This is a genomic window from Pseudonocardia sp. ICBG601 (genome assembly GCF_020496245.1).
The window spans coordinates 1-88,782 of sequence record NZ_JAHLJA010000049.1 but is presented as its reverse complement, the minus strand read 5'-3'; the positions used below and the strand labels follow the sequence as shown (position 1 = coordinate 88,782).

The 88,782-nt window shown below is 74.2% G+C and carries 80 protein-coding genes and 11 pseudogenes; 51 read left to right on the top strand and 40 right to left on the bottom strand.

Annotated features, from left to right (window positions below):
* Positions 1 to 251 (top strand): hypothetical protein (locus KPL57_RS17355; protein WP_226352406.1); only part of this gene is annotated, 251 nt, incomplete at its 5' end.
* Between the two features lie 64 nt (positions 252 to 315).
* Positions 316 to 707: pseudogene (locus KPL57_RS69805) on the top strand (class I SAM-dependent methyltransferase); the annotation flags it as partial.
* 443 nt (positions 708 to 1,150) lie between these two features.
* Here the strand turns inward: KPL57_RS69805 and KPL57_RS17345 are convergent.
* Positions 1,151 to 2,485, bottom strand: a complete 1,335-nt coding sequence (locus KPL57_RS17345) for a PucR family transcriptional regulator ligand-binding domain-containing protein (RefSeq protein ID WP_308252908.1) — start codon at positions 2,483 to 2,485, stop codon at positions 1,151 to 1,153.
* Positions 2,486 to 2,747: 262 nt separating this feature from the next.
* Here KPL57_RS17345 and KPL57_RS17340 point away from each other — a divergent pair, with 262 nt between their 5' ends.
* The 6 genes and pseudogenes from KPL57_RS17340 (at position 2,748) to KPL57_RS17315 (ending at position 11,274) form a co-directional block, all read left to right on the top strand.
* Positions 2,748 to 4,169, top strand: a complete 1,422-nt coding sequence (locus KPL57_RS17340; protein WP_226352405.1) for an aspartate aminotransferase family protein — start codon at positions 2,748 to 2,750, stop codon at positions 4,167 to 4,169.
* Between the two features lie 100 nt (positions 4,170 to 4,269).
* A pseudogene (locus KPL57_RS72255) lies at positions 4,270 to 6,674 on the top strand (glycerol-3-phosphate 1-O-acyltransferase).
* Entirely contained in the window at positions 6,661 to 8,166 is a 1,506-nt protein-coding gene (locus KPL57_RS69795; protein ID WP_020628118.1) for an HAD-IB family hydrolase, read from the top strand. Before KPL57_RS72255 ends, KPL57_RS69795 begins: the two are co-directional and overlap by 14 nt.
* Positions 8,163 to 9,599: a wax ester/triacylglycerol synthase domain-containing protein gene (locus KPL57_RS17325; RefSeq protein WP_226352404.1), complete on the top strand. Its 1,437-nt coding sequence runs from the start codon at positions 8,163 to 8,165 to the stop codon at positions 9,597 to 9,599. The genes KPL57_RS69795 and KPL57_RS17325 overlap by 4 nt, the downstream gene beginning before the upstream one ends.
* Positions 9,596 to 10,390 carry an alpha/beta fold hydrolase gene (locus KPL57_RS17320; RefSeq protein WP_020621837.1) on the top strand — a complete coding sequence of 265 codons (795 nt, stop codon included), beginning with the start codon at positions 9,596 to 9,598 and terminating at the stop codon, positions 10,388 to 10,390. The genes KPL57_RS17325 and KPL57_RS17320 overlap by 4 nt, the downstream gene beginning before the upstream one ends.
* Positions 10,387 to 11,274, top strand: a complete 888-nt coding sequence (locus KPL57_RS17315) for a MaoC family dehydratase N-terminal domain-containing protein (RefSeq protein ID WP_226352403.1) — start codon at positions 10,387 to 10,389, stop codon at positions 11,272 to 11,274. Before KPL57_RS17320 ends, KPL57_RS17315 begins: the two co-directional genes overlap by 4 nt.
* A 227-nt stretch (positions 11,275 to 11,501) precedes the next feature.
* Here KPL57_RS17315 and KPL57_RS17310 read toward each other — a convergent pair whose 3' ends face one another.
* From KPL57_RS17310 to KPL57_RS17300, 3 genes are read right to left on the bottom strand one after another with little or no spacing between them, the layout of a single operon-like run.
* The gene (locus tag KPL57_RS17310; protein WP_226352402.1) at positions 11,502 to 12,230 is read right to left on the bottom strand and encodes a Clp protease N-terminal domain-containing protein; all 729 of its coding nucleotides are present in this window, start codon (positions 12,228 to 12,230) and stop codon (positions 11,502 to 11,504) included.
* Positions 12,231 to 12,279: 49 nt separating this feature from the next.
* Entirely contained in the window at positions 12,280 to 13,587 is a 1,308-nt protein-coding gene (dinB, locus tag KPL57_RS17305; protein ID WP_226352401.1) for a DNA polymerase IV, read from the bottom strand.
* Positions 13,588 to 13,633: 46 nt separating this feature from the next.
* Positions 13,634 to 15,529, bottom strand: coding sequence for a hypothetical protein (locus KPL57_RS17300; protein ID WP_226352400.1), 1,896 nt, complete (start codon positions 15,527 to 15,529; stop codon positions 13,634 to 13,636).
* Positions 15,530 to 15,627: 98 nt separating this feature from the next.
* Between KPL57_RS17300 and KPL57_RS17295 the strand changes: the two genes are divergently transcribed.
* The 8 genes and pseudogenes from KPL57_RS17295 to KPL57_RS17260 all read left to right on the top strand — a co-directional run bounded on the left by KPL57_RS17295 (position 15,628) and on the right by KPL57_RS17260 (position 22,937).
* The gene (locus KPL57_RS17295) at positions 15,628 to 16,455 is read left to right on the top strand and encodes a hypothetical protein (protein WP_020622541.1); all 828 of its coding nucleotides are present in this window, start codon (positions 15,628 to 15,630) and stop codon (positions 16,453 to 16,455) included.
* A 52-nt stretch (positions 16,456 to 16,507) separates the two neighbouring features.
* On the top strand, positions 16,508 to 17,341 hold the full coding sequence (locus KPL57_RS17290) for a DUF1684 domain-containing protein (protein WP_226352399.1): 834 nt from the start codon (positions 16,508 to 16,510) through the stop codon (positions 17,339 to 17,341).
* Positions 17,342 to 17,527: 186 nt separating this feature from the next.
* A pseudogene (locus KPL57_RS17285) lies at positions 17,528 to 19,333 on the top strand (NAD(P)/FAD-dependent oxidoreductase).
* A gap of 75 nt (positions 19,334 to 19,408) precedes the next feature.
* Positions 19,409 to 20,299, top strand: a complete 891-nt coding sequence (locus KPL57_RS17280) for a hypothetical protein (protein ID WP_226352398.1) — start codon at positions 19,409 to 19,411, stop codon at positions 20,297 to 20,299.
* Positions 20,296 to 20,880: pseudogene (locus KPL57_RS17275) on the top strand (LLM class flavin-dependent oxidoreductase); the annotation flags it as partial. The gene KPL57_RS17280 and the pseudogene KPL57_RS17275, both read left to right, overlap by 4 nt.
* Positions 20,881 to 20,898: 18 nt before the next feature.
* Positions 20,899 to 21,808, top strand: a pseudogene (locus KPL57_RS17270) (IS5 family transposase); the annotation flags it as partial.
* Positions 21,809 to 21,811: 3 nt separating this feature from the next.
* A pseudogene (locus tag KPL57_RS17265) lies at positions 21,812 to 22,267 on the top strand (LLM class flavin-dependent oxidoreductase); the annotation flags it as partial.
* Positions 22,268 to 22,445: 178 nt separating this feature from the next.
* Positions 22,446 to 22,937 carry a DNA starvation/stationary phase protection protein gene (locus KPL57_RS17260; RefSeq protein WP_060714524.1) on the top strand — a complete coding sequence of 164 codons (492 nt, stop codon included), beginning with the start codon at positions 22,446 to 22,448 and terminating at the stop codon, positions 22,935 to 22,937.
* 141 nt (positions 22,938 to 23,078) lie between these two features.
* Here KPL57_RS17260 and KPL57_RS17255 read toward each other — a convergent pair whose 3' ends face one another.
* Complete coding sequence (locus tag KPL57_RS17255; RefSeq protein WP_226352397.1) at positions 23,079 to 23,573, bottom strand: hypothetical protein; 495 nt, start codon at positions 23,571 to 23,573, stop codon at positions 23,079 to 23,081.
* 46 nt (positions 23,574 to 23,619) lie between these two features.
* On the opposite strand from KPL57_RS17255, the gene KPL57_RS17250 reads away from it, so the two are divergent.
* The 5 genes from KPL57_RS17250 (at position 23,620) to KPL57_RS17230 (ending at position 27,623) form a co-directional block, all read left to right on the top strand.
* Entirely contained in the window at positions 23,620 to 24,255 is a 636-nt protein-coding gene (locus tag KPL57_RS17250; protein ID WP_226352396.1) for a DUF1275 family protein, read from the top strand.
* A gap of 41 nt (positions 24,256 to 24,296) precedes the next feature.
* Positions 24,297 to 25,211 carry an alpha/beta hydrolase gene (locus KPL57_RS17245; protein WP_226352395.1) on the top strand — a complete coding sequence of 305 codons (915 nt, stop codon included), beginning with the start codon at positions 24,297 to 24,299 and terminating at the stop codon, positions 25,209 to 25,211.
* 150 nt (positions 25,212 to 25,361) lie between these two features.
* A complete protein-coding gene (locus KPL57_RS17240; protein WP_226352394.1) occupies positions 25,362 to 26,582 on the top strand; it encodes an MFS transporter in 1,221 nt (406 codons plus the stop codon).
* A gap of 106 nt (positions 26,583 to 26,688) precedes the next feature.
* Entirely contained in the window at positions 26,689 to 27,177 is a 489-nt protein-coding gene (locus tag KPL57_RS69790) for a transglycosylase family protein (protein ID WP_308252906.1), read from the top strand.
* A 17-nt stretch (positions 27,178 to 27,194) separates the two neighbouring features.
* Entirely contained in the window at positions 27,195 to 27,623 is a 429-nt protein-coding gene (locus tag KPL57_RS17230; RefSeq protein WP_226352393.1) for a pyridoxamine 5'-phosphate oxidase family protein, read from the top strand.
* 2 nt (positions 27,624 to 27,625) lie between these two features.
* Here KPL57_RS17230 and KPL57_RS17225 read toward each other — a convergent pair whose 3' ends face one another.
* Together KPL57_RS17225 and KPL57_RS17220 are read right to left on the bottom strand one after the other, a co-directional pair.
* A complete protein-coding gene (locus KPL57_RS17225) occupies positions 27,626 to 28,180 on the bottom strand; it encodes a DUF3558 family protein (protein WP_226352392.1) in 555 nt (184 codons plus the stop codon).
* Positions 28,180 to 28,521: a hypothetical protein gene (locus KPL57_RS17220; RefSeq protein ID WP_226352391.1), complete on the bottom strand. Its 342-nt coding sequence runs from the start codon at positions 28,519 to 28,521 to the stop codon at positions 28,180 to 28,182. Before KPL57_RS17220 ends, KPL57_RS17225 begins: the two co-directional genes overlap by 1 nt.
* A 170-nt stretch (positions 28,522 to 28,691) precedes the next feature.
* Here KPL57_RS17220 and KPL57_RS17215 point away from each other — a divergent pair, with 170 nt between their 5' ends.
* Positions 28,692 to 29,711, top strand: coding sequence for a hypothetical protein (locus KPL57_RS17215; protein ID WP_226352390.1), 1,020 nt, complete (start codon positions 28,692 to 28,694; stop codon positions 29,709 to 29,711).
* 50 nt (positions 29,712 to 29,761) lie between these two features.
* Here KPL57_RS17215 and KPL57_RS17210 read toward each other — a convergent pair whose 3' ends face one another.
* Positions 29,762 to 31,141, bottom strand: coding sequence for a ParB/Srx family N-terminal domain-containing protein (locus tag KPL57_RS17210; RefSeq protein WP_226352389.1), 1,380 nt, complete (start codon positions 31,139 to 31,141; stop codon positions 29,762 to 29,764).
* 238 nt (positions 31,142 to 31,379) lie between these two features.
* Complete coding sequence (locus KPL57_RS17205; RefSeq protein WP_226352388.1) at positions 31,380 to 32,561, bottom strand: MFS transporter; 1,182 nt, start codon at positions 32,559 to 32,561, stop codon at positions 31,380 to 31,382.
* A 53-nt stretch (positions 32,562 to 32,614) separates the two neighbouring features.
* Here KPL57_RS17205 and KPL57_RS17200 point away from each other — a divergent pair, with 53 nt between their 5' ends.
* The 4 genes from KPL57_RS17200 to KPL57_RS17185 all read left to right on the top strand — a co-directional run bounded on the left by KPL57_RS17200 (position 32,615) and on the right by KPL57_RS17185 (position 36,215).
* Positions 32,615 to 33,145, top strand: coding sequence for a GNAT family N-acetyltransferase (locus KPL57_RS17200; RefSeq protein WP_226352387.1), 531 nt, complete (start codon positions 32,615 to 32,617; stop codon positions 33,143 to 33,145).
* A 103-nt stretch (positions 33,146 to 33,248) separates the two neighbouring features.
* On the top strand, positions 33,249 to 33,698 hold the full coding sequence (locus KPL57_RS17195; protein ID WP_226352386.1) for a MarR family winged helix-turn-helix transcriptional regulator: 450 nt from the start codon (positions 33,249 to 33,251) through the stop codon (positions 33,696 to 33,698).
* Positions 33,695 to 34,678: an alpha/beta hydrolase gene (locus tag KPL57_RS17190; protein ID WP_226352385.1), complete on the top strand. Its 984-nt coding sequence runs from the start codon at positions 33,695 to 33,697 to the stop codon at positions 34,676 to 34,678. The genes KPL57_RS17195 and KPL57_RS17190 overlap by 4 nt, the downstream gene beginning before the upstream one ends.
* Positions 34,679 to 34,853: 175 nt before the next feature.
* The gene (locus tag KPL57_RS17185; protein WP_226352384.1) at positions 34,854 to 36,215 is read left to right on the top strand and encodes an amino acid permease; all 1,362 of its coding nucleotides are present in this window, start codon (positions 34,854 to 34,856) and stop codon (positions 36,213 to 36,215) included.
* Between the two features lie 51 nt (positions 36,216 to 36,266).
* On the opposite strand, the gene KPL57_RS17180 is transcribed toward KPL57_RS17185, so the two are convergent.
* Complete coding sequence (locus KPL57_RS17180; RefSeq protein WP_226352383.1) at positions 36,267 to 38,246, bottom strand: M13 family metallopeptidase; 1,980 nt, start codon at positions 38,244 to 38,246, stop codon at positions 36,267 to 36,269.
* A gap of 358 nt (positions 38,247 to 38,604) precedes the next feature.
* On the opposite strand from KPL57_RS17180, the gene KPL57_RS17175 reads away from it, so the two are divergent.
* The gene (locus KPL57_RS17175) at positions 38,605 to 39,537 is read left to right on the top strand and encodes a TauD/TfdA family dioxygenase (protein ID WP_226352382.1); all 933 of its coding nucleotides are present in this window, start codon (positions 38,605 to 38,607) and stop codon (positions 39,535 to 39,537) included.
* 3 nt (positions 39,538 to 39,540) lie between these two features.
* Here the strand turns inward: KPL57_RS17175 and KPL57_RS17170 are convergent, their stop codons facing one another.
* From KPL57_RS17170 to KPL57_RS17155, 4 genes are read right to left on the bottom strand one after another with little or no spacing between them, the layout of a single operon-like run.
* The gene (locus tag KPL57_RS17170) at positions 39,541 to 40,023 is read right to left on the bottom strand and encodes a hypothetical protein (RefSeq protein WP_020622394.1); all 483 of its coding nucleotides are present in this window, start codon (positions 40,021 to 40,023) and stop codon (positions 39,541 to 39,543) included.
* Positions 40,024 to 40,042: 19 nt separating this feature from the next.
* The gene (locus KPL57_RS17165) at positions 40,043 to 41,566 is read right to left on the bottom strand and encodes an AbgT family transporter (protein ID WP_226352381.1); all 1,524 of its coding nucleotides are present in this window, start codon (positions 41,564 to 41,566) and stop codon (positions 40,043 to 40,045) included.
* Positions 41,563 to 42,588, bottom strand: coding sequence for a threonine synthase (locus tag KPL57_RS17160; RefSeq protein WP_308252905.1), 1,026 nt, complete (start codon positions 42,586 to 42,588; stop codon positions 41,563 to 41,565). Before KPL57_RS17160 ends, KPL57_RS17165 begins: the two co-directional genes overlap by 4 nt.
* The gene (locus tag KPL57_RS17155; RefSeq protein WP_226352410.1) at positions 42,564 to 42,788 is read right to left on the bottom strand and encodes a hypothetical protein; all 225 of its coding nucleotides are present in this window, start codon (positions 42,786 to 42,788) and stop codon (positions 42,564 to 42,566) included. Before KPL57_RS17155 ends, KPL57_RS17160 begins: the two co-directional genes overlap by 25 nt.
* 150 nt (positions 42,789 to 42,938) lie before the next feature.
* On the opposite strand from KPL57_RS17155, the gene KPL57_RS17150 reads away from it, so the two are divergent.
* The 3 genes from KPL57_RS17150 to KPL57_RS17140 are packed head-to-tail and all read left to right on the top strand — an operon-like array spanning position 42,939 to position 44,680.
* Positions 42,939 to 43,394 carry a DoxX family protein gene (locus KPL57_RS17150; RefSeq protein ID WP_060711546.1) on the top strand — a complete coding sequence of 152 codons (456 nt, stop codon included), beginning with the start codon at positions 42,939 to 42,941 and terminating at the stop codon, positions 43,392 to 43,394.
* 28 nt (positions 43,395 to 43,422) lie between these two features.
* Positions 43,423 to 44,259, top strand: coding sequence for an Fpg/Nei family DNA glycosylase (locus tag KPL57_RS17145; RefSeq protein ID WP_226352380.1), 837 nt, complete (start codon positions 43,423 to 43,425; stop codon positions 44,257 to 44,259).
* 52 nt (positions 44,260 to 44,311) lie between these two features.
* Complete coding sequence (locus tag KPL57_RS17140; protein ID WP_020622389.1) at positions 44,312 to 44,680, top strand: hypothetical protein; 369 nt, start codon at positions 44,312 to 44,314, stop codon at positions 44,678 to 44,680.
* A 94-nt stretch (positions 44,681 to 44,774) separates the two neighbouring features.
* Here the strand turns inward: KPL57_RS17140 and KPL57_RS17135 are convergent, their stop codons facing one another.
* The 3 genes from KPL57_RS17135 to KPL57_RS17125 form a co-directional block, all read right to left on the bottom strand.
* On the bottom strand, positions 44,775 to 46,145 hold the full coding sequence (locus tag KPL57_RS17135; protein WP_226352379.1) for an MFS transporter: 1,371 nt from the start codon (positions 46,143 to 46,145) through the stop codon (positions 44,775 to 44,777).
* 25 nt (positions 46,146 to 46,170) lie between these two features.
* Positions 46,171 to 46,527 carry a hypothetical protein gene (locus tag KPL57_RS17130; protein WP_020622387.1) on the bottom strand — a complete coding sequence of 119 codons (357 nt, stop codon included), beginning with the start codon at positions 46,525 to 46,527 and terminating at the stop codon, positions 46,171 to 46,173.
* Between the two features lie 75 nt (positions 46,528 to 46,602).
* Positions 46,603 to 47,226, bottom strand: a complete 624-nt coding sequence (locus KPL57_RS17125) for a TetR/AcrR family transcriptional regulator (protein ID WP_226352378.1) — start codon at positions 47,224 to 47,226, stop codon at positions 46,603 to 46,605.
* A gap of 118 nt (positions 47,227 to 47,344) precedes the next feature.
* On the opposite strand from KPL57_RS17125, the gene KPL57_RS17120 reads away from it, so the two are divergent.
* Positions 47,345 to 47,842 carry an ester cyclase gene (locus tag KPL57_RS17120; protein ID WP_226352377.1) on the top strand — a complete coding sequence of 166 codons (498 nt, stop codon included), beginning with the start codon at positions 47,345 to 47,347 and terminating at the stop codon, positions 47,840 to 47,842.
* Positions 47,843 to 47,882: 40 nt separating this feature from the next.
* Here KPL57_RS17120 and KPL57_RS17115 read toward each other — a convergent pair whose 3' ends face one another.
* A complete protein-coding gene (locus tag KPL57_RS17115) occupies positions 47,883 to 48,449 on the bottom strand; it encodes a hypothetical protein (protein ID WP_226352376.1) in 567 nt (188 codons plus the stop codon).
* A 285-nt stretch (positions 48,450 to 48,734) separates the two neighbouring features.
* Here KPL57_RS17115 and KPL57_RS17110 point away from each other — a divergent pair, with 285 nt between their 5' ends.
* The 3 genes from KPL57_RS17110 to KPL57_RS17100 all read left to right on the top strand — a co-directional run bounded on the left by KPL57_RS17110 (position 48,735) and on the right by KPL57_RS17100 (position 50,717).
* Positions 48,735 to 49,160: a hypothetical protein gene (locus tag KPL57_RS17110; RefSeq protein ID WP_062396034.1), complete on the top strand. Its 426-nt coding sequence runs from the start codon at positions 48,735 to 48,737 to the stop codon at positions 49,158 to 49,160.
* Between the two features lie 196 nt (positions 49,161 to 49,356).
* Entirely contained in the window at positions 49,357 to 49,665 is a 309-nt protein-coding gene (locus tag KPL57_RS17105; protein WP_073574211.1) for a hypothetical protein, read from the top strand.
* A gap of 86 nt (positions 49,666 to 49,751) precedes the next feature.
* Complete coding sequence (locus tag KPL57_RS17100) at positions 49,752 to 50,717, top strand: NADPH:quinone oxidoreductase family protein (protein ID WP_226352375.1); 966 nt, start codon at positions 49,752 to 49,754, stop codon at positions 50,715 to 50,717.
* A gap of 6 nt (positions 50,718 to 50,723) precedes the next feature.
* On the opposite strand, the gene KPL57_RS17095 is transcribed toward KPL57_RS17100, so the two are convergent.
* The 5 genes from KPL57_RS17095 to KPL57_RS17075 form a co-directional block, all read right to left on the bottom strand.
* Positions 50,724 to 52,466, bottom strand: coding sequence for a hypothetical protein (locus KPL57_RS17095; RefSeq protein ID WP_226352374.1), 1,743 nt, complete (start codon positions 52,464 to 52,466; stop codon positions 50,724 to 50,726).
* Positions 52,467 to 52,751: 285 nt separating this feature from the next.
* The gene (locus tag KPL57_RS17090; RefSeq protein WP_226352373.1) at positions 52,752 to 54,560 is read right to left on the bottom strand and encodes a BCCT family transporter; all 1,809 of its coding nucleotides are present in this window, start codon (positions 54,558 to 54,560) and stop codon (positions 52,752 to 52,754) included.
* A 134-nt stretch (positions 54,561 to 54,694) separates the two neighbouring features.
* Complete coding sequence (locus tag KPL57_RS17085) at positions 54,695 to 56,044, bottom strand: serine hydrolase (protein ID WP_226352372.1); 1,350 nt, start codon at positions 56,042 to 56,044, stop codon at positions 54,695 to 54,697.
* A 10-nt stretch (positions 56,045 to 56,054) separates the two neighbouring features.
* Positions 56,055 to 56,876, bottom strand: coding sequence for a DNA/RNA non-specific endonuclease (locus tag KPL57_RS17080; protein ID WP_226352371.1), 822 nt, complete (start codon positions 56,874 to 56,876; stop codon positions 56,055 to 56,057).
* Positions 56,873 to 57,415: an Lrp/AsnC family transcriptional regulator gene (locus tag KPL57_RS17075; RefSeq protein ID WP_226352370.1), complete on the bottom strand. Its 543-nt coding sequence runs from the start codon at positions 57,413 to 57,415 to the stop codon at positions 56,873 to 56,875. The genes KPL57_RS17080 and KPL57_RS17075 overlap by 4 nt, the downstream gene beginning before the upstream one ends.
* A gap of 172 nt (positions 57,416 to 57,587) precedes the next feature.
* Between KPL57_RS17075 and KPL57_RS17070 the strand changes: the two genes are divergently transcribed.
* From KPL57_RS17070 to KPL57_RS17050, 5 genes are all read left to right on the top strand, one after another.
* Positions 57,588 to 59,888, top strand: coding sequence for a pyruvate dehydrogenase (locus KPL57_RS17070; RefSeq protein ID WP_226352369.1), 2,301 nt, complete (start codon positions 57,588 to 57,590; stop codon positions 59,886 to 59,888).
* Between the two features lie 68 nt (positions 59,889 to 59,956).
* Positions 59,957 to 60,745 (top strand): sugar phosphate isomerase/epimerase, encoded by a 789-nt coding sequence (locus tag KPL57_RS17065; protein WP_226352368.1) that lies wholly within the window; start codon positions 59,957 to 59,959, stop codon positions 60,743 to 60,745.
* Positions 60,742 to 61,836, top strand: a complete 1,095-nt coding sequence (locus KPL57_RS17060) for an ABC transporter substrate-binding protein (protein WP_226352367.1) — start codon at positions 60,742 to 60,744, stop codon at positions 61,834 to 61,836. The genes KPL57_RS17065 and KPL57_RS17060 overlap by 4 nt, the downstream gene beginning before the upstream one ends.
* On the top strand, positions 61,833 to 62,846 hold the full coding sequence (locus KPL57_RS17055) for an iron chelate uptake ABC transporter family permease subunit (protein ID WP_226352366.1): 1,014 nt from the start codon (positions 61,833 to 61,835) through the stop codon (positions 62,844 to 62,846). Before KPL57_RS17060 ends, KPL57_RS17055 begins: the two co-directional genes overlap by 4 nt.
* Positions 62,843 to 63,922 (top strand): iron ABC transporter permease, encoded by a 1,080-nt coding sequence (locus KPL57_RS17050; protein ID WP_226352365.1) that lies wholly within the window; start codon positions 62,843 to 62,845, stop codon positions 63,920 to 63,922. The genes KPL57_RS17055 and KPL57_RS17050 overlap by 4 nt, the downstream gene beginning before the upstream one ends.
* Here the strand turns inward: KPL57_RS17050 and KPL57_RS17045 are convergent.
* Positions 63,870 to 64,842 (bottom strand): annotated as a pseudogene (locus KPL57_RS17045) (IS5 family transposase). The gene KPL57_RS17050 and the pseudogene KPL57_RS17045 sit on opposite strands and share 53 nt — an antisense overlap.
* A gap of 28 nt (positions 64,843 to 64,870) precedes the next feature.
* On the opposite strand from KPL57_RS17045, the gene KPL57_RS17040 reads away from it, so the two are divergent.
* On the top strand, positions 64,871 to 65,644 hold the full coding sequence (locus tag KPL57_RS17040) for an ABC transporter ATP-binding protein (protein WP_226352364.1): 774 nt from the start codon (positions 64,871 to 64,873) through the stop codon (positions 65,642 to 65,644).
* A gap of 187 nt (positions 65,645 to 65,831) precedes the next feature.
* Here KPL57_RS17040 and KPL57_RS17035 read toward each other — a convergent pair whose 3' ends face one another.
* The 3 genes from KPL57_RS17035 to KPL57_RS17025 all read right to left on the bottom strand — a co-directional run bounded on the left by KPL57_RS17035 (position 65,832) and on the right by KPL57_RS17025 (position 68,202).
* Positions 65,832 to 66,848 (bottom strand): MFS transporter, encoded by a 1,017-nt coding sequence (locus KPL57_RS17035; RefSeq protein WP_226352363.1) that lies wholly within the window; start codon positions 66,846 to 66,848, stop codon positions 65,832 to 65,834.
* A gap of 183 nt (positions 66,849 to 67,031) precedes the next feature.
* A complete protein-coding gene (locus tag KPL57_RS17030) occupies positions 67,032 to 67,682 on the bottom strand; it encodes a transposase (RefSeq protein WP_226351147.1) in 651 nt (216 codons plus the stop codon).
* 100 nt (positions 67,683 to 67,782) lie between these two features.
* The gene (locus tag KPL57_RS17025; RefSeq protein WP_226352362.1) at positions 67,783 to 68,202 is read right to left on the bottom strand and encodes an MFS transporter; all 420 of its coding nucleotides are present in this window, start codon (positions 68,200 to 68,202) and stop codon (positions 67,783 to 67,785) included.
* Positions 68,203 to 68,360: 158 nt separating this feature from the next.
* Here KPL57_RS17025 and amiA point away from each other — a divergent pair, with 158 nt between their 5' ends.
* The 5 genes from amiA (at position 68,361) to KPL57_RS17005 (ending at position 73,105) form a co-directional block, all read left to right on the top strand.
* The gene (amiA, locus tag KPL57_RS66645) at positions 68,361 to 68,480 is read left to right on the top strand and encodes a streptamidine family RiPP (RefSeq protein ID WP_020625778.1); all 120 of its coding nucleotides are present in this window, start codon (positions 68,361 to 68,363) and stop codon (positions 68,478 to 68,480) included.
* 494 nt (positions 68,481 to 68,974) lie between these two features.
* Entirely contained in the window at positions 68,975 to 69,478 is a 504-nt protein-coding gene (locus tag KPL57_RS17020) for a hypothetical protein (protein WP_226352361.1), read from the top strand.
* 27 nt (positions 69,479 to 69,505) lie between these two features.
* A complete protein-coding gene (locus KPL57_RS17015) occupies positions 69,506 to 70,084 on the top strand; it encodes an IS5 family transposase (protein ID WP_374203737.1) in 579 nt (192 codons plus the stop codon).
* A gap of 275 nt (positions 70,085 to 70,359) precedes the next feature.
* A complete protein-coding gene (locus KPL57_RS17010) occupies positions 70,360 to 71,124 on the top strand; it encodes a transposase family protein (protein ID WP_226350834.1) in 765 nt (254 codons plus the stop codon).
* A 682-nt stretch (positions 71,125 to 71,806) separates the two neighbouring features.
* Entirely contained in the window at positions 71,807 to 73,105 is a 1,299-nt protein-coding gene (locus tag KPL57_RS17005; RefSeq protein ID WP_226352360.1) for a nitrate/nitrite transporter, read from the top strand.
* 90 nt (positions 73,106 to 73,195) lie between these two features.
* Here the strand turns inward: KPL57_RS17005 and KPL57_RS17000 are convergent, their stop codons facing one another.
* Positions 73,196 to 73,999 (bottom strand): PadR family transcriptional regulator, encoded by an 804-nt coding sequence (locus KPL57_RS17000; RefSeq protein ID WP_226352359.1) that lies wholly within the window; start codon positions 73,997 to 73,999, stop codon positions 73,196 to 73,198.
* A 186-nt stretch (positions 74,000 to 74,185) separates the two neighbouring features.
* Between KPL57_RS17000 and KPL57_RS16995 the strand changes: the two genes are divergently transcribed.
* Complete coding sequence (locus KPL57_RS16995) at positions 74,186 to 74,521, top strand: hypothetical protein (protein ID WP_226352358.1); 336 nt, start codon at positions 74,186 to 74,188, stop codon at positions 74,519 to 74,521.
* A 99-nt stretch (positions 74,522 to 74,620) separates the two neighbouring features.
* Here the strand turns inward: KPL57_RS16995 and KPL57_RS16990 are convergent, their stop codons facing one another.
* Positions 74,621 to 75,118, bottom strand: a complete 498-nt coding sequence (locus KPL57_RS16990; protein ID WP_226352357.1) for a MarR family winged helix-turn-helix transcriptional regulator — start codon at positions 75,116 to 75,118, stop codon at positions 74,621 to 74,623.
* Positions 75,119 to 75,238: 120 nt separating this feature from the next.
* Here KPL57_RS16990 and KPL57_RS16985 point away from each other — a divergent pair, with 120 nt between their 5' ends.
* Both KPL57_RS16985 and KPL57_RS16980 read left to right on the top strand, forming a co-directional pair.
* Positions 75,239 to 75,682 carry a CBS domain-containing protein gene (locus KPL57_RS16985; RefSeq protein ID WP_226352356.1) on the top strand — a complete coding sequence of 148 codons (444 nt, stop codon included), beginning with the start codon at positions 75,239 to 75,241 and terminating at the stop codon, positions 75,680 to 75,682.
* Positions 75,683 to 75,792: 110 nt separating this feature from the next.
* Positions 75,793 to 76,188 carry a YkvA family protein gene (locus KPL57_RS16980; protein WP_020624642.1) on the top strand — a complete coding sequence of 132 codons (396 nt, stop codon included), beginning with the start codon at positions 75,793 to 75,795 and terminating at the stop codon, positions 76,186 to 76,188.
* Here the strand turns inward: KPL57_RS16980 and KPL57_RS16975 are convergent.
* Positions 76,164 to 76,631 (bottom strand): hypothetical protein, encoded by a 468-nt coding sequence (locus tag KPL57_RS16975; RefSeq protein WP_043279148.1) that lies wholly within the window; start codon positions 76,629 to 76,631, stop codon positions 76,164 to 76,166. The genes KPL57_RS16980 and KPL57_RS16975 overlap by 25 nt on opposite strands.
* Before the next feature lie 177 nt (positions 76,632 to 76,808).
* Between KPL57_RS16975 and KPL57_RS16970 the strand changes: the two genes are divergently transcribed.
* The gene (locus KPL57_RS16970) at positions 76,809 to 78,014 is read left to right on the top strand and encodes an RtcB family protein (protein WP_226352355.1); all 1,206 of its coding nucleotides are present in this window, start codon (positions 76,809 to 76,811) and stop codon (positions 78,012 to 78,014) included.
* 100 nt (positions 78,015 to 78,114) lie between these two features.
* Here KPL57_RS16970 and KPL57_RS16965 read toward each other — a convergent pair whose 3' ends face one another.
* The 7 genes and pseudogenes from KPL57_RS16965 to KPL57_RS16935 all read right to left on the bottom strand — a co-directional run.
* Positions 78,115 to 78,912: a hypothetical protein gene (locus KPL57_RS16965; RefSeq protein ID WP_226352354.1), complete on the bottom strand. Its 798-nt coding sequence runs from the start codon at positions 78,910 to 78,912 to the stop codon at positions 78,115 to 78,117.
* On the bottom strand, positions 78,873 to 79,463 hold the full coding sequence (locus KPL57_RS16960; protein WP_226352353.1) for a hypothetical protein: 591 nt from the start codon (positions 79,461 to 79,463) through the stop codon (positions 78,873 to 78,875). The genes KPL57_RS16965 and KPL57_RS16960 overlap by 40 nt, the downstream gene beginning before the upstream one ends.
* Positions 79,460 to 80,188: an ATP-binding cassette domain-containing protein gene (locus KPL57_RS16955; protein ID WP_226352352.1), complete on the bottom strand. Its 729-nt coding sequence runs from the start codon at positions 80,186 to 80,188 to the stop codon at positions 79,460 to 79,462. The genes KPL57_RS16960 and KPL57_RS16955 overlap by 4 nt, the downstream gene beginning before the upstream one ends.
* Before the next feature lie 88 nt (positions 80,189 to 80,276).
* Positions 80,277 to 80,924 (bottom strand): response regulator transcription factor, encoded by a 648-nt coding sequence (locus KPL57_RS16950; RefSeq protein ID WP_226352351.1) that lies wholly within the window; start codon positions 80,922 to 80,924, stop codon positions 80,277 to 80,279.
* Positions 80,921 to 82,162 (bottom strand): histidine kinase, encoded by a 1,242-nt coding sequence (locus KPL57_RS16945; protein WP_226352350.1) that lies wholly within the window; start codon positions 82,160 to 82,162, stop codon positions 80,921 to 80,923. The genes KPL57_RS16950 and KPL57_RS16945 overlap by 4 nt, the downstream gene beginning before the upstream one ends.
* Positions 82,163 to 82,211: 49 nt before the next feature.
* Positions 82,212 to 83,045, bottom strand: coding sequence for a glycerophosphodiester phosphodiesterase family protein (locus tag KPL57_RS16940; protein ID WP_226352349.1), 834 nt, complete (start codon positions 83,043 to 83,045; stop codon positions 82,212 to 82,214).
* Between the two features lie 111 nt (positions 83,046 to 83,156).
* Positions 83,157 to 83,813 (bottom strand): annotated as a pseudogene (locus KPL57_RS16935) (GDSL-type esterase/lipase family protein); the annotation flags it as partial.
* A gap of 661 nt (positions 83,814 to 84,474) precedes the next feature.
* On the opposite strand from KPL57_RS16935, the gene KPL57_RS16930 reads away from it, so the two are divergent.
* Positions 84,475 to 85,458, top strand: coding sequence for a M23 family metallopeptidase (locus KPL57_RS16930; RefSeq protein WP_226352348.1), 984 nt, complete (start codon positions 84,475 to 84,477; stop codon positions 85,456 to 85,458).
* 1 nt (position 85,459) lies between these two features.
* Here KPL57_RS16930 and KPL57_RS16925 read toward each other — a convergent pair.
* Positions 85,460 to 85,978, bottom strand: a pseudogene (locus KPL57_RS16925) (Si-specific NAD(P)(+) transhydrogenase); the annotation flags it as partial.
* A gap of 111 nt (positions 85,979 to 86,089) precedes the next feature.
* Here KPL57_RS16925 and KPL57_RS16920 point away from each other — a divergent pair.
* A complete protein-coding gene (locus KPL57_RS16920; RefSeq protein ID WP_226350737.1) occupies positions 86,090 to 86,887 on the top strand; it encodes a transposase family protein in 798 nt (265 codons plus the stop codon).
* Positions 86,888 to 86,921: 34 nt separating this feature from the next.
* Here KPL57_RS16920 and KPL57_RS16915 read toward each other — a convergent pair.
* Positions 86,922 to 87,830, bottom strand: a pseudogene (locus KPL57_RS16915) (FAD-dependent oxidoreductase); the annotation flags it as partial.
* Positions 87,827 to 88,782, bottom strand: a pseudogene (locus KPL57_RS16910) (FGGY-family carbohydrate kinase); the annotation flags it as partial. The pseudogenes KPL57_RS16910 and KPL57_RS16915, both read right to left, overlap by 4 nt.

The following is an 88,782-nucleotide window of genomic DNA, read 5'->3' as shown; positions in this document are numbered from 1 at the left end:
GGGTGCGGATCGCCCAGGCCCTGACCGCCGTCTACGGCGAGCTGGTCGGCGAGCCGGTCGTCGAGCCTTCCGAGGACGACGACCCCGAGGCCCGCACGCCAGGTGGGCGCCCTGGGCTGACGGCGGCGGCCGTGCTCCCTGGCACCTACGCGGCGTCGCTGATCGCGCACGCACCGTCGGTATGGGGCTCGGTGTCCGGTACCGCCTGCGCCGTGCGAGTGGTCATCCGCGTGACTGGTGAGCGACGCTAAGCATCAGCTCCTACCGTGATCGGCATGCGCACAGCCGACGATCAGTGGGAACATCAGCAGCAGCGTGGGCGCCACCAGCCCTGGCCGTCGCCGCGGGGCGGGGCACTGGAGACCGCCGCCCCGACCGCCTGGTCGACGATCCGTACGCCCAGCGGTTCGTCGATGCGGCCGGGACGCTGTCGGCGTGCCGCAGGACCCGGACGACCCCGCCGACCCGTGGGTCGTGCAGGCCGGCTACCAGGGCGTGCGCTCCCGCTTCTTCGACGAGGCCCTCACCGGCGCCGGGACGACCCAGGTCGTGCTGCTCGCCGCGGGCCTCGACGCGCGGGCCCTGCGGCTGCCGTGGCCCGCCGGGACCACGGTGTTCGAGGTCGACCAGCCGAAGGTGCTGGACTCAAGGACGGGGTCGTCGCCGAGGCGGGGATCACGCCGACCGCGCGCCGGATCACCGTGCCGGTCGACCTGCGCCACGACTGGCCCGCCGCGCTCACCGCCGCCGGTTTCGACCCGGCCCGCGACCGCCTGGCTGGCCGAGGGGCTGCTGCCCTACCTGCCCGCCGACGCCGAGCAGCTCCTGTTCGAACGGGTGCACGCGCTGTCGCGCCGGGCAGCCGGATCGCCGTCGAGGCACTTCGGCGACCAGGTCGAGCGGATCGCGGACGACCCGTCGTTCCGGGTGGCCGCCCAGGAGATGCTGCCCGGCACCGACGTCCGCGAGCTGTTCTTCGCCGAGCCCGGACCGAGCCCTGCGACGCCTGGCTGCGCCGCCACGGCTGGACGGTCACGGCCCGTACGGCTCGCGACGTCGCCGCGGACTACGGGCGACCGCTGGGCGGCACGGTCGTCGACATCCTCGGCGCGACGACGCTGCTGTGGGCGACCGGCCCTGAGCGGCGGGCTCAGCGCGCGGCGCGGGCGTCGACGAGCAGGGCGAGGTGCAGCGTCGTCCGCACCTCGGGGTCGGTCGAGTCCAGGTCAGCAGGGCGGACAGGCGGCGCAGCCGGGCGTAGGCCGCCGGGCGGCCCACCCCCGAGCCGCGCTGGCGACGTCGGCGACGACCCCCCGCCGTCTGTCGACCAGGGCCCACAGGTGTCCCGGGCGTCGGTCCGCGCGGCCGCGGGCAGTGCGCCCACCGGGCCGAGGACGTCCGCGGCGAAGCCGAGCAGATGGGGGTCGTCGCCGAGGCGGTGCACCACCAGCCTGCGCAGCGCGGGCACCCGGACCGGGCCGCGGCCGCCGCGGTCGCGCGGGGGCGGCCGCGTCCTCGCGGGCCCGGCGCAGCAGGTCCGGCAGGTCGGCGACGGAGCCGGGCCCGGCCGTCGCCGCGGCCACCGTGGCGGGCAGCGCGGCGAGCAGCGGGCCGCCGTCGCCGGGGACGAGCGCGACGAGCTCGCCGGGTGCGGGGGAGGCCACCGTCGCCGCGGTGCGACGACGGCGAGTGCCGCGTCGAGGCCCTGCTCCGGGGAGTGATCGCCGGTCGCGCGCAGCGCCACCACCGACAATCCGACGGCGGTGTCCAGCCCGGCGGCGCGGGCGCGCACCGCCAGCCGTCCGGCGTCGGACGGGACCGCGACGGCCAGGTCGGCGACCAGCGCGTCGCGGGCGGCACGCAGCAGGGACGACCGGATCCGGGTCGAGCAGCGACACCGCGTCCGCGGCGGCGTCGAGCACCGTGCGGACCCGGTCGGCGGTGCCCGGCGTCGGCCGCGACGCACCGTCAGCCGCCCCACCCCGCGCGCCCGGCCGCCCGACCGGCGCGGTCCGCCCAGCCTCGGGCCCGGCGGGCCCGGCGAGGCGCGAGCGCGCCACCCAGTCCCGCAGGTCCGGGCCGCCCGCCGTGAGCAGGACCCGGTGCGCGAGGTCCTCGCACACCACGGGTGCGTCGATCCGGCGGGCCAGCTCGTCGAACCACGCGCTCGGGCCCCACCCGGTGCAGGGCGAGCGACCGGGAACGCGGCCTCGGCGCCCGGCGGCCCGGGGAGGTCGTCCGCCGCGGTCGACGATCTCCCCCAGCACGCCGCGACGATCTCGGCGAAGCGCACCGTGCGGCGCAGCTCCACCAGTGGGAACCCGGCCGCCGCGGGCGGCCTGCACCAGCCCGCGGGTAGCGACGGCAGCTGCTGCCCGATCTCGACGACCAGCCCGACCGCCCCGGCGGCCCGCAGCGCGTCGACGTAGCGGGCGGGGACGGTGGTGGGGTCGGCCACCGGCATCCCCACCGACAGCACCAGCACCCCGGGGGCAGCGTCCCCGCCGGGTCGGCGACCTCGCTGACGTGCACCCAGCGTACGGGGGTGCCCAGTGCCGCCCGCCCGGCCCGGACGGCCGGTGCCCCCGCCCGACCTCCGACGGGCCAGCACGTCGGCGATGGTCGGGTGCACCGGGGATCCACTCCGTTCGCCGGAAGGCTCGGGACGATACGGATCGTATCCCTGACCGGAGCCGTCGCGGCGCCGACGATCGGAGGTGTCCACGCCGCTACCGAGGGAGCCCCACGTGACCGCCGTCGAGAACCCGACCCGGACCGAGGCCGGTGCCACCCCGGACGCGCCCGCCCTCTCACCGCACGCCGACGCTGCGGGCCGGCACCTCTGGATGCACTTCGCCCGGATGCACGGCCGCGACGGCGCGAACCCGATCCCGGTCATCACCCGTGGCGAGGGCGTGCACCTGTGGGACGACCGCGGGCGCCGGATCCTCGACGGCCTCGCCGGCCTGTTCGTCGTCCAGGCCGGGCACGGGCGGCGCGAGCTGGCCGAGGTCGCCGCCCGGCAGGCGTCGGAGCTGGCGTTCTTCCCGGTCTGGGGCTACACGACCCCGCCAGCGGCCGAGCTCGCCGAGCGGCTGGCCCATCTCGCCCCCGGCGACCTGAACCGGGTCTTCTTCACCTCCGGCGGCGGCGAGGCCGTCGAGAGCGCCTGGAAGGTGGCCAAGCAGTACTTCAAGCTCCGCGGCCGCCCGCTCAAGCACAAGGTGATCTCCCGGGCGACGGCCTACCACGGCACCACGCACGGGGCGATGGCCGTGACCGGGCTGCCCGCGATGAAGAAGGACTTCGAGCCGCTGGCCCCCGGCGGGTTCCGCGTGCCCAACACCAACCTCTACCGCCACCCCGAGTTCGACGGCGACGCCGAGGCGCTGGGCCGCTGGGCCGCCGACCGGATCGAGGAGGCCATCGCGTTCGAGGGCGCCGACACCGTCGCCGCGGTCGTGCTGGAGCCGGTGCAGAACTCCGGGGGCTGCCTGACCGCGCCGCCGTCGTACTTCGCCCGGGTCCGCGAGATCTGCGACCGGCACGACGTGCTCCTCGTCGCCGACGAGGTGATCACCGGCTTCGGCCGCCAGGGCGTCCCGTTCGCCAGCGCGAAGTTCGGGTTCACCCCGGACATCATCACCTGCGCGAAGGGCATGACCTCGGGTTACGGGCCGCTGGGCGCGATGATCGCCTCGGAGAAGGTGATCGAGCCGTTCCTCGCCCCCGGCGTGACGTTCCCGCACGGCTACACCTGGGGCGGGCACCCGGTCTCCGCCGCCGTCGCGCTCGCGAACCTCGACCTCATGGAGCGCGAGGACCTCTACGGCAACGTCGCGTCCCACGCCGACGCGTTCGGCGCGACCCTCGGCCGGCTCCGCGACCTGCCGATCGTCGGTGACGTTCGCGGCGACGGCTACTTCTGGGCGATCGAGCTCGTGCGCGACCGGGAGACCCGGGAGACCTTCGGCCCGCAGGAGCGGGAGCGGCTGGTGCGCGGCTTCCTCCCCGGTGCGCTGTTCGAGGCGGGCCTGTACTGCCGGCCCGACGACCGCGGGGACGTCGTGATCCAGCTGGCACCGCCGCTGATCGCCGGACAGGCCGAGTTCGACGAGATGGAGCAGATCCTGCGGCACGTGCTCACCGAGGCGGCGGAGGTCGTATGAGTTCGTAGGGACCCGCCGCGTCGGTTGTTGACCAACCGGCGGGTAACTAGGTTGAACGCGCAGGCGCCGCACCGCGGCGGGGCATGCGACGGGGGGCTCCATGACGACCGACGACCTCACCGGCGGACGCGAGGTCGTCGTGACCCAGGCCCGGTCGCACACCGAGCGCGGCATCCTGCGGCGCTGGGCCGAGGAGCACCACCCGGGCGCGAGGGTCGTCGGGATCGGGCCGAACGGCGAGGTGCCCTCCGCCCTGGGGGAGGCCCTGCACGGCGACGACACCGTGATCGTCCCCGCCCGCGTGGCCTGGGTGACCCCCGAGCCGGAGGACAGCGGCGCGGTCGGCAAGCTCACCGGGCTCGCGACCTCGGCCGTCATGCGGATGGCCTGGTCGCCGCTGCACCCCTCGATGGCCCGGCACCGCCCGGACGCGGCGCGGGTCGTGGTGGGGGAGGCCGCGACCGTCGCCGACCTGGTGTCGCGGTTCGTCGCCCAGGAGAGCGGGCGGCCCGGCAGCAACGGCTTCACCCGCTTCGTCGCCCGCCAGGCCGTGCTGGCCTGCGACCGCGCGGAGCGGCGGATCCTCGGCGACCGCTACAAGGTGCCGCGCCGGATGGTCGAGCAGATCACCTCCTCGTCGCGGTTCGCGGCGCTGGTCGACCGGCTCGCCCGGCAGACGGGCACCCCGGCCGCCGAGGTCGAGCAGCGCCTGGAGTCCTGCCTGCACGAGATGGCCGCGGTGCAGAGCCCGCCGGCGATCGACGTGTTCCGGGCGATGATGGGCCCGATGCACTCCAAGGCCTGGGACGTGCAGGTCGACGAGTCCGGGCTGGAGCGGCTGCGGGAGCTCAACAAGGAGCACGCACTGGTCTTCCTGCCCAGCCACCGGTCCTACGCCGACCCGCTGCTGTTCGCCGAGGTGCTGCACGACCGCGACTTCCCGCGCAACCACGTGCTCGGCGGCAACAACCTGTCGTTCTGGCCGATGGGGGCGCTGGGCCGCCGGGCCGGGATCGTGTTCATCCGGCGCACCTTCGGCGGGGACACGATCTACAAGGCCGCGATCCAGGAGTACCTGGGGCATCTGCTCGCGAAGCGCTTCAACCTGGAGTGGTACATCGAGGGCGGCCGCAGCCGCACCGGCAAGCTGCGCAAGCCCCGCATCGGGCTGCTGCGGTACCTGGTGTCCGCGCTGGAGGAGCGCCCCGAGCTCGACGCGATCCTGGTGCCGGTGTCGATCGTCTACGACCAGCTGCACGAGGTCGGTGCGATGGCCGCCGAGCAGCGTGGGGCGGCGAAGAAGGCCGAGGGCCTGGGCTGGCTGCTCGGCTACTTCCGGGACCAGCGCCGCCACATCGGCACCGCCCGGGTGCGCTTCGCCGAGCCGTTCGCGCTGCGCCAGGCGCTGGCCGACGCCGGGCCGGGCCGGGCCGGGCCCAGCTGGAGAAGGTCGCGTTCCGGGTGTGCGCCGGCATCAACCGGGTCACCCCGGCCACCGCGACCTCGCTCGCGACCTTCGCGCTGCTCTGGGCGCAGGACCGGGCACTGACCCTGCAGCAGGTCCGGGAGGTCGTCGCGCCGTTGGCGGACTACCTGGAGGCCCGCGGCATCCCGGTGCCGATCGCCGAGCTGCGGACCCGGCACGGCCTGCGGATGACCCTCGACCGGATCGCCGAGGCCGGTGTCGTCACCATCTACGACGGCGGCACCGAGCCGGTCTTCGCCATCAGCACCGGCCGCCACCACGTGGCCGCGTTCTACCGCAACGGCGCGCTGCACCACCTGCTCAACCGGGCCATGCTGGAGATCGCGCTGCTGCGCGTGGGCGACGCCGACCCGGACGAGGACATCGTCGAGGTCGCATGGCGGGAGCTGGCCCGGCTCCGGGACCTGCTGAAGTTCGAGTTCTTCTTCTCCACCCGCCGCGAGTTCCGCGCCGAGATCATCGGCGAGCTCGACCTCGTCGACCCGCAGTGGCGGACCCGCGCGGCGGACCCGGCCGACGTCCGCGGCGCGCTGCGGCAGGCGCCGCTGCTGGTCGCGCCGGGTGTGCTGCGCTCGTTCTTCGACGCCCAGCTCGTCGTCGCGGACCGGCTCGTCGCGCTCGGCGAGGAGCCGATGACCGACGAGAAGGAGTTCCTGGAGGACTGCCTGGGCGTCGGCCGCCAGATGCTGCTCCAGCAGCGGGTCGACCGCGCCGACTCGGTGTCGCGTGAGCTGTACGCCACCGCCGTGCGCCAGGCCGACAACCGCGACCTTCTCCGCGAGCCGGAGTCCGGCGCGGCCGGTGCGCCGCTGGCCGACCGGCGCGCCGCCTGGCTGACGGAGGTCACCGCGGTGATCCACGATCTGGGACGGCTGGGCGAGCTGCAGCGCGCCCGCCTCGAGGTGGTCCTCGGTTCCGGCGAGACGACGACGGTCGCGGCCTCCGCCGCCGCGGGCGCCGTCGTCCCGCCGGCCGGGGCGCAACAGCGTGCGGAAGGGGACTCGGGTGTCGCCAGCTGACGGTGCGCGGGACGGGGACACCCGGGCCAGGATCCGGGCCATCCGGGAGGCCGAGCCCGGACCGGGCACGATCGCCTACTTCGACTACGACGGCACCGTCATCGACGGCTACTCGGCGGGCGCGTTCTACCGCCGACGGCTGCGTGAGTTCGACGTCGGCCCGGTCGAGATGGTGCGCACGGTGCTCTCGGGCATGCGCGGCATCCGCACCGACGACGACTTCAAGGAGTTCCTCGCGATCACCCTCGCGACCTGGAAGGGCCGCAGCGAGGACGAGCTGCTCGCGCTGGGCCGGACCCTGTTCCGCGACGAGATCGCGGCCGCGCTGCACCCGGAGGTGTGGGAGCTCGTCGCCGCGCACCGGGAGCAGGGCCACCAGGTCGTGATGGCGTCCTCGGCGACCCGGTTCCAGGTGCAGCCGATGGCCGAGGAGCTGGGCGCGGACCGCGCACTGTGCACCGAGCTGGAGGTGCGCGACGGCGTGCTGACCGGCCGCGTCGCCGGGACCTCGCTGTGGGGGACCGGCAAGGCCGACGCGGTGCGGGCCGACGCCGCGGCGCACGGCGTCGACCTCGCGGACTGCTTCGGCTACGCCAACGGCACCGAGGACGCGGAGTTCCTCTCCGCCGTCGGGCACGCGGTGGCCGTCTCGCCGACCGACTCGCTTCGCAGGCTCGCGGTGGAGCGGGGCTGGCCGGTGCTCGACTGCGCGCCGCGGGGCGGGCTGTTCCCGAGCGTCGCCGACCTCGCCCGGACCGCGGTGTTCTACGGCGGCCTGCTGGGTGGTCTCGCGACCGCGGCAGGGGCGGGTCTGCTGCACGGCTCGCGGCGGCGCTTCGTCGACATGGCCGCCGGGGTGGGGTCCGACGTCGCGTTCGGGCTGGCCGGGATCGACGTCGAGGTCAGCGGCGCGGAGCACCTGCACTCGGCGCGCCCGTGCGTGTTCGTGTTCAACCACCAGTCCAAGTTCGACGTGCCGCTGATGATGAAGCTCCTCCGCGAGAACTTCACCGGCGTCGCGAAGAAGGAGGCCGCACAGATCCCGGTGTGGGGCCAGCTGTTCTGGGCCGCCGACGTCGCGTTCGTCGACCGCGGCAACTCCACCGCCGCCCGGGAGGCGCTGCGCCCCGCCGTGGAGAAGCTCCGCGACGAAGGGGTCTCGCTGGCCATCGCGCCGGAGGGGACGCGCTCGGCGACGCCGCGGCTCGGCCCGTTCAAGAAAGGCGCGTTCCACATCGCGATCCAGGCCGGTGTCCCGATCGTCCCGGTGGTCATCCGCAACGCCGGCGAGATCATGTGGCGGGGTGCGCAGACGATGCGCGGTGGCACCGTGCAGGTCGCGGTGCTCCCGCCGGTGGACACGTCGTCGTGGGTGCCGGAGGACGTCGGGAAGTACGCCGACCAGGTCCGCGACCAGTTCCTCGACACGCTCGCGGCCTGGCCCGAGCGGCGGATCGCGCAGGACGGACGCAGCCAGGAGGACCCGGCATGAGTGACACTCCGCTGGCGTGGGGTTCGGTCCGCGAGATCTCGTCGTTCGAGACGATGATGTGGCGTGCGGAGGCCGACGACCCCCGGTTCCGCTCGCCGGTCCTCGCGGTCGAGCTGCTCGACGTCCGGCCGGACTGGGACCGGCTCGTGGCCGCCGTCGACTGGGCGACGCGGATGGTGCCGCGCTTCCGCGAGCGGATCCGCGAGCCGCTCGGCGGGCTGGGCACGCCCTACTGGATCCACGACGTCGAGTTCGACCTGCACTACCACCTGCGCCGGGTGCGCATCCCCGGCGCGGGACCCGACTTCTGGCCGGAGCTGTCCTCGATCGCCGAGCAGTTCATGATGACGCCGTTCGACCGGGAGCGGCCGCTGTGGGAAGCGACCCTCGTCGAAGGTCTCCCGGGCGGTCGCGCCGCGTTCCTGCTGAAGCTGCACCACGTGCTCACCGACGGGATGGGTGTGGTCCAGCTGCTGTCGCAGCTGCACAGCCGCAAGCGGGAGCACGACGAGGAGAAGCCGCAGCCCCCCGCACCCGCCACCGAGACGCCCGACCCGCTGGCCGAGGTCGACCGGCTGGTGCGCCGTGAGGCCGGCATCGTCCCGGCGACGGTGCGCGCGGCGCGCGACGTCGTCGGTGCGCTGACCCACCCGCTCTCCGCGGCGCGCGACAGCGCGCGCTACCTGGAGTCCGCGCTGCGGGTGCTGTCGCCGCCGCCGGGCACCGGGTCGGAGCTGCTGCGCCCGCGCGGGACGTCGTGGCGGTTCGTCGCGCTCGACGTCTCCTTCCCCGACCTGCGGGCGGCCGCGAAGACGGTCGGCGGCTCGTTCAACGACGCCTACGTGGCCTCGCTGCTCGGCGCCTTCCGCCGCTACCACGAGGAGATGGGCCACCCGGTCCCCGGCGACGCGGTCCTGCGCACCTCGGTTCCGGTGTCGGTGCGCCGACCCGGGGACGCCGACGGCGGCAACCGGTGGGCGCCGGCCCGGCTGCGCGGCCCGATGGGCATCGCCGATCCGGCCGCCCGGCTGCGGGCGGTCGGTGAGCAGATGCGTGCGGCCCGCGAGGAGCCCGCGCTGGAGAGCCCGGATGTCGTCGCCCCGCTGCTGGCCCGGCTGCCCGGACCGCTGCTGACGCTGGTGGCGGGCGGGTCGACCCAGGGCAACGACCTGCAGGCCTCGAACGTGCCGGGCCTGCGGGCGGAGGCGTTCCTGTGCGGGGCACGGATCGAGCGGGTCTACCCGTTCGCGCCACTGCCCGGCTGCGCGGCGATGATCACCGTCGTCACGCACGGCGAGCTCTGCTGCGTCGGCGCGAACATCGACGCCGCCGCCATCACCGACCGCGACACCTTCGCGCGCTGCCTGGCCGAGGGGTTCTCCGAGGTCCTCGCCCTGCACCCGGGATCGGCCGAGCCGGTGGTGGTGGCGTGAGCGCCGTCCACGTCGGCGGGTCCGGCGAGCCGTTGCTGCTGCTGCACGGGGTGACGTCGTCGTGGCGGGCCTGGAAGCCGGTGCTGGCGATGCTCGAGGAGCACCACGAGGTCTGGGCGGTCACCATGCCCGGCCATCTGGACGGCCCGCCGATGCCCGAGGGCGAGTTCAGCATCGACCTGCTGGTCGACGCGCTGCTCGACCAGCTCGACGGGCTCGGAGTGCCCGAGCGGCCGCACGTCGTCGGGAACTCCCTCGGCGGCTGGGTCGCGCTGGAGCTGGCCCGCCGCGGGCGAGCCCGGTCGGTGGTGGCGCTGTCCCCGGCCGGGACGTGGGAGATGCCCGCCGACCTGTACCGGCTGCTCGCGAGCTTCCGGATCGGCGCGATGCTCGCCGGGTGGGCGCCGGTCCGGGCGCTCGCCTCGTGCGGCCTGATCCGCCGGCTGATGCTGCGCGCGCTGTCCGAGCGCACCGACCGTTTCACCCCCGAGGAGGTCGCCGAGCTGTTCGCGGACTTCCTCGGCTGCACGGTGCTCGACCCGCTGCTGTCCGCCGCGCGGATGGACAACGCGATGGCGCCGTTCGAGGAGCTGCCCTGCCCGGTCCGGATCGCGTGGTCGGGCTCGGACCGCACGATCCCCTACAGCCGTTACGGGCGCCCCATGATGGACGCCGTGCCCGGCGCGGAGTTCGTCGTGTTGCCGGGGGTCGGGCACGTGCCGATGGTCGACAACCCGGCCCTGGTCGCGTGGACGATCCTGCAGCACACCCGCTACGAGGTGGCCTCGTGACCGGGCCGGCCGCCGGGGCGCCGGACGGGGCCGTGGACCTGGCCGCGGCCGTCGAGGGCTGGGCGCCGGAGCCGCTCGTCGGCACCGACGCGGTGTCCGCGTGGTCGGTCGCCGCGTTCTCCGGCTTGCTGGACCTCGACCCGGTCGCCGCCGAGGGCGACCCGCTCCCGCCGCTGTGGCACTGGTTCGCCTTCCTCGACACTCCGCCGACGTCCGCGCTCGGCGACGACGGGCACCCCGGCGAGGGTCGCTTCCTGCCGCCGATCCCGGACCGGCGACGCATGGTCGCGGGCGGCCGCCTGACGTGGCACGCCCCGTGGCGGGTCGGTGAACCGGTGACCCGCCGCCAGGAGCTCGGCCCGGTCCGCGTGAAGCAGGGCCGCAGCGGGCAGATGGCCTTCGTGACCACCCGCGCGGAGTTCCACCGCGGTGACACGCTCCTCTGCGTCGAGGAGCAGGACATCGTCTACCGCTCGCAGCCCGCGGGCACCGGGCGCGGGATCACCGCCCCGGACCCGGCGCCGCGTCCGGAACACGAGTGGGGATTCACCGTGCCGACCGGCCCGGAGCTCCTGTTCCGCATGTCGGCGCTGACCTACAACACCCACCGCATCCACTACGACCTGCCCTACGTCACCGAGGTGGAGGGCTATCCCGGGCTGGTCGTGCACGGCCCGCTGTTCGCGCTGCTCGGCCTGGAGATCGCGCGCCGCCACCGCCCGACGGCGTTCGTCCGCGGCTTCGAGTACCGCCTCACCGCACCGGCCTTCGCCGGCGCGGACGTCTGGGTCGGCGGGACCCCGGACGGGGACCGCATCGTCGTCGCCGCGGGATCGGACGGGGCGCCGGAGTCGGTGCGGGGGAGCATCGAGCTGGCGTCCTGACCGGTCAGGTCCGCGGGGCGTAGCGGCGGACGAACCGCCGCTGGCCCGGGGTCGCCGCGTCCCACGTCACCGCGCACCCCGCCGTCCGCCCTCGAAACACCGGGCGTCACGCACCGGTGGCCCCGACCACCGGTACCCGCCTCCCGCCGGGCCGCGACCGGCTCCCGCGGGATCGATCAGCACGATGCGGCCCTCCGCGGGGCGGAAACGTGCTGATCGCCGAGGAGTCACGATGTCTCGGGGTCCGCCATCGCGGCGAGTGCCTGGGCCAGCGCCTCCTCGACGCGGGCGGCCTCGACACCGGCCGCGGACAGGACGCCGTCGCCGTCCTCGGTCTCCAGCAGCGCGAGCAGGACGTGCTCGGTGCCGACGTAGTTGTGTCCCAGCCGCAGCGCGTGGCGGAACGTCAGCTCCAGGGTCTTCTTCGCGTCCGGGTCGAACGGGATGAGGGCGGGGAGGGTGTCCGCGGGGGCGGGCAGCGCGGCGGTGGCGGCCTCGCCCAGCGCCGCGGTGTCGGTGCCGAGCCCGGTCAGCAGCAGCACCGCGAGCCCACGGGTCTCGGAGAGCACGCCGAGGAGCAGGTGCTCCGGCGTGATCCGGTCGTTGCCGGCCGCACGGGCCGACTCCTGGGCGGCGACGACGACGGCCCGCGCCCGCGGGGTGAAGCGCTCGAAGCCGCCCGCCATGTCGGTCCCGGGGTCGGCGCGGGGCACGAACCGCTTCTGCGCGGCCTGCTTGGACACCCCCATGCTGCGGCCGATCTCGGTCCACGAGGCGCCGGATCGCCGCGCCTGGTCCACGAAGTGGCCGATCAGGTGGTCGGCCACCTCGCCGAGGTGGTCGCCGGCGAGCACTGCGTCGGACAGCTGCTCCAGGGGGTCCTGGTGGACGGCGGTGATGGCTCGGATGAGGTCGTCGAGACGGACGGTGGTGCCCGGAGGCGTCGGAGTTCCCATGCGTCAACCGTAAGTTGACGCAGGCGATCCGTCAACACTGGGTTGACGGTCATTCGTGCTCGGGCAGCAGCGGCACCTGCAGGCCCTCGTCGTGGCCGAGGCGGCTGGCGCGGCCGACCGAGGCCGATCCGAACCGGCTCCGGACGGCGTCGAGCGCGGTGTCCAGGGCGGGTCCGGCGTGCGCGTCGAGCGGCAGCTCCAGCTGCAGGGCGTCGTCGCGGTCGAGGTTGGTCAGCGACAGGCCGAGCAGGGTGATCCCGCGGCCGTGGATCTCGGGCAGCGCGTCGACGAGCAGTCGTCGTGCCGCGGACAGGATCGTCGGGGTGTGGGCGGTCGCGACCGGCAGGGTGTGCGAGCGCGTGATGCGGGCGTAGTCGCCGAACCGCACCCTCAGCACGACGGTGCGGCAGACCCGGCCGCCGGCGGGAGTGCCGATCGCGCCGGTGTCCGCCGGATCGCCGCCCGATTCGGCGGCGTCGAACGGGTCGGCGGTCCCGTCCGGCTCGTCGCGGTCGGACCCGCGAGGGGCGCGCAGTCGCCGGGCCAGCCGGTCGACGGTCGAGGCCAGGATGCCGTCCAGCTCGGCGTCCGTGCGCGGGCGCCGGCCCAGGGCCCGCTGCGACCCGATCGACCGGCGGGTCCGGTGGGTGTCCACCGGCCGGGGGTCCTGCAGGTGGGCCAGGGCGTGCAGGTGGCGGCCGGCGCCGGGTCCCAGGTAGGAGACCAGCGCCGCCTCGCCCAGCGCCGCGACGTCGGCGACGGTCCGCACTCCGACCTCGTGCAGCCGGGCCGCGGTCACCGCGCCGACGCCCCACAGGCTGCGCACCGGCAGCGGGTGCAGGAACTCCCGTTCCCGGTCGGGGTGGACGACCAGCAACCCGTCGGGCTTCGACGCCCCGCTGGCCACCTTCGCGAGGAACTTCGTGCGGGCCACGCCGACGCTGATCGGCAGACCCGCCTCCCCGGCCACCCGCTCGCGCAGCCGCGTCGCGATCTCCCGGGGGGTCCCCACGATCCTCTCCAGACCGCCGACCTCCAGGAACGCCTCGTCGATGGACAGCCCCTCGACCTCCGGGGTCGTGTCGCGGAACAGCGCGAACACCGCGCGGCTCGCCTCGGAGTAGGCCGCCATCCGCGGCGGCACGACGATCGCCTGCGGGCACAGCGCCCGCGCCTGGCGCCCGTTCATCGCGGTCCGCACGCCGTAGGCCTTCGCCTGGTAGCTGGCCGCCAGCACGACACCGCCGCCCACGATCACCGGCCGCCCGCGCAGCCGCGGGTCGTCGCGCTGCTCGACCGACGCGTAGAACGAGTCCAGGTCGGCATGCAGGATGGTGGCCAGGCCGCGCACGAACACATGTTCGCATGCGGCCGGGGCGACGGCGAGGGCTCGGTGTGGTGGCTCAGGAGCCCCCGGTCCGGCTGCGCCAGCGCTCGCGGGCCCGCCGGGCGGCCTTCGCCACCGCGGCGTCGGGGTGGTGCTCGCCCAGCGCGGCGAGCACGTCGCCGACCCGGGGATGGTCGAGCTGCCACAGCATGTCGAACACGTCGAGGGACTCGGGCGGGAACTCGTCGGCGAACGCGTCCGGCCAGTCCTCGGCGTCGACGGTGTCCAGCGCGACGGCCAGCACGTCGACCGAGGCGACCAGCAGGAGCTCCGGCTCGACGGCGTCGGGGTCCAGCTCCCCGCGCGCGACGAGCCGGCGGGCCACCATCCCGCGGTGCGGGCCGTCGAGGTGCTCGCGCAGCAGGGTGTCGACGGTGTCGGCGCCGAACCGGTCCGCGGCCACCCCGGTCGCGGTGAGCGCGACCAGCAGCGACTGTCCCGGCGCGAGCGCGGCGGCCACGAAGTCCGCGACCGCGCGGGCCGGGTCGGGCTGCGCGGCGTGCCAGGCGTCGATGTCGCGGCGCCACTCGTCCGGCGCGACCTCTCCGGCCAGCTCGACGATCTCCGCGGCCGAGGCGACCGCCGGGTCCGGGCGGGTCGGGTAGTGCAGGTCCTCGGCGGCGAGCAGCAGCAGCGCGCAGGCGACCCCACCGGGGGTCAGCTGCACGATCCCGCCGACCCGCACCTGGCCGACCAGGTCGTCGGGCTCGGTCCGCGAGCCGGTCCAGGCGACGACGCCGAGCCGCTCCAGCTGCTCCAGCAGCAGCTGCGCCCGGCCCTCGGCGACGCCGGTGTCGCCGGGCTGCTCCTCGGTCCAGTCGAGCAGCACGTCCAGGGCGTGGCACAGGTCGTCGTGGTCGACGCCGTCCTCGACGTGGCGCAGCAGGAACAGCAGGGCCGGGGTCGCGTCCTCCGATGGCGGGCCGTCCCCGGCGCCGAGCAGCGCCTCGATCGTCTCGTCGTCGATCCCGGCCCCCGGCACCGGGGCCTCGTCGTCGAACCCGAGGACCACGTCCTCGAGCGGTGCGGGCAGCGACGGGTGGGCCGACGAGCCGGCCGGGCGGTCGGGGTCGGTCCCGTCGTCGACGACGGCACGCGGCCAGCCGGTCGAGAGCGCGCCCACGTCGCGGGCGGCCAGCACGAGGTCCTCGTGGGCGGTGGTGTCGTCGAGCCCGGCGAACCGTGGCACGGCCACCAGCCTGCCCTTCTCCCGGCGCACCGCGCCCGCGCGCACGCTGGTCTCCAGCACCCAGGTGAGCGTCCGCAGCCGGGTGGAGCGGTCGAGGCGGCCGTAGCGGTCCGGCTCGTCGCCGGTGCCGAGCAGGTCCACCAGCTCCCGCGCGTCGGCCAGCCGCAGGTTGCCGGTCGCGGTCAGCGGCCTGCCGCGGTCGCCGCACCAGGCGGCCAGCGCGCGGGCGTCGTGCAGGATCCGGGCCTGCGCCGCGGACGCCGCCCGGTCGGCGGGCGAGGGGATCCGCACCGGGTCCGGGTCGTCGCCCAGCTCGGTCAGCAGCGGGGACCCGGCTCCGGCCTCCAGCTCCTCGTACTCCTGCACGTACTCCCCGCACAGCCGCCGCACCTGCGACGGCCGCGGCCCGCCCGGGGCGAGCAGCCCCCGTTCGTCGAGGTACTCGATGAACGCCGCGACGCTCGCGGGCACCAGACGCACCGGCAGCCGGTGCTCCAGCACGACGTGCGGGCACCAGCCGTCGAGGAAGGTCTCGACGTGCTCCAGGGGCCAGTCCGCGAGGTCACCGTCCGCCGCCAGCCACTTGTACTGCAGCAACAGCTCCGCCGACATCGGCTCGGCGTCCACCTCGTTCTCGGTGAGCCACGCCGCGAACCCGTCGAGCAGTTCCTGGGCGGCCGCGTGGAACTCGTCGTCGGAGTCCGGGCCGAACCGCATGCGCATGGCCCGAGTGTGCACGCCCGGCGGGCCGGCCACACCCACGGCCACGGATCGGCGTGTCCGGAGCGGGCCACCGGCTCGGCAGGCAGGATGGCCGGGACATGACCACACTCCTCGCCCTGCTCGCGGCCGCGGCCGCCATGGCCGGCAACACCGTCGCCGCCCTCTGGGAGGCCCGCGGGAGCCGGCTGGCGAAGTACGGGCGGCCGGTGTGGCTGCAGCCGTGGTTCCTCGCCGGGCTGTTCGCCGACATCCTGGCGTGGGTGCTCACCGTGGTCGCGCTGCGCTACCTGCCGGTCTTCGCGGTCCAGTCGATCCTCGCCGGCGCGATCGCGCTGACCACGCTGGCCGACCACGGCTGGAACCCGTGGAACCTGATCCGGCGCGACCGGTGGGCCGTCCTGGCGGTGCTCGCAGGCCTGGTCGTGGTGGCCGCGAGCGCCGAGCCGGACCGTCCGGACGCGCTGCCCCCCGTAGCCACCCCGGTCCTGCTGGTGTCGTTCGTGCTGATCCTCGCCGCCGCACCGTTCGTGTGGCGGGCCGGGCGGCCGATGCTGCTGGCGCTGCTGGCCGGGCTCGGGTTCGGCGGTACCGCGCTGGCCGTGCGGGCCATTCACCCCGGGCCGCTGCGCTGGGAGACCGCGGGCAGCCTGCTGCTCGACCCGCTGGTGTACGGCGTCGTCGCGATGGGCGTGCTCGGGGTGCTGGCCTTCGCCCGCGCCCTGCAGGACGGCGCCGTCGGTCCGGCGACGGCGGTGCTGTCGGTGACCGAGGTCGTGGTGCCGGGTGTCGTCGGGCTCGCGCTGCTCGGCGACCGGATCCGGCCGGGCTGGGAGGGCGCCGCGCTCGCCGGGGTGCTGGTCGCGCTGGCCGGGGTGGTCGTGCTGACCCGTCCCGACCCGGAGTCGGTGCGCCGCCGGGTGCACTGAGCCGGGCCCCCGAGCGGGGAACAGCCACGGCCGGAATCGGTGTTGCCCCCACATGACGAGCACCTGGACCTCCGCGACGACCGAGAGCACCGAGCGCGCCGCGCACGACACCTGGCGCGCCGACCGCGAGCGGACCCTGGCCGAGCCGCACGGCTGGCTGTCGCTGACCGCCCTGCACTGGCTCGACGACGGCGAGGGCGGGCTGCCGGGGCTGCCCGGCACCTGGCGGGTCGCGGGCCCGGACGCGGTCGCGGTCACCGCCGAGGCGGCCGACGGCGTCGTCCTGCCCGGCACCGACGCGCCGCTCGACGGCACGGCGCACCTGCACCCGGTGGACGGCGCACCCGGGGTGATGGTCACCGTGGGGGAGCGGGTCGTCGAGATCGCGCGGCGCACCGACTCCTATGCGCTGCGCGTGCGCGACCCGAGGGCGGTCACCCGGACCGCCTTCACCGGTGTCCCGGCCTGGGGTTACGACCCGGCCGCGGTCGTCGACGCGGTGTTTACCCCCTACGACGCACCGCGCACCGTCACCGTGGACGCCGTCGTCGCCGGCCTGCAGCACTTCCCGACCGCCGTCGGCGAGGTCGCCTTCACCTGGGCGGGCCGCCCGCAGCGACTGGTGGCGCTGGCGGGCAAGGACGGGGGCCTGTCCCTGCACTTCCGCGACGCCACCTCCGGGGACACCACCTACGGCGGCGGGCGCATCCTGCGCACCGACGACCCCGCCCCGGACGGGACCCTGCGCCTCGACCTGAACCGGGTGGTGAACCTGCCCTGCGCGTTCACCGCGTACGCCACCTGCCCGCTGCCGCCGGCCGGGAACACCCTGGACGTGCCGGTGGAGGCGGGTGAGCGGACCCCGTCGCGGCCCGACCAGGTCTGAGGCGAGGGGCGGCCCGGCACACGGGGAGCGTGTGCCGGGCCGACGGCACGCCGCGGCGGTTGCAACCTCCCCGCAACCGGTGTCGTGGGTCACGCGGGTGGTGTTCACTCCGGTCGTTGCCCCGACGACCGCGGCAGGACGGCGAGCGCCGCCACGGTCGTGGCGAACCGCTCGCTGGAGGTGCCCGTGACGACCACGCAGGAGAAGACGGCGGCACGCACGACCGCGGAGGGCTGGCTCACCGCCTTCGCCGACGCCCTGTCCGCCCGCGACATCGACCGCGCCGTCGGGCTGTTCGCCGACGAGAGCTACTGGCGCGACCTGGTCGCGTTCACCTGGAACCTGAAGACCGTCGAGCACCACGACGGCATCCGGGACCTGCTGACCCACACCCTGGACCCGACCGACCCGTCGCACTGGGCGCTCTCCGCCGAGCCGACCGAGGCCGGCGGTGTCACCGAGGGGTGGTTCACGTTCGAGACCGCCGTCGGGCGCGGCTCCGGGCACGTCCGCATCGTCGACGGGAAGGCGTGGACCCTGCTCACCACCCTCGACGAGCTGAAAGGCCACGAGGAGCCCCGCGGGGAGAACCGGCCGCTCGGCACCGAACACGGCGCCAACCCCGCCCGGGTCACCTGGAAGGAACGCCGCGACGCCGAGCTGGCCGAGCTGGGCCACACCCGCGACCCCGAGGTCGTGATCATCGGCGGCGGGCAGGGCGGCATCGCGCTGGGCGCCCGGCTGCGCCAGCTCGGTGTCGACACGATCATCGTCGAGCGCAACGAGCGGCCCGGCGACTCCTGGCGCAAGCGCTACAAGAGCCTCGCCCTGCACGACCCGGTCTGGTACGACCACCTGCCGTACCTGAAGTTCCCGGACAACTGGCCGGTGTTCGCGCCGAAGGACAAGATCGGCGACTGGCTGGAGTTCTACACGCGGATCATGGAGCTGAACTACTGGGGCTCCACCACCGCGAACAGCGCGGAGTTCGACGAGGCGTCCGGTCGCTGGCGCGTCGTCGTCGACAGGGCGGGCGAGCGGATCACCCTGCGCCCGCGCCAGCTCGTGATCGCGCTCGGCGTCTCCGGCAAGCCGAACATCCCCGACTTCCCCGGGCAGGAGCAGTTCCGCGGCGAGGTGCAGCACTCGTCGCAGCACCCCGGCCCGGACGCCTACCGGGGCAAGAAGGTCGTGGTCATCGGCTCGAACAACTCCGCCTTCGACATCTGCGGGTCGCTGTGGGAGGTCGGCGCCGACGTCACCATGGTGCAGCGCTCGTCGACCCACATCATCAAGTCCGACACGCTGATGGAGTACGGGCTGGGCGACCTCTACTCCGAGCGCGCGGTCAAGGCGGGCGTCGACACCCACACCGCGGACATGATCTTCGCGTCGATCCCCTACCGGATCATGCACACCTTCCAGAAGCCCGCCTACGACAAGGCCCGCGAGGTCGACGCGGACTACTACCGGCGGCTGGCCGACGCGGGTTCGAGCTGGACTTCGGCGACGACGACTCCGGCCTGTTCATGAAGTACCTGCGCCGCGCGCTCGGGCTACTACATCGACGTCGGCGCCGCCGAGCTCGTCGCCGACGGCGAGGTGAAGCTGGTCCGCGGCCAGATGCAGGAGTTCACCGAGAAGGGCGTGAAGCTCGCCGACGGCACCGAGCTCGACGCCGACCTCGTCGTCTTCGCGACCGGCTACCGGTCGATGAACGGCCTGGCCGCCGACATCGTCGGCCAGGACGTCGCGGACACGGTCGGCAAGGTGTGGGGCCTGGGCTCGGACACGACCAAGGACCCGGGTCCCTGGGAGGGCGAGCAGCGCAACATGTGGAAGCCCACCCAGCAGCAGAACCTGTGGTTCCACGGCGGGAACCTGCACCAGAGCCGGTTCTACTCGCTGTACCTGGCGCTGCAGCTCAAGGCGCGGGAGGCGGGCATCGACACCCCCGTCTACGGGCTGCAGGAGCGGCACCACCTCTCCTGACCGCCGAGCAGGAGAGCCACCGGGGTGGCCGCGCGCCGGGATCGCGCGCGGCCACCCCGTACTAGCGTTGCGCGGGTGACCACCTCCGACGGCGCGGTGCCGTCCACCCGGGCGCTCTGGGCCGAGCTCGAGCCGGTCCACGACGTCGTCTACTTCGCCCCCGAGGCGCAGGCCGCCGCCGGGGCCGCCGGGTTCCGCGGGTTCTGGCGGGGCTACTTCGCGATGCGTGCCGCGCCACTGGGGCCGGTCGGCGCGGCACCCGTGACGGCCGCGTTCCACGGCTTCCACCCGTCGATGGTCGCCCGCGCACTGCCCGCGGTCTGGTCGCTCGGCACCTCCGCTGCGGCGCTCGCGGCCCGCCTCGCCGGTGCCACCGCCGCACTGCGCCGGTCCGGTCTCGACGGTGCCGGCCCGGCCGCCGACCCGGCCGCGCTGCGCCGGGCCGCGGAGCTGGCCTGGGCGGCCGCCGGGGAGGTCGACGTCGACGGCCGCGTCCTCGCCGCCGCGAACGCCGCACTGCCCCGCCCCGACGGCGACCTCGAGACCCTCTGGCAGGCGACGACGACGCTGCGAGAGCACCGCGGGGACGGCCACGTCGCCGTCCTGGTCGCGCGGGGCGTCGGCCCGGTCGCCGCGCACCACCTCAAGATCGCCGCCGGGGAGACCGACGGCGAGTGGCTGCGCACCGCCCGCGGGTTCGACCCCGAGACCTGGGCGGCCGGTGCGCAGGACCTGCGTGCCCGCGGCTGGGTCGCCACCACCGGTGCGCTCACCGCCGCGGGCGCGCAGGAGCACGACGAGATCGAACGGCTCACCGACCGGGCCGCCGCCCGCCCGTGGGCCGCCCTCGGCGCGGACCGGACCGCCGAGCTCGCCGCGCTGCTGGCGCCGATGGCGTCGGCGGTGCTCGCGGCCGGGGACGTGCCCGCGCACGGCCCGGTCGGGCTCGTCCGGGACGCCCGATGAGGACCGCCACGACGGTGGAGGCCTCCGGCGGCGACTGGCGCGAGACCGTCGAGTTCGTCGTCGAGGCCGAACGGCTCGGTCTCGACGACTGCTGGGTCGCCGAGGCGTGGGGGTCGGACGCGCCGTCGGCGCTGGGCTACCTCGCCGCCCGCACCGAGCGGATCCGGCTCGGCTCCGGGGTGATCCAGGTCGGCACCCGATCGCCGGTCGCGGTCGCCCAGGCGGCGCTGACCCTGCACGACATGTCACAGGGCCGGTTCCTGCTCGGCCTCGGCGCGTCCGGCCCGCAGGTGATCGAGGGCCTGCACGGGGTGCCGTTCGCGCGCCCGCTCACCCGGCTGCGTGAGACGATCGAGGTGGTCCGGGCCGCCTGCGCGGGGGAGCGCATCGACTACGACGGCGAGACCGTCGCGATCCCGCTGCCCGGCGGCGAGGGCCGCCCGATGCGGCTGTCGACGACGCCCGTGCCGGACCTGCCGGTGTTCGTCGCGGCGCTGTCCCCGCGGATGCTGGAGCTCACCGGGCGGGTCGCCGACGGCTGGCTGGGCACGAGCTTCGTCCCGGAGGGCGCCGAGGCCTACCTCAGAGCGTGTTTGGAAATGGTGGGTGTGTCGGGATGGTCGACACGGCTGGGGTGCTCCATCGTGGTCGGCATGCAGGAACGACCGCGCCGGTACCCCTCGGACACCAGTGATGCCCAGTGGGTGGTGATCGAGCCGTTGTTACCGCCGCTCGCGCGGCGGGGGCGGCCTGTTGCTCATGCTCGTCGGGACGTGCTGGACGCGATCTTGTATGTCGTGCGGACCGGGTGTGCCTGGCGGGCGTTGCCGGTGGACTTCCCGCCCTGGCAGACCGTCTACTGGTACTTCAACCAGTGGGAACAGCAGAAGGTCACCGAGAAGATCCTCCCGGTCGTGCGGGGGCAGTTACGTATCGCCGAGGGCCGTGATCCGGAGCCGAGTGCGGGGATCATCGATTCCCAGTCGGTCAAGGGCGCCGACACCGTCGGCCAGGACTCCCGCGGCTACGACGCCGGGAAGAAGACAGGCGGACGGAAACGGTTCATCGTGACCGACACCCTCGGTCTGCTGCTGACCACGATGGTGTGCTCGGCCTCGGTACAGGACCGCGACGGCGCCAAGCCGATCCTGCTCAACCTCTACCTGCGCACCAGGGTGCGGTTCGTCTACGCCGACGCCGGCTCCGCCGGGCGACTGCTCGACTGGGCCGCCACGATCCTGCAGACAACGATCGAGATCATCCGCAAGCCACCCGAGCAGCGCGGATTCACCGTCCTCCCACGAAGGTGGGTGGTCGAACGGACCCTGGCCTGGCTCACCGCACACCGACGCCTGGCCCGAGACTACGAACGCCACCCCACCACATCCGAAGCCATGATCCGCTGGGCCGCGATCAACACCATCACCCGCCGCATCGCCCGTGGATACCCCGCCACCCGCCAGCAGAAACACACGACACCCTCAACCCACTAGAATTTCCAAACACGCTCTCACCCACCTCGACACCGGTCTGCGCGCGGCCGGGCGGGCCCGGTCCGCGATCGAGGTCTGCCAGGGCGCCGAGGTCGCCTTCGCCGCCGACGAGGCCGAGCAGGCGGCGATGGCCGACGCCCGCCGCCCCGGCATCGCGTTCAGCCTCGGCGGGATGGGCACCGCCGAGCGGAACTTCTACTACGACGCCTACCGGCGCCAGGGCTGGGGCGAGCGCGCCGACGCCGTCCGCGCCGCCTGGCAGCGCGGGGACCGGGCCGGCGCCGCGGCCCTGGTCACCGACGAGATGGTGCTGGGGACGACGCTGATCGGCACCCACGAGCGGGTCGGCGCGCGGCTGCGGGACTGGGCCGCCGCAGGCGTCGACACCGTCCGGCTCTACCCCGCGGGCGAGACGCTCGACGAACGACTCGGCACCCTGGCGCGGGCCGTCGAGCTGGCCCGGGCCGCGGGGTGAGCACACGGCGGCGGCGCGCCGCTGCTCGGACTACCCACGCGGCGCTCGTAGGCTCGACTCTCCCCAGGTCAGGCACGCCTCACCGGTTGTCGGACGGATCACGAACGGGTGTGGGCGCCCCACGGTCGGGGCACTCCCGGTACGTCCCGAACCGACATCGGAAGGAGCGGTGAGCACCATGGCCACCCCGATCACCAGCCCGCTCGACGGCGGCGCCACCGACATCACCGGCCGCGTGCTGCAGGAGACCCTGGTCGACCTCGTCGACCTGTCCCTGGTCGCCAAGCAGGCGCACTGGAACCTCGTCGGCAAGCAGTTCCGTGACATCCACCTGCACCTCGACGAGCTCGTCGACCTGGCGCGCGAGCACGGCGACTCGGTCGCCGAGCGTGCCGCCGCCATCGGCGTCGCCCCCGACGGTCGCGCGAGGACGGTCGGCCGCGACACCGGGCTGCCGGAGTACCCGGCGGGCTACGTGTCCGACCAGGACACGGTGCTGACCATCTCGGCGACCGTCGACGCCGTCGTCGACCGGCTGCGTCCGCGGATCGAGCAGGCCGGCAAGGCCGACCCGCTCACGGAGGACCTGCTCATCGAGCTGGGCCGCGCGCTGGAGGAGGCCCGCTGGATGTGGCAGGCCCAGGCCGCCGGCTACCGCGGCGAGGTCTGAGCAGCACCCACCACACCGGCCCCGGACGTCCCCACCACGGCGTCCGGGGCCGTCGTGCGTCCGCAGGCGTGAGGCCCGGAGCGTGAGGCCTGCGGTGTGAGATCCGCAGCGTGAGATCTGCGGCGTGAGATCCGCGGTGGGTCACTGCACCGCCGTCGCGGCCGCGGTGACCGTCGCCCGCCAGATCGCCATCGCCGCCCACAGCACGAACACCCCGACCGGCAGTGGCAGCGCATCGGGCAGGTCCGCGCCGTAACGCGGCCGCAGCGCGCCGGCCCGCCACACCCGGCCCGCCTCGTTGACCGCGTCGGCCGTGGTGAGCAGCGCGAACCGGTGCCCGACCCCCGAGCCGCTGAGCCGGTAGGCCAGGTCGCCGACCTCGACCGTCCACCGAGGGCGCGACAGCGGCCCGTCCGGATGGTCGACCGAGCGCTGGATGCGGGCGCGGACGTCGCCCTCCAGCGCGAACCGGGCGATCCCCTCCGAGCGCAGCGCGTAGGGATGCCCGTCGATGACGAGGTCCCGGTGGGCCTGCCAGGCCCGTGCGCTCCACCCGGTCACGGCTCTGCCGTCGGCGGTGACCTCGTAGCGCACGCGGAGCAGCCCGGCCGGAACGGAGGTGGCACGCAGCTGCACCCGCCCAGCGTGCCACCTCCGGTGGCCGCCGCGGGAGGATCATCCGGTGAACCGTGCGATCGTCCTCGCGTTGCTGGCCGCCTGCGCCGGGGTGGTGGACGTCTGGGCGGTGGTCGCCCTGGGTGGCGCCTTCGCCGGCGTCGTCACCGGCAACCTCGTGACGGCGGGGCATGCCGTCGCCGTCGCCGACCCGGTCGAGCTGCTCCCACCGGCGGTCGCGGTGGCGGGCTTCGTCGCCGGGGTCGGTCTGTGGTCGCTGCACCGGCGGTGGCGGCGGGACGCGGTGTCCGCGCCGCTGCTGGCCGAGCTGGTCGTGCTGGTCGCACTCGCCGTCGCGTGGCTGCTCGCGTCCGCCGCGACGCTGCCGCTGCTGGCCGGGGCCGCGGTCGCGATGGGTGGACAGAGCAGCGTCGCCCGGCTGCTCGGGGAGTCCACGACCTACATGACCGGCACCCTGACCGGTGCGGTCGCCGACCTGGTCACCGGCGACGGGCGGCGATGGTCGGCGCTGCGCCAGCTCGGCGCGCTGGTGCTCGGGGCCGTCGCGGGCGGGCTCCTGCTGGAGCACCTGCGGCCCGCCGTGCCCGCGGTGGCGGCGCTGCTCGCCGGGGCGGCCGTCGTCGTCCACGCCGTCGGCGCCCGGCGGGTGCAGGATGGTCGGGTGGGGCCCGCCGCCCCGTAGGACCCCGCCACTCGTGGGACGACGTAGAAGGAGTACCGACCGTGCCGCTGCACCCGCAGGTGGAAGCCCTCCTGACGCTCTTGGCCGAGCAGGGCGGTGACCCGCCGGAGACCATGACCGTCGAGCAGAACCGGGCCATGCTCCGGGGGATGGCCGCGGTGTCCGGCCCGCCCGAGCCGGTCGCGGCGGTCCGCGACGACCGCGCCGGTGACGTACCGGTCCGCATCTACACGCCCGAGGGCACCGGCCCGTTCCCGATCCTGGTCTTCTACCACGGTGGGGGCTGGGTGATCGGCGACCTCGACAGCCACGACCCGGTGTGCCGGTCGCTGGCCAACCGGTCCGGCGCGGTCGTCGTCTCGGTCGACTACCGGCTCGCGCCCGAGCACCGGTTCCCCGCGGCCGTCGACGACGCCGTCACCGCCCTGGACTGGGTGCACGCCCACGCCGCGGAGTTCGACGGCGACCCGGCCCGCATCGCCGTCGGCGGCGACTCCGCGGGCGGGAACCTGTCGGCGGTCGTCGCCCAGCACGCTCGCGACCACGGTCCCGACCTGCGGTTCCAGCTGCTGGTCTACCCGGCCGTCGACGGTGCCGACGAGAGCCCGTCGATGACCGAGAACGCACAGGGTCCGCTGCTGACCCGGGCCATGATGGAGTGGTTCATGGGCCACTACCTCACCGACGAGAAGGACCTGCGCGACCCGCGGATGTCTCCGGCCCGTGCCACCGACCTGTCCGGGCTGCCGCCCGCGCTGGTCGTCACCGCGGAATTCGACCCGCTCCGCGACCAGGGCGCTGCCTACGCCGCGGCGCTGAACGCCGCGGGGGTGAAGGCGGAGCTGCGCGAGTCGCCGGGCATGATCCACGGGTTCCTGCAGTTCGGCGCCGCGGTCGACGACAGCCGTGCCCTGCTCGACGAGGCGGGCGCCGCCCTGCGCACCGCTCTGGCCTGACCCACCCCCGCACCCGCTCCTCCCCGTGCGCCGAGCCCGCGGCGTCGTCGTGCGGGGCGGGGTGGGCGGGGGCGCCGGGGAGGTCGGGGAATGCCGGTCCCGGGCCGGTCGTTGCGGATGCTCAGAAGGCCGTCCGACCCGAGGAGCACCGTGCCCCGCCTGTCCCCGCCGGTGGCGTTCGCCGTCGTCGCCGCGACGTTCGTCTGGGTCCTCGCCGCGTCGTCCGCGCCGTCCCCGCTCTACGTCGTGTACCAGGAGAGCTTCGCCTTCAGCGAGTTCACGCTCACCACGGTGTTCGCGGTCTACGTCCTCGCGCTGATCGCCGCCCTGCTCGTCGCCGGGTCGCTGTCGGACCACATCGGGCGCAAGCCGGTGCTGCTCGGTGCGATCGCGCTGGAGGCCGTGTCCCTGGTGCTGTTCCTGCTGGCCGACGGCGTCGGCTGGCTCCTGGTCGCGCGCGTCGTCCAGGGCGTCGCGACCGGCGCGGCGACGGCGACGCTGCCCGCGACGCTGGTCGATCTCGCCGCCCGCGGTGACCGGCCCGAGCGCGCCGGCGTGGTCAACGGCACGGCGCCGCTGTCCGGTCTCGCCGTCGGGGCGCTGGGCTGCGGCCTGCTCGTCGAGTACGCGCCCGCGCGCGACCCGCCTGGTCTGGGCGCTGCTGCTCGCCGGCCTGGTCCTGGCCGCCGTGCTGGTCGCCCTGATCCCGGAGACCATCGACCGTCGGCCGGGGGCGCTCGCGTCGCTGCGCCCGCGGGTCGGGGTGCCGCCGCGGGTGCGGTCCGGGTTCGCCGTGATCGTGCCGATCCTGCTGGCGAGCTGGGCGCTCGCCGGGCTCTACCTCTCGCTCGGGGGCTCGGTGGTCGCGCAGGTGTTCGGTGTGCGCGACCACCTGGTCGGCGGGCTCACCGTCGTCGCGCTCGTCGGGACCGGCGCGGTGACGGCCTTCGCGCTGCGCGGGCGCGTCCCGGTGACGCTGCTCGTCCCGGCGGCCTGGCTGCTCGCCGCGGCACCGTCGTCACGCTGGCCGGGGTGCTCACCGGAGTGCTCGCGCTCGCCGCCGTCGGCGCGGTCGTCGCCGGGCTGGGTTTCGGCTCGGCCGCCTACGCCACGTTCGGGACGATGTCCACGCTCGCCGCCCCGCACGAGCGCGGCGAGCTCTTCGCGGCCCTCTACACGCTCGCCTACCTGGCGTTCTCGGTGCCGGCGATGGTCGCGGGCGTCGCCGCGACGCTGGGGGAGCTGCGGCCCACGGCGCTGGTGTACGGCGGCGTCGTCGCGGTGCTCGCCGTCGTCGCGGCGGTGCTGGGCCGTCGCGTCCCCGTCCCCGCGACGGGCGAACCGGTCCCCGCGCCGACCCGCGGCAGCTGATCGGCGGACGGCCCGACGGGTATGCGTTACCCCGTCCGTCGGTGAACGCGGCCAGGCGACCACCCGTCGCCTACTCCGCGTCGGCGGGTGTCACGGGTTGTGACGAGTGGTCTCGGCGTGGTTACGGTGTCGGCCGCTCCGGGCCCTCCCCGTACTCCGGCCCGGGCGGCACCTGCTCCCCGAGGTAGAGGAACGACGATGGCTGGACGACACCGCAAGCCCACCGAGACCGGCCGTAAGGTCGCCCGGATCAGCGCGTTCGCCGCGGTGGCGGCGGCTCCGCTGGGCGTCGTGGGGACCGCGGCGGCGGCCGAGTCGACGTCGTCGGCCGCGCCGTCGGTCGAGCGGACCGCCACCTGGGGACAAGCTCGCGCACTGCGAGAGCACCGGGAACTGGGACGCCGACACCGGCAACGGGTTCAAGGGCGGACTGCAGTTCACGCCGTCGACCTGGAAGGAGTTCGGCGGCCGGAAGTACGCCCCGAGCGCCGAGCAGGCGACCAAGGCCCAGCAGATCGAGATCGCGAAGAAGGTGCAGGACGAGCAGGGCTGGAAGGCCTGGCCCGCGTGCACCGAGAAGCTCGGCTGGCGCTGAGCGGCCACACTGGTCGCATGGATCTGGACGCGGTACGGCGGATCGTCGCCGAGGACTCCGGGCTGTGCACCGTCGCGGTCGTCCGCGCCGACGGACGCCCGCACACCTCGCTGGTCAACGCGGGCGTGCTCGACCACCCCGTGACCGGCGCCCCGGTGGCCGCCTACGTCACCTACGGCCTCGTCAAGCTGACGGCGTTGCGCGCGCGACCCGCGACGTCGCTGCACTGGCGGGCCGGGTGGCGCTGGGTGGCCGTCGAGGGCAACTCGGAGATCATTGGGCCGGACGACCCGCGCGACGGCGTCGACGTCCCGCAGCTTCTCCGGGACGTGTTCGTCGCCTGCGGCGGCACCCACGACGACTGGGGCGAGTACGACCGGGTGATGGCCGAGCAGCGGCGGGCCGCGGTGCTCGTGGCGCCGGAACGGGTGGTCGGGAACCGCTGAGGTCAGCCGGCGTGGGCCGCGCGCAGGTTCGCCATCATCCGCGAGGCCTCGCCACGGAGACGGTCACAGATCGACCTGCCGGTGTACGCCCCGCCCGTCTCGGCCAGCGGTGTGACCTGGACCTGAGCACGGAGCGACGCGGTGTCGGCGACGTCGAGCACGAGCTGACAGAGCGGTAGACCCGTCCCCGGGGCAGCCAGCGATCGCTGGACGGCGCCGAACCCCGCGACCTCGACGATCTCGGAGCTGCCGGGCTCGAAAGCCTGAGCTGCATCGACGTGGAAGGTCTGGAGTGTGTAGCCCAGACCGTCGCGGGTGCTCCATGTGCAGTCGTTCGACGTGCCGTCCTGGCTCGTGCCGGGTTTCGTCGTCCGGACGCCGAGGCGATCGCGATCCGATGGAGCGAGGCCGTCGCACGGGTCCACCGTCGTGACGTCCAGTTCGAACGGCCGAGACGGGAACGACACCGGCCGGTCCTGCTCGTCGTGGCGGGCAGCGCCTCCGCAGCCGGTGAGGAGCACGGTGACGGCCAGCCCGATGACCAGCCGGGTGCGCATCACGAGTCGTCCCCGAACTCACGTGCAAGATCGGTGTCGGTGACGCCGTACTCCAGCGCCGTCGCGCGCAGGGCCGTGTGGGCTGCGCGGAGCTCGGCACAGTGGGCCCAGTGCCCGGCCAGGATGTGGTCGATCTTCCGCTGGAAGAGGTCGCGGGCGTCGAGGGACACAGGATCCTCGGCGCAAGGTCTGAGGTCGAGGCCGTTGAGACTGGCGTTGAGCATCGACTCCATGTCGTCGGCCCGGGTACGGAGCACGCGTGCCACCGCGAGGACGTTGTCCGCGCTGACCTGGGAGATGAGGCCTTCGAACGACCGCTGCTGCTCCGGGCTGAGCGTCACCGGGCGAGCATAGTCGGTGTTCGTGTTCGCCCGGGGCGGATCAGCCGATTCCCGGCGAGAGTGATGGTGCCGCTCCTGATCCACGGATACCCACCCACCACGGGCGCGGCCACCGGTGCCCGATCGCGGACCCGGCGGAACCGAGTCGCACCCGGCGTCGTCCAAGCCGCATGACCACCTACGCCCACGACCCGGTCGCCTCGACGATCGTCGCCTGCTGGCCCACCGGCGACGGCGCTGTCGCCCACCGGGCCGCCCGCGTCCCGCGGACCCTCGACCACTCCCTGGCCCGCCGCACCGCGACCGCGCTGAGCGCCCTGTCGAGGCACCTGTGGGCCGCCTACGCCGACCAGGCCGCGCACGAGATCGACCCGGCGGAGCTGGCCGCGGCGGTCCGCCACCCGAACCAGCCGGTCGGGGACCTGCTGCGCGTCATGGAGGACGGCTGTGTCGAGACCGCGCACCTGCTCGGCCGGATCGTGGCGCGGGCACCGGGGCGGGCGTTCCGCGACGCCGTCGTCGCCGACGTCCGCGCCGAGACCGACGCCGTCCTCGACGCCGACGACGGCGTCCTCACCGGCCGCTCCGCCCAGGCCGTCGCCCACCCGCGGTGCGACGCCCCGGCCGAGCAGCTCCTCGTCGCCCACTCGCTGCTGCACGACGACCCGCTCGGGCCGCCCGCGATCGTGACGTCGGTCGAGCCGAACGCGGCCGCCGTCGCGACCCTGCGCTGGCTGCGGGCCTCCGCCGCGGTCGTCGCGGAGCGGGTCGGGCATGCGGTGCCCGACGTCGTCGCGCTCGCCGAGGCCATCGGACACGAGGACCTCGCGGTGGCCCGGCACGTGCTGTGCACCCTCGCCGGGGCCGCCGAGGAGGAGGTGGTCCTCGACCTGTTCCAGGAGGCCGTCCTGGCCCGGCAGGGCTGGTTCGTCGTGTGCCCGGAGCAGGCCCCGCACCCCGAGCACGGCCACCGGGCGGTCTCGACCGTGCTGGACCCGCTCGAGCCGGCGTCGTGCCTGCTCGACGGGCTGGTCCGCGGGCTGCACGGCTGCTTCCGGGTGTGGCTCGACGACGTCGTCACCCGGGAGAACCCCGGCACCGACCCGCGGCTGGTCGGGGCCACCCGGATCGCGGAGCTGCGCCGGCTCTACACCGAGGAGGTCCGGCGCTCGATCGGGGCGGGGCGCTGAGCGCGCTGGTGGGTCGGGCCGCTGATCGCCGAGCCGGGCGTCGGTGACGCTCAGCCGACGACGACCGGGCCGCGCACCTCGTTCGGGGTGCAGGCCCAGCCGCCGACCCGCGTCCGCTCGGTGCTGCCCCGCACGACGACCGGCCCGGTCACCCGGGCCCCGCACACCTCGACGACACGGGCCCGGCTGGCGGTCACCGGGCCGGTCACGTCGGACCCGCGCAGCACCAGGCTCGCGCCGCCGGTCACCGTGACCGGCCCGCGGACCCGCGCCCGATCCAGGCAGAGCGCCCCCGAGCCGACGGTCAGCGGACCGGTGTACGCCCCGGTCACGGTGCGGGTGCACGCCGGCGTGGCCGGGACCCGGTTGCGGGAGTCGACGGCGTAGGCGACCTTGCCGGGCTTCGGGGCGGTGATCGGGCGGGACAGGTCGCCGAACTCGCCCTTGTCGGCGGCCTTGCCGTCGTTCCAGCGGGCCATCCGGCCGAGCTGGTCCGCGGTCCGGCCGGGCGCGATCTCGGTGTCGCCCGGCGTCGAGGACATCAGCTGCGAGGCGTCCTTCACCGCGCGCAGGTACGAGGCCGGGTCGTGCAGGTCGTAGCGGCCCAGGTCGATCCGGGTGCGCAGCCAGGAGGCCCAGAAGAACTCCAGGTACTCCGGGGCATCGGCGGGCGGGGCGTAGCCGATGTCGCGGGTGAAGTAGACGAGCCCGCGGTAGGGGTCGTCGGGCAGCAGCGCCAGCCCGATCCGGTCGGGGAGCTGCTGCGGGGTGATGGTGGTGCCGTCGGCGGTGCGCAGCCACACCCAGGAGCGGGCCTGCATCTGCGCCCAGAACGCGGCCGGCGTCAGCCGGGACAGGTTCGCCTGCACCCGCATCCGGACCCGCACGTCGGGTCCGCCGTCGGCGGTCTCCAGCAGTGACGTCGTCGTGTGGTGGCCGTCGGTCAGGTACAGCGCGTTCCCGGGCCCGACGACGACGGTCTTCATCGCCGCGAGCGACGCCGGAGTCTCCGCACCGGTCGCGATCGTGCACCGGAACGACGACGGGTCGCGCAGCGTGGCGCCCGGTCCGTCCTCGGCGGCCTCGCCCCGCCCGTCGGCCTCGCACCAGTCGTCGAACCGCTTGTTCGGCGTGCCGCGGTCGGTGTCCTTCGTACCCGCGTAGCGGCCCAGCTTGTAGTGGATCTGGTCGTGGCCGATGTTCGGCTGGGTGGGCCGCAGGTCGCGCAGCCGCACCTCCAGCAGGTCGCCCTCGCGGGCCTGCGCGGCAGACGGGGCGATCGGTGGCACTGCGGACGGCACTGCTGTCTGTGCTGCGGACGGCACTGCTGCCGGCGCGGCGAGCGGCGCTGCGGCGGCGCCGGTCGTCGCACCCACGACGAGCGCCGCGACGGTCGCGACGAGGACGGTGCGGACGGCGGTTCGGGACACGGGCACTCCTCGTTCGGGCCCGGCCGGTCCGGCACGGTGATCACCCGAACGGGGACGATCGCGGCCGGAGCGGACGCCCCGGCGACCACCCGGCGTCGTCGGGGTGGCGCGCGGGTGAACGATCACGCCGTCCCGGGCCGGCGCCCCGCGACCAGCTGCACCGCGGTCCCGGCGACGGGCAGCACCAGCAGAAGCGCCAGCGCCGCGCTCAGCCCGAGGACGGCGGCGAACCCGCCGATCACCGCCGCCCCGATCCCGGCGCCGGTGAGGAAGCACAGCGTCGCGACCCCGATCGCGCCGCTGCGCGGTCCTGCGACACCGCGGCACCGACCGAGGCGATCATCGCGGGCTGGCCGGTGCCGAACGCCAGCGTCACCAGCATCGGGGCGAGCGCCAGCACCCACGGCAGGTGGGTCGCCACCCCGGCCACGCCGAGCACCAGCCCGACGACGGTCGTCGCGCAGGCCAGGGTGAGTGTCCGGTGTGCTCCGATCCGGGTCTGCAGGAACGCCGACGCCGCCGGGCACGCCAGCGCCACCACCGCCGAGGGCACCAGCACCAGCCCGGTGGACAGCGGGCTCCAGCCGCGCTCGGCGAGCTCCAGCGGGATGCCCAGCAGCAGCGCGAACCAGCTGGCCGGCACCACCGACGCGCACAGCGAGCTGCGCACCACCGTCGCGTTCCCGACCACCCCGCGTGGCAGGAACCCGTCGGGACGGGCCCGCACCCACAGCGCCGTCATGGGCACGCCGACGGCGAGCAGCACCCCACCGGCGACGGCCGCGACCGCACCGGCGCCGGGCGACTGCACCAGCAGCACCAGGCCGGTCACCGCGGTCGCGACGATCACCGCGCCCGCCAGGTCCACCCGGGCGCCGTCGCCACGGACCACCGAGTGCCGCCACAGGTAGGGGAGGGCGAGCAGCGCCAGCGCGGGCAGTGCGACCGCGGCCCGCCACCCGCCCACCGTCGTCAGCGCCCCGCCGATCAGTGGCCCGAGCGCGGACAACGCGGCGGAGGTCCCGGCCAGCCGTCCCAGCGCGCCGCCGCGTCGCTCCGGCGGGATCCGGGCCGAGAGCAGCGCCGAGGCCAGCACCGGGATCGCCGCGGCTCCGATCCCCTGCACGATCCGGGCGGTCATCAGCAGCCCGAAGTTCGGCGCCGCCGCGGCGGCGAGTGCCCCCAGCCCGAGCAGGCCCGCTCCGATGCACAGCGGGGCCCGGATCCCGACGGCGTCGGCGAGCCGTCCGTGCACCGGCGTCGCCACGGCCAGCGCGACGGCGTACCCGCTGACCATCCAGGTCGCGGTCGCGGTCCCGACCCCGAGGTCGGCGGCCAGGTGCGGGAGCGCGACCGTCACCCCCGACGTCGACGTGCCGGCGAGGCCGAAGAGGAGTCCGAGCACGATCGACAGGAGCACACCGGCGATCCTCACCCGCGACGGCCACCGATGCACCGTGATTCCCTGTGTCCGTGCCGACCCCACCCCTCGTCCGCGCGGCGACCGCCGAGGACGCCGACGCCTGCGCCGCCGTCTACGCCCCCTACGTCCGCGACACCGCGATCAGCTTCGAGATCGAGCCGCCCGGTCCGGTCGAGATGGCCGAGCGGATCGCGGCCGCCCAGGAGCGTCACGCCTGGCTCGTCGCGGTCGGTCCCGGCGGCGCGGTGCTCGGCTACGCCTACGGCGGGCCTTGGAAGTCCCGCGCAGCCTACGGGCGGACCTGCGAGGTCTCGGTCTACCTGGCCCCCGAGGCCCGCGGCCGGGGTGTGGGCCGAGCGCTGTACGAGGCGCTGTTCACCGAGCTCGTCGCGCGCGGCATGGTCGTCGCCGTCGCCGGGATGACCGAGCCGAACCAGGCGAGCGCCGCCCTGCACCGCGCGCTGGGCTTCACCGAGGTCGGCACGTTCCGCGGGGTCGGCTGGAAGCTCGGTGCGTGGCGCGACGTGACCTGGTTCCGGCGGGCGCTGGTCGAGGCCCCGCCGGACGGCCCCCGGGACTGAGCCCGTCGGGGGAGTGTGCGGGCCCTCGCCGCTCGTCGTCCGATGCGGGAGCTCGCCCACGTCATATCTTGACGTATCAATATTGATGCAGCAACATTAAGGTGTGTCCGACGATCCCGCCGTCACGATCCATGAACTGGCCGCCGAGCTGAGCCGGTCCGCCGAGGCCCTGCTCGGCTCCCGCACGGCGATGTCGTTCGCCCGATACCGCGTCCTGCGCGCGTTGCGCCAGGAGGGCACCTCCACCCAGCACGCCCTCGCCGTGCGGCTCGGGATCGGCGACGCCGCGGTCAGCCGGATGCTGCCCGGTCTGATCGAGCAGGGCTGGTGCGCGGTCACCGACGACCCGGGGCACGGCCGTCGACGACGGGTGGAGCTCACCGCCGCCGGGCGCACGGTCGAAGCCGACGGAGCAGCCCTGCTCACCGAGGCCTTCCACGGTGCGGCCGCCGACGCGGGCATCGACGTCGGCCCCTTCCTCGCGGCTGCGGCCGCCCTCACCGAGCGGATCCGGATCTCGCTACCCGCCTCCGCGGACAGGAGCACGTCATGAGCATCACCGCCCCACCCATCGACCCCGAGCTGAGCGCAGCGCTGGCGCGGGCCGGACGCCCGGCCGTCGCCGTCGGGATGACCGCGGCGACGCTGCACGACCAGCGTGCCGTGCTCGAGGCCATGACCCCCTCCTTCGACGACGTTGCCGCCGACACCCGGTTCCGCCTCACCCGCCGGACCGTCCCGGGACCGCAGGGGGCTGCGGGGGTCGACGTGCTGGTCGCCACCCCGGCCGGTGCCACCGGAGGGTGTCCGGTGCTGGTCACCACGCACGGCGGCGGTCTGGTGGCGGGCAGCGGCCTGCTCGGGCTGCCCGGTGTGCTCGACCTCGCCGCCTCGATCGGCGCGGCCGGGGCCGTCGTCGTCTCGGTGGACTACCGGCTCGCGCCCGAGCATCCCTTCCCTGCGGCCCACGACGACACCTGGACCGCACTGACCTGGGTCGCCGGGCACGCCGAGGAGATCGGCGGCGACCCACGGAGCCTGGTCCTGTACGGAGGCAGCGCCGGTGCGAACCTCGCCGCCGGGGTGGCCCTGCGGGCCCGGGACACGGGGGAGGTCGCCGTCCGCGGGCAGCTGTTGCTCTACCCGATGCTCGACGACCGCGCCGCCGGCGTCTCGGCGGCACAGATGCACGGGCACGGGGTGTGGGACGACGTCACCAACCGCACCGCATGGGACGCCGTTCTCGCCGGACGGCCGGCGACGCCGTACGCGGCCCTCGCCCGGTCGGTGGACCTCGCCGGACTGCCCCCGACCTACCTGGAGGTGGGCTCGGCAGAGACGTTCCGCGACGAGACCGTCGACTGGGCGTGCCGGATCTGGGCGGCGGGCGGCGACGCCGAGCTGCACGTGTGGCCCGGCGCGGTCCACGGGTTCGACCTGTTCGTACCGGGGTCGACCGTGGCCGGGCGTGCCCGGGCCGCCCGCCGCGACTGGCTGCGGCGGCTCGTCGACGGTGCGGGCGAGCGGGACTAGACCGCGACCGCCCCGGCGCGAGCCGGGCGCCGGGGCCTGAGGTCGTCGGCCTCGGACCGCGTGCGAGCATCGGTGCCCGTTGCGCCCCGCACCGCCCGGCCCGTCGGCCGGCGGCGCGAGGGCGCGCCCCGCCCGCCATCCCGGGCCGGGGGAGCGGTACCGCACGGGGAGCACCATGGACGGCCTGCGCCGCGAACTCGACGGGCGCCAGATCGGCATGATCGCCGTGGGCGGCGCGATCGGCACCGGGCTGTTCCTCGGCTCCGGGCTCGCGATCTCCCTCGCCGGTCCCGCGGTGATCGTCGCCTACGTCGTCGCCGCGGTCGTCGCGCTGGTCCTGGCCTACGCGCTGGCCGAGATGGTGGTGCGCCACCCCGAGGCCGGCGGGTTCGGGCCCATCACCCAGCGCTACCTCGGGCCCGGCGCCGGGTTCGTGCAGCGCTGGATGTACTGGGCCGCGCAGGTCGTGAACATCGGCAGCGAGGTCGTCGCCGCCGGGCTCTACCTGACGTTCTGGTACCCCGACCTGCCGCTGTGGATCCCGGTCGTCGGGTTCTCCGTGGCGATGCTGGCGGTCAACGCGGGCGCGGTGCGCTTCTTCGGCGAGACCGAGTACTGGTTCGCGATGATCAAGGTCGTGACGATCGTGGCGTTCATCGCCGTCGGGCTCGTCGCGATCGTGTTCGGGCTGCCCGGGCAGGAACCGGTCGGACTCGGGGCGCTCACCGCGCACGGCGGGTTCGCCCCGAACGGGATCGGCGCGATCTGGCTCGCGCTGACCGTGGTGACCTTCTCGTTCCTCGGCACCGAGGCCGTCGCCGTCACCGCGGCCGAGTCGTCGGACCCGGTGCGCGACATCCCACGGGCCGCCCGGCGCACCGTCCTGCGGCTCGCGATCTTCTACGTCGGTGCCATGCTGGTGGTGGTGACCCTGGTGCCCTGGAACACCGTGACCACCGGCGACGACGTCGCCGAGTCGCCGTTCGTGCGGCTCTTCGCCCAGGCCGGGGTGCCCGCGGCGGCCACGGTGATGAACCTCGTCGTGCTGACCGCGGCGCTGTCGGCGATGAACACCAACCTCTACGTGACCGCGCGGATGACCTACTCGCTGGCCCGCGACGGCTACGCGCCCCGCTCGCTGGCCCGGGTCAACCGGCACGGCGCCCCGCAGCGAGCACTCGCGCTGTCCGCGGTCGGGCTGGCCCTCGCGTCCCTGGTCTCGGTATTCGCCGAGGCCACCGCGTTCCCGCTGCTCGTCGGGCTGGCCCTGTTCGGGGCGCTGGTGACCTGGCTGCTGATCTTCGCCGCGCACCTCGCGTTCCGCCGGTCGGGAGCCGGCGAGGCATCCCCGGTCCGCCTCTGGGGCGCGCCGTACACGACGGTCGCGGCGATGCTGTTCGTCGCCGCGGTGCTGGCGACGACGCCGTTCACCACCCAGTTCGCGACGGCGGCGCAGGCGGGTGTGCCCTTCCTGGTCCTGCTCGTCGTGGTCTACCTGGTGGTGCGGCGCCGTCGCCGGCGGGTCACGCTGTCGTGAAGGGGACCGATACCCCCGCGCCTGCAGGTCATGCCGGCGCGGGGGACCGTGTCACCAGATCCGGACGCGCCGGTCCGGGTCGGTGTAGAGCCCGTCGGACTCGGTCACCCCGAACGCCTCGTGGAAGGTGTCGAGGTTCGTGACGACCGCGTTGCACCGCAGGTCCGGCGGCGAGTGCGGGTCGGTGGTGAGCCGCCGGATCGCCTCCGCGTCGCGGGTCACCGCCCGCCACACCTGCGCCCACCCGAACAGCACCCGCTGCTCACCCGTCAGACCGTCGATCACCGGCGGCTCGAAGCCCTCGTGCGCGATCGCGTACGCCTTCAGCGCGATCGTCAGCCCGCCCAGGTCGCCGATGTTCTCGCCGACCGTCAGCGAGCCGTTGACCTTGTGGTCGGGCAGCCCGGCGGGGGACAGGCCGTCGTACTGGTCGATCAGCATCTGTGCGCGGGACTCGAACTCGGTCTGGTCGGCGGACTCCCACCAGTCGGTGAGGTTGCCGTCGCCGTCGTAGCGGGAGCCCTGGTCGTCGAAGCCGTGCCCGATCTCGTGGCCGATGACCGCGCCGATGCCGCCGTAGTTCGCGGCGTCGTCGGCGTCGGCGTCGAAGAACGGCGGCTGCAGGATCGCTGCCGGGAACACGATCTCGTTGAGCCGCGGGTGGTAGTAGGCGTTGACCGTCTGCGGGGTCATCAGCCACTCGCCGTGGTCGACCGGGCCGCCGAGCTTGGCGTACTCGAAGTCGTGGCGCCACTGGGCCGCGCGACCCGCGTTGCCGAGCAGGTCGGCCGGGTCGATCTGCAGGTCGGAGTAGTCCTTCCAGGAGTCCGGGTAGCCGACCTTCGGTGTGAACTTGCCGAGCTTGTCCAGCGCCCGCTCCCGGGTGGCCGGGCTCATCCAGTCCAGGGTGGAGATCGACCGGCGGTAGGCCTCGACGATGTTGTCGACCAGCTCGGTGATGCGCTCCTTGGCCCGGGGCGGGAAGTGCCGCTCGACGTAGATCTTCGCGACGGCCTCGCCCAGCGCGCCCTCCACCAGCGACACCCCGCGCTTCCAGCGCTCGCGCAGCTCCGGGGTGCCGGACAGGGTGCGGCCGAAGAAGTCGAAGTCGGCCTCGACCAGGTCCGCGGAGAGGAACTCCGCGCACGACCCGGCGACGGTCAGCGCGAGCCACGCCTGCCACTGCTCCAGCGGGCGCCCGGCCCACAGCTCACCGGCGGCGGTGACGAAGCTCGGCTGGCGGACGATCACCTCGTCGTAGGCGTGCGCGGGCACCCCCAGCGCGGACTCCCACTCGGCCCAGTCGAAGCCAGGGGCCGCGGCGCGCAGCTCCTCGCGGGTCATCAGGGTGTAGGTCTTCTCGGCGTCGCGGTTGAGGACCCGGTCCCAGGACGCGTCGGCCAGCGCGGTCTCCAGGTCCATGACCTGCTCGGCGACGCGCTCCGGCTCGGCCAGCCCGACCAGCTCGGCGAGGCGCCGCAGGTGCTCGACGTACTTGGCCCGGATCTCGGGGTCGCCCTCGTCGCCGTAGTACGACTCGTCGGGCAGGCCCAGCCCGGCCTGGTTGAGGTTCACCAGGTATCGGGAGGAGTCCTTGAGGTCGGTCGCGATGAACTCGCCGAACAGCGCGGCCCGGCCCTCGCGCTGACGCCGGCCGAGCACGGTCGCGAGCGCGGCCCGGTCGGTGGCGGCGTAGATCTCGTCGAGCAGCGGGCGCAGCGGCGCGGTGCCGAGCTCCTCGACCCGCTCGACGTCCATGAACGAGCGGTACAGGTCGCCGATCTTGCGGGCCTCGGTGCCGGGCTCCGACGACGCCGCGCACTCCTCCACGATCTCGTGGACCTGGTCCTCGGCCCGGTCGCGCAGGACGCGGAACGCACCGTCCTGCGAACGGTCGTCGGGGATCTCGTGGGTCGCCAGCCACCGGCCGTTCACGTGGGCGAACAGGTCGTCCTGGGGACGGACGTCCGGGTCGACCCAGCTGAGGTCGAGACCGGAGCGCTTCTCGGTCGGGGACTCGGTGGTCGTCATGGGTCCATCCTGCCTGCCGGGTGCGACGGTTTCGAGCAACCGACGCCGGCACGCCCGCGCGGCCCGGTCCGTCGCGGACGTGGGAGTGCTGCGAATCCGCTTACCCGGTAAGCGAGTTCACAACCGTCACATCCTTGGGACGGACGGGACGGACGGGGCGGATCGGCGGCACCGAGTGGCGGCGGCACCGAGCGGCGGCACCGAGCGGCGGCGGCACCGGGTACGAGCGCGACGGGCCGGTGCCGGCTGGTCGACTCCACCGGGTCCGGGGCGGTGCGCGCCGAAGGTGTCCGGACAGGTCACCGCGCAGTGGACGCCTGGTTGTCCACCACCGGACGGCGGACGCACCATCGCGGACGTGACGATCCACCTCGATGCGCCGGTCACCCGGCCCCGTTCCACACCCGCCGTCGATCTCCTGGAGGGTGAGCGCCTGCTGGCCCGCCTCCCGGGCGACGGGGCGGACCGATGTGGCGCGGACTTCGAGGCCTTCACCCTCACCCCGCTCGGGCGCACCCTGGGCGCCGAGATCACCGGCATCGACCTGCGTGACCGCGTCGACGAGGACCTGCGGGCCGAGCTGCACCGGGCCCTGCTGGAGTGGAAGGTCCTGTTCTTCCCCGGCCAGCACCTCACCAGCGACCGGCAGCGCGAGCTCGCGCTGCTCTGGGGCGACCTGGAGACCAACCCGATGCTCGACACCGGCGCCGCCGCCGACGTCGTCCGCTTCGGCACCGGCAGGCGCACCTACGAGAACATCTGGCACGCCGACACCACGTTCCGTCCCGCACCCGCCATGGGCGCCATGCTGCGGATGGTGCAGACGCCACCGTTCGGCGGGGACACGATGTGGGCCGACATGGCCGTCGCCTACGACAACCTCACCGACGAGGTGCGGACGCGCATCGACGACGCCGTCGCGGTGCACGACATGGTGCCCGGCTTCGCCCGGTTCCTGGACCCGGAGCGGCTGGCCCGTGGCCGCGACCTGTTCCCGCCGGTGACCCACCCCGTCGTCCGGACCCATCCGGAGACCGGGCGCCGCACGCTGTTCGTGAACGCCTCGTTCACGACGGAGATCGTCGGGCTCCCGCGCGAGGAGTCCGACGCGCTGCTGCGGCACCTGTTCGCCCAGGCCCACGTGCCCGAGTTCCAGGTCCGCTACCGCTGGTCCGAGGGGACGCTCGCGTTCTGGGACAACCGGGCGACCCAGCACTACGCGGTCGGCGACTACCACCCGCACACCCGGGTCGCCGAGCGTGTCGCGATCGCGGGCGACCGACCCTTCTGACGGTCAGGAGGCCGCGCCGCCCCACCGGCGGCGGCGCGGCCGGTCGGCGGGCTCGTCCTCCATCGGGGCGGCGATCGCCAGCCGCCCGACCTGCTCGTTGAGGACCTTCAGGTGCACCCGGACGTCGTCGTGGGTCGGGTCCAGCACCGCCTGCTCGGCGATCTCCGCGGCCTGGTCGACCGACTGCTTCAGCGACGCCTTGGCCTTGTTCAGCCGGGCGGCGATCCGCTTGGCGGGCGGTTCGGTGAGCCGGAACCGGGCGGGCTCGATCGAGTCGCCGACGGCGGCCAGGCGCTGCACCGCCTCCAGCTCCGAGTCCAGCCGCTTGCCGATCTCGGTGAGCCACGTCCGCACCTGCATCGCCGAGATCACCGTGGTGATCCGGTGGAAGCGCTGCACCTGCTCGGTGCACTCGGCCACGTAGGTCCGCCAGTACCGCGACAGCGGTGCGGGGGAGGGCTCGGATCCGGGGCGCAGGAGTGACACGCCCGCAGGCTACCGGTGCTCACCCGGCCAGCCGGATCGTCGTCCCCGGGCCGAGCGGCAGCCCCAGCAGGACGAACACGCAGAGGATGACCACCCACACCACGAACACCGGCACGACGAACATCGCCATCCGCGAGAACACCGCGCCCAGGGTGAACGAGCGGTCGTAGCGACGGCAGGTCAGCTGCAGCACGTACAGGTAGGGGTTCAGCGGCGAGATCGGGTTGGTGATCGCGTCACCGATCCGGTAGGTCGCCTGGATGACCGCCGGGTGCAGGCCCAGCCCGACGAACACCGGCACCAGTACCGGCGCCAGCACCGTCCACAGCGACGCCCCGGAGAACACCACCATCGCCAGCACCGAGCACAGCACCAGCGCGAGCAGCAATGCGCCGAGCCCGGTCAGGCCGATCGTGCGCAGCCCGGCCGACCCCTCCACCGCCAGCCACGTCCCGACCCCGCTCCAGGTGAACATCGCGATGAACTGGCCCGCGGAGAAGGCGATGACGACGAACCCGAGCATCCCCTTCAGCGACTCGGCCATCATCTCCGGCACGTCCGACGGGCGGGTCACCACGCCCGCGGCGATGCCGTAGGCCAGGCCGGTGACGAGGAAGGTCAGGAACAGCAGCGGGACGATCCCGTCGAGGAACGGGGAGTCGATCAGGGACCCGTCGGCGCCCTGCAGCGGGCCGCCGGGCACGAGCCAGGCCGCCAGCGCGCAGGCCAGCCACACCGCGAGGGCGACGCCCGCCACCCGCAGCGCGCGCCGCTCCCGCGCAGTGACCGTCGTGTCCGGCTCACCCGCCGCGTCCGGCTCCGGGTCGACCGGGGGCAGCCCCGGCTCGACGCGGTGCACCAGGATCCAGCCGAGTACCGCGGGCAGCACGAGCGCCGACACCGCCTGGAACCAGTAGTTCATGAGCACCCCGACGCCGATGTCCGGCGGTGTCCCCGGCGGCAGCACCGACTCGGTCAGCGCGGCCAGGTTCGCGTCCAGCGCACCGACGATCAGCCCGGAGCCGTAGCCGACGGCCGTCGCCGCGAACGCGCCGAGCGCCCCGGCGACCGGATGCCGCCCCACCGAGGCGAACGCGAGCGCCGCCAGCGGGGGGAGGATCACCATCGCCGCGTCGCCCATGAAGTGGCCCTGAACGCACAGGTACGCCACCGCGTAGGGTATGAAGCGCCGCGGCACCCGGGTCAGCGCGATGTTCACCAGCGACCGCAGCAGCCCGGTGCGCTCGCAGATCCCGACGCCCAGCAGCATCGTGAGCACCACGCCCAGCGGCGGGAAGCCGATGAAGTTGTCCACCATGGTGGTGAGCAGCTGCTGCAGGCCCGCCACGGACAGGATGTCGCGGACCGGTTGTGCCTGCGGGGCGCCCGGCAGCTGCGCGGTCGCCCCGTTCGCGGCCAGCACCGCCGAGCCGACCCCGAGTAGCAGCAGGAGGATCCAGAACAGGAAGAACGGGTGCGGCACCCGGTTCCCGACCCGCTCGATGCCCCGGATCACCGGTCCGGGCCGGTACGCCGCGGTCACGGGATGCGCCCGTCGGTCGCCAGCACCGGCGCGTCGGCGGGCACGGTGTCGGGGTAGATCAGCCCGCTGCCGGTGTTCAGCACGACGACCGTCTCCGACCCGTCGAGCCAGCCCGACTCCCGCAGCCGGCCCGCCGCGGCGACGCAGGCCGCGCCCTCCGGGCAGATCCAGGTGCCCTCGTCGCGGGCGAGGGCGTGCTCGGCGGCGAGCAGCTCGTCGTCGGAGACGGCGACGGCGGTCCCGCCGGTGTCGTACACGGCGTCGAGGACGAGGAAGTCGCCCAGCGCCTTGGGCACGGTGATCCCGAACGCGACCGTGTGCGGGTCGGCCGGGGCGGTCGACTCGCGCAGCCCGGCCTCGAACGCGTCGACGATCGGGGCGCACCCGGTGGCCTGCACCGCGACCAGCCGCGGCAGCGGACCGGAGATCCAGCCCAGCTCCCGCATCTCCGCCAGGGCCTTGTGGATCGCGATGATCCCGACGCCGCCGCCGGTCGGGTAGAGGATCACGTCCGGGCAGCGCCAGCCGAGCTGCTCGACGATCTCGTAGCCCATCGTCTTCTTGCCCTCGATGCGGTACGGCTCGCGCAGCGTCGAGGTGTCCTGGTACCCGGCCCCGTCGGAGTTGCGGCGGGCGACGGCGTCGGCGACGAGCCTGCCTGCGTCGCCGATCAGGCCGTCGACCAGGTACAGCTCCCCGCCGGAGACGACGACCTCGCGCCGGGTGATCTCCGGGGCGTCGACCGGCATCGCGATCAGCGCGCCGAGCCCGGCCCGCGCGGCGTAGCACGCCCAGGCGGCACCGGCGTTGCCGTTGGTGGGCATCGCGACCGCGCGGACGCCGAGTTCGGCGGCACGGGAGACGCCGACGGCGGCACCGCGGGCCTTGAACGCCCCGGTCGGGACCAGGCCCTCGTCCTTCATCCGCAGGCCCGGCAGCCCGAGACGGGCACCGGCCCGGGGGAGCGGCAGCAGCGGGGTCATGCCCTCGCCCATCGTCACCACGTGCGCGGGGTCCCGCACGGGCAGCACCTCGTGGTAGCGCCACAGGTCCGGCGGGCGGGCGGCGATGTCGGCCGGGTCACCAGGGTGCGGGCGCGGTCCAGGTCGTAGCGGGCGAGCAGCGGGGCGCCGGAGCCCGAGGTGCCCTGCACGGTGTCGGCGTCGAGGATCTCGCCGGTGCGGGAGCACTCCAGGTGGGACAGCGTCGAGAAGTCGGGCACGGGTCCACCTGATCGCCCGTCGTGCCGCGGCGCAACCCGGAGGGCGACAGCGCCCCCGCGGGAAGTGACCGCGGACACGACTACGCCTTTCGGACGATCCGGTAGCCTCGGACAGCGAAAGCGTGAACGTTCAACGATCGAGAGGGATCCATGCGCCCGCTTCCCACGCCGTTCTCCGACATCGCACTCCTGCTGGTCCGGCTGCTCGTCGGCGTCGTCCTCGTCGCCCACGGTCTGCAGAAGCTCTCGAACGGAGTCGGCGGTGTCGCGTCGGGCTTCGCCGGCATGGGCATCCCGCTGCCGACCGTGTCCGCGCTGTTCGTGATCGCGGTCGAGCTCGGTGGTGGCCTTCTGCTGCTTGCCGGTGCCGCGACGACCGTCGCCGGGCTCGCCGTCGTCGTCGCGATGGCGGGGGCCTACCTGTTCGCGCACGTCGGTCTGAACCCGTTCGTCGACTCGGGCGGCTGGGAGCTGGTCGGCGTGATCGCCGCGGGCGGGCTCGCGCTGGCCGCGGCCGGACCGGGGCGGTTCTCGGTCGATGCGCTCGTCGCCGGACGCGGCCGCACCCCGGCCCGGCACGCGGTGGGTGTCTCCTCGGGGGAGTAGGACCCGCCCCCGCGGGGGATCCCGCCGCATGCCCGAGGGACACACCGTGCACCGGCTCGCGCGGCTCCAGCGCCGCCGCTACGCGGGCCGGCCGGTGGCGGTGTCCAGTCCGCAGCGCCGGTTCAGCACCGGAGCCGAGATCGTCGACGGGCGGGTGCTGGTCGACGTGCAGGCCCACGGCAAGCATCTGTTCCAGCACTACGGTCCGGACACCACCGTGCACGTCCACCTCGGGCTGTGGGGCCGGTTCCCGAACCGGGAGCTGCCCCGGGAGCCGCCGCGCGGCCAGGTCCGGATGCGGATCGTCGGCGAGACCCACTACGCCGACCTGCGCGGTCCGGCCGCCTGCGAGCTGCTCGACGACGCCGGGGTGGCGCAGCTGCGGGCCCGGCTCGGCGAGGACCCGCTGCGCGACGACGCGGACCCGGCCCGTGTCCGGGAGCGGTTCGCCCGCTCCAGGGCCCCGCTGGCAGCGGTGCTCATGGACCAGTCGGTGATCGCGGGCATCGGCAACGTCTTCCGTGCCGAGACGCTGTTCCGTACCGGTCTGGACCCGATGACCCCGGCCCGTGACCTCGACGACCGGTCCTTCGCGCTGCTCTGGGACGACCTGACCGCGATGCTCCACGACGGCGAGCGGCGCGGCCGGATCGAGACGCTGCGTCCCGAGCACGACCCGGCCCTGCTAGGGCCGCCCGACCGCGGCGCGGTGTGCGCCAGCGTCGTCTACGCCTACCGCCGCACCGGGCAGCCCTGCCTGGTCTGCGGCGCCCCGATCGCGCACGCCGAGGTCCGCACGCGGAACCTCTTCTGGTGCCCCGGTTGCCAGTCGGGATCCTCCGCGCGGCCGCTCACCGAACGGTGACGACCGATGTCCGATCTGTCCTGTACCGGCCGGTAGCGGTACCGTTGGCGCCATGCTGTCGACCGGTCCCGTGCGTCCGGAGACGCGGCGCCGGCCAATCGTCCGGTGGGACGCGGCGCTGTCCGGGGCCGCGCTCGTCGTGACCGGGATGCTGGTCGCGCTCGGGATCTTCGGCGCCGTCTTCCTGGTCGCCTTCTTCGAGTACTGCCCGCCGCGCACGTGCAGCTCGTCGGCCGTGCTCGTGTCGGTCGGCGGCTCGCTGGTGGTCGCCGCGGCCGCCGGCGTGGCCGGTCTCGCCATGACCGTGCTGCGGGTCGTCGAACGTCGTCCGGCCTGGCCGTTCGCGCTGGCCACCCTCGCCGTGGCCGCGTCCGCCGTCGCCTTCGGCGCGGTCCACTACGCGAGCGCGATCGGGTACTGACCTGCTCGGGGGCCGATCCCCCGAGCGCGTGCGCCGGGCCGGGTCCCACGGCCCGTACCGGTGCGCGCTCCGCGGTGCCGCCGCGACCGGTCGGTCACCGTCGAGGGTCGACCGCCCGGTCGGTCGCCTCCGCCGCCGCTGCCTCCGCCGCCGCAGCGCGCTGCGCGGTCCGGCGGAAGCCGATCGCGATCGCCGCCGACATCAGCATCATCACCGCGACCACCCACATCCCGGCCCGCGAGTCACCGGTCAGGTCCTTGAGCCATCCCGCGACGAACGGACCGACGAACCCGGACAGGTTGCCGAAGGAGTTGATCAACCCGATCCCGGCTGCGGCGCCGGCGCCGGTGAGGAAGGCGTTCGGCAGCGACCAGAACGGCGGGATCGCGGCGAAGACCCCGATCGCGCAGACGGTCACGCAGGCCATGACCAGCAACGGCGAGTCCATGTACAGGGCGCCCGCGATCGCCACCGCCCCCACGACGGCGGGGACGGCCACGTGCAGCGGCCGCTCCCCGCTGCGGTCGGAGCGCCGGGCCCACAGCAGCATCGTCACCGACGCGATCGCGTACGGCACCGCGGTGATCAGGCCGACCTCGACCAGCGAGTAGTCGGCGCCGAACTGCTGCTCGAACCCGGCGACGATCTGGGGGAGGAAGAACGCCAGGACGTAGAGCCCGAACACGATCCCGAAGTAGACGACCGACAGGGCCACCACCCGGCCGTCCCGCAGGGCGGCGGCGACCCCGCGGTCCTGCCCGGCCGCCGCCGCGTCCTCGGCGGCGATCCGCTCCTCCAGCGCGACCGCCTGGTCGGTGGGCAGCCACCGGGCCCGGGTCGGACGGTCCGGCAGCAGCCACAGCACCGCGATGCCCAGCAGCACCGCCGGGATGCCCTCGACGAAGAACATGAAACGCCAGCCGGCGTCGAAGCCCAGGGCGCCGTCGCCGATCGAGATCAGCCACGTCGACAGCGGCCCACCGACGACCGAGGACAGCGGCACGGCCAGGAAGAACAGGGCGACGATCCGCGCCCGCTCGACCCTCGGGAACCAGTAGGTCAGGTACAGGATGATGCCCGGGAAGAAGCCGGCCTCGGCGATGCCGAGCAGCACCCGCACGACGTAGAAGCCGATCTCGCCCTGGACGAACGCCGTCGACGACGCGACGACGCCCCAGGTCACCATGATCCGGGCGATCCAGATCCGCGCCCCGACCCGGTGCAGGATCACGTTGGACGGGACCTCGAAGAAGAAGTACCCGACGAAGAACAGGCCGGCGCCCAGACCGTAGGCGGCCGCGGACAGGCCCAGGTCGGCGTTCATCGTCAGCGACGCGAACCCGACGTTGACCCGGTCGATGTAGTTCAGCAGATAGGCCAGGGCGAGCAGCGGGATGAGCCGCTTCGTCGCCGTCCGTACGGCCGTCGAGACCAGCACGCCGTCCCCCTCCGTTGCGGTGCGCACGCCAGCGCAGTCTCGCCGCCGGAGGTCAGTCCTTCAACCAGGCGTAGGCGGTGTGCCGGGACACACCGAGCGCCGCCGCCATCGCGCTGACCTCGCAGCCGGCCTCGCGCCCGGCCCGCAGCAGCTCACGGCGACGCTCGCGCGGGGCGTCCGCGGCGGCCCGCAGCTGTTCGAGCACGGCCGCGGACTCGGCGGACTCCCGGCGTCGGCCCACCCCGGGCCGGGAGAACGCGCGCACGGCGTCGGCGTCCCAGACCTTCCGGCCGTCCGGGCCGGGGTCGGGCAGCGGGGGCGGTGCCTGGCCGCGGGAGACGTAGGAGTTCCAGGTGCCCACCTGCACGCCCCAGTGGGCGGCGCACTCGTCGCTGGTCCAGGTCGTCACGACAGGAGGGTGCCACGGCCCGCCCGGCCGGCGGTGTCGGTCCGTGGCGGGGTCGGGAACGGTCCGACGGCGCGGTCATCCTCCCGGCGGTGCACCGAGAGGGCCTGCCAGCAGGTCCCGCACGGCGGCGGCGCAGTCGGCCGGGGTCCGGCCGGGCCGCCCGTGGGGGTCGGCGACCGCGTTCATCGCCCCGAACAGCAGATCGCGGACGAGTTGGGGAGCGGGCCCGGCGGCAATCGCCCCCGCGCGTTGCGCGTCGTCGACCAGCTCGGTCCACCGGCTCCGGTAGCGCTGCAGGAGCACGCGGTAGGTCGCGAGCGACGCGTCCCGGCCCGGCTCGGGCATGGTGAGCACGACCGCGGCGTAGTCGCTCAGCTCCACCAGGGCGTCGAGGTGCGCACGGACGGCGGCCCACAGGCGGGCCCCGGCATCGGCGGCCACGAGCGGGGCCAGGGCGTCGTCGAGGTGGCGCAGCGACTCGCGCAGGCCCTCCTCGAGCACCGTCGCGATCAGCTCGTCCTTCGAGCCGAAGTGGAAGTAGACGCTCCCTGTCCGCAGTCCCGCGGCCTCGGCGATCCCGCTGAGGCTGACCCCGACCCGCCCGTCGCGGGCCAGCAGGGAGGCGGCCGCGTCGAGCAACCGGCGTCGGGTCCGGTCCCCCTTGGACGGACGGTCGGGCGCGGCGGGCACGGTCGCCATTCTCATCTCCCACCGCCACGACGACGTCGGAGCGCCCCGGAACGCGGCGCTGCCGGAGTGCTGCCCCAGTATTCTATGCTAGCTTAAAAACTAACGACCATTAGTTTCTGGAGGAGCCATGACGATCCCCTCGCCCCCGGCCGCCCGGGACGCCGCACCGCTGGACCCGACCGAGGCGTTGGGCTGGTACGGGAGCTGGATCGACGCGTGGAACAGCCACGATCCGGAGCGGGTCCGCCCGCTGGTGACCGACGACTTCCGGCTCGAGACGCCGACGACGCGCAACTCCGGCTGGGACGTACGGGGACCTGACGCCGCCGCCGACTACATGCGTTACGTGCTCACCGCCTACCCGGACCTGACCTGGGAACGCACCGGGCCGCCGCTGCTCGCGCCCGACGTCCCGCGCGCCGCCTTCACCTGGCGCGGGACCGGGCACTTCACCGGCACACTCACACCGCCCGGGATCCCCGGGACCGGCCTCCCGTTCGACTTCGTGGGCCTGGAGGTCTTCGACTTCCGGGACGGCCGCGCCGACCGACTGCACGCCAGCTACGACCTGATGGGGCTGCTGCGCCAGACCGGGGTCCTGCGCAGTGGCTCGGGGCGCCGCTGACCCGCCCGTCCGACGGCGGGGCGGCCGACGGCCGGTGGTCTCACGGCCGCAGTGCGGTGACCACCCAGCGCAGCGACGTCCGGTCGGTGCAGGTGGCGAGCAGCTCGGCCTGCTCGGCGCTCTCGGCGTCGCGGCGCCGGGCGTCGAACAGGTCCTCGACCAGGCCGGGCACGTCGCGGTGCTCCCCGGGCAGCGGCTCGTCGCCACCGGGCAGCCCGAGGCGGGCGACGACCAAGCGCAGCGTGCGGTGCCCGATCAGCCGCATGCCCGGGGGCAGCAGCGCGGAGTTCCGTGGGGGAGTGGTGCCGGCGGCGGGCTCCTGTCCGGGCAGCGGCACCGCGCCGGGCGGGATGCCGGGCAGGCTCACCGCGGACACGGCGATCACGCCGCCGTCGAGCAGGGCCCAGGCGTCGATCGCGGGACGGTGCGTCTCGCGCCCCGACGCGGTGGCCAGCCCCTGGTCGGCCAGCCAGCGGCGCAGCCGCGGACGCAGGTCCCAGCGCACGTCGAACACGCCCTCGGCCAGGTCGGACGGGGTGAACACCTCGTCCCACCGCGGGCCGCCGGACGCCCCGTTCCCGACACCCGTCTCGGGCTGGATCGCCATCTTCGTCCCCCGACCCGGGGCACGCGCGTTCCCGGGGAACCAGGATAGGACGGTCCGGACGGGCGCACAGGCTGGTGCACACGGCCGTACCCACAGGTGTGATGACACGACCGACGCGGCGGTGAACGGCGTCGCCGGCACGCCGATCAGCAGGCGATGTCACACTGAGTGAGCGGATGTGCCGGTGTCTGCGTGACAGATGACACGATCGAGCGAGTCCGCCGCAGGCGGTAACGAGGCAGGATGAGTCGAGCGATCCACAAGTGACGGCGACGTGGAGGCGACATGGACGGGCAGTTCGACAGGGTTCCGGCGGTGCACCCGGGGATGATCCCCGCGGCACGGCGGTCGGTGGAGAACCTGCCGTCCGGACGAGGTGTGGTCGACGGCGAGCGGGGCCGCGTGCTGGCCCGCTACGCGCGGCTGATGCGGTCCGGCCGGCCGGAGGTCTGCCTCCCCGGGCGGCGCGAGATCGAGGACCGCGAGCGGTTCGGCGCCTCCGCGACCGGCAGCGACGGCAAGGTCATCTACCCGGACCGGGACGCGGCCGAGTGCGCCGCCCGTGAGCTGGAGGCCCTCGGCGGACGCCCGCAGCGGGCCTACCTGTGCCGGCGGTCGCGCCGCGGGCACTACCACCTGACCACCGACGCCGTCGCCCAGCGCCGTCGCGGCCCGGCGGAGCTCATCCCGCAGCCGCGCCGCGGCGACTGACCCGACCCGACCCGACCCGACACCCGACGACCCCCGGTGCCCGCGGCACCGGGGGTCGTCGCGCGTCCGGGGCCGGTTCCCCACGGATGTCACACCGATGTGATGCGCGGCACACGCTGATCGTCTAGCGTGGGATGTGGCGGCGGTCACGCCACCGCCGAGCCGACGTTCCCACCACCACGCATCGGAGGGCCCCGTGAACCCGCACCTGCTGGAGGAGCGCGTCGCCACCGTCAACGGCGGCCGCGATCTCGCCGACCCCGCCCGTGCCCGGCTGCGCGCCCACAAGGCCACCGCCGACGCCTGCCGTCGTCGCGCCGCCGAGCGCCGCGCCGAGCTGGAGCGCGTCCTCTCCGGGGGCACCACCGGCGACGCCCTGGACCTCATGCTGGAGCTCGACGCGCTCGAGCGGGTGCAGGACCGCATCGACAACCGGCTCTCCGAGCTGTGCGACGCACTCACCGAGCCGCGCACCCCGCGCTACGGCGACGCCCAGCCCGTGTAGCCGCGCCCCGCGGCCCGTGTGGACCATCCGCGCCCGTGGTTCGATGACCGGCGGACACCGCCGTCGGACCACGAGGGAGAGCACACGTGCGTGCAGTGCAGGTCAGCGAGCTGGACGGGCCGTCCGCGGTCCGCGTCGCGGAGGTCGAGCCACCGGTCCGCGGTGACGGCGAGGTCCTGATCGACGTCGCCGCGGCCGGGGTGAACTTCCCGGACGTCCTGCTGACCAAGGGGATGTACCAGTACAAGCCGGACCCGCCGTTCACCCTGGGCTCCGAGTGCGCCGGCACGGTGCGCGAGGCGGGCCCGGACAGCCGGTTCGCCGCCGGTGACCGGGTCGTCGCGTTCACCATGTCCGGGGTGTTCGCCGAGACCGTCTCCGCACCCGAGCAGCACGTCTTCCCGCTGCCCGACGAGGTGGAGTTCGCCGCGGGCGCCTGCCTGCCGATGAACTACCTGACCGCGCACTTCACCCTCGACACCCGTGGTGGCCTGCGGGCGGGGGAGACGGTGCTCGTCCAGGGCGCGGCCGGGGGCGTCGGGACCGCGGTGATCCAGCTGGCCGCCGCGATGGGGGCCACCGTCATCGGCGTCACCTCCACCGAGGCCAAGGCCGAGGTCGCGCGGCGCGCGGGCGCGACGCACACCGTCGGCGTCGACGGGTTCAAGGACGCGGTCAAGGAGCTCACCGGCGGTGCGGGCGTCGACATGGTCGTCGACCCGGTCGGCGGTGACCGCTTCACCGACTCGGTGCGCTGCCTCGGCCCGCTCGGCCGGCTCATGGTCGTCGGGTTCACCGCGGGTGACATCCCGACGGTGAAGGTGAACCGGCTGCTGCTGAACAACGTCGACGTCCGCGGGGTCGGCTGGGGTGCCTACGCGCTGGGCCGCCCGGACTTCATCCGCTCCGAGTGGGACGCGCTGCTCCCGCACCTGCGCTCGGGCGCGCTCGACCCGCTGATCAGCGAGAGCTTCGGCCTCGACGACGCCGCGACCGCCCTGTCCCGCATCGACGACCGCACCGTCACCGGCAAGGTCGTGCTGCTGACCTGAGCCGGGTCAGCCGGCCGGCTCGAGGTTGTGCCGGACCGCGGTGCGCGGCAGTGGCGCCGTGGTCTCGGCGGCCGCCGCCGCGGCGCGCGGCGCCGGGGTGGGGCCGACGTGGCGGTGCGGCGCCGGCACCACCACGGGCTCGGCGACGTGCAACCGGTGGCGGGCGGCCACCGCCCGCCCGGCCGGGCCGGTCGCGGTCAGCGCGTGCAGCGCCAGGGCCCGGTGCACCGGGACCTCGCAGCGGCGCAGGAAGCGGTCCAGCTCGCGCACGGCGTCGCCGGGGTGGCGGGCCAGCGCCCACGCGGCGAGCTCGGCCTCGGCGACGTCGGCCCGCACCCCGCTCATCCGCACGCACACGTACTCGACGTCCTCGTCGGCCAGCTCGCCCGGCGCGGGCAGGTGCATGCCCTGCTCGGTCAGGTACTCGTGCACCGCCCACAGCCCCATCGGGGTCAGCGCGACGACCGTGGGGTCCGGGTCGTCGCGGTGCGCGACCCGGGACAGCTCGTCGAGCTCGTCGGCGTCGAGGGTCTCGGTCAGCTCGATCGCGCCGAGCAGCTCGCAGGCGTCCAGCAGGGCGGTGACGTCGCGGCGCCACAGCCGCTGCTCGACGTCGCCGGCGAGGTCGTCGACCACGCAGCCGGCCTCGTCGTTGACGGCGTCGCGGACCTGGCGGTGGAAGTGCTCGAGCGGGACCTGCCCGCCGCCGGTGGCGTAGAGCCCGACCCACAGCATCGGGAACGCCTGTGACATCGACATCCCGAACAGCGACGGCGCCCCGAACACGTCGGTCCCACCCAGGCTGTCGCCGAGGCGCCCGACCGACTCGAACACGCGGCGCCACAGCTCGATCGGCCGGTTCAGCAGCGGTCCCGCGCTCTTGACCGGCAGCAGCCGCCCGCGCACCACACGGACCAGGCGCGCCGAGCGGGCCCAGCGCAGCAGCAGCGACACCTCGGGCAGGTCGTCGCTGGTGCGGGCGGTCTCGCGGTAGATGTGGTCGAGCTGCAGGTGCGCGGCGAGGTCGAGCGCGTCGGTGCGGTCGAGGCGGCCGTCGGAGGTGAGCCGGCGCCCGGCCCGCACCCACAGGGTCAGCTTGCGGAGCAGCTCGAGGGCCTCGGAGCGCTCCGCGGCGTCGACGAGCGCCGCGGCGCCGGGCATCGGCACCGGCGGCAGCTCCGGGTTCCACTCGGTGCGGGTGGGCCGCTGCGCCTCGCGCCGCATGATCTCGGCGAGCGCGTGCCGGTCGACGTCGGTCTGCCCGGCACCGGCGCGGTCGAGGAACCGCTGCACGGCGGCCGGGTCGGCCGGGTCGACGCCGTGGCGGTGCAGCTGCACGCCCCAGAACTTGCCGAGGTCGTAGTTGCGCTCGTCGGCGAGGCCGTCGTGCAGGGCGGGGGTGGAGTCGAGGACCTGACGGTGCAGCGCGTCCGCCGGGTGCGACTGCGGGTCGAACCAGTCGTGCTCGTCGACGAAGTCGACGAGTGCGTGGAAGGCGGGGGCGACGTCGTCGGGCTCGAGCACGGTCACCTTGCGCGGGAACCACATGCCCAGCGCGTCGGCGATGTGCGAGCGCGTCCAGCGGCCCAGCCTGCGGTCGCGCGCGTACTTGTAGTCCAGCACGGCGGCGACGAGCGCGGTGTCGACCTCGACGCGACGGCGGCGGGCCCAGAGGGAGAACTGCTCCAGCAGGCGGCTGCGGGCCTCGGCGTACCCCTGGTCGTCCCCCGGGGTGAAGACGAGACGCATCCGGCCCACTGTGTCAGGTCCCTCCCATCCGCTCCGGCTGCGGCGCAGCACTTTCCGATGATCGTCGGTGCGCGCGGGGGACGTGCACCGGGTGGTCGCAGGAGGTCCAACGAGCGCGGGCGGCCCGGGTCACTCCCGACCGCTCACCGTCGGTGGGCGGTCGGTCACGGGCCGTCCGATCGTCCGGCCGTCCCCGCGACCGTGAGCCCTCGACCCTGCCACGGACGACGACGGCCGGACACCCCGGGAGGGTGTCCGGCCGCCGTCGTGTGCGACGAGAGGTGGTCAGTCGCCGCCGACCGGGCTGTCGCGCCGTTCGGCGGTCGCCCGCGTCGACTCGTCGCCGGTCCGCCCGTCCGGTCCGTCGGCCCCGCCGGCCGCGACGGAACCGTGGCCGTTGCCGGAGCTGCCGTTGCCGTCGGCGGGCGCGTTCTCGTCGTCCGGGTCGAACGCGCCGACCTTGACGTAGAAGTTCTCGCCGTGGTTGTCGGTGGCCCAGTCGACCGCCTGCTCCAGCACCTGCGCGCCCTTCTCGTCCCGCAGCACGACCTTGTCGCGACGCAGGTCCTTGAACAGCGCGAAGCACAGCAGCACCATGATCACGACGAACGGCGCCGCGACCAGGATGGTCAGGTTCTGGATGCCGTCCAGGGCGTTCTCCCCGCCGGTGACGAGCATCAGCACGGCGACCGCACCCATGACCGAGCCCCAGAAGACCACGACCCACTTGCTGGGCTCGATGGTGCCGCGCTGGGACAGCGTGCCCATGACGATCGACGCGGCGTCCGCGCCGGACACGAAGAAGATCGCGACCAGGAGCATGACCAGCAGGCCGGTGAAGGTCGCCCACGGGTAGGCGGCCAGCATCTGGAACAGCTGGACGTTGGAGTCGTCGGAGAACTGCGTGCCCTGCTGGGCCTGGGTGATGGCGGTGCCGCCGAAGATGCAGAACCAGACCAGCGAGACCAGGCTCGGCGCGAGGATGACGCCGCCGACGAACTCACGGATGGTGCGCCCGCGCGAGATCCGCGCCAGGAACATGCCGACGAACGGCGTCCAGGAGATCCACCACGCCCAGTAGAAGATCGTCCAGCCGGAGAGCCACTCGAGCATCGGCTCGCCGCCGACGGCCTCGGTGCGCCCGACCATCTCGAAGAACTGGGAGAAGTACGCGCCGATCGACGTCGGGATCAGGTCGAGGATGATCACCGTCGGGCCGACGACGAACACGAAGAACGCCAGCACCGCCGCCAGCACCATGTTGGTGTTGGACAGCCACTGGATGCCCTTCTCGACACCGGAGACGGCGGAGAGGATGAACGCGGCGGTCAGCACGATGATGATCGCGGCGAGCACCCAGGGGCTCACCTGGCCGTCGACCCAGCCGACGGTCTGCATGCCGCCGCCGATCTGGAACGCGCCCAGCCCCAGCGAGGCCGCGGAGCCGAACAGCGTCGCGAAGATCGCGAGGATGTCGATGCCCCGGCCGATGGAGCCCTCGGCGGCCTTGCGCCCGATCAGCGGGATGAAGGCCTGGCTGATGAGCTGGCGGCGGCCCTTGCGGAACGTGGAGTAGGCGATGGCGAGGCCGACGACGGCGTAGATCGCCCACGGGTGCAGCGTCCAGTGGAACAGCGAGGTCGCCATCGAGGTCTGCAGCGCGTCGATGGTGCCGGGCTCGGCCGCGCCGGGCGGCGGCGACTGGAAGAAGGTCAGCGGCTCGTTCACGCCGAAGAACATCAGCCCGATGCCCATACCGGCGGAGAACATCATCGCGATCCAGGAGACCGTGCGGAACTCGGGCTCCTCGTCGTCGGCACCGAGCTTGATGCGCCCGAACCGGCTGAAGGCCAGGAACAGCGCGAAGGCGACGAAGGCGGTCGCGGCGAGGATGAAGCCCCAGCCGCCGCCGCGCATCAGCCCGCCGAGCATCGCCTCGGCGGTGGCGCCGAGGGTGTCGGCGCTGAGCAGCCCCCACAGCACGAACAGCAGCGCGAGCGCGGCGCCGACGCCGAACACGATCCAGTCGGTGCGGGGCCGGTCGTCCCCGGTCGTGTCCGGACGGCCGTCCGGTGGTGATTGGGCCTGTGTCATACGTGGTCACGCCCGCATGCCGGGCGTATCCCCCCTCCGCTCTCGTTCGTGCAGAAATGGTGCACAAGTCGTTTGTGTGCCGAAAGTGTAGGTACTGGACCGTCCCGTGTCGCTGTGCAAGCCGAACCGTGATGTCAGGCGGTGGTCCAGCCCTCGTCGGAGACGCCGCCGGGGACCGGTGCGGCCGGGTCGTAGGGGGTGCGGGTGAAGACGAACGTGGCCAGCCACAGGTGGTCGCGGGCGATCCGCAGGGTCTCCCCGGCGAAGTAGCCGTCCAGGCCGACCCAGGTGCTGTCCGGGCCGGGCCGGAACCGCGACGCGCGTCCGGGGCGCCCGAGACCGCCGAGATGCAGCAGCCCGCCGCCGACCGAGCGCAGCGCGTAGGGGGAGGGGCCCCAGAACCACGGTCCGAGCAGCTCGGGGTCGACCGGGCAGGGCTGCGGGGTCCACGGCGCGACGATGCGGGGCTCGGCGACGCGCAGGTCGTTCAGCAGCCCGGCGGCCAGCCCGCTGTCCATCCCGGAGGTGGTGTTGCCCATCGCCAGCGCGCCGGCGCCCTCCTCGCGGTCCACCCAGAGCCCGGCGAGGAAGCCGGGCATGGAGCCGCCGTGCCCGACCAGCGTCGTGGTGCCGCCGCCCTCGGGCCGCTCGAACCGCAGGACCTGCACGCCCAGGCCGTAGCCGGCCCAGACCGGCGAGGTCGGGTCGACGCCCGCGGGCAGGGTCATCTCCTCGACCGTGGCCGGGGAGAGCACCCCGCCGGTGTCGCCGAGCAGCAGCGCGCCGAGCCGGGCCAGGTCCGCCGCGGTGCACCACAGCTGCCCGGCGGCGGCCATCACCCCGGCGTCGTGCTCGGGCTCGGCCAGCACGAGGTCGGCCCACGGGTGCACCGCCCGTCCCGCCGCGGCGGGCTGCTGCGGACGGGTGGAGGTGCGGGTCATGCCCAGCGGGAGCAGCACCTCGTCGCGGGCGACGTCGGTCCAGGCGCGGCCGCGGAGGCGGGCGACGACCTCGCCGAGCAGCCCGAACCCGAGGTTGGAGTAGTGGAAGCGGCGCGCGGCGGGCAGCACCCGGTCGGCGTCGCCGAGGCCCAGCTCCTCCAGCGTGCCGCCGGGGGTGCGCTCCCACCACTGGCCGGGGCTCTCGGAGCCGGCCCCCGCGAGGTGGGACAGCAGCTGGCCCAGGGTGCGGTCGCCGAGCGGGGTGCCGGGGAGGTGCCGGTCCAGCGGGTCGTCGAGGTCGAGCAGTCCCTCGTCGCGCAGCCGCAGGACGGTGACCGCGCAGACGGTCTTGGAGATGGAGCCGATCCGGTACTGGACGTCGTCCGGGCCGGCGCCGTCGGGCAGGTCCCCGCGGCCGGCGTGCCAGGCCAGGGCGCCGTCGCGGACCACGCCGGCGACGAGCGAGGGGACGCGGCCGTCGCGCTGGGCGCGGGCGACGCGGGCGAGCAGGGTGCGCTGGGTGCTGGGGAGCAGCTCGGTCACGGGGGCGAGACTAGATCCCCCGGATGTCGGCGAACGACCGCAGCCGGACCGCCCGCTCGGACAGCGCGGCGGGCACCGGCTCGGGTACCGGCATCCGGTCCGCGGCGGTCAGCGGGCCCAGGTCGAGCCCGGTCAGCTCGCCGATCCGGGCCACCGGCACCTGGAAGGTGCGGTACGGGCCCAGCGGTGGCGGGTCCCCGGCCGGCGGCTCGGCGAGGTCGCCGAGCTGGGGGGTCTGGTCCAGCAGGTAGGCGGTGGTGCCGAGCGCGCCGCCGGTGACGAAGGCGCCGATCTTCCAGAACAGCCGCGGGATGCGTACGCCGCGGTACTCCGGGTCGTCGTCGGCCAGCACCGGGCCGGTGAACACCACGAGCCGCCGGTCGTTGTCGCCCGCGTTGTCGAGCAGGTAGTCCTCCAGCCCGCCCCAGGTCTCCTTGTCCTGGTTGAACGCGGCGGCCTGCGGGGCGGCGTTGGTGTAGTGGAACGTGTCGGACTCCGCCGTCGCAGCCTCGGCGGCCCCGCCCCACACCGGGTCCTGGCGGCGGACCAGGTGGCCGCGGTCGAGGTCGTTGTCGGCGTAGAGCTCGGCGCCGGCCTGCTGCCCGGCGGGCAGCCGGTCGTCGAGGCGCCAGTCGTCGGAACGTTCGAGCTGCCGCAGGGTCGCCCCGTCGATCGCGACGGCGGTGGCCGCGGCCAGGCGCCGGTCGGGCCGGTGCAGCGTCGTGAAGTGGGTGTAGGGGAGCAGCACGGTGTCGGTCCCGGGCAGCGTCGGCATCGGCGTCGCGACGCCGAGGAAGTCCGGGTCGAAGCCGGGGGCGGCGGGGGCGCTCATCGGCGTGACGCTAGCGGTGCCGGGTGAACGACGGGTGCGCCTGCGCCGCCGTCGGTCAGGCGGCGCAGCAGCGGGGCGGTGCGGAACCCGACCAGCGAGCGCATGACCAGCGATGTGGACGTGCGCTCCACCCCGTCGATCGCGAGCAGGTGCCCGGCGATCCGGTAGAGGTCGTCGGCGTCGCGGGCGACCAGGTGCACCAGCAGGTCCTCGGGGCCGGAGACGCCGTGCACCTCCAGCACCTCCGGTACCCGGTCCAGTGCGTCGGCGACGGCGGCGAGCTCGCGCTGCACCACCCGCACCCTCACGAACGCGGTCAGCGGGTAGCCGAGCGCCGCCGGGTCGACCCGGCGCTCGAAGGTGTCCAGCGCGCCGAGCCGGTCCAGCTTGGCCAGCCGGGCCTGCACGGTGTTGCGGGACAGGCCGACCCGTTCGGCGAGGGCGAGCACCGTCGCGCGCGGGTCCTGCGCCAGGGCCAGCAGCAGCCGGGCGTCGTGGCCGTCGAGCGCGGCCCGCCCATCGCCGGTCGTTCCCGTCACGTGGTGCCCCTCCTCGTGTCCGCGGGTGCGCATTATGCCGCCCCGGCGCGCGTCCCGCCCGGCCCGTCGCGTGCACTCTGCTCAGTCGTGTGGGCTGTGGTTGTGCACTCGTCGGTGTGGTGGTGGGCTGGCTGGGCAGGCTGCATGAGCGACGAGGCTGGAGTGGTGGGCGATGGGCACGCAGACGGTGACGACGGACACGCTCGTCGAGATCGAGAAGCGGGTGCTGTGGCTGTCCACCGCGATCGTCGACGCGGCCAACCGGCGCGGTGACCCCAGCGGGCTGAAGGTGGGTGGGCACCAGGCGTCGTCGGCGTCGATGACCACGATCATGACCTCGCTGTGGTTCGAGCACCTGCGGGCCGGGGACCGGGTCTCGGTCAAGCCGCACGCCTCGCCGGTGCTGCACGCGATCAACTACCTGCTCGGCGAGCTCGACGAGCGCTACCTGGGCACGTTGCGCGCCTTCGGCGGGCTGCAGTCCTACCCGTCGCGGTCCAAGGACCCCGACCCGGTCGACTACTCGACCGGCTCGGTGGGGATCGGCGCGACCGCCCCGATCTGGGGTGCGCTGGCCCGCCGCTACGTCGACACCCACTTCGGGGGCGCCGGACAGGGCAGGCAGTACTCCCTGGTCGGCGACGCCGAGCTCGACGAGGGCGCCGTCTGGGAGGCCATCCTCGACCCGATGGTCGGTGAGCTGGGCGAGGTCGTGTGGATCGTCGACCTGAACCGGCAGTCCCTGGACCGGGTCGTCCCCGCGATCGGCGCGCCGCGGATCGAGGGCATGTTCTCCGCGGCCGGCTGGCAGGTCCTCACCGTCAAGTACGGCAGGCTGCTGCACGAGCTGTTCGACCGCCCCGGCGGCGACGCGCTGCGCGCCCGGATCGACACCATGCAGAACGCGGAGTACCAGCGGCTGCTGCGCTGCGACGCCGACGAGGTCCGCACCCGGCTCCCCGACGGGCACGCCGACCTGGAGGAGCTCGTCGCCGGCCTCGACGACGACACCCTGCTCGCCGCGGTGCGCAACCTCGGCGGGCACGACACCGCCGCGCTGCGCGACGCGTTCTCCGCGATCGACGACACCCGGCCCACGGTGATCCTCGCCTACACCGTCAAGGGCCACGGCCTCGCGACCGCGGGCCACCCGCAGAACCACGGCTCGATCCTGAGCGCCGACCAGGTCCGCGAGCTGGCCGACGCCGTCGGCGCCGACCCCGACGACCCCTGGCGGCGCTTCGACCCGGAGTCCCCGGCGGGCGAGGTGGTGGCCGGCGCGGCGCAGCGGCTGCACCGCGACCCGGTCGACGACCAGCCGGTCCCGCCGCTGCCGACCGACATCGGGCGCACCCCGACCGGGCGCGCCACCACCCAGGCCGCGCTCGGCCGGGCCCTGCTCGACCTCACCCGCGAGGCCCCCGAGGCGGCCGGCCGGGTGGTCACGCTCTGCCCGGACGTGTCGTCGTCGACGAACCTGGGCGGCTGGGTGAACAAGGTCGGCGTCTGGTCCACCGCGGAGCGCAAGGACTGGTTCGACGACGACCCCGAGACGATCCTGCACTGGCGCGAGCGGCCCACCGGCCAGCACCTGGAGCTGGGCATCGCCGAGGGGAACCTGGTCGGGGCGCTGGGGGAGCTGGGGGCGACCTGGTCGCGCTGGGGCCGTCCGGTGCTGCCGATCGGGGTGCTCTACGACCCGTTCGTCGAGCGCGCGCTGGAGCCGTGGTCGTTCGGCATCTACGCGGGCGGCCAGTCGATCCTCGTCGGCACGCCCTCCGGGGTGTCGCTGGCCCCCGAGGGCGGTGCCCACCAGTCGGTGACGACGCCGTCGGTCGGGCTGGAGCAGCCCGGCTGCGTCACCTACGAGCCGGCGTTCGCCATCGACACCGAGTGGACGCTGCTCGCCTCGCTCGCCCGGCTCGGCCGCCCGGACGGCACCAGCGCCTACCTGCGCCTGTCGACGAGGCCGGTGGACCAGACCCTCGCGGCGGTCCCGGCCGATCCGGCCGCGCGCGAGCGGCGCCGGCGCCAGGTGGTCGCCGGGGCCTACCCGCTGCGTCGCGCCGCGGGCACGCCCGCGCTGACCATCGCGGTCGCCGGGGCGCCGACGACCGAGGCACTCGCCGCGGCGGACCGGCTCGCCGAGCTCGGCCACGATGTCGACGTCGTCGTGGTGACCAGCCCGGGGCTGCTGTTCGACGCCCTGCAGGCCCGCGCCGGACGCCCCGCCCGTCCGCAGGCCGAGCCGTGGATCCTGGAGTCGGCGTTCCCCGCGCGCCGGGCCGCGCCGCTGGTCACCCTGCTCGACGGGCACCCGCACACCCTCGCGTTCCTCGCCGGGGTCAACCGGGTCCCGGCGACGCACCTGGGCGTGCACCGCTTCGGGCAGTCCGGCGACCTCGCCTCGGTCTACGCCCACCACGGGCTCGACGCGGACACGGTGGTGGCGGCCGGGCTGGACCTGCTCTAGGAGGAATCGGACACCGGGTGACGTACGTCGCTGGATCGCGCAAACGACAATGACTACGGTTACCGACCATGCTGCTTCTGGGGTTGGCGTCGGTCACCTTCCGTGAGAGATCCGTACCGGACGTCGTGCGCCTGGCGGTCGACGCCGGGTCCGAGGTCGTGGAGTGGGCCGGGGACCGGCACGTCCGTCCCGGTGACCGGGCCGCGGCGTCGGCGGCCCGCGGTGCGTGCGCGGGCGCCGGGCTGCGGATCGGGACCTACGGCAGCTACCACAAGGCCGGGGCGTCGGATCCCGACGCGTTCGCCGACGTCGTCGCGACGGCGGCCGAGCTCGGCGCCCCGCGGGTACGGGTCTGGGCCGGGACCGCGGCCTCGGCCGACGTGTCGCCCGCCGAGCGCGCCGCCACGGTGGACGCGCTGCGGCGCTGCGCCGACGCCGTCGCCGAGCAGGGGATGGGGCTGCTGGTGGAGCACCACGTCGAGTCCCTCACCGACGGGCTCGACACCGCGCTGGCGCTGCGTGCCGAGGTCGACCACCCCGCCCTGGTGACCCACTGGCAGCCGCGCGAGCTGCCCGACACCGACACCTGCCTGGCCGAGGTCCGCGCGCTGCGCCCGCGGACCGTGCACGCGTTCTCCTGGGGGGCCGACGGCTACACCGAGCGGCTGCCGCTCGCCGACCGCGCCGACCTGTGGGCCCCGGTGCTCGCCGAGCTCTCCGCGCAGTCCCGCGAGGACTGCACCGACACCGAGGTGCTGCTGGAGTTCGTCCCCGGCGACACCGCCGCCTCCCTGCTCCGCGACGCCGCCGCGCTGCGCGACCTGCGGGCCGGACGCGACCTGGCCGGTGCGCGATGAGCCGCCGCCCGGACCCCCGTCCCGTGCCCGCCGGTGCGGGCGACCGGCCCGCCGCGGCCCGAGCCGCCGCCTCGCGCCGATCCGCCCGGTCCACCGCGGCCCGGGTCTCCCGCGTCGCCGCGGTGCTGCCGGTCGCGGTGGTCGCGCTGCTGCTCGCCGGCTGCGGTGGGGCCGCACCCGCCCCGCAGGCTCCCGCCGACCGGCCCGCCGTCAGCCGCGACGTCGCTCCGCTGGAGCCCGCGCTGTCGGTGACCGACCCGCGTGGCACCACCGTCACGGTGCCGGCCCCGCCGAAGCGCATCGTCTGCCTGACCGGCCTGTGCGACGACATGGTCGTCGAGCTGGGCCTCACCCCGGCCGGCACCTCCACCCCGGCCCTTCTGAAGAACCCCGTGCTGCTCGGTGACCGCGCCGCGCAGGTCCCGACGGTGAAGGGTAGCTTCGGCAGCGAGGACGTCGAGTCCATCGCCGCGCTGCGTCCCGACCTCGTGATCGGGCTCGGCGGTGTGCACGAGCCGCTGCGCGCGGCGATCGAGCGGTTCGCCCCGCTCTGGCTGGTGCAGCCCACCACCTGGGAGGAGTCGGTCGGCTACCTGCGGAACCTGGGGTCGCTGACCGGCCGCACCGCCGAGGCCACCGCCGGGGAGCAGCGCTTCCGCACCACCCTGGCCGACGGCGTCGAGCAGGCCCGCGCCACCGGCAAGGCCGACCGGAAGGTGCTGCTGATGTATGGCAGCGCCGACACGATCGGCGTCGACACCACCGACACCGTCAACGGGAACCTGCTCGCGACGCTCTACGACTACCCGTTCGTCCCGCGTGGCGCCGACGTCGAGACCGCCAGCACCTACAGCGTCGAGGAGATCCTCGCCCAGGCCCCGGACGTCGTGTTCGCCTTCTCGCTGCTGTTCTCCTCCGAAGACCGCACCCTCACCGACCAGCTCGCCGACAACCCGGTCTGGCAGCAGGTCCCGGCCGTGCAGGCGGGCCAGGTGCACGAGATGGACCCGCGGCTGTGGGGCAGCGGGCGCGGCACCCGCAGCCTCGGTGCGATGGTCGAACAGTCGCTGGCCGTGGTCCCCGGGCGGTGAGACGGCTACTGGTCCTGCTCGCCGCCGCGCTCGGGGCGGTGCTGCTCGCCGCGCTGGTCCTCGGGACCGGCACCCCGGCCGTCGCACCGCACCGGCTTCCGGCCGTGCTGGGGGCGGCGAGCGGGGGCGAGCACGTCGTGGTGACCGAGCTGCGGGTGCCGCGGCTCGTGCTCGGCGTGCTCACCGGCGCGGCGCTCGGGCTGGCCGGGCTGCTCCTGCAGGACGGCCTGCGCAACCCGCTCGCCGTCCCCGAGCTGCTCGGGGTCTCCTCCGGGGCGGCCGCGGCGGTGGCGATCACGCTCGTCACCGGGGTCGCGGTGCCCTTCGCGCCGCTGCTGCCCGCGGTCGTCGGGGCCGTCGTCGGGGGCGGGCTCACCCTGCTCGCGATCCGCGGCGCCGTCGGCCCGGCCGCGGTGCTGCTCATCGGCGCCGGGGTGGGCGCGGCGCTGCAGGCGCTGCTGCTCGCCGCGGTCGCGATGACCGGGTCCACCGAGCAGGGCGTGCTCGTGCGCTACCTGCTCGGCTCGCTCACCGGCACCACCTGGGCCACCGTGACCCCGGTGCTGCCCGCGCTGGCGGTCGCGTTCGTCGCGGCCGTCGCGGTGCTGCCGCTGCTGGGGCCGCTGCGGCTCGGCGACGACGCCGCCGCGGCACTCGGACTGCGCACCGGTGCGGCCCGGGCCGCGGTGCTGGGGGTGGCCTGCCTGCTCGTCGCCGCCGTCGTCGGCCCGGCCGGGCCGGTCGCCTGGGTCGGCTTCCTCGCCCCGCAGCTGGTGCGGGCACTGCACCCGGCGGCCCGACCGCTGCCGCGGGCGGTGGGCTGCGCCGGGGCGGGCGCGGCGGTGGTCGTCGTCGCGGACCTGCTGGCCCGCACCGTGCTGTACCCGGTCGAGCTGCCGGTGGGCGGGTTCACCGCCGGGGTCGCGGTCGTCGCGGGCGGGCTGCTGCTGGCGTGGCGACGTCCGCGCGCCGTCCGCACGGCCCGTCCCGGCGCGGTGGTGGCCCGGTGAACCGGCCGGCCGGGCGGGGGACGGTCGGCCGGGTCGCGACGGTCGCGTCCCGGTTCGCACTCCTCGGGACGGCCGCCGCGGCCGCGGCCCTGGCGGGGCTGCTGGTCGGCACCGCGGTCGGTCCCGGCACCGCACTAGCGGCGCTCGCCGGGACCGCGGACCCGCTGGCCACCGACCTCGTCGTGGGCCTGCGGATGCCGCGGGTGCTGGTCGGGCTCGCGGCCGGTGCCTGCCTCGGCGTCGCCGGGACGGTCCTGCAGGCGGTGCTGCGCAACCCGCTCGCCTCGCCGGAGGTGACCGGGGTGGGGTCCGGCGCGGTGCTCGGTGCGGTGCTGGGGACGGTGCTCGGCGGCCCGGTCGGCACTCCGCTGGGTGTGCTCGTCGTGGCGCTGCTCGGCGGGACCCTCGGCGGCGGTGTGCTGTGGCTGCTCGCCGGCCGGGCGGCCGGGCCGGGCACCGCGGACCCGCTGCGGCTCGCCGTCGTCGGGGTACTGGTGTCGGCGGTGCTCGGCGGGACGACGTTGCTGCTGCTCACCGCCCGCCCGCAGCTGGCCGGGTCGATGGTGCGGTGGCTGGTCGGCTCGCTCAACGGCCGCGGCTGGGAGCACTGGGACGCGCTGTGGCCGGTGGCGCTCACCGCGGTGGTCCTCGCGGTGCTGCTCGGCCCGGTGCTCGCCGTGCTCGGCGTCGCCGACGACCACGCCCGCGGCGTCGGCCTCGCGGTGTCCGGGTGGCGCTCGGCCGCGGTGCTGCTGGCCGTGCTCGCCACCGGCGGGGCGGTCGCGGCGGTCGGGGCGCTCGCGTTCGTGGGACTGCTCGCCCCGCACCTGGCCCGCGCGGTGCTCGGGTCGCGGGGCGCGGCCGATCCGCGGCTGCTGGTGCCCGCGGCGGCGCTGGCCGGGGCCGGGCCGGTCGCCGCGGCCGACGTCGTCGCCCAGCTGCTGACCGCGCTCGCCCCGGTCGGTGACCGGCCGATCGGGGTCCCCGCGGGAGCGGTGACGGCGGTCGCCGGCGCGGTGGTGCTCATCGGGATCGTCCGCCGACGGTCCCGCACGACGGTGGGAGGTGCGCTGTGACGGTGCTCAGAGCGTGTTTGGAAATTCTAGTGGGTTGAGGGTGTCGTGTGTTTCTGCTGGCGGGTGGCGGGGTATCCACGGGCGATGCGGCGGGTGATGGTGTTGATCGCGGCCCAGCGGATCATGGCTTCGGATGTGGTGGGGTGGCGTTCGTAGTCTCGGGCCAGGCGTCGGTGTGCGGTGAGCCAGGCCAGGGTCCGTTCGACCACCCACCTTCGTGGGAGGACGGTGAATCCGCGCTGCTCGGGTGGCTTGCGGATGATCTCGATCGTTGTCTGCAGGATCGTGGCGGCCCAGTCGAGCAGTCGCCCGGCGAAGCCGGCGTCGGCGTAGACGAACCGCACCCTGGTGCGCAGGTAGAGGTTGAGCAGGATCGGCTTGGCGCCGTCGCGGTCCTGTACCGAGGCCGAGCACACCATCGTGGTCAGCAGCAGACCGAGGGTGTCGGTCACGATGAACCGTTTCCGTCCGCCTGTCTTCTTCCCGGCGTCGTAGCCGCGGGAGTCCTGGCCGACGGTGTCGGCGCCCTTGACCGACTGGGAATCGATGATCCCCGCACTCGGCTCCGGATCACGGCCCTCGGCGATACGTAACTGCCCCCGCACGACCGGGAGGATCTTCTCGGTGACCTTCTGCTGTTCCCACTGGTTGAAGTACCAGTAGACGGTCTGCCAGGGCGGGAAGTCCACCGGCAACGCCCGCCAGGCACACCCGGTCCGCACGACATACAAGATCGCGTCCAGCACGTCCCGACGAGCATGAGCAACAGGCCGCCCCCGCCGCGCGAGCGGCGGTAACAACGGCTCGATCACCACCCACTGGGCATCACTGGTGTCCGAGGGGTACCGGCGCGGTCGTTCCTGCATGCCGACCACGATGGAGCACCCCAGCCGTGTCGACCATCCCGACACACCCACCATTTCCAAACACGCTCTCAGGGCCGAGGGGGTGACGGTGCGCTTCGACGGGCGCACCGTGCTCGACGTCGTCGACCTGGCGGTGGACCGCGGACAGTGGCTGTCGCTGGTGGGACGCAACGGCTGCGGCAAGACGACGCTGCTGCGGGTGCTCGCCGGGCTGCACCGGCCCGATGCGGGCTCCGTGCACCTGGTCGACCGGCCGCTGGCCGGGACCCCGCGCCGTGAGGTTGCGAAGCGGGTCGCGGTGCTCCCGCAGGCACTGCCGCCGCTGGGCGGGGTCACGGTGCGGGCACTCGTCGCCCAGGGCCGCTACGCGGTCCGCGGGCCGCTGGGCATGCTCGGCGGCGGCGCCGACGCCGCGGTCTCCGACGCGCTGGCGGCCACCGGCACCCGGGCGTGGGCCGACACCCCGGTCGAGCTGCTGTCGGGCGGGGAGCGCCAACGGGTGCGGATCGCGCTCGCCCTGGCCCAGGACGCCCCGGTGCTGCTGCTCGACGAGCCCACCACCTACCTCGACGTGCGTCACCAGCTGGAGGTGCTCGACCTCGTCCGGGAGCTGCAGGTGCAGCGCGGGCTGACCGTCGTCGCGGTGCTGCACGACCTGGCCCAGGCCGCGCGGTGCGCGGACCGGATCGTCGCGCTGCGCGACGGGCGGGTGCACGCCGACGGGCCGCCCGGCGACGTCGTCGACGAGCCGCTGCTGGCCGAGGTGTTCGGGGTGCGCGGGGTCGTCTCGACCCACGAGGGGCGGCTGACCTGCAGCTACCTGGACTCCACCCCGGCCCGGCCCGTCAGCGCCTGACGGCCCACCCACCCCGCCGGGCGCGGCGCGCCGACGACCGGGTCGCCGCTCCCGGGCGGATCGCCGGTGCAGCGACGTGCACGTTTCCGCCCCTGCGAGGGCGGAAACGTGCATCTCGACGGTCGGGCGCGCGTCGGGATCGGTGCTGCCGGCACCGGGGCGGGGTGTCCCGGACGGGGTCGTCCGGTCAGCCGCGGGCGGCCCGGCGCAGCGGCGGCGTGAGCCAGGCCAGCGCGACCCCGGCGGCCAGCACCGCGGCCCCGGCCGCCAGCCCACCGCGCGGGCCGGCCGGCGTCGTCGCCACCACACCGGCCAGCGCCGCGCCGGCGGGGGTGCCGAGGCCCCAGGACAGCATCCGCGCCGTCGTCGAGACCCGGGCGCGGGCGTGCTCGGGGGTGACCTGCAGCCGGTAGGTGACGGCGTTGAGCACGACCGTCGAGTAGGCCGCCCCGAACGCGGTGGCGGCGAGCAGCGCGGGGACCCAGTGCGTCGCCGAGACCACGGCGACCGCGCAGGCCAGCGACACCGGCAGCCCGGCCAGCGCCAGCCGGGCCCCGCCCCAGCGCTCCGACAGCCGTGGGACCAGCCGGGCAGCGGCCAGCCCGCCGACGCCCCAGCAGGCGAACAGCAGGCCGAGCCGGGCGTCGCCGTCGGCGCGGATGCCGAGCACCCGGTCCGCCCACGGGACGGTCATCGCGAGCCAGGCGCCGCCCGCGACGGCCTGGGTGGTGCCGACGAGGGTCAGCGTGCGCACGACCGGGTTGCCCCACAACAGGCCCAGGCCCTCGCGGACGTCGGCGAGGATCCGGGTCGGTGCGCGGGTGCCGGGCCCGGGGGACAGGCTCCCGGCGATCGAGCGGATCAGCAGCGCGGAGGCGACCGCGGTGAGCGCGGTGACCGACAGCAGCCCGGCCGGGGCCAGTGTCGCGACGGCGAGCCCGGCCAGCGGCGGCACGAGCAGCTCGACGACGGTCGTCGCGCCGTAGAGCGTGGAGAACGCCGCGGTGATCCGGTCCGGGCCGACCAGCGTGGGCAGGGCGCCGAAGTTCGCGGCGTCGAAGAAGACGAAGCCGGTCTGCACCGCGACCGCCGTGCCGAGCACCTGCCACGGGGTGAGCACCCCCGCCCACCACGCGAGCGGGATCCCCGCCAGCACCAGCCCGCACGCCAGGTCGACGCCGACCATCAGCCAGGGCCCCGGCAAAGTCGTTAGATGATCTTGTGGCGAGCCGTGACAAGCGGCGCAGCTGCGCCGCCGCTCGGCGCTATAGCTGGTCCCGGGCAGGTGCAGCGCGGCAATCAGAAGGCCGCGTGGGGCGACTACCGCCGCCTATCGCGACTTTGCCGGGGCCCTGGACCATCAGCCGCCTGCGGTCGACCCGGAGGCTTATTCATAAGCCGCAAAGAAGTAGAGGCCTACGATTGCCGCAACTGTGCTTTCGTATTTGCTGATGGGGTAGCGGTATCGGCCACCTTCTTCGCTGAGCATGCGCCATGTTTTGAGGTGCGCGATGGCGTGTTCGACGGCTGCGCGGATTCTGCCGAGGGCGGTGTTGAACTCGACTTGGCTGGGGTCGAGGTCGATACCGGGGGATCGCTTGTGCGGGACCGTGTTGATGCCCTCGACGCCGATGTAGCCGAGGTCGGCGACGGACGGGAGATCGCGCAGACGCTCCGCCAGCCCGGATGCGGCGTAGGCATGTGCGTCGTGGCGGGCGCCGTGAATCGGGACTTCGCCGACCGCGACGAGGACTCCGTCGAGGGTGGCGGCGATCTGCAGGTTCATGCCCGAGTAGCCGGCCTTGACCGAGAACAGGTCGGACACTGCGTTCCAGTCCCACGTCGGGCACACGGTGCCATCGACCAGCACTGTTCCGCCTCCGAGGACCTCCCGCGGGTCGGGCACGACGTCGGCGAGGACCTCGCCGATCACCGGGCGCAGCAGGTCCCAGCGGCGACTGACCGTGGACTGGCTGACCCCGAAGATCGCGCCCGCGAAGTCCTGGGTCACGTTCTTGCGCATCAGCGTCACCACCATGGCCACTGACCGGAACAAGCCCAACGCAACAGGCCTACCTGCAGAAACGAACTTGCCGCCGCATCGGGCGTGTACTCTCACCACCAGATCGGTGAGTTGTCTATCGTCCAACCCTGTCATAGCTTTGAATCGCAACAGCTCTTCGCCGATCCTCGTTCGATGCCTGGGAACACCGAACAAACCGGCAAGGGCTGTTGCACTTCAAGCGCGACACACCGCCGTGCCGGTATCGAGACAAAATCGCCGGTGACGGCTTCCGCAGATCAACAGAATTACTCCCTTGTGAATAAGCCCCCCGGTCGGCCAGTGCACCCGCGAACAGCCCGAACAGCAGGTACGGCAGCGCCTCCGCGGTCGCGATCGCCGCGGTCCACGCGGGTGAGCCGGTCAGCCGGTAGACGAGCACGGGCAGCGCGACCGCCGCGACCAGCGACCCGGCGACCGCGACGACGCGGGCGGTGAGGTAGCGGCGGAGATCGGTGCTTTCCTGCGCGGGGGCGGTCGGGGCCGTCTCGCTCACGAGGTCCTTCCGTCGGGATTGCGCGAACCATAGTGTGAAACGAGAGTCATCTCCAATAGTAGCGACGAGAGATGTGCCACTGTTGAAAATCGATGTCGATTGTGACCAGGATGTGACGGTCCGGAACCGGACGATGTCACCCACTGGAGGAGAAAACGATGAAGGACATCTTCACCGAGCTCGAGGCCGAGCGCGCCCTGCCGCACAACTCCGCGAGCCACTCCAACGCCCTCGTCGAGAACCCGTTCGCGACCGAGCAGGCTGCCGAGCAGGAGTGACACCCGCCGCGGGCCCGGCACCGGTGACGGTGCCGGGCCCGCGGTCTGTCGTGACCGACCGACGGACCAGGGAGTGCCAGTGGAACGACTGCGACCGGGCGTGAGCGTCTTCGAGGTCCCCGGACGGGGCTCGGCGCTGCGGGAGGCGTCCGGCCGGCTGCGCGGGGTCGACCTGCCGCGCGACACGGTCGAGGCACTGACCCGCTGGTTCGACGGCGTCGACCCGGTGCCGCCGCCGGGGCTCGACCCCGAGCGGGGCGCGTTCGCCGCGGCCGGCTACCTGGACGAGACCCCGCCGCCGCGGACCGCCACCGTGACCGTCGCCGGGCGGGGGGCGCTGGCCGACGCGGTCGCCGCCGCGCTCGCCGGGCCGGGGATGCAGGTCCGGCGCCGGGACCTGGACTCCCTCGCCGCCGCGCTCGCCGGCGAGGCCGGGACCGGCGCCGCCACCGGCACGGGCACCGGCACCGACACCCCGACCGACACCCCGGGCCTTGACCGACACCGCGACCGGGACCGGGACCGACACTGCGACGGGGACCGGGACCGGCACCGATGCGGTGTGCGCCGTCGCGGACGGACCCGCACCGGCCGCCTGGACCGCGCTGGACACCCTGCCCGCGCGCGGGACCGCCTGGTTCCGGCTCGCCGTCGAAGGACGGCACGGCATCCTCGAACCCCCCGCCGTGCACCCCGGCGACGCCGGGCACGCCGACGTCCGCGCCCGCCGCCTCGCCGCGGCCGGATCCGGGCACCCACACCTGCTCGCCTACTGGGACGCCGCCCCCGCCGCTCCGACCGGCCCCGGTGACCACGCCCTGCTGGCCGCGCTGCTCGCCGCCGACGTCCGCGCGTGGATCGCGGGCCACGACACCCCCGCGACCGGCGACCTCGTGCCGGCGGCCCTGCCGGCACGACGCCGTCTGCGGGTGGTCGACCTCGACACCGCCGCGATCGCCGACCACGCACTGCTGCCGGTGCCCGACAGCGCGCCGTGACCGAGCCCGGCCTGACCCAGCCCGGTCGTGCGGGGGCAGTTACGTATCGCCGAGGGCCGTGATCCGGAGCCGAGTGCGGGGATCATCGATTCCCAGTCGGTCAAGGGCGCCGACACCGTCGGCCAGGACTCCCGCGGCTACGACGCCGGGAAGAAGACAGGCGGACGGAAACGGTTCATCGTGACCGACACCCTCGGTCTGCTGCTGACCACGATGGTGTGCTCGGCCTCGGTACAGGACCGCGACGGCGCCAAGCCGATCCTGCTCAACCTCTACCTGCGCACCAGGGTGCGGTTCGTCTACGCCGACGCCGGCTTCGCCGGGCGACTGCTCGACTGGGCCGCCACGATCCTGCAGACAACGATCGAGATCATCCGCAAGCCACCCGAGCAGCGCGGATTCACCGTCCTCCCACGAAGGTGGGTGGTCGAACGGACCCTGGCCTGGCTCACCGCACACCGACGCCTGGCCCGAGACTACGAACGCCACCCCACCACATCCGAAGCCATGATCCGCTGGGCCGCGATCAACACCATCACCCGCCGCATCGCCCGTGGATACCCCGCCACCCGCCAGCAGAAACACACGACACCCTCAACCCACTAGAATTTCCAAACACGCTCTGAGGCGTCGAGACTTGGCCGCGCGGTCGGCGGCGGGGGTGTCGCCGGAGAAAAGTGTCCTCGCCCGGCGTAAACGAGATATCACCAGTCAGTCATCGTCGCGGTGGGCTGGTTCAATTGTGCGGCACAATGATGCCGGGAGGCTTATTCAGGGCCCGTGAAATAACGATCTAGCCCGGCGTGTCGGGTTGGGCGACAGCCCGTCCATCGCGAAGATTGGTTTGTCGAATCAATCCGAGATGAATGGGCTGTCGCAGTATGTACTATACCACTGGCTTTCGGCGTGATGAGATTCAGGATCTTGCCGCTCTGGTGCATGAGCAGGATCAGCGGAACGCGACTGGCCTGCGACGGCCTTGGCCGCCGATTCTGGGATTGTTCTGGTCGGTGGTGATCACGTTGGCGTATCTGCGCGGGAATCGTGTGCAGTGGGAGTTGGCGGAAACCTACGGGGTGTCGCAGTCGACGGTCAGTCGAGCGATCGCGGGGGTGACACCGTTGCTGGCGCAGGCGCTGCGGAGTGTAGTTCCGACTGCGGAGGAGCTTCGTGCCGATCGGCAGTACATCATCGACGGAACCCTGCTGCCCTGCTGGTCATGGACCGCCGTACCAGGTCTGTGGTCGGGCAAGCATCGCACCACCGGCGTCGTCGTCCAGGTCGCAGCCACCCTGGAAGGGCAGCTGTCGTGGATCTCCGACCCGACCCCAGGCTCCCGACACGACCTACATTGCCTCGACCAATCCGGCGCCCTCGACCACCTCGCCACATACCCACCGATCGGCGATAAAGGCTACATCGGGCGCGGCATGCTCACCCCGTTCAAAAAACAACCCGGCCGGGAACTTCTCGACTGGCAGAAAACATTCAACAAGAGCCTCAACCGCACACGCGCCACCATCGAGCGAGTCATCGCCCATATCAAGTCGTGGAAAGTTCTCCACACAGACTACCGCCGACCCTACGCCACATTTAAAACGACGATCTCGGCAGTCATCGGACTCATCTTCTACGCACTTACCTGACGGAGCCTGAATAAGCCTCTATGGGCCGAGGGAAGAAGGGCAGAACATTCCGGCGGACCGTTGCAGGGATACCTACTGCTCGGCTGCGGGACCGACTCGCTGCGATGGTCCCCTCCGCAGGGTTGACGCTCTTGGGTGTCGACCCTGCTTACACCTCCATCTGGGGCGCACAACACTGGCGAAAGCCGCTGTCCACCCCTCAACACGAGGCCACCCGACACGAGGCCGCGGCCGTCGTGATCGGGCGCCGCGGTCAGGGTTACCGCGCACGGCGACGGGTAGGGAAGCCCGCGAGCGACCAGAGGATCGCTCAGCGGAGAACCACCACCCAGGCCGTGCACCACCCCGATCGTGGCGGCGGACGCACCCCCCGACCGGCCCGGTCACACGATGACCGCAGGCCCACGGGCAGGGAACGGCGATCCGTCAGCCGGGCAACCGTTACCCCGGCATCTCCACGTCAACGACGAGGAGCGGACACTGTCCAACAAAATCAGTAACGGTCGACCTGGTACAGCTGAGCGGGATCGAGCACCGGCGTCCTCCGAGTCGTGGCGTGCACCGCGACCCTATCCGGAGCCCCCCACCGGCTGCCCGGTCACCATGTGACCACCGACCCCGTGTGACGCGACCCCGCGAGGACACCCCGGACAGCCGGGATGGACCAGAATGGCCGTCCGTCATGCACTCGTCACGTCGCGCTTACCTCGTCTGGTCCGTCGGTCTGTTCGCCTACGTCGTGGCGGTGCTGCAACGCAGCTCCTTCGGCGTCTCCGGGCTGGAGGCGGCCGACCGGTTCGACGCGTCCCCGACCGTGCTCGCCGGCTTCCTCGTCCTGCAGCTGCTCGTCTACGCCGCCCTCCAGGTGCCGGTCGGGCTGCTCCTCGACCGCTTCGGCGCCCGCGCCATGGTGCTCGCCGGCGCCGTCACCATGACCGCGGCGCAGGTGCTCGTCGCCGTCGCCACCTCGCTGCCGCTGGCCGTCGCCGCCCGGGTGCTCGTCGGCATCGGCGACGCCCTGACCTTCATCTCGGTGCTGTCGGTGCTGTCCACCTGGTTCCCGCCCCGCCGGGTACCGCTGATGACACAGGTCACCGCCCTGCTCGGCCAGTTCGGCCAGGTGCTCTCCGCGATCCCGCTCGCCACCGTCCTGCACGCCTACGGCTGGACGACGGCGTTCCTGTCCGCCGCCGGGATCGGTGTCGTCGCCGCGGTCGCGGTGCTCGCCGTGTTCCGCGACCGCCCGCCCGGCAGCCCCGCCCCGGCGCCCGCGAGCAGCCCCCGCGAGGTCCTCGACGGCCTCACGGGCGCCTGGGCACACCCGGGCACCCGGCTCGGGCTCTGGTCGCACGCCGGCACCCAGTTCTCCGGCCTGGTGTTCGCGCTGCTCTGGGGCGTGCCCTACCTCGTCGCCGGGCAGGGGATGAGCCCCGCCGGTGCGTCGGTGATGCTGACCCTGCTCGTCCTCGTCGGTGCCGTCGTCGGGCCGGTGTTCGGCGAGTTCACCGCCCGCCACCCGCTCCGCCGGTCCTGGCTCGTGCTGTCGGTCATCGGCGCGACCGCGCTGGTGTGGACGGTCGTGCTGCTCGTTCCGCCGCCCGCGCCGCTGTGGCTGCTCGTCCTGCTCGTGGTGGTGCTCGCCGCGAACGGCCCCTGCTCCGCGGTCGGCTTCGACTACGCCCGGACGTCCAACCCCGCGCACCGGCGCGGTACCGCCGTCGGGATCGTCAACGTCGGCGGGTTCACCGCCTCGCTCACCACCACGCTGCTGGTCGGGCTCGTGCTCAGCATGTCCGGCGGCTACACCCCCGAGGCGTTCCGGCTGGCCTGGCTCGTGCAGTTCCCGATCTGGGCACTGACCGCCGTCGCGGTCGTCCTCGCGCGACGCAAGGCCCGCCGGGTCATGGCCGCCGAGGGCACCGTCGTCCCGCCGCTCCGGGAGGCGCTGCGCCGCAACCGGCGCCGGAGACGGGTCCGGTAGACGACGACGGGGGGCGGGACCCGATCGGTCCCGCCCCCGTCCCCGCCGGGCGGTCTGGTCACCCGGTGCGACCTGCTCGTTCGGCGAGCCTCACTCGGCGAGCAGCCGGTACAGCGCCTTGCGCGCCTCGGTCAGTGCCTCGGTCGCGGACGCGACCTGCGCCTCGGAGCCGGCCTCGGCGACCTGCCGCGCGGCGGCGGCGAGCCGGCCGAGCTCGGTGACCAGACCGCTCGCCGGGTCGGACTCGGCCTCCTCGGCGTCCTCGGCGAACGGCGCCCACACCGCGTCGAGCTCGGCGCGGTGCTCCTCGACGTGCCGGGTGCCCTCCTCGGTCAGGTGCACGACCCTGCGGCCCTCGGTCTGCTCGGAACGCACCAGACCCTCGTCCTCCAGCTGGGACAGCATCGGGTAGACCGAGCCGGGGCTCGGCTTCCACTGCCCGCCGGAGCGACCGGTGATCTCCTGGATGATCTCGTAACCGTGCCGCGGGCCGTCGGCGACGACCGCGAGCACCGCGGTGCGCACGTCGCCGCGGGCACGCTTGCCGCGGCGGCCGCGATGCCCACCCGGGCCGAACCCGGGGCCGAAGGCGCCGGGCCCGAACCCGCCCGGGCCGAAGGGGCCGCCGGGGCCGAACGGCCCACCGGGGCCGAACCCGCGGCCGGGGCCGAAGCCCCGCCCGTCAGGGCCACGTCCTCGGCCGCGGGTGCGGCCCCGGCGGTGGCCGGGTCCGCCCTCGTGGCGGGTGTCGTCACGGTCGTCGCCGTGAAAGTCGGGGGTGTCGTGCATGGCTGCCTCCTCCGGGCCGCAGGGGAACCCGGCGCCGCGGTGGCCCCGGGGGTGTCGGCGGGTGCGGGGCCCGAACGGGCTCCGGAACATGTCGCGCGTGGTCATGACGCGTCGTCCTCTCGTCGCGAGCCTCCCTCTTCGATCGGCTCGTGTGCCATCACGATATATCGCGACTGCTCGCCGATGCAACATGGATTGCCCACGAATCTCCTGAGGGTGCGCGCGGCGGCCCGTGGCGGGTTCACTGTCCCGGCGGGCCGGCGGGCGGCCCGCCGGACGTGAGGGGGAGTCGTGGGCCGTCACGACGCAGGGGCCGGGCCGGCCGGCGAGGCACCGGAGGACACGGCCGAGGAGATCGACCTCAGCGAGGTCTCCGCCGAGCAGCTGCGGGACCGGCTCTCCGCGCGGTCCGACGGCCGCGACGACCAGGTCGTCGCGGCCGCGCGCGAGCTGCGGGCCAGCCTGGACCGACTCGGCGAGGGGCTGGCGGCACGGCGCGCGGCGCTCGTCGGACGGGCGGGGGAGATCGCCAGGGCTGCCGTCCCCTATGTCGGCGGCGCCGTCGCGACCGGGGTGGGTGCGGTGCTGGTGGTGCGCCGGGTCCGCCGTCCGCGCCGCAGTCGGTAGGTCGCAGTCGGGTAGTGCGGCGCGGTCCGACCCGGGCCGCTGCGGGGCGGCGGCGGCCGAGCTCGGCGCACACCCGCAACGGGGCGAAGTCCGGCAGGTTCAGCCCTGGCCGGCGGTCCGGTGCGCCGAGGTCGGGGGCGTCGTCGGGCCCGCCGCGTCGGCCAGCGCGTTCAGCAGCTCCGCCGCACCCGCCCGTCGCTCGGGCGGCACCCGGTCCAGCAGGTCGGCGACCGCGGCGCGACGGTGGGCGTCGATCTCGCCGATCAGCTCCCGTCCGGCCGGGGTGAGCTCGACGAGCAGGTGTCGTCGGTCCTCCGGGTCGGGTCGACGGTCGACCAGACCGGCCCGGCCGAGACGGACGAGGACGCGGGTGGCGTTCGACGGGTGGACGTCGAGCTCCCGCCCGACCGCGGCGACGTTGGTCTGCCCCGCCTCGGCGATCAGCATGAGGACCCGCAGCTGGGGCACGGTCACGGCATCCCCGGCCGCCGCCACCGCGCGCACGCTGATGCCGGTGAACGCGCGCGCGAGCGCCAGGCCGGCCTCCACCGCCGCGCCGTCCGGGTGATCCCGATCTCGGTCGTCCGTGTCGATCATCCCCGTCCACCTCCCTCACCAGCGATCTTTACCCCGCACTGACCGTTGCGTCGATCAATCTTTGCCATTGCACAACTACTGCGCAAGCGCAACAATAGGGGCCGTCGAAGGGAGAGTTCCATGAAGGTGTCGGACATCCTGCGGATCAAGGGCGACACGGTGCAGACCGTGTTGTCGTGGAACACCATCGCCGAGGCCGCGACCCGGCTCGCCGGCCCGCCGGCGATCGGCGCGCTCGTCGTCTCCGACGACGGCCGTCGGGAACGCGTCGACGGCATCGTCTCCGAACGCGACATCGTGCGCCGGCTCGCCACCGACGGCGCCGGCCTGCTCGACCTCACCGTCGGCGACGTCATGAGCCGGCACGTCGTGACCTGCTCGCCGGAGGACTCGCTCGCCGACGCCATGGGGCTGATGAACCGCTGGCGGCACCGCCACCTGCCCGTCGTCGACGGCGGACGGCTCGTCGGGATGATCAGCATCGGTGACGTCGTCAAGCAGCGGCTGGCCGAGATGAGCACCGAGGCCGGGGTGCTGCGCGACATCTACCTGGCCTCGCACTGACCCGCACTGGCTCGCACTGACCCTGGACCGCACGACCGCCCCGGTCGTCCCCGGTGTGACCTGACCGTTTCGCCGGGAACGACCGGGGCGAGCCGTGCGTTGGACCGGACATGACTGCAGCGAGTGCCACCGCAGGTCGCCGCGCCGGCCGCACGGCCGCGTTCGCGACGCTCTTCCGTGCCCTCACCCGTCGCGGCCGCCCCGGCGAGCCCGGACCCGTCGAACGGTTCCGGGCGCTGCCCGCCATGGTCGGCGACGCCTGGCGCGGCACCTACCCGCACCTGGGCAGGGGCCGGGTCGCCCTGTTCCTCGCCGCGCTGGCCTACCTGGTGTCGCCGGTCGACCTGGTGCCCGAGGCGTTCCTGACCGTGTTCGGCCTCGGCGACGACGCGATCGTCGCGATGTGGCTGGGTGGGGCGCTGCTGGTCGAGGCCGACCGCTACCTCGGGTGGCGGCGGACCGCACCGGCGGTCGTCGACGGTCAGGTGCAGGTCGACCGGACGTAGTCCCGGATCCGCTGTGCGGCGGCCTGGTACTCCGGGTCCGTCCGTTCCTGGGCGATCCCCGGGTCGCGGGCGACGGCGAGGGTGTCCCCGCCGTTGGCCTCCAGCAGCGCCAGCTGACGCTCGACGAGCTGGTCCACCCGTTCGAAGTCCGCGCGGATCTCCTGCGGTGCGAGCGAGGTGACCTGCTGGTTCGCCCGCCGCACGTTCGCGGTGACCTCGCCGACGTCGGAGATCGAACGGCCGATGCCCACCCCGCTGAACGGCTGGGTCGCGGTGCGGCTGGCCTCGACGGCGTCGCAGAACGGGCTGGAGGGACGGTTCTGGGTCGTGGTGACCGGGCGGGACGAGCTCGGCTGGGTCGCCAGCGAGCTGCCGCAGCCCGCCACCAGGAGCAGGGCCAGTACCGCCGGGACGAGCAGTCCTGGCCGCCGTACAGCCGTCATCCCCGATCCTCCGCTCACCGGCCGGGACGGTGCCCGATCCGTGAGTGAAGTCTAGGTCGCGGGGTGTGAGGTGGATGTCGTGGCCTGCGAAACCGGCTCGCCGGGGACACCCTCGGTCGGCGATCCTCGTTCCTCCCGTGGCACACGGCCGCGGGACGAACGAGAAGGAGACGAGGCGTGTACACCCTCACCGGCACCGCGGCGCCGGTTCGTCTGTGGACGGACCCGGAGACCGTCGAGCCGGGTGCACTGACCCAGCTGCGCAACTGCGCGGCACTGCCGTGGACCCACGGGGTCGCGGTCATGCCCGACGTCCACCAGGGCTACGGCGCGACCGTCGGCTCGGTGGTGGCGATGCGTGACGCCGTGTCGCCGGGAGCGGTCGGCGTCGACATCGGCTGCGGCATGTCCGCGGTGCGGACCGACCTGACCGCCTCCGACCTGCCGGACTCGCTGTCGCGGGTCCGCGCCCAGATCGAGCGCGACGTCCCGGTCGGCCGGGCCGGGCACCGCGAGGGCCCGGATCTGGCCCGCCTCGGGATGGACGACGAGCTCGACTGGGCCGGGTTCTGGCGCGGCTTCGACCAACTGCACCATCTGCGCGACGCGTCCTGGACGAGTGAGGACAAGCTGCGCGGCAAGGCGCACCAGCAGCTCGGCTCGCTCGGGAGCGGAAATCACTTCGTGGAACTCTGCCTCGACGGCGACGACCGGGTCTGGCTGATGCTGCACTCCGGGTCGCGGGGGATCGGCAACATCCTGGCCAATCTGCACATCGAGAAGGCCAAGGCGCTGCCGCACAACCAGGAGCTGCCCGACCGCGACCTGGCCGTGTTCCTCGCCGGCACCCCGCAGATGGCCGCCTACCGGGCCGATCTGCACTGGGCGCAGGAGTACGCGCGGCTCAACCGCAGGGTGATGATCGAGTTGTTCAAGGCCGCACTGGTCCGGTCGCTGGGCCGCCCGATCGGCTTCGAGCCGGAGGTGTCCTGCCACCACAACTACGTGTCCGAGGAGATCTACGACGGCGTCGAGCTCATCGTGACCCGCAAGGGCGCCATCTCCACCGAGGGCGGCCGCAAGGGGATCATCCCCGGCTCGATGGGCACCGGGTCGTTCATCGTGTCCGGGCTGGGGAACGAGCAGGCTTACCGGTCGGCCTCGCACGGGGCCGGGCGCCGGATGTCGCGGGGCGCGGCGCGCCGGCAGTTCTCGGTCGCCGACCTGCAGGCCCAGACCGAGGGCGTCGAGTGCCGCAAGGACGCCGGTGTGATCGACGAGATCCCCGGCGCGTACAAGGACCTCGACACGGTCATGGCGCAGCAGACCGATCTGGTCCGGGTGGAGCACCGGCTGCGCACGGTGCTGTGCGTGAAGGGCTGACGACGGCCCTGAGACGGTGCTGACGACGGCGGCGGGGCCATCCGGTCCCGCCGCCGCCACCGTCGTGGGTGACCTGGGACCGTGACGGCCCGCCGCGGTCTCATCCGCGCGATGCGGTCCGGACGAAGCCGGTGCCCGTCACGACGGCGACCGCCAGCGACACCGCCACCGCGAGGACGGCCCGGTCCGGCGTCGCGGCGGAGAGGGTCCAGGCCATGGGCCCGGCCAGCCACAACGGCGTCGCGGCCAGGACGCTCCCGCCGAACAGCAGCCCACCGGTGATGCCGAGCAGCCCGGCCACCGCCGCGACCGCGACGTGCAGCCGCACCTGTAACCACAACGTCACCGCCAGCACCGCCCACCCGAGCGGAACGGCGACGGCCAGATGCAGCGCCGCGTCCCCGCCCGGGGCGCCGGCCACGACGAGCAGACCTGCCACCACCACCGTCACGACGACCACCACCGCTCCCAGCACGGCGAGCAGGTCCCGCGGTGCGCGGGCGCCGCGGGTGAGCACCACCCGCCACGCCGGTTCCTGTGCCTGCCACGCCAGGATCGCCCGCGCGGCCGAGCCACCGGGCAGGACGGCGAGCCCGAAGACCGCCACCACCCGCTGCACCGGGTACACCACCGCCACCGCGACCAGCACGAGCAACACTGCCCCGGCCAGCGGGCCGATCGCGGTGCGGCGCAGTGACGTCGCGATCCCGGTGACCGGGCCGGTCCGGACCGGGCCTGCCACCGCCGCCGGAACGAGGACCGCCGCCAGCAGCGCCGAGGCGAGCACCGGCGGCCACCACGGCAGCGACCACACCGGCGAGCCCGGTTCCAGCGGGACTCCGTTGAAGTGGACGCCGATCAGCGGCAGCACCGGGCGCACCGCCCAGGCCGGCGGCACGAGCCACCATGTGTCGGACTCCGCGGACACGGTCCCCCCACCACCTGCCAGACGACACCCAGCCCGACGACCGGCCACGGCCCGAGCAGGCGGGCCGCCGCCGTCGCCGCGACCAGCCAGCACAGGCCCCCCGCCCACACCAGCAACGCCGCCGAGGCGAGCACCCCCACCGGTGCGGCGCCGAACCCGAGCAGCATCCCGGCGGGTGCGTAGGGCAGGAACACCAGCAGCGACGTCACCAGCGACAGCCCCGCCAGGACGACGAGCCGGGCCGCCCGCGTCGCCGACGGCCGGGTTGCCCGCCACCCGGTCCCGCCGCCGCGTGAGCGCCGCTCCCGCCGCTCGACGAACGCCACCAGCAGCGCGACCAGGACCGCCGCGAACGCGGTGACGTACCCGACGTGCCACATCAGCAGCGACGACCAGCTCCGCTGTCGTGACACCAGCAGCTGTCCGGCGACCGACAGCAGCGCGACGACCGGCCCCACCCACAGCAGGTACGCGGGGGTGCTGCGCCGGGTCCGCAGCAGCTCCGCCTGCAGCACGCTCACGCCGGCACCTCCGGCCCGGTCCCGCGGGTCAGGGCGAAGTAGGCGCGTTCCAGCTCGCCGTCGGGCGCGAGGCGGGCCAGCGGCCCCTCGTGCACGAGCCGCCCGCCGGACAGGACGCCCACGTCGTCGGCGGTGCGGGCCACCTCGCCGAGCTGGTGGGAGGACAGCAGCACGGTCCGGCCCCGCGCGGCGAGACCGCGGATCAGCTCCCGCAGCTCGACGACGCCCTCCGGGTCCAGCCCGTTCTGCGGTTCGTCGAGCAGCAGCAGCTCGGGGTCGGTGAGCAGGGCGACCCCGACGGCGAGCCGGGTCCGCATCCCGGTGGAGAACCGCGACGTCCGACGACGGCCGGTGCCGGAGAGCCCGACGAGGTCGAGCACCTCCTCGACCCGGCTCCGGGAGGTGCCGGTGAGCAGGGCGTGCACCCGCAGGTTCTCCGCGGCGGACAGATGGCCGTAGAGCGCCGGACCGTCGAGGGTCGCCCCGACCCGCGCCAGCATCGTGCGCCGCCACGGCTCGCCGAACAGCGCGACCGAGCCCGACCGCGGCCGGCGCAGACCGAGCAGCACCCGGAACGTGGTGGACTTGCCGGCGCCGTTGCGGCCGAGCAACGCGTAGACGGTGCCCGGCCGGACCTGCAGCGACAGCCCGTCCAGCACCCGTCGGCGGCCGAGGACGACCGACACGTCGTCACAGCGGACGGCGGGCGTGACGTGGATTCCCATGGCGCGCAGTGTCATCGCCGGCTGCGGGCCGCCGCCTCCTCCCGTGGGACGGTCCAGGGCCCCCGGCTCCTCCCGGGGGAGGACGGGGTCAGCGCGCCGTGGTGTGGGCGAGCACGACGAGCGCCACCCGGTCGCGACAGCCGAGCTTGGTGAGCAGGTTCCCGACGTGGGTCTTCACCGTCGTCTCCGCGATGTGCAGGCGCTCGGCGATCTCGGCGTTGCTGGCACCGGCGGCGATCTCCCCGAGCACCTCCTGCTCGCGCGCGGACAGCGGCGCCAGCGGGTCCGGCCCGGGTGCCGGCGCGCCCCGGGGCGCGCCGAGCCGGGCGCGGAGCAGCTCCGAGGGCTCGGTCCCACCGCCCAGCACAGCCCGGCCCTCGTGGACCGCCCGCACCGCGGCGACCAGCTCGGCCGGCTCGGCGTCCTTGAGCAGGTAACCCCGTGCCCCGGCCCGGGCCGCCGCGACGACGAACTCGTCGACGTCGAACGTGGTCAGCACCAGCACCCGTGGCCGTTCCCCGCGGGAGGTCAGCCGTCGGGTCGCCTCGACGCCGTCGAGCACCGGCATCCGCAGGTCCATCAGCACGACGTCGACATCGTGCTGCCGGCACAGCTCGAGGGCCTGGGCGCCGTCGTGCGCGGTGCCGACGACGGTGATGCCCGGTCGCCGGTCGAGGAAGGCGGCGAACGCCGAGGCCAGCAGCGGCTGGTCGTCGACGACGGCGACCCGGATCATCGGGTGCCGCTCGCGACCGGTGCGTCGGGCCCGGCCGGCGCCGCGTGGGGTGTGCCGGCCGGGGGCAGCCACACCGCGAGGACGTGCTCGTGGTCGTCGGCGTGCACGGTGACCCGGCCACCGACCGCGGCGACCCGTTGGCGCATCCCGGCGAGACCGTGCCCCGAGCCTCCCACCGCCGTGCCCGGGCGGTTGCGGACCTCCACCCGCACTCCGCCGCCACCGCCGTCGGCGTACAGGGCGGCGGTCACCGGCCGGGCACGGTCACCGTGCTTGACCGCGTTGGTCAGTCCCTCCTGCAGGACCCGCACCGCGACGAGCGAGGTGGCCGGGCCGAGCAGCGCGTCGACGTGGGCGAGTCCCTCGTCGTCGGGCACGTCGGCGTCGAGGAGGAGGCCGGTGTCCCGGATCCGGTCGAGCAGGGCCGGGACGGCGGTCCGTGTCCCGCCCGGGACGAGGTCGGCGGCGGCGGGGGAACGGAGCAGGCCGACCAGCGTGCGCAGCTCGGCCATCGCCTCCCCGGCGGCGTCCTTGATCGTGGCCAGGGCCCGGACGGCGTGCTCCGGCTCGTCCTCGGCGATGCACAGGCCGGTCGCGGCCTCGACCCGGATCAACGCGACGGTGTGGGCGACGATGTCGTGCACGTCGGCCGCGATCCGGTTCCGGTCGTGGGCGGCGACGAGCTCTGCGTGGGCCAGCGCCCGCGCCCGGACCTCGGCGAGCTCGGCGGTGTGCCGGTCGGCGACCTCACGTTGGCGCAGCGCCCACAGGTAGGCCACCGCGATCACCAGCACGTGCACGGCGATCATCGGCGCGAGCTCCCCGAGCCGCTCGAAGGGCTGCAGCCCCTGCCCCGCCCTGAACAACTGCAGCGCCGGGCTGACCGGGATCCCGGCCAGTGCCACGGCGACGGCGACCACGCCCCACCCGCGCCGGCGGCAGTAGCGGGTCACCGCGACGACGGTCAGCGGCGCGCAGAGCAGCAGCGGCGACACCCCCATGCCGACCGGTGCGGACCAGAAGTTCAGGGCCAGCACTCCCAGCAGCACCGCGGTGGCCACCGCGGAACCGGTGAGGTGCCGCCGGCGCACCGCGAGGGCGGCGGTCAGACCGGTCGCGACGAGCGCCTGGACGAGGTAGGCGGTCGCCCCCCACGTCCACCACTGGGCCCACTCGGCCAGCGTGCACACCAGTCCGGCCGCGGCCAGGCCGACGTCCAGCAGCGGGATCCTTCGCACCGGCCACCTCCTCCCGGGATCGCGTCAGTGCACCACGGGACACCGACGATCACCAGGATTCAGCCGGCGAGGACCTTCCGCAGCACCCGGGCCGGTCGGTGATGATCCGGTCCACCCCGGTGGCCGCGACCTGCCGCATGTCGTCGGTGTCGTTGACCGTGTAGACCCCGGTCTGCATCCCGCGGGCCCGGACCTCGGCGACCAGGGCGGCGTCGACGACCCGGAACGACGGGTTGATCTGGGTGACCCCGTGCGCGGCGGCGTCGTCGAGCTGCGCCGTGGTCGGGCGCCCGCCGAACAGCCATCCGGCCGGGATCTCCGGGGCGGCCTCGGCGAAGCGGCGCATCGCGTCGTGGTCGAAGGACTGCACGACGACGCCGGAGCGGAGGCCGTCGACCTCGTAGGCGACCTCCTTCTCCACACCCGGGTACCGCGCCGGGTCCTTCAGCTCGACCAGCAGGTCCGCGCGGCCGCGGAGCCGGTCGGCGAACTCGGCGAGGGTCGGCACGCGCTCCCCGGCGAAGGCGGGGGAGAACCACGACCCGGCGTCGAGGCGGCGCAGCTCGGCGAGGGTGAACGTGCCGACGGGCGCCAGGGCGCGGGTGGGGAAGACCCGTTCGACGTCGGTGGTGCGGGCGAGCGTGGCGTCGTGGACGAGCACGAGGTGGCCGTCGGCGGTGCGCTGGACGTCGACCTCGACGGCGTCGGCCGCTGGGCCAGCGCCTCGTCGGGGCGGCGAGGGTGTTCTCCGGGGCGTCGGCGGAGGCGCCGCGTGCGCGACGACCTCCGGGCCGGTCCGGGGACGGTCGGTGTCGGCGAGGGCGACCGTGGCTGTCGCGAGGAGGGCGGCGGGGACGAGAAGGGTACCGAGCAGGCGTCGCACGAGGTGAGTCCTCAGGATCGGGGGCGGTACCTGGGAACCATCGTGGCGCGGCCGGTCCGGCCGGTGTCGCGCGAGTGTCCTCCGGTGGACGACCCGGCGAGGACCTGGTGGTCAGGGTCGGGTGACGGCCGCCTCGAACGCGGGCAGGTAACCGTCGCGGTAACCCTGGGGGGTCGGGTGGTAAATCGCCGGGGCCGACGCCGGCGGGGGAGTGATCCACGGGTCGGCGGCGGAGCAGACCCCGTGTCCGGCGAACGCGGCGCGGACGTCGACGAACTGGCCCCGGAAGCGTCCGGCCGCGTCGGCGAGGGCGGCGTCGAGGGTGTCGGCGGCCCGGTTCAGCGCCTCCCGGCGGACGGCGTTCGGGACGCCGGGGACGTCGCAGTCGGGGCCCGGCTCGACAGTCGTCGCGGGTAGCCCAGGACCAGGATCTTCGCCCCGGGGGCCTGCAGCCGGACACCGACGATCGTCGAGATCAGCCCGCCGGGAGCGATCCAGCGGGCGGCGCGCTCCCCGCCCCGGATGGCGCGCAGGCAGGTCTCGTCGTCGCGGGCGGTGCTGCAGACGGCCAGGATCGGCCCGAACCCCGGTGTCGTTGCCGCCGACGGTGATCGTCACCAGGGTGGTGTCGGCGGAGACCGTGCGCACCTGCCGGGCGATCACCTCGCCGCTGGTGGCGCCGCTGCACGCGACGCTGACGAACGACGCCGGGTCGTGGCGGGCCGCCCACAGCGCGGGTAGGACGCGGCGCTGCGCCGGCAGTCGCCGGTGGCCGGGTCCGGCCGGGCCCCGACCCCGCGCGTAGGTAGGAGTCGCCGAGCGCGACGTACCGGACGGGGGCCGCGGTCGCGACGGCCGGTGCCGGGTCGGCGAGTGCCGCCGGCGCCAGGACGACCAGCAACGCGCACGTCAGCAGGGGGACCAGGAGGCGGCGCACCCGTTCAGACAACCCCGGCGGCACCCCTGCGGCAATCCGGGCACCGGGTGAGGGGGTGCACGCGCCGTCGACGACGAGGTGCGCCGAACGGGTCCCGGCCGGGCCGCGTCCGCGGACGACACGCCGCGGAGCCGCCGCGCACGCGTCATCACTGTGGGTGAGTGCGCCCAAGGCGCCATGCCCGGCCACGACCACTCGACCCCGGCGCACTACAGGCGGAAAATCCAGCTCAGGGCCCTGTCCGAGGTGGACCGACCGGATCGGCGGCACGGTGAACGGCAGGTGGCCGGGGCGAGTGGCCGGCCTCGTCCGCTCACCGCCCGCAACGTCCCGTCGGTCTCGTGATCACCCGTTCGGGTTTGTCCGTCCGGTGCGTCCGGCTAGCGTCGGAATCAGATCACGGAACGGTCACGAACCGGACGCGGCTTCTCCCCAGGGGGCCGCCCGCTCCCCACGGGTTGTCCGCCGTTCCGCGATCCGGAAGGAATCGTCGTGGCACGGCATCGCTCCCCCCGGAGCCGTCGGACGAGCCTCGCGATCCCGGCCCCGCAGCTCGCGGTGGCCGGGATCGGGGCCCCGGTCGGCTCGTTCCCCGCAGGTCCCTACGTCCGGCGTGCCCGTGACATCCGGACCGAGGACGGTTCGCGCTGGTCGGCGTCCACCCGGATCGCCGCCGCCGTCGTCGCGGTGGGCGGCATCGCGGCCACCGCCCATGCGACCGTCGGCTCCGGCGACCTGCCCGGGACCGTGACGTCCTGGTTCGACGCGGCGGGATCGTCGTCCGTGTCGAACCAGGACGCCGCCCTTGCCGCCGCGGTGCCCGCGCCCCGGCCCGCCGCGGACACCGCGACCTCCCCGATCGCGGACCCGGCCACCATCGCCTCGCTCGCCGCCCCGGCCGCCGCCCCCTCCGCGGCCGCGCGCACCGTCGCCGCCGCGGACGCCGGCCGTGCCAGGGCCGCCTCCGCGGTCCAGGCCGCCACCGCCTCGGTCGACCAGGTCCGCAAGGCCGCCGAGGAGCGCGCCCGGGCGGTGGAGGCCGCCCGCGCCGCGGGCGCCACCGGCGCGCTGCAGTCCGCGTCCGCGGGCGGTGCGGTGTCGATCGTGACCGGCCGGGTCACCTCGGGCTTCGGATCCCGCTGGGGCACCCAGCACATGGGGCTCGACATCGCCGCGCCGATCGGTACCCCGATCCACGTGCCGCTCGCCGGCACCGTCATCAGCTCCGGCCCGGCCAGCGGGTTCGGCATGTGGGTCCGGGTCCGGCACGCCGACGGCACGGTCACCGTCTACGGCCACATCAACCGCTCGCTGGTCTCGGTCGGCCAGAAGGTGGCGGCGGGCCAGCAGATCGCCGAGGTCGGCAACCGCGGCCAGTCCACCGGCCCGCACCTGCACATCGAGGTCATGGACCCGAGCGGAACCAAGATCAACCCCAAGCCGTGGCTCGACGCGAACGGGTTCCGCTACACCTGAGTCACGAGCTCTGGACCGCCTCCAGCGCCCGGATCTTGTTCGTCGCGTCCAGCGCGGCGACCTTGTAGGCCTCCGACAGCGTCGGGTAGTTCAGGACGGTGTCGACGAGGTAGTCCACCGTCCCGCCGCAGCCCATGATGGCCTGCCCGATGTGCACGAGGTCGGTGGCGTTGGTGCCGAACACGTGCACCCCGAGCAGCCGGCGGTCCTCGGGCGACACCAGCAGCTTGAGCATGCCGTAGGAGTCGCCGACGATCGCGCCGCGGGCGAGCTCGCGGTAGCGGGACAGCCCGGTCTCGTACGGGATCGCCGCCGCGGTCAGCTCGGCCTCGGTCCGCCCGCAGAACGAGATCTCCGGGATCGTGTAGATGCCGATCGGCTGCAGCTCGTGCAGCTCGCGGACCGGCTCGTCGAACAGGTGGTAGGCCGCCAGGCGGCCCTGGTCCATGCTCGTCGACGCCAGCGCCGGGAACCCGATCACGTCGCCGACCGCCGCGATGTGCTCGACCGAGGTCCGGTACTGAGCCTTTTTCAACCTGACGTTTGTGCTGGTCAGGGGCGTGAAGGCCGGCCGGGGTGGGGCTCCTGGTAGACGGATGGGTGTCGAACCGTCGTCTGCCAGGAGCCCCGTGTGCTGTCCTACCCATCCGGGATGAACGTGTCCAGCCGTAGCGTCCGTGATCTTGCTGATCTTCTCCGGGGGCATCGGCGTCAGCGTGGAACACGCTGGCGCCGGCTCTCAGCCGGTCGGCAGGCCTTGCTGGTGCTCGCCTACCTGCGTAAGGGCGAGACCTACGCTGCCCTGGCCTGCGGGTTCGCGGTGAGCACCGCGACGGTGTACCGGTACCTGACCGAGGCGATCGGTCTGCTCGCCGCGCTCGCCCCGACCCTGGAACAGGCCATCACCGTCGCCGCTGGGAAGGCGTTCGTGATCCTGGACGGCACGCTGCTGCGTATCGACCGGGTCGGCATGACATCCGGCTACGACCGGGCGTTCTACTCCGGCAAACACAAGTGCCACGGCCTGAACGTGCAGGTCATCGCCGACCCCGTCGGCAGGCTGGTGTGGATCTCCCCACCGCTACCCGGAGCCCGGCACGACATGGGTGCCGCCCGCGCCCACGGGATCATCGACGCGGTCAACACCGCCGGGGTGCGGGCGATCGCTGACACCGCCTACCAAGGCGGCGGGCCCGCGATCACCGTCCCCCACCGACGCCGCCGCCGCGACCTCGACACCGGCCGGTACCGGCCCCTGTCAGCGAATCAGAAAGCGGTCAACGCCGCCCACGCCCGACGACGGGCACCCGGTGAACGGGTCAACGCCGAGCTGAAGAACTGGAAGATCCTCCGCAAGATCCGCTCCAGCCCCAACCAGGCCACCCAGCTCGTCGCCGCGGTCCAGACCCTCATGATCACAGCTACCTGACCAGCACAAACGTCAGGTTGAAAAAGGCTCACTGCTTGTCGACCTCGATGCGGCCCCGGTCGTCGGCCTGGATGCCCGCGGCGTCCAGGCCCAGCTCCTCGGTCATGCCCTGCCGGCCCGCCGAGTACATGACCATGTCGGCCGGGATCTTCTTGCCGCTGGCCAGGCTGGTCACCGTGCCGCGGCCGTTCACCTCGACCGAGGACACCTCCTCGCCGAACCGGAAGGTGACCGCCGAGTCCCGCAGGTGGAACTTCAGCGACTCCACGACCTCCGGGTCACAGAAGCCGAGCATCGAGTCCCGCTTCTCCACCACGGTCACCCGGGTGCCGAGCGCGGCGAACATCGAGGCGTACTCGATGCCGATGACCCCCGCCCCGACGACGACCATCGAGCCCGGCACCCGGCCGAGCTGCAGCACCTGGTCGGAGTCGACGACCCGCTCGCCGTCGAACGCGACGGTGTCCGGCCGGGCCGTGCGGGTCCCGGTCGCGACCACGAAGTGCGAGGCGGTGACCTGGTTGTGGTCACCCCGCCCCGACCCCTCGACGACGACGGTGTGCGGGTCGGCGAAGCGCGCCGTCCCGGTAAGGATGTCGACGTGGTTGCGCAGCAGCTGGTTGCGGACGATCTCGGTCTCCCGGCCGATCACGTGCCGGGTGCGGGCCAGCAGGTCGTCGATGGTGATCTCGGACTTGACCCGGTAGCTGGCGCCGTACATCTCGCGCTGGCTGAACCCGGACAGGTACAGCACCGCCTCGCGCAGCGTCTTCGACGGGATGGTGCCGGTGTTGACGCAGACGCCACCCATCATGTGGCCGCGGTCGGCGATCGCCACCCGCTTCCCCAGCTTCGCCGCGGCGATCGCGGCCTTCTGCCCGCCGGGACCGGAGCCGATCACCAGCAGGTCGTAGTCGTGGGCGGGTGACTCGTCGGCACTCACCCGCACAGCGTGGTGGTCGGGGTGCCGCGCGGCAACCGTGCGGGTGTGAACAGCGTGTCACGGCCGGTAGGAGCGTCTCCGCTCGTCGGCGAGAAGTGCGCGGTCTCCCGGGTGGCGGTGTAGAGCGAGCGGTAGTGCGGGTGGAAGCGGTCGTACACCTCGCGGGCCGCCGGGTCCGGCTCGATCGTGCGGGCGACCGGGTTCCAGTCGCGCAGCCGCGGCTCGGCCCCGGTCGCGACGGCGGCCAGCCACGCGTCGCCGAGCGCGGCGCCGACGGTCTGCTCCGGCACGTCCTGCGGGACCCCGGTCACGTCGGTGACGATCCGGGTCCACAGCCCGCCCTGCACCCCGCCGCCCACGGCGACCAGGCGCTTCGTGCCGCCGCCCGCGGACCGCATGACCTCCAGGTTGTGCCGCACGCCGTGCGCGATGCCCTCCAGCGCGGCCCGGTAGACCTCGCCGCGGGTGTGCCCGGTGGTCAGCCCGGCGAGGACGCCGCGGGCGTCCGGGTCGAACAGCGGGGTCCGTTCCCCGGCGAAGTAGGGGAGCAGCAGCAGCCCGCCGCTGCCCGGGGGCACCTCGGCGGCCTCGGCGACGAGCTCGGTGAACCCCTCCCCGGTGAGGTCGCGCAGCCAGTTCGTGATCGCCCGGAGGTCGCCATCCCGGCGGCCAGGGTGAACGACCCCGGTTCGACGCCGCGGGTCGTCCACATCGCCGGGTGCGGGTGCGGACGGTCGATGACCTCGATGAGGAACATCGTCGTCCCGTACATGACCATCACCTCCCCGGCGCCGGTGACGCCGGCGCTGGTGGCCTCGGCCCACGCGTCGACGGTGCCGGCGGTGACCGGCAGCCCCTCCGGCAGACCGGTTTCGCGGCGGCCGCCGCCGCGGTCACCCGCCCGGCGACCCTCGGTCGGCCACAGCACGCCGGGGCAGCGTGATGCCCGGGG

Bases quoted from the DNA above. Each gene is read 5' to 3' on its own strand.
- KPL57_RS17325 (WP_226352404.1), top strand. From the start codon at position 8,163: ATGAGTGACACTCCGCTGGCGTGGGGTTCGGTCCGCGAGATCTCGTCG.
- KPL57_RS17310 (WP_226352402.1), bottom strand. From the start codon at position 12,230: ATGGGAACTCCGACGCCTCCGGGCACCACCGTCCGTCTCGACGACCTC.
- KPL57_RS17300 (WP_226352400.1), bottom strand. From the start codon at position 15,529: ATGCGCATGCGGTTCGGCCCGGACTCCGACGACGAGTTCCACGCGGCC.
- KPL57_RS17295 (WP_020622541.1), top strand. From the start codon at position 15,628: ATGACCACACTCCTCGCCCTGCTCGCGGCCGCGGCCGCCATGGCCGGC.
- KPL57_RS17290 (WP_226352399.1), top strand. From the start codon at position 16,508: ATGACGAGCACCTGGACCTCCGCGACGACCGAGAGCACCGAGCGCGCC.
- KPL57_RS17260 (WP_060714524.1), top strand. From the start codon at position 22,446: ATGGCCACCCCGATCACCAGCCCGCTCGACGGCGGCGCCACCGACATC.
- KPL57_RS17230 (WP_226352393.1), top strand. From the start codon at position 27,195: ATGGATCTGGACGCGGTACGGCGGATCGTCGCCGAGGACTCCGGGCTG.
- KPL57_RS17225 (WP_226352392.1), bottom strand. From the start codon at position 28,180: ATGCGCACCCGGCTGGTCATCGGGCTGGCCGTCACCGTGCTCCTCACC.
- KPL57_RS17215 (WP_226352390.1), top strand. From the start codon at position 28,692: ATGACCACCTACGCCCACGACCCGGTCGCCTCGACGATCGTCGCCTGC.
- KPL57_RS17190 (WP_226352385.1), top strand. From the start codon at position 33,695: ATGAGCATCACCGCCCCACCCATCGACCCCGAGCTGAGCGCAGCGCTG.
- KPL57_RS17185 (WP_226352384.1), top strand. From the start codon at position 34,854: ATGGACGGCCTGCGCCGCGAACTCGACGGGCGCCAGATCGGCATGATC.
- KPL57_RS17180 (WP_226352383.1), bottom strand. From the start codon at position 38,246: ATGACGACCACCGAGTCCCCGACCGAGAAGCGCTCCGGTCTCGACCTC.
- KPL57_RS17150 (WP_060711546.1), top strand. From the start codon at position 42,939: ATGCGCCCGCTTCCCACGCCGTTCTCCGACATCGCACTCCTGCTGGTC.
- KPL57_RS17145 (WP_226352380.1), top strand. From the start codon at position 43,423: ATGCCCGAGGGACACACCGTGCACCGGCTCGCGCGGCTCCAGCGCCGC.
- KPL57_RS17140 (WP_020622389.1), top strand. From the start codon at position 44,312: ATGCTGTCGACCGGTCCCGTGCGTCCGGAGACGCGGCGCCGGCCAATC.
- KPL57_RS17125 (WP_226352378.1), bottom strand. From the start codon at position 47,226: ATGGCGACCGTGCCCGCCGCGCCCGACCGTCCGTCCAAGGGGGACCGG.
- KPL57_RS17120 (WP_226352377.1), top strand. From the start codon at position 47,345: ATGACGATCCCCTCGCCCCCGGCCGCCCGGGACGCCGCACCGCTGGAC.
- KPL57_RS17115 (WP_226352376.1), bottom strand. From the start codon at position 48,449: ATGGCGATCCAGCCCGAGACGGGTGTCGGGAACGGGGCGTCCGGCGGC.
- KPL57_RS17110 (WP_062396034.1), top strand. From the start codon at position 48,735: ATGGACGGGCAGTTCGACAGGGTTCCGGCGGTGCACCCGGGGATGATC.
- KPL57_RS17095 (WP_226352374.1), bottom strand. From the start codon at position 52,466: ATGCGTCTCGTCTTCACCCCGGGGGACGACCAGGGGTACGCCGAGGCC.
- KPL57_RS17090 (WP_226352373.1), bottom strand. From the start codon at position 54,560: ATGACACAGGCCCAATCACCACCGGACGGCCGTCCGGACACGACCGGG.
- KPL57_RS17080 (WP_226352371.1), bottom strand. From the start codon at position 56,876: ATGAGCGCCCCCGCCGCCCCCGGCTTCGACCCGGACTTCCTCGGCGTC.
- KPL57_RS17070 (WP_226352369.1), top strand. From the start codon at position 57,588: ATGGGCACGCAGACGGTGACGACGGACACGCTCGTCGAGATCGAGAAG.
- KPL57_RS17065 (WP_226352368.1), top strand. From the start codon at position 59,957: ATGCTGCTTCTGGGGTTGGCGTCGGTCACCTTCCGTGAGAGATCCGTA.
- KPL57_RS17060 (WP_226352367.1), top strand. From the start codon at position 60,742: ATGAGCCGCCGCCCGGACCCCCGTCCCGTGCCCGCCGGTGCGGGCGAC.
- KPL57_RS17030 (WP_226351147.1), bottom strand. From the start codon at position 67,682: ATGGTGGTGACGCTGATGCGCAAGAACGTGACCCAGGACTTCGCGGGC.
- amiA (WP_020625778.1), top strand. From the start codon at position 68,361: ATGAAGGACATCTTCACCGAGCTCGAGGCCGAGCGCGCCCTGCCGCAC.
- KPL57_RS17010 (WP_226350834.1), top strand. From the start codon at position 70,360: ATGTACTATACCACTGGCTTTCGGCGTGATGAGATTCAGGATCTTGCC.
- KPL57_RS17005 (WP_226352360.1), top strand. From the start codon at position 71,807: ATGCACTCGTCACGTCGCGCTTACCTCGTCTGGTCCGTCGGTCTGTTC.
- KPL57_RS17000 (WP_226352359.1), bottom strand. From the start codon at position 73,999: ATGACCACGCGCGACATGTTCCGGAGCCCGTTCGGGCCCCGCACCCGC.
- KPL57_RS16990 (WP_226352357.1), bottom strand. From the start codon at position 75,118: ATGATCGACACGGACGACCGAGATCGGGATCACCCGGACGGCGCGGCG.
- KPL57_RS16985 (WP_226352356.1), top strand. From the start codon at position 75,239: ATGAAGGTGTCGGACATCCTGCGGATCAAGGGCGACACGGTGCAGACC.
- KPL57_RS16980 (WP_020624642.1), top strand. From the start codon at position 75,793: ATGACTGCAGCGAGTGCCACCGCAGGTCGCCGCGCCGGCCGCACGGCC.
- KPL57_RS16975 (WP_043279148.1), bottom strand. From the start codon at position 76,631: ATGACGGCTGTACGGCGGCCAGGACTGCTCGTCCCGGCGGTACTGGCC.
- KPL57_RS16955 (WP_226352352.1), bottom strand. From the start codon at position 80,188: ATGGGAATCCACGTCACGCCCGCCGTCCGCTGTGACGACGTGTCGGTC.
- KPL57_RS16950 (WP_226352351.1), bottom strand. From the start codon at position 80,924: ATGATCCGGGTCGCCGTCGTCGACGACCAGCCGCTGCTGGCCTCGGCG.